At 45.9% G+C, this 115,343-nt stretch carries 98 protein-coding genes (1 of these 98 running past the window's edge); 36 read left to right on the top strand and 62 right to left on the bottom strand.

Translation table 11 applies throughout. The annotated features are described in order from the left end of the window. The 11 genes from H8K52_RS08605 to moaA all read right to left on the bottom strand — a co-directional run. Nucleotides 1-1,141 carry the 5' portion of an ABC transporter permease gene (locus H8K52_RS08605; protein WP_186922489.1) on the bottom strand. Its footprint begins 95 nt before the window's first position, so the window shows 1,141 of its 1,236 coding nt (coding positions 1-1,141); it begins with the start codon at nucleotides 1,139-1,141; its stop codon lies beyond the left edge, outside the window. After that, nucleotides 1,138-2,352, bottom strand: coding sequence for an efflux RND transporter periplasmic adaptor subunit (locus H8K52_RS08600; protein ID WP_186922488.1), 1,215 nt, complete (start codon nucleotides 2,350-2,352; stop codon nucleotides 1,138-1,140). The genes H8K52_RS08605 and H8K52_RS08600 overlap by 4 nt, the downstream gene beginning before the upstream one ends. Next, nucleotides 2,349-4,379, bottom strand: coding sequence for an HlyD family secretion protein (locus tag H8K52_RS08595; protein WP_186922487.1), 2,031 nt, complete (start codon nucleotides 4,377-4,379; stop codon nucleotides 2,349-2,351). Before H8K52_RS08595 ends, H8K52_RS08600 begins: the two co-directional genes overlap by 4 nt. After that, on the bottom strand, nucleotides 4,376-5,047 hold the full coding sequence (locus H8K52_RS08590) for an ABC transporter ATP-binding protein (protein WP_186922486.1): 672 nt from the start codon (nucleotides 5,045-5,047) through the stop codon (nucleotides 4,376-4,378). Before H8K52_RS08590 ends, H8K52_RS08595 begins: the two co-directional genes overlap by 4 nt. A gap of 249 nt (nucleotides 5,048-5,296) precedes the next feature. Further along, nucleotides 5,297-6,715, bottom strand: a complete 1,419-nt coding sequence (locus H8K52_RS21570) for a methyl-accepting chemotaxis protein (RefSeq protein WP_186922485.1) — start codon at nucleotides 6,713-6,715, stop codon at nucleotides 5,297-5,299. A 565-nt stretch (nucleotides 6,716-7,280) separates the two neighbouring features. Beyond that, a complete protein-coding gene (locus tag H8K52_RS08580) occupies nucleotides 7,281-8,663 on the bottom strand; it encodes a NarK family nitrate/nitrite MFS transporter (protein WP_186922484.1) in 1,383 nt (460 codons plus the stop codon). A gap of 176 nt (nucleotides 8,664-8,839) precedes the next feature. Further along, entirely contained in the window at nucleotides 8,840-9,595 is a 756-nt protein-coding gene (locus H8K52_RS08575) for a Crp/Fnr family transcriptional regulator (protein WP_186922483.1), read from the bottom strand. A gap of 122 nt (nucleotides 9,596-9,717) precedes the next feature. Then, nucleotides 9,718-10,362: a response regulator gene (locus H8K52_RS08570; RefSeq protein WP_186922482.1), complete on the bottom strand. Its 645-nt coding sequence runs from the start codon at nucleotides 10,360-10,362 to the stop codon at nucleotides 9,718-9,720. Between the two features lie 49 nt (nucleotides 10,363-10,411). Further along, the gene (locus tag H8K52_RS08565; RefSeq protein WP_186922481.1) at nucleotides 10,412-12,337 is read right to left on the bottom strand and encodes a type IV pili methyl-accepting chemotaxis transducer N-terminal domain-containing protein; all 1,926 of its coding nucleotides are present in this window, start codon (nucleotides 12,335-12,337) and stop codon (nucleotides 10,412-10,414) included. A 27-nt stretch (nucleotides 12,338-12,364) separates the two neighbouring features. After that, nucleotides 12,365-13,096, bottom strand: a complete 732-nt coding sequence (locus H8K52_RS08560; RefSeq protein WP_222613733.1) for a carbonic anhydrase — start codon at nucleotides 13,094-13,096, stop codon at nucleotides 12,365-12,367. 30 nt (nucleotides 13,097-13,126) lie between these two features. Next, nucleotides 13,127-14,155: a GTP 3',8-cyclase MoaA gene (moaA, locus tag H8K52_RS08555; protein ID WP_186922480.1), complete on the bottom strand. Its 1,029-nt coding sequence runs from the start codon at nucleotides 14,153-14,155 to the stop codon at nucleotides 13,127-13,129. 292 nt (nucleotides 14,156-14,447) lie between these two features. On the opposite strand from moaA, the gene H8K52_RS08550 reads away from it, so the two are divergent. After that, on the top strand, nucleotides 14,448-16,526 hold the full coding sequence (locus H8K52_RS08550; RefSeq protein ID WP_186922479.1) for a sensor histidine kinase: 2,079 nt from the start codon (nucleotides 14,448-14,450) through the stop codon (nucleotides 16,524-16,526). A 123-nt stretch (nucleotides 16,527-16,649) separates the two neighbouring features. Here the strand turns inward: H8K52_RS08550 and H8K52_RS08545 are convergent, their stop codons facing one another. From H8K52_RS08545 to pdxR, 19 genes are all read right to left on the bottom strand, one after another. After that, complete coding sequence (locus tag H8K52_RS08545; protein ID WP_186922478.1) at nucleotides 16,650-19,856, bottom strand: ATP-binding protein; 3,207 nt, start codon at nucleotides 19,854-19,856, stop codon at nucleotides 16,650-16,652. Nucleotides 19,857-19,874: 18 nt separating this feature from the next. Then, nucleotides 19,875-20,558 (bottom strand): ligand-binding sensor domain-containing protein, encoded by a 684-nt coding sequence (locus tag H8K52_RS08540; protein ID WP_186922477.1) that lies wholly within the window; start codon nucleotides 20,556-20,558, stop codon nucleotides 19,875-19,877. Between the two features lie 287 nt (nucleotides 20,559-20,845). Then, complete coding sequence (locus H8K52_RS08535; protein WP_186922476.1) at nucleotides 20,846-22,159, bottom strand: hypothetical protein; 1,314 nt, start codon at nucleotides 22,157-22,159, stop codon at nucleotides 20,846-20,848. A 135-nt stretch (nucleotides 22,160-22,294) separates the two neighbouring features. Further along, on the bottom strand, nucleotides 22,295-22,747 hold the full coding sequence (locus H8K52_RS08530) for a hemerythrin domain-containing protein (protein ID WP_186922475.1): 453 nt from the start codon (nucleotides 22,745-22,747) through the stop codon (nucleotides 22,295-22,297). Between the two features lie 95 nt (nucleotides 22,748-22,842). Further along, the gene (locus H8K52_RS08525; RefSeq protein WP_186922474.1) at nucleotides 22,843-23,586 is read right to left on the bottom strand and encodes a peptidylprolyl isomerase; all 744 of its coding nucleotides are present in this window, start codon (nucleotides 23,584-23,586) and stop codon (nucleotides 22,843-22,845) included. Between the two features lie 98 nt (nucleotides 23,587-23,684). After that, nucleotides 23,685-24,368: a respiratory nitrate reductase subunit gamma gene (narI, locus tag H8K52_RS08520; RefSeq protein WP_186922473.1), complete on the bottom strand. Its 684-nt coding sequence runs from the start codon at nucleotides 24,366-24,368 to the stop codon at nucleotides 23,685-23,687. 18 nt (nucleotides 24,369-24,386) lie between these two features. Further along, nucleotides 24,387-25,073 carry a nitrate reductase molybdenum cofactor assembly chaperone gene (gene narJ / locus H8K52_RS08515; protein WP_186922472.1) on the bottom strand — a complete coding sequence of 229 codons (687 nt, stop codon included), beginning with the start codon at nucleotides 25,071-25,073 and terminating at the stop codon, nucleotides 24,387-24,389. Between the two features lie 199 nt (nucleotides 25,074-25,272). Further along, complete coding sequence (gene narH, locus H8K52_RS08510) at nucleotides 25,273-26,826, bottom strand: nitrate reductase subunit beta (RefSeq protein ID WP_186922471.1); 1,554 nt, start codon at nucleotides 26,824-26,826, stop codon at nucleotides 25,273-25,275. Continuing rightward, a complete protein-coding gene (locus tag H8K52_RS08505) occupies nucleotides 26,823-30,569 on the bottom strand; it encodes a nitrate reductase subunit alpha (protein WP_186922470.1) in 3,747 nt (1,248 codons plus the stop codon). Before H8K52_RS08505 ends, narH begins: the two co-directional genes overlap by 4 nt. A 346-nt stretch (nucleotides 30,570-30,915) precedes the next feature. Next, entirely contained in the window at nucleotides 30,916-32,001 is a 1,086-nt protein-coding gene (locus H8K52_RS08500; protein ID WP_222613732.1) for a PDDEXK nuclease domain-containing protein, read from the bottom strand. Nucleotides 32,002-32,126: 125 nt separating this feature from the next. Continuing rightward, nucleotides 32,127-36,680, bottom strand: coding sequence for a PDDEXK family nuclease (locus H8K52_RS08495; protein ID WP_186922468.1), 4,554 nt, complete (start codon nucleotides 36,678-36,680; stop codon nucleotides 32,127-32,129). Between the two features lie 85 nt (nucleotides 36,681-36,765). Next, entirely contained in the window at nucleotides 36,766-38,124 is a 1,359-nt protein-coding gene (gene yjjJ, locus H8K52_RS08490; RefSeq protein ID WP_186922467.1) for a type II toxin-antitoxin system HipA family toxin YjjJ, read from the bottom strand. 246 nt (nucleotides 38,125-38,370) lie between these two features. Beyond that, nucleotides 38,371-39,069, bottom strand: a complete 699-nt coding sequence (locus H8K52_RS08485; protein WP_186922466.1) for a UPF0149 family protein — start codon at nucleotides 39,067-39,069, stop codon at nucleotides 38,371-38,373. Between the two features lie 159 nt (nucleotides 39,070-39,228). Further along, the gene (locus H8K52_RS08480) at nucleotides 39,229-40,911 is read right to left on the bottom strand and encodes a formate--tetrahydrofolate ligase (RefSeq protein WP_186922465.1); all 1,683 of its coding nucleotides are present in this window, start codon (nucleotides 40,909-40,911) and stop codon (nucleotides 39,229-39,231) included. Between the two features lie 63 nt (nucleotides 40,912-40,974). Then, nucleotides 40,975-42,660, bottom strand: coding sequence for a DUF885 domain-containing protein (locus H8K52_RS08475; RefSeq protein WP_186922464.1), 1,686 nt, complete (start codon nucleotides 42,658-42,660; stop codon nucleotides 40,975-40,977). Between the two features lie 298 nt (nucleotides 42,661-42,958). After that, on the bottom strand, nucleotides 42,959-46,117 hold the full coding sequence (locus H8K52_RS08470; RefSeq protein ID WP_186922463.1) for an error-prone DNA polymerase: 3,159 nt from the start codon (nucleotides 46,115-46,117) through the stop codon (nucleotides 42,959-42,961). Nucleotides 46,118-46,272: 155 nt separating this feature from the next. Next, a complete protein-coding gene (locus H8K52_RS08465) occupies nucleotides 46,273-47,898 on the bottom strand; it encodes a Y-family DNA polymerase (RefSeq protein WP_186922462.1) in 1,626 nt (541 codons plus the stop codon). Further along, nucleotides 47,813-48,604: a translesion DNA synthesis-associated protein ImuA gene (gene imuA, locus H8K52_RS08460; RefSeq protein WP_186922461.1), complete on the bottom strand. Its 792-nt coding sequence runs from the start codon at nucleotides 48,602-48,604 to the stop codon at nucleotides 47,813-47,815. The genes H8K52_RS08465 and imuA overlap by 86 nt, the downstream gene beginning before the upstream one ends. A gap of 124 nt (nucleotides 48,605-48,728) precedes the next feature. Further along, entirely contained in the window at nucleotides 48,729-50,192 is a 1,464-nt protein-coding gene (pdxR, locus tag H8K52_RS08455; RefSeq protein ID WP_186922460.1) for a MocR-like pyridoxine biosynthesis transcription factor PdxR, read from the bottom strand. 106 nt (nucleotides 50,193-50,298) lie between these two features. On the opposite strand from pdxR, the gene H8K52_RS08450 reads away from it, so the two are divergent. The 6 genes from H8K52_RS08450 (at nucleotide 50,299) to H8K52_RS08425 (ending at nucleotide 55,015) form a co-directional block, all read left to right on the top strand. After that, nucleotides 50,299-50,958, top strand: a complete 660-nt coding sequence (locus H8K52_RS08450; RefSeq protein WP_186922459.1) for a pyridoxamine 5'-phosphate oxidase family protein — start codon at nucleotides 50,299-50,301, stop codon at nucleotides 50,956-50,958. A 332-nt stretch (nucleotides 50,959-51,290) separates the two neighbouring features. After that, nucleotides 51,291-51,731, top strand: coding sequence for a YeeE/YedE family protein (locus H8K52_RS08445; RefSeq protein WP_186922458.1), 441 nt, complete (start codon nucleotides 51,291-51,293; stop codon nucleotides 51,729-51,731). A 15-nt stretch (nucleotides 51,732-51,746) separates the two neighbouring features. Next, a complete protein-coding gene (locus H8K52_RS08440; protein ID WP_186922457.1) occupies nucleotides 51,747-52,208 on the top strand; it encodes a DUF6691 family protein in 462 nt (153 codons plus the stop codon). A 242-nt stretch (nucleotides 52,209-52,450) separates the two neighbouring features. Next, nucleotides 52,451-53,965 carry an aminotransferase class V-fold PLP-dependent enzyme gene (locus H8K52_RS08435; protein ID WP_186922456.1) on the top strand — a complete coding sequence of 505 codons (1,515 nt, stop codon included), beginning with the start codon at nucleotides 52,451-52,453 and terminating at the stop codon, nucleotides 53,963-53,965. A gap of 232 nt (nucleotides 53,966-54,197) precedes the next feature. Continuing rightward, nucleotides 54,198-54,515: a hypothetical protein gene (locus H8K52_RS08430; protein WP_186922455.1), complete on the top strand. Its 318-nt coding sequence runs from the start codon at nucleotides 54,198-54,200 to the stop codon at nucleotides 54,513-54,515. An 11-nt stretch (nucleotides 54,516-54,526) separates the two neighbouring features. Next, complete coding sequence (locus H8K52_RS08425) at nucleotides 54,527-55,015, top strand: hypothetical protein (RefSeq protein ID WP_186922454.1); 489 nt, start codon at nucleotides 54,527-54,529, stop codon at nucleotides 55,013-55,015. A 135-nt stretch (nucleotides 55,016-55,150) separates the two neighbouring features. Here the strand turns inward: H8K52_RS08425 and H8K52_RS08420 are convergent, their stop codons facing one another. Next, complete coding sequence (locus tag H8K52_RS08420) at nucleotides 55,151-55,729, bottom strand: outer membrane beta-barrel protein (RefSeq protein WP_186922453.1); 579 nt, start codon at nucleotides 55,727-55,729, stop codon at nucleotides 55,151-55,153. 320 nt (nucleotides 55,730-56,049) lie between these two features. On the opposite strand from H8K52_RS08420, the gene H8K52_RS08415 reads away from it, so the two are divergent. Further along, nucleotides 56,050-56,685, top strand: coding sequence for a methyltransferase domain-containing protein (locus H8K52_RS08415; RefSeq protein WP_186922452.1), 636 nt, complete (start codon nucleotides 56,050-56,052; stop codon nucleotides 56,683-56,685). Nucleotides 56,686-56,691: 6 nt separating this feature from the next. Continuing rightward, nucleotides 56,692-57,123, top strand: a complete 432-nt coding sequence (locus H8K52_RS08410; protein WP_186922451.1) for a hypothetical protein — start codon at nucleotides 56,692-56,694, stop codon at nucleotides 57,121-57,123. On the opposite strand, the gene H8K52_RS08405 is transcribed toward H8K52_RS08410, so the two are convergent. Beyond that, nucleotides 57,115-57,600 (bottom strand): WbuC family cupin fold metalloprotein, encoded by a 486-nt coding sequence (locus H8K52_RS08405; protein WP_186922450.1) that lies wholly within the window; start codon nucleotides 57,598-57,600, stop codon nucleotides 57,115-57,117. The genes H8K52_RS08410 and H8K52_RS08405 overlap by 9 nt on opposite strands. Nucleotides 57,601-57,617: 17 nt before the next feature. Continuing rightward, nucleotides 57,618-57,977: a nucleotide pyrophosphohydrolase gene (locus tag H8K52_RS08400; RefSeq protein ID WP_186922449.1), complete on the bottom strand. Its 360-nt coding sequence runs from the start codon at nucleotides 57,975-57,977 to the stop codon at nucleotides 57,618-57,620. Nucleotides 57,978-58,214: 237 nt separating this feature from the next. On the opposite strand from H8K52_RS08400, the gene H8K52_RS08395 reads away from it, so the two are divergent. Next, nucleotides 58,215-59,006: a phasin family protein gene (locus H8K52_RS08395; protein ID WP_186922448.1), complete on the top strand. Its 792-nt coding sequence runs from the start codon at nucleotides 58,215-58,217 to the stop codon at nucleotides 59,004-59,006. A gap of 74 nt (nucleotides 59,007-59,080) precedes the next feature. Here the strand turns inward: H8K52_RS08395 and H8K52_RS08390 are convergent, their stop codons facing one another. The 5 genes from H8K52_RS08390 to H8K52_RS08370 all read right to left on the bottom strand — a co-directional run bounded on the left by H8K52_RS08390 (nucleotide 59,081) and on the right by H8K52_RS08370 (nucleotide 64,519). Beyond that, on the bottom strand, nucleotides 59,081-61,336 hold the full coding sequence (locus H8K52_RS08390) for a molybdopterin cofactor-binding domain-containing protein (protein WP_186922447.1): 2,256 nt from the start codon (nucleotides 61,334-61,336) through the stop codon (nucleotides 59,081-59,083). Beyond that, nucleotides 61,333-61,812, bottom strand: a complete 480-nt coding sequence (locus H8K52_RS08385; RefSeq protein WP_186922446.1) for a (2Fe-2S)-binding protein — start codon at nucleotides 61,810-61,812, stop codon at nucleotides 61,333-61,335. Before H8K52_RS08385 ends, H8K52_RS08390 begins: the two co-directional genes overlap by 4 nt. A 60-nt stretch (nucleotides 61,813-61,872) precedes the next feature. After that, nucleotides 61,873-62,580 (bottom strand): DUF4124 domain-containing protein, encoded by a 708-nt coding sequence (locus H8K52_RS08380; RefSeq protein WP_186922445.1) that lies wholly within the window; start codon nucleotides 62,578-62,580, stop codon nucleotides 61,873-61,875. 123 nt (nucleotides 62,581-62,703) lie between these two features. Beyond that, nucleotides 62,704-63,471: a class I SAM-dependent methyltransferase gene (locus tag H8K52_RS08375; protein ID WP_186922444.1), complete on the bottom strand. Its 768-nt coding sequence runs from the start codon at nucleotides 63,469-63,471 to the stop codon at nucleotides 62,704-62,706. A 193-nt stretch (nucleotides 63,472-63,664) separates the two neighbouring features. Further along, nucleotides 63,665-64,519 carry an HDOD domain-containing protein gene (locus tag H8K52_RS08370; RefSeq protein WP_186922443.1) on the bottom strand — a complete coding sequence of 285 codons (855 nt, stop codon included), beginning with the start codon at nucleotides 64,517-64,519 and terminating at the stop codon, nucleotides 63,665-63,667. A 259-nt stretch (nucleotides 64,520-64,778) separates the two neighbouring features. Here H8K52_RS08370 and H8K52_RS08365 point away from each other — a divergent pair, with 259 nt between their 5' ends. The 11 genes from H8K52_RS08365 (at nucleotide 64,779) to H8K52_RS08315 (ending at nucleotide 73,140) form a co-directional block, all read left to right on the top strand. Then, nucleotides 64,779-65,150 (top strand): hypothetical protein, encoded by a 372-nt coding sequence (locus H8K52_RS08365; protein WP_186922442.1) that lies wholly within the window; start codon nucleotides 64,779-64,781, stop codon nucleotides 65,148-65,150. A 53-nt stretch (nucleotides 65,151-65,203) separates the two neighbouring features. Then, nucleotides 65,204-65,935: a flagellar brake protein gene (locus H8K52_RS08360; RefSeq protein WP_186922441.1), complete on the top strand. Its 732-nt coding sequence runs from the start codon at nucleotides 65,204-65,206 to the stop codon at nucleotides 65,933-65,935. Nucleotides 65,936-65,947: 12 nt separating this feature from the next. Beyond that, nucleotides 65,948-66,586 (top strand): alpha-ketoglutarate-dependent dioxygenase AlkB family protein, encoded by a 639-nt coding sequence (locus tag H8K52_RS08355; protein ID WP_343044152.1) that lies wholly within the window; start codon nucleotides 65,948-65,950, stop codon nucleotides 66,584-66,586. Nucleotides 66,587-66,746: 160 nt separating this feature from the next. After that, entirely contained in the window at nucleotides 66,747-67,103 is a 357-nt protein-coding gene (locus H8K52_RS08350; protein WP_186922439.1) for a LiaI-LiaF-like domain-containing protein, read from the top strand. 56 nt (nucleotides 67,104-67,159) lie between these two features. Beyond that, nucleotides 67,160-67,855 carry a LiaI-LiaF-like domain-containing protein gene (locus H8K52_RS08345; RefSeq protein WP_186922438.1) on the top strand — a complete coding sequence of 232 codons (696 nt, stop codon included), beginning with the start codon at nucleotides 67,160-67,162 and terminating at the stop codon, nucleotides 67,853-67,855. A gap of 44 nt (nucleotides 67,856-67,899) precedes the next feature. Then, on the top strand, nucleotides 67,900-68,958 hold the full coding sequence (locus tag H8K52_RS08340) for a sensor histidine kinase (protein ID WP_186922437.1): 1,059 nt from the start codon (nucleotides 67,900-67,902) through the stop codon (nucleotides 68,956-68,958). A gap of 15 nt (nucleotides 68,959-68,973) precedes the next feature. Further along, entirely contained in the window at nucleotides 68,974-69,705 is a 732-nt protein-coding gene (locus H8K52_RS08335; RefSeq protein WP_186922436.1) for a LytR/AlgR family response regulator transcription factor, read from the top strand. Between the two features lie 45 nt (nucleotides 69,706-69,750). After that, nucleotides 69,751-70,575: a ParB N-terminal domain-containing protein gene (locus tag H8K52_RS08330; RefSeq protein WP_186922435.1), complete on the top strand. Its 825-nt coding sequence runs from the start codon at nucleotides 69,751-69,753 to the stop codon at nucleotides 70,573-70,575. A gap of 154 nt (nucleotides 70,576-70,729) precedes the next feature. Beyond that, nucleotides 70,730-71,476, top strand: coding sequence for a peptidylprolyl isomerase (locus H8K52_RS08325; protein WP_186922434.1), 747 nt, complete (start codon nucleotides 70,730-70,732; stop codon nucleotides 71,474-71,476). Nucleotides 71,477-71,605: 129 nt separating this feature from the next. Further along, entirely contained in the window at nucleotides 71,606-72,115 is a 510-nt protein-coding gene (locus tag H8K52_RS08320; protein ID WP_186922573.1) for a DUF1993 domain-containing protein, read from the top strand. A 206-nt stretch (nucleotides 72,116-72,321) separates the two neighbouring features. Continuing rightward, nucleotides 72,322-73,140 carry a DUF2726 domain-containing protein gene (locus H8K52_RS08315; protein WP_186922433.1) on the top strand — a complete coding sequence of 273 codons (819 nt, stop codon included), beginning with the start codon at nucleotides 72,322-72,324 and terminating at the stop codon, nucleotides 73,138-73,140. Between the two features lie 252 nt (nucleotides 73,141-73,392). On the opposite strand, the gene H8K52_RS08310 is transcribed toward H8K52_RS08315, so the two are convergent. Continuing rightward, the gene (locus H8K52_RS08310) at nucleotides 73,393-76,170 is read right to left on the bottom strand and encodes a TonB-dependent receptor domain-containing protein (protein WP_186922432.1); all 2,778 of its coding nucleotides are present in this window, start codon (nucleotides 76,168-76,170) and stop codon (nucleotides 73,393-73,395) included. 586 nt (nucleotides 76,171-76,756) lie between these two features. After that, nucleotides 76,757-77,389 (bottom strand): GTP cyclohydrolase II, encoded by a 633-nt coding sequence (gene ribA / locus H8K52_RS08305; RefSeq protein WP_186922431.1) that lies wholly within the window; start codon nucleotides 77,387-77,389, stop codon nucleotides 76,757-76,759. Nucleotides 77,390-77,751: 362 nt separating this feature from the next. On the opposite strand from ribA, the gene H8K52_RS08300 reads away from it, so the two are divergent. Continuing rightward, the gene (locus H8K52_RS08300) at nucleotides 77,752-78,177 is read left to right on the top strand and encodes a DUF4124 domain-containing protein (protein ID WP_186922430.1); all 426 of its coding nucleotides are present in this window, start codon (nucleotides 77,752-77,754) and stop codon (nucleotides 78,175-78,177) included. Here the strand turns inward: H8K52_RS08300 and H8K52_RS08295 are convergent. From H8K52_RS08295 to H8K52_RS08285, 3 genes are read right to left on the bottom strand one after another with little or no spacing between them, the layout of a single operon-like run. Beyond that, nucleotides 78,171-78,722, bottom strand: a complete 552-nt coding sequence (locus tag H8K52_RS08295; RefSeq protein ID WP_186922429.1) for a peptide deformylase — start codon at nucleotides 78,720-78,722, stop codon at nucleotides 78,171-78,173. The two genes, H8K52_RS08300 and H8K52_RS08295, sit on opposite strands and share 7 nt — an antisense overlap. Nucleotides 78,723-78,739: 17 nt before the next feature. Then, complete coding sequence (locus tag H8K52_RS08290; protein ID WP_186922428.1) at nucleotides 78,740-80,134, bottom strand: M56 family metallopeptidase; 1,395 nt, start codon at nucleotides 80,132-80,134, stop codon at nucleotides 78,740-78,742. Continuing rightward, a complete protein-coding gene (locus H8K52_RS08285; RefSeq protein WP_186922427.1) occupies nucleotides 80,131-80,502 on the bottom strand; it encodes a BlaI/MecI/CopY family transcriptional regulator in 372 nt (123 codons plus the stop codon). The genes H8K52_RS08290 and H8K52_RS08285 overlap by 4 nt, the downstream gene beginning before the upstream one ends. Before the next feature lie 292 nt (nucleotides 80,503-80,794). Here H8K52_RS08285 and H8K52_RS08280 point away from each other — a divergent pair, with 292 nt between their 5' ends. The 3 genes from H8K52_RS08280 to H8K52_RS08270 all read left to right on the top strand — a co-directional run bounded on the left by H8K52_RS08280 (nucleotide 80,795) and on the right by H8K52_RS08270 (nucleotide 83,420). After that, complete coding sequence (locus H8K52_RS08280; RefSeq protein WP_246464379.1) at nucleotides 80,795-81,724, top strand: methyltransferase domain-containing protein; 930 nt, start codon at nucleotides 80,795-80,797, stop codon at nucleotides 81,722-81,724. A 213-nt stretch (nucleotides 81,725-81,937) separates the two neighbouring features. Next, complete coding sequence (locus H8K52_RS08275; RefSeq protein ID WP_186922426.1) at nucleotides 81,938-82,528, top strand: DUF4124 domain-containing protein; 591 nt, start codon at nucleotides 81,938-81,940, stop codon at nucleotides 82,526-82,528. Nucleotides 82,529-83,021: 493 nt separating this feature from the next. Beyond that, nucleotides 83,022-83,420 carry a hypothetical protein gene (locus H8K52_RS08270; RefSeq protein ID WP_186922425.1) on the top strand — a complete coding sequence of 133 codons (399 nt, stop codon included), beginning with the start codon at nucleotides 83,022-83,024 and terminating at the stop codon, nucleotides 83,418-83,420. Between the two features lie 59 nt (nucleotides 83,421-83,479). On the opposite strand, the gene H8K52_RS08265 is transcribed toward H8K52_RS08270, so the two are convergent. Both H8K52_RS08265 and H8K52_RS08260 read right to left on the bottom strand, forming a co-directional pair. Next, nucleotides 83,480-85,291 (bottom strand): DUF885 domain-containing protein, encoded by a 1,812-nt coding sequence (locus H8K52_RS08265; RefSeq protein WP_222613730.1) that lies wholly within the window; start codon nucleotides 85,289-85,291, stop codon nucleotides 83,480-83,482. A gap of 192 nt (nucleotides 85,292-85,483) precedes the next feature. Beyond that, a complete protein-coding gene (locus H8K52_RS08260) occupies nucleotides 85,484-87,184 on the bottom strand; it encodes an MFS transporter (protein WP_186922424.1) in 1,701 nt (566 codons plus the stop codon). On the opposite strand from H8K52_RS08260, the gene H8K52_RS08255 reads away from it, so the two are divergent. After that, nucleotides 87,155-87,616: a hypothetical protein gene (locus H8K52_RS08255; protein ID WP_186922423.1), complete on the top strand. Its 462-nt coding sequence runs from the start codon at nucleotides 87,155-87,157 to the stop codon at nucleotides 87,614-87,616. The two genes, H8K52_RS08260 and H8K52_RS08255, sit on opposite strands and share 30 nt — an antisense overlap. A gap of 370 nt (nucleotides 87,617-87,986) precedes the next feature. Here the strand turns inward: H8K52_RS08255 and lhpI are convergent, their stop codons facing one another. Genes lhpI through H8K52_RS08240 form a run of 3 tightly spaced genes read right to left on the bottom strand, consistent with a single transcriptional unit; the run spans nucleotide 87,987 to nucleotide 91,170 of the window. Continuing rightward, nucleotides 87,987-88,928, bottom strand: a complete 942-nt coding sequence (gene lhpI, locus H8K52_RS08250; RefSeq protein ID WP_186922422.1) for a bifunctional Delta(1)-pyrroline-2-carboxylate/Delta(1)-piperideine-2-carboxylate reductase — start codon at nucleotides 88,926-88,928, stop codon at nucleotides 87,987-87,989. Between the two features lie 3 nt (nucleotides 88,929-88,931). Further along, nucleotides 88,932-90,047, bottom strand: coding sequence for a M24 family metallopeptidase (locus tag H8K52_RS08245; protein WP_186922421.1), 1,116 nt, complete (start codon nucleotides 90,045-90,047; stop codon nucleotides 88,932-88,934). A 28-nt stretch (nucleotides 90,048-90,075) separates the two neighbouring features. Next, nucleotides 90,076-91,170: a proline racemase family protein gene (locus H8K52_RS08240; protein WP_186922420.1), complete on the bottom strand. Its 1,095-nt coding sequence runs from the start codon at nucleotides 91,168-91,170 to the stop codon at nucleotides 90,076-90,078. Between the two features lie 146 nt (nucleotides 91,171-91,316). On the opposite strand from H8K52_RS08240, the gene H8K52_RS08235 reads away from it, so the two are divergent. Then, a complete protein-coding gene (locus tag H8K52_RS08235) occupies nucleotides 91,317-92,276 on the top strand; it encodes a collagenase (protein WP_222613729.1) in 960 nt (319 codons plus the stop codon). 316 nt (nucleotides 92,277-92,592) lie between these two features. On the opposite strand, the gene H8K52_RS08230 is transcribed toward H8K52_RS08235, so the two are convergent. From H8K52_RS08230 to H8K52_RS08195, 8 genes are all read right to left on the bottom strand, one after another. Further along, nucleotides 92,593-92,979: a hypothetical protein gene (locus tag H8K52_RS08230; protein ID WP_186922419.1), complete on the bottom strand. Its 387-nt coding sequence runs from the start codon at nucleotides 92,977-92,979 to the stop codon at nucleotides 92,593-92,595. A 318-nt stretch (nucleotides 92,980-93,297) separates the two neighbouring features. Beyond that, the gene (locus H8K52_RS08225) at nucleotides 93,298-93,651 is read right to left on the bottom strand and encodes a YggL 50S ribosome-binding family protein (protein WP_186922418.1); all 354 of its coding nucleotides are present in this window, start codon (nucleotides 93,649-93,651) and stop codon (nucleotides 93,298-93,300) included. 88 nt (nucleotides 93,652-93,739) lie between these two features. Next, nucleotides 93,740-94,702: a prolyl aminopeptidase gene (gene pip, locus H8K52_RS08220; protein WP_186922417.1), complete on the bottom strand. Its 963-nt coding sequence runs from the start codon at nucleotides 94,700-94,702 to the stop codon at nucleotides 93,740-93,742. Between the two features lie 34 nt (nucleotides 94,703-94,736). Further along, entirely contained in the window at nucleotides 94,737-95,129 is a 393-nt protein-coding gene (gene crcB, locus H8K52_RS08215) for a fluoride efflux transporter CrcB (RefSeq protein ID WP_186922416.1), read from the bottom strand. A gap of 7 nt (nucleotides 95,130-95,136) precedes the next feature. After that, complete coding sequence (gene moaE / locus H8K52_RS08210) at nucleotides 95,137-95,616, bottom strand: molybdopterin synthase catalytic subunit MoaE (protein WP_186922415.1); 480 nt, start codon at nucleotides 95,614-95,616, stop codon at nucleotides 95,137-95,139. A 7-nt stretch (nucleotides 95,617-95,623) separates the two neighbouring features. After that, nucleotides 95,624-95,881 (bottom strand): MoaD/ThiS family protein, encoded by a 258-nt coding sequence (locus H8K52_RS08205; protein ID WP_186922414.1) that lies wholly within the window; start codon nucleotides 95,879-95,881, stop codon nucleotides 95,624-95,626. Nucleotides 95,882-95,892: 11 nt separating this feature from the next. Continuing rightward, nucleotides 95,893-97,140 (bottom strand): molybdopterin molybdotransferase MoeA, encoded by a 1,248-nt coding sequence (locus H8K52_RS08200; RefSeq protein WP_246464377.1) that lies wholly within the window; start codon nucleotides 97,138-97,140, stop codon nucleotides 95,893-95,895. Nucleotides 97,141-97,156: 16 nt separating this feature from the next. Further along, nucleotides 97,157-98,035 carry a PhzF family phenazine biosynthesis protein gene (locus tag H8K52_RS08195; RefSeq protein WP_186922413.1) on the bottom strand — a complete coding sequence of 293 codons (879 nt, stop codon included), beginning with the start codon at nucleotides 98,033-98,035 and terminating at the stop codon, nucleotides 97,157-97,159. Between the two features lie 108 nt (nucleotides 98,036-98,143). Between H8K52_RS08195 and H8K52_RS08190 the strand changes: the two genes are divergently transcribed. Together H8K52_RS08190 and H8K52_RS08185 are read left to right on the top strand one after the other, a co-directional pair. After that, a complete protein-coding gene (locus H8K52_RS08190; protein ID WP_186922412.1) occupies nucleotides 98,144-98,347 on the top strand; it encodes a hypothetical protein in 204 nt (67 codons plus the stop codon). Nucleotides 98,348-98,428: 81 nt separating this feature from the next. Then, the gene (locus H8K52_RS08185) at nucleotides 98,429-99,781 is read left to right on the top strand and encodes a M24 family metallopeptidase (RefSeq protein ID WP_186922411.1); all 1,353 of its coding nucleotides are present in this window, start codon (nucleotides 98,429-98,431) and stop codon (nucleotides 99,779-99,781) included. A gap of 69 nt (nucleotides 99,782-99,850) precedes the next feature. On the opposite strand, the gene H8K52_RS08180 is transcribed toward H8K52_RS08185, so the two are convergent. Next, nucleotides 99,851-100,213 carry a hypothetical protein gene (locus H8K52_RS08180; RefSeq protein WP_186922410.1) on the bottom strand — a complete coding sequence of 121 codons (363 nt, stop codon included), beginning with the start codon at nucleotides 100,211-100,213 and terminating at the stop codon, nucleotides 99,851-99,853. Between the two features lie 351 nt (nucleotides 100,214-100,564). Here H8K52_RS08180 and H8K52_RS08175 point away from each other — a divergent pair, with 351 nt between their 5' ends. Further along, nucleotides 100,565-100,822: a hypothetical protein gene (locus tag H8K52_RS08175; RefSeq protein ID WP_186922409.1), complete on the top strand. Its 258-nt coding sequence runs from the start codon at nucleotides 100,565-100,567 to the stop codon at nucleotides 100,820-100,822. A gap of 127 nt (nucleotides 100,823-100,949) precedes the next feature. Beyond that, nucleotides 100,950-101,249, top strand: a complete 300-nt coding sequence (locus H8K52_RS08170; RefSeq protein ID WP_186922408.1) for a hypothetical protein — start codon at nucleotides 100,950-100,952, stop codon at nucleotides 101,247-101,249. Nucleotides 101,250-101,362: 113 nt separating this feature from the next. Here H8K52_RS08170 and H8K52_RS08165 read toward each other — a convergent pair whose 3' ends face one another. After that, on the bottom strand, nucleotides 101,363-101,809 hold the full coding sequence (locus H8K52_RS08165; RefSeq protein ID WP_186922407.1) for an Lrp/AsnC family transcriptional regulator: 447 nt from the start codon (nucleotides 101,807-101,809) through the stop codon (nucleotides 101,363-101,365). A gap of 175 nt (nucleotides 101,810-101,984) precedes the next feature. On the opposite strand from H8K52_RS08165, the gene H8K52_RS08160 reads away from it, so the two are divergent. Next, on the top strand, nucleotides 101,985-103,076 hold the full coding sequence (locus tag H8K52_RS08160) for a saccharopine dehydrogenase family protein (protein ID WP_186922406.1): 1,092 nt from the start codon (nucleotides 101,985-101,987) through the stop codon (nucleotides 103,074-103,076). Between the two features lie 188 nt (nucleotides 103,077-103,264). Further along, nucleotides 103,265-104,161, top strand: a complete 897-nt coding sequence (locus H8K52_RS08155) for a hypothetical protein (RefSeq protein ID WP_186922405.1) — start codon at nucleotides 103,265-103,267, stop codon at nucleotides 104,159-104,161. Here the strand turns inward: H8K52_RS08155 and H8K52_RS08150 are convergent. Genes H8K52_RS08150 through H8K52_RS08140 form a run of 3 tightly spaced genes read right to left on the bottom strand, consistent with a single transcriptional unit; the run spans nucleotide 104,158 to nucleotide 108,481 of the window. Then, nucleotides 104,158-105,459 carry a replication-associated recombination protein A gene (locus H8K52_RS08150; protein WP_186922404.1) on the bottom strand — a complete coding sequence of 434 codons (1,302 nt, stop codon included), beginning with the start codon at nucleotides 105,457-105,459 and terminating at the stop codon, nucleotides 104,158-104,160. The genes H8K52_RS08155 and H8K52_RS08150 overlap by 4 nt on opposite strands. Next, the gene (lolA, locus tag H8K52_RS08145; protein WP_281387945.1) at nucleotides 105,456-106,100 is read right to left on the bottom strand and encodes an outer membrane lipoprotein chaperone LolA; all 645 of its coding nucleotides are present in this window, start codon (nucleotides 106,098-106,100) and stop codon (nucleotides 105,456-105,458) included. Before lolA ends, H8K52_RS08150 begins: the two co-directional genes overlap by 4 nt. Nucleotides 106,101-106,159: 59 nt before the next feature. Further along, nucleotides 106,160-108,481, bottom strand: coding sequence for a DNA translocase FtsK (locus tag H8K52_RS08140; protein ID WP_186922403.1), 2,322 nt, complete (start codon nucleotides 108,479-108,481; stop codon nucleotides 106,160-106,162). 387 nt (nucleotides 108,482-108,868) lie between these two features. Between H8K52_RS08140 and H8K52_RS08135 the strand changes: the two genes are divergently transcribed. Then, on the top strand, nucleotides 108,869-110,647 hold the full coding sequence (locus H8K52_RS08135) for a pre-peptidase C-terminal domain-containing protein (protein ID WP_186922402.1): 1,779 nt from the start codon (nucleotides 108,869-108,871) through the stop codon (nucleotides 110,645-110,647). Between the two features lie 53 nt (nucleotides 110,648-110,700). Here the strand turns inward: H8K52_RS08135 and H8K52_RS08130 are convergent, their stop codons facing one another. Next, nucleotides 110,701-111,438: an LOG family protein gene (locus H8K52_RS08130; RefSeq protein WP_186922401.1), complete on the bottom strand. Its 738-nt coding sequence runs from the start codon at nucleotides 111,436-111,438 to the stop codon at nucleotides 110,701-110,703. Between the two features lie 13 nt (nucleotides 111,439-111,451). Here H8K52_RS08130 and polA point away from each other — a divergent pair, with 13 nt between their 5' ends. Both polA and H8K52_RS08120 read left to right on the top strand, forming a co-directional pair. Further along, a complete protein-coding gene (polA, locus tag H8K52_RS08125) occupies nucleotides 111,452-114,232 on the top strand; it encodes a DNA polymerase I (RefSeq protein ID WP_186922400.1) in 2,781 nt (926 codons plus the stop codon). A gap of 190 nt (nucleotides 114,233-114,422) precedes the next feature. After that, nucleotides 114,423-115,190: a hypothetical protein gene (locus tag H8K52_RS08120; protein WP_222613728.1), complete on the top strand. Its 768-nt coding sequence runs from the start codon at nucleotides 114,423-114,425 to the stop codon at nucleotides 115,188-115,190. Nucleotides 115,191-115,343: the final 153 nt, after the last annotated feature.

Genomic DNA, 115,343 nt, shown 5'->3' with positions numbered 1-115,343 from the left:
AGACGGCGGTCAACAAACTCAGTGGTGACCATGCGACAGACCAACCCGCCAACGTCGCAATGCTATACGCAGCGATCGCTCCCAGCACGACTCCCATCAACGCACCTGTTACGGCAATCACTAAAGCTTCTGCTAAAAACTGCTCAACCACATCGCGACGACGCGCACCCAAGGCGCGTTTTAAGCCAATTTCACGACGTCGCTCCAAGACATTGGCCAGCATGATATTCATAATGCCGATACCGCCAACTAACAAAGAGACAGCCGCAATCGAACTCATCACGATGGTAAAGATACGTTGCGTCTGCTGGTTTTGGCGATACAAGCCCATAGGTACAATTAAGTTGGTATCGTCGGCATTGGCATGGCGTTGCGCAATCACCGTTTGCAAAACACGTGCTGCCGCATCGGGGGCGACCTTGCCATCTAAACGCAAGCTGATACCATCGACTTCATCTTCGATCAGAGTGAATAAAAAACGGGCGCGCCCACTTTCCCAAGGTACAAATAAGCGCTCATCATCGAGCCCTAGTTTAATGCCTTCAAATTCAGTTTTGCCAGCAGAACGATCTGCCAATACGCCAACCACTTCCAGCCAAGTATGATTCAGCTTGATGCGCTCACCGATTGGATTTTGCTCGCCGAATAAACTCTTGGCTAAACGCGCGCCTATCACAGCGACCGGTGCCAAAGTATCGCTATCTTCGGTTTGCAACCAACGCCCGTGGGCAATCTGCAAGCCACCATGCTCGGCATAACTTTGCGACACGGCAAAAGCGCGGCCGGCGATGATATTAGTCCCATACACCAATTGATCTACCTTGATTTCTTTTTTCAAGGCGACCGATTGCGCACCAGGCACCACCGACATCGCCGCAGTGGCATCGGCGGCGGACAATCCTAAAGAGCGGGTGCGGATATCTTTCAACTTATCCGCAGCAATACTCTTTGATTCGACCAAGATATTATTTAAACCAAGCTCGGCCACCAAGCGCAATGCCTCGCGCTTACTGCCCTCACCTACCGCTAACATAGCGACAATCGCAGCCACCCCAAACACCATTCCCAACAGCGTTAAACCGGTCCTGAGCTTGCGCCGCTTTAGTTCAACAATAGCTTCAACAATCAGGGCACGATTCATGACTTATCCTCTTTCTTTTCCGGCACCAACACCAACTTTGCACCGGCACTTAAACCGGACTTCACTTCACTGCGTATCTGTCCGCGCAAACCCAACTCGACTTTCTGTTTCAGCTTAGTGGACTTCTCCATCAAATAAACAAAGTAGTCAGCGCCTTCTTGCACCAAGGCGATGTTAGGAACCGTCAGTACTTTTTTAGAATCGAGTAAAGTGACCCGACCGGTAATTGCCTGCCCGGGCTTTAGGACAAATTTTCGTACCAAATCTTGTCCTATATTGGCCTCAAAGTCAGAATACTTGACCGGTGATTCGCGCGATTTGGTGCTGGCAGTTTTGCCGACTTTAGTGACTTTCAAATCCAATTCCGTGCCAGTGCCTGACAAGCGAACTTTGATCGCTTGACCTTCTTTCAAACCAAATGCAGCACCTTCTGCGATGCTAAACTTAGCAACTTGTTGTTCAAGATCAGGTAAAGAACCAAACTCTTCTCCGGCCCACATCTTGCTACCAACCTGCGGCAAAGACCCATTCCAACGCGGTTTCAAGAGAAACACACCTTCATGTGGCGCTCGCAGTTCCAAAGCGGACAAGCTCTTACGTTGTTGCTCGATCGTCAAAGTGACGCTTTCCTTTTGTGACTGCACCACGGCCTGATCTGCATGACTGCGCGCGCCAATCTGATTATTTTTCCATTTCAAATAATCTTGCTTGTGATTGAGGAAACCAATATCGACTAAGGTGTCGAGAATTTTGTTTTGCGCAAAAATTTGTAGATCAGCATTCGCATAACGCTTACTCAAATTCAAATCACCAGTGACCTTAGCACTATCGGAACTCAGTTCAGCGCGACCTAATTCCGCATTCGATTGAATCCCCAGCTCAATCAATTCCTTACGAAGCAAATCAGTCTCAGCTTGCGACAATTTCATTCTCGACTGCGCCGCATCAAAGACAGCAATGGTCTGACCTTTTTCGACCAGACTGCCATTGGCGACCATGGACACCAACGTACGTTGATCCCAGCCTGTGCCTGGAACATTTAATTGCGTGCTAGCGGCCGCCTTAATTTCACCATCCGCATGAATTTCTTCTTGCCAACTGCGCGCCTCGACCACTTCAACAGGAACGCCATCGCCACTCGAATCACTGCTACACGCAGTTAGATTCGCCAGCACAATGAAGCAAGCGAAGATCGTATTCATTTTTTTCATTTCTTAGCTCCTACTGCAGCACTAGGTCGCAAGGCTGGTGCACCAGCAGTCTGATTGGCTAGTTTCACTTGCACTGCGGTGCCGGGTTTCAGATTTTTGGGTAGGCTATCGAATTCGATTTCGATGTCTCGAACAATCATCGGTTGGTTTGCCGATTTACCATGAAACACGGGACCAAAGCCGCTGATCCTCGCCGCGATTTGTGTATTGCTGCCAGGCGTAGTCACCGATACCAACTGGCCAATTTTGACGAGAGACACCTGCGCCTCTGGCACTTTGGCGGCGACAAAAATTTTGTCTGGATCCGCCAGATTAGCAACGGCCGCCCCCATAAATACGCGACTACCGACCGCAAATTTTTCATCATCAAAACCGACGTTATGCACCACCGTACCAGCACGTGGCGCAATCACTGTTAAGCCATTCAGACCTTTTTCTAAAATCGAAATGGTTTGTTGCAGTTGTGCGGTTTCCGATTTTAGACCGCGCAATTCTGCTGTTCTGGCACGTTGTTGGGCTTCACGCTGACGCTCGGATAATCCCGCCAATTGAGTAAATAAGTCGCGCTCGATGACCAGTTTGTCGTAGTCGATACGCTTAACTAATTCTTTTGGCAATGAGGCTTTACGCAGGGCTTTCTCCGCATTACTTTTCGCCTCACTGACCGCCAAATCTGCGGCCTTGGCAGCCTCAGCGTGATCCAAAGTCGTTTTCTCTATACTACGTTGCTTTTCCTTAAGCGAGCTACGATGCGTATCGAGTTTTGTCTTGGCATCATTCGCCTCAAAGATCGCCACTGGCTCACCGACTTTGACATGGCTACCCTCGGCTGCCAACATCACCAAATTGTAGTTCCACACATTGCGTATCGTTGGTGGCGAAATGACTTGCGATTGGCGGGATAGCACTTCGCCTTCTAAGGTGAGTTCTGGGACCGCGATATTTTTTGCCGTTACGCTGGCCGAAGATGTGATTTTACTTGGCGCGTTCTCGGCTTTTTGACTGCTGCTACTGTCTTTGCCAACAGGATTTTTTTGCACTTTGATCGTTTCAATGGCAACACTCATCCCCTGTTGCAATTCATAAGTTAAGTTGTCAGGCAGCCGAATCTCCGTCTTAAAGTAACGTCCCTTGCCCCAAATAGCGCGAGCTTCGGGTGCGCTGGCGATGCGCTCGATCACGCCCTTGGTAAATGAATTTGGGATAGCGTCAAAACGCATGTGCAATTCTTGCCCCGGTTGCAAAAATGGTCGATCTGCCTCTAAGACCCAAGCGATGACATTGAGCTTGCCCGCGCCGATGATTTGTCCGGCAACAGAACCGATTTGTGCGTGACCACCTTCATCGAGACGCTTGCCATTCCAATCATCATAACCATGAATCACAACGCCATCACGGCTAGCACGGACTTCACTTTGCGCGACTTGGACTTTGGCAAACGCAATCTGAATGTGCAGGCGTTTTACCGCTAAGTCACTATCTTCCAATTTTCGCTTGACTGCTTCTTTGGCGTTTTCTAGTGCTTTCTGTTTGACCGCAAAATCGCGAGTGGCTCTATCTAATTCACCCTGATATTTATCGTAATCTAAGGCCGATATTTGCGCCTTTGGCAGTGCCGCGTCGATCTTGGCTTTGGCTAAAGCCGCTTGTGCAGTAATTAAGGCGCGCTCGGCTTCGATGGTTTTCACTTCCAAATCAGCCGCTTCGCGTAAGCCACGTTCGCGGTTTTGTACGATTTCAAGCTCGAGTCTTTCAATATCCGTATCCCCTTGCGTATCGATACGCAAAATAACATCACCAGATTTGACCTTACTTCCCTCAGGCACATAGTAGCGAATTGGTACTGGCGACGTATTGGAAGTCGGCACAATAATCGGCACCGAATCTGCAGCCTGCAGTTCGCCAGTAAATAACACAGGTCGTTGATAAGATGACGCGGCAGGCTTATCGGCAGTCGCGGATGCGCTGACGACAAAGGCTAAGCAAAGTGCAACGTGAACAGCGGTGAACTTCAAAACCGATCTCATACCCGCACCTCATCGACTTTACCGTCTTTCAAATGGATAGTGCGTTGTGCTTTGGCAGCGATGTTTGGATCATGCGTGACCAAGACCATGGTTTGTCCATTGGCATGTAATTCGGCCAGTAGTTCCAACACATCGGTCGCACTTTTCGAGTCGAGATTGCCCGTCGGTTCATCTGCCAGTAATAAAGCGGGTTGATTGAGTAAGGCACGCGCAATGGCAGCGCGTTGTAATTGTCCACCTGAGAGTTCACCAGGCAAATGGCTGATGCGCTGCCCTAATCCGATTCGCTCCAGCAAAGCACGCGCACGATTTTCGGCCTCTGGATCTTGTCGTTCGGCGTAACGCTGTGGCAGTAAGACGTTTTCTAACACCGTTAAACGCGGCAATAAGTGAAAAGACTGGAACACAAATCCAATCCGACGATTGCGCAAATCCGAAGACGCGTCATCGTCCATGCTACCTATTTCATCTTGCTCCAAATGATAAGTGCCACTATCTGGTTTATCCAACGCCCCCAAGACATTCAGTAAAGTCGACTTACCGGAACCTGATGGCCCCATAATCGCGACAAACTCACCGCGCCCAATCGATAAATCCACGCCATCCAAGGCACGAATTTCGTTCCCTCCCTGCTTATAGGTTTTACGAATGTCTTTTAGGGCGATCATCTACACTTCCTCTGGGCATTGTTCAAGTATGGTACAAGAATTGAAACATCTGAATTGGCAGGAAGTATCCTTACTCAATTGATAATTGTCAATTATCAATTGAGCCAAAGAATCATTTTATTTCTTATTTCTTATTTCTTATGCCTTCGTTCGCAAACAAAAAAAACCTGCAATCTCTCGCAGGTTTTTCATTGGACCTCAGATTACCCATTAGGCAAGTTGAGATGATGTCAGTATTGGCAAGTTAGTTCATCGGGTGACAAACTGCCCCACGATATTACGTAAGTACGCTGCTTGCTCGATTAAACTTTCTGATGCTGCTGTTGCTTGTTCAACTAGGGCTGCATTTTGTTGCGTCATACTATCGATATCATTGATCGCGGTATTAATTTGTTGAATGCCATTACTTTGCTCTTCGCTGGCGGCAGCAATTTCCGCCATGATGTCGGCAACATGGCGTACGCTACTAACGATTTCTTCCATGGTTTGACCCGCTTCGTCAACCAACTTGCTGCCTTGGTCTACTTTTAGGGAGGAGTTTCCGATCAACTCCTTAATCTCTTTCGCAGCACTGGCACTGCGTTGAGCTAAGCTGCGCACTTCCGATGCGACGACAGCGAAGCCGCGTCCTTGTTCTCCAGCGCGAGCCGCCTCAACAGCGGCATTCAATGCCAAAATATTGGTCTGGAAAGCAATGCCGTCGATCACAGCGATGATATCCACGATTTGCTTTGAGCTTTCCTTAATAGAACCCATGGTTTGTACCACTTCGTTAACAACGGTACCGCCTTTGCGGGCGATGCCTGAGGCGGCAACCACTAATCGATTCGCTTCAATTGCATTCGCCGTATTTTGCTTTACGGTTTCGGTCAATTTCTCCATCGTTGATGTTGTTTTATCGAGCGAGTTTGCCTGTGCTTCGGTACGATGCGAGAGATCAGCATTGCCATCGGCCATTTCGCGAGACGCGCCAATAATGGCATCGACGCCTTGTTTCACCTGACTCACTGAATCATGTAAGGTGTCAATTACGTAGACCAATGATTTACCAGACTCGCTTACTGGATTCTTTTCATGATCACGTAAATTAACCATAGAATTCTGGCCACCCAGCTCTGAGGTGTAATTCATTAATTCAATTTCTTGTACGCGGTCGCGGTGGATCTGTATTGAAATGTAAGACAACACTGCCGCTTCCACCACAACATATGACGCATGTATGACCAAAATAACTAAACTAGGTTTTGTGAAGCAAATCACGCCAAAACCAAGTTCCTGCATATAGCCGAAACTGGCATGATGAATCGCGACGGTGACCGCAGCAGCCAGGATGACACGCCAGTCAGCATAGATCAACAGAAAAGCAAGAAAAGCAAATATGCCAAAGTGAAGTTCTGTCATTCCCAGAGCTTGCTGAATATGCAGCGCGCAATACGACATCAAAGCAATGCTGTTGACGATACGGGTCACAATTTGACCCGGAAAAACATAAATCAAATAGCAAGGAATAAGCAGCAAAGGCATGCCGACAAATAACGCAAGCTTCCAAGTATCGTGCCAACCAGCCAGCGCAAAACTGAAAATTTGCATGGCGATTAATATATAAAAAATTAGTTTGTCTGAGCGTGCATAGGACGCATCCAAGCTTGATAGTGCTTGATTTGGCATAGGTAATCCTGAGTTTAATGTGACTTTTGCTAGGCTATATTGATATTTGATAGCGCAAAAAAATAATAGATACTAATTTGGTCTTTGAATCAGACTTAAGTATCGGACGAAACCAGTGATTATTTATACCACGACAATCCGCCGATTAAAAATTTTTGAGATCTTACATTCTGATATTGCTCCACTCGAGTTAGCCGCACCGTTGCATGACAAATGCAAAGATCGCCGTAAGTGCTTGATAAAAAGCGAGCTATCGAAAAACACAAGCAGCAAGTCGAACAGTATCTTGTCTACCCGAATTTTACCTCAGAACAACACCATTTATTTCATCCATGTGCAGGCAATACACATTGTTTTACCAATGGCGGTTCATCTTCCAATCTTAGTCCAACATTGCACAGTGATATCGATAGGGAGACACACGACGAGCAGTCGATCACTAGCTTTGCCACAACAGTATAGGTTCTACCTGATTAGTTCATTTCTTCATTGACTCATCCACAATGAACGATATAAAAAAACCCGCAATCGCTTGCGGGTTTCTTCAATCAGAACGACGCCTAAACTAACAAGGCATTTCAGCATTCTTCCGTGAGTAAAACCACCAAGTAATCACCATGCAACTAATATAGAAAGCGATAAAGGTATACAAAGCCATATCCGGTGCGCCAGTGATTTTGATTGAGGTGCCGAAACCTTGTGGGATGAAGAAGCCACCATAAGCGCCAATCGCACCAGAGAAACCTAATACAGCCGCCGATTCTTTTGCTGCATCTAAACGTGCTTGTCTAATCGCCCCGTCGCCCTTACCTGAACTGGCACGTTCTCTTTCGGTTTGAAAAATAATTGGGATCATGCAGAAAGTGGAACCATTGCCCAAACCAGTCAAAATAAACATGCCAATAAACGAGAACAAAAACACGCTAAATTGATGCGCATGTAAAGCAGGCAAAATACCAACAGCAATTACCGCTGCCATCGCGCCAAACACCCAGAAAGTCAAACGTGCGCCGCCTAATTTATCCGACAAGATACCGCCAACAGGACGCGCCAATGCACCAGCCAAAGGACCAAGGAAAGCAAATTTAGCCACATCGACCTCGGGAAACTGGGCTTTGATCAACATTGCAAAGGCCGCAGAAAAACCGATGAAGGAACCAAACGTGCCGATATACAACCAGCACATCAACCAATTGTGTTTGCGTTTGAAAATAATCGCTTGATCAGAAAATGAAGCTTTCGCAGAAGCGATATCGTTCATGCCAAACCACGCAGCGATCGTCGCCACGACGATAAATGGCACCCAAATAAAACCCGCATTCGCCAGCCAAAACATTTTGTCGGTATTAGTTTTAACGTTGTGATACAAGAAGCCGTCACCAGAAATCGCTGCACCAAACACCGCAGAAGAAATCACCAAGGGCGCGGCAAACTGCACCACTGACACACCGAGATTACCGATACCCGCATTCATTCCAGTCGCATAGCCTTTGCGTGATTTTGGAAAAAAGAAACTGATATTCGCCATACTGGAGCTAAAGTTACCGCCACCTAAACCGCACAATAAAGCGAGGATCAATAAAGTGGAATAACTGGTAGTCGGATCTTGCAAGGCAAAGCCCATGCCGATTGCCGGGATCAGCAAACTCGCGGTAGAGATCGCGGTGAAGCGACGACCGCCGAATACTGGCACTAAGAAAGAATAAAATATCCTAAGGGTAGCGCCGGACAAAGCCGGTAAAGCGGTTAAGAAAAATAACTGATCTTTGGTGAATTTGAATCCGGCTTTGTCCAGATTAGCCGCGACCACACTCCACAACATCCAGACTGAAAAAGCCAGCATCAGGCAAGGAATGGAAATCCATAAATTACGGTTGGCAATACCATTGCCTTCCTTCTGCCAAAACCCACTATCTTCGGGTTCCCAGCGACTTAATACATGACTCATTTTGTACTCCTTCCAATAAATAATGTCGAATTATTCTCATCCCATGTTTTCATTTTCGACAAATAAAAACGCGCAATCCTTATCGTCAGGATAAGGATTGCGCGACAATTTGAAAATTCTTCGTATGGGGACTAGTCGGTCTGCAAAGGGAGGAGTGCGTCAGCCAAAAGAACTACTTAGGCGGCAAGAGTTTGCCCTGTTTTACACACCTGCATGGCCTTCGTATTTTTGCTGACGGGTGTGTCTTGTGCGGCACTGGAGCTTGCATACGCCTGTAAGGCGATCAGACAGTTTATATGAATACGCGATGCACTCACACGGATCAAATCGAGTTCGGATAAGTGATGCAGCATGCGCGAAAACGTTTCCGGCGTCAGATTCAACAACGATGCTACGACATTTTTCTTTAGCTCTAAACGAATATCTTGACTGTCTTGTGTCGCGGCCACCTGAATTAAATAGTCCACGACTCTTTGCATCGCATTATGAGAGGACTGCCGCTCTACACTACGAATGAAACCTAATAGACGATGCGACAATCCTGTCATCATCTGACGAGCAATCGACGGTGACTGCTCCACTAACTTAAACAAAGCATTCTTTGGCAAACGCAACAGTAGCGATGGTTCTAAAGCTTCTGCGTAAAACGGATAAGGCTCTTCCAAAAACAGCATCGCTTCACCGAAACATTGTCCCGGCCTGATCAACTCAAGGATCTTGTCACTGCCATTGGTTGAAGGAATCGCTAACTTGATTAAGCCGTAGACGAGAATAAAACAGGCCTCAGCAGCATCACCTTTTTGAAATAGACTAAGGCCTTTGTCTAGTTCAAACTTGCTCACTTCTTTTTTTAAGCCCTCTAATTCAAATGGTGAAATATGACGAAATAATGCCTGATTCGTCAATAAGCCATCGAGATTAATCTTACCCATTACTAGCCCCCAATTGTATCAATGTATAGGAGGAGTGTAATAACGCTGCTTGCCTTCGCCTATCCACCAATAGGACTAGACAATGACTGCAAACGACTAGGGCATTTTGAAATAGTTAGCCACTACTTATCCATACCATGTTCAACCGCATACACGGCGATTTGCACACGACTGGTGAGATTGAGTTTCTTTAAGATATTTTGCACATGAATTTTGACTGTACTCTCTGCGACATCGAGATTACGAGCGATTTCTTTATTACTTTCGCCACGCGCTAAGCACACCATGGTTTCACGTTCACGTGGCGTGAGTTTTTCACGCTCTGGCGTACTCGACACATTGTTCCCGGAGCGAAATTGCATCACCAGTTTGGCCGTCATCGATTCGGCAATGACGGGTTCACCAGCGGCTGCGCGTTTGATTGCCTGCGTTAAATAGTCAGCTTCGATATTTTTGAGCAGATAACCGCGCGCGCCACTTTTTAATGCCGTAGTAAGATCCTCTGCTTCTTCTGAAACCGTTAGCATCAAGACTGCCGTATCAGGCAAATCTTCGACGATCAATTGCATCGCTTCTAATCCCGACAGACCGGGCATATTTAAGTCCATCAAGACCACGTCAGGTTTTAATTGTTTTGCGCGTTTAATGCCTTCCAAACCATCGGCCGCCTCGCCCACAATGTCGAATTCTGGATTGCGCTGCAACAGCAGACGAATACCACTACGAAATAAACTGTGGTCATCCACTAATAAAATTCTAATACTCATGTCTCGATCTTTTCTTTGTGATACTTCTTATACGTCATTCACTACGCGACTAAGCAACGAGGCGCTCTTCGCGTTTCAAGTGTAAAGCAATCGTGGTGCCCTGTTCGGTCGAACTGGTGATGGAAAATTGCGCGGCCAAGCGTTCTGCACGTTCATGCATGATGCGCAATCCAACATGACCATCACCTTTTTGCGCTGCCGTCGCCATATCAAAGCCTAAGCCGTCATCATGCACCGTCATGGCAAAGTCACGGTTATTGTCCACCTTCACATTGACCTCGCTGGCCTGTGCATGCTTGCGCACATTGGATAAGGCTTCCTGCAAAATAAATAGCACTTGCAATTGCTGTTCTGGTGCCAGTTGTGCACCATCGCCAACAATGTCTATCGTGGCATGTACACCAGTCTGGCGCTGAAACTTCGAGACCACATTGCGCATTTCGGATTCTAAATTACTGTCTTGCAAACGAGTGCGGAAATTTAACAAAAGCTCACGTACATCTTCATAACTTTCTTGTATTCCCGCCCGCAACAATGGCGTGATATCGTGAATTTCACCAATATTATTACGCTTCAAAGAGTCTTCTAACATCTGCACTTGCAGGTTCAGGAAATTTAATCCTTGCGCGATACTATCGTGCAATCCCTGCGCCAATAAATTACGTTCTTGCGATACCGCGAATTCCTTTTCTTTAGCGATAAGACGTTGATTTTCTATCGATGATCCGAGATTCTTCCCTAGAATTTCTAACAGACGACGCTCTTCACCTGTGACCATGCGCTCTTGTGAGAAGTGCAAAGAAAAACTGCCGATGACCTGATCACGTGTTTGAATTTGAAACACAGCCAAAGAAACATAACCTTCTTCTTGGCAGCGATAGCGTTTTTGTTGATCCAATAAACGAAAATCACGCACGAGAATAATGCCCTTAGAAGTCGCGGCTCCGCACAAGCAGTCATCTTTCTTAATGCAATGTTCTTCCTCGATCATCTTTTCAGAAATGCCTTCATGCACCGTGATGTGCACGTTACCTTTTTCATTATCGAGTATGCGAACCGTACCGCCGTCAGCGCTCATTCTTTGCATGATACGGTGTAAAAATCCACGGCATAACTCTTCAATCGCATGCGGGCCAGCAAGAAATGCGGCGATCTCGTACATGGTGCTGATTTCATGATTTTGCGCTTGCAGCTTTGCTGTCTTTTCCAAAACACGATCTTCCAAGGTGCGGTGCACACTTTGCACGTGATCCGCCATTTGATTAAATGCCTGTGCCAAGACGCCGAATTCATCTTCAGTCTCTATCGGCAGGCGTACACTTAAATCGTCTTTACTCATGCGGGCGATGCCAGCTTGCATACGCGTGACGGGACCGACGATCCACAAATACAAGAGATAGAGCAAAGCGATACTGGCGGCGAGCGACATAAAAATCAGCGAGGTCTGGCATAGGCGCAGCCAAGTCGTTTTTTCTTCCAACTCCACTTCGACTAAGGACACTAATTGATTAATGTTTTTGACGAAACCGGGAAGCTCAGTAGCGTAATCTTGTAGCGCGACTTGTTTTAATTGTGGATCTGTCTGCGCCTGCACCTTTTGCGCATTCACTTGGATATGCTGATGCCAATCTTGCTGCACCTTTTTCATTTGTTCGCGGATAGGCGTGGTTTGCGGTAGGAACAATGGTCGCTTGGCATCACCGTGCTCTAAATCAGACAGTGTGCGATTAAATTCTTGCAATTCTTGTGCAACACTACTTCCCTTAGTGGGATGTTCCAACGCTATTGCCAAGCGATATGAGCGCATACGCAAACTACCCGCCTCATTGATCGCCGCGCCACCGCCCTCTAGTTGCCACGACAAGAGCAAAGTGTATCCAATCGCTGCCAACGTCAAGGCCAGACCGACCACCGTCGTCATCAAAATACGAAAGGTCAGGCGCTTGCCGATTGGTAGTTGATTGCTCGATTCCATGTATTCTTTGCTTAGGCGCTCTATAAATTAATCAATCAATTCCGCACTTACAACCACTTCTTCGAATGTTTCTGTGGCATCTGAAAAATTCGCCTGATTTGTGTGCGGCACGCCAAGCGGGCAAACCATAGGCAGAAAACTATCGGTACGGTCAGAGTATGCCAGTAAAGCCCCATTCGTCATATCGAAATACCAGCCATGCAAGGCGATCTCGCCACGTTGTTCGCGCTCTGCCACCCAAGGGAAGCTGCGCAAATTATTGAGGGACATGATAATCGCCCCCAGTTCGCAGGCATGATTTTGTACTTCGCTGCTGCAATGACTTAATTGACTCAACACTTGCTGTTTGACCGGCTCGACGATACGCATCCAACGACCGATGAAATCAATCTTGCGGCTAGGTTGGTAACCCTGCATTAAGGCGCGTATGCCGCCACATTTTTCGTGCCCCATGACGATAATGCGCTTGACGTTTAAGGCTTCGACGGCAAACTGGATCGCTGCGCTGACACCTTGTTGATTACCCGATTCATTGCAAGGCGGCACCAGATTCGCCACATTTCTGATCACAAAAATATCGCCTGGATCGCAGTCCAACAACAATGCAGGATCGACCCGCGAATCACAACAACCAATTAATAAAGTGGAAGGATTCTGACCATTATTCAACTTGTTATACAGCGGCTTTTCACCAGCAAAATACTTAGACTGAAAGCGTTGAAAACCTTCGATAAATTGGTGAATATTACGCACTTCCATCTTCAGCTCCACTCTGTTTCATTACTGCTACTACCCACCGGTTTGTGACATAAACCGGATGATTTTATGCGGCTGCGTCGTGAACTCGTGACGCTCAGGTTTGAGTTCTATCGCCAGTCGTATCACTTGCTCCAGCTCGGCATCACTGATCCCTGCACGCAATAAGGGACGCAGTTCGAACTTTTCTTCCTGTCCCAGACACATATACAAAGTGCCATCGACCGCCAAACGTACACGATTGCATGTCGCGCAAAAATGTTGGCTAATCGGTGAGATAAATCCTATCGTTGCTTGTCCATCACGGCTAGTCCAATAACGCGCTGGCCCTCCACCTAACTCTTCTGCCGCCGGAATCAAATCAAACTGCTGCACCAATTGCTCACGAATCGGACCGATGTCGCGATACTGACTATTTTGCCCAGTGCTGCCCATGGGCATCGCTTCAATCAAGCGCAAGATAAAACCTTCTTGAAAACAAAATTCGGCCATACGCGGTACTTCATGTTCATTCACACCGCCCATGACCACCATATTCAATTTAATCGGCTTAAAGCCTGCCTGCTTACCCGCCTGCAAGCCAGCCATAATGCTGGCAAAGCTATCGCGACCGGTAATGTTTTCCATACAGGCTTTATCCAAACTATCTAAACTGACATTAATCCGGCTTACCCCCGCCTGATACAAGGCTTGCGCATGCTTGTGCAATTGGGTGGCATTAGTCGACAAAGAAATATCCCGAATCTCGGCATGACTAGCAAGACGCTCAACCAACTGCGGCAAATTTCGCCGCAATAACGGCTCACCGCCCGTTAGGCGCACCCGCGCCACGCCCAAGCGGCCAAACGCCGCCACCACTCTCTCGATTTCTGCAAATGTCAGCCAATTTTCAGGCTCCTCAAAGCCATGAAAGCCTTTCGGCATGCAATAGCTGCAACGTAAATCGCATTTATCTGTGACTGATACGCGTAGATAAGTCAATTCTCGCCCAAAGCGGTCTACCAATTTTGGCGCTGGTATCGTCGCTTGAACGGTTGCAGGAGATGAGAGATGATTTTTCATGCTGCCATTTTGTGCCATTTAGCGGTGTAACACCATTCGCCGCCAAGCTAGATCATCTAGTTCTTTTGGGGGATAAATCTTGTTCTAGATCAAATTTTGTCGTGCATGGAAGTCGGAAGGATTTTCGGAATTTACTCCGGCTAGTAATTTAATTAACTGATTCTGATACGACAACAACGAAAGTGCTGCTAGCCGAGCAAATTTATGTCACAAACACCAAATATAATTGCTCTCCATTCAGAAAATTGCTAGCCTGAAACTTAGCTCTCCGCATCTTTTCAACCGGATCGTCATGTACAACCTGAATAAACTGTTCTTAGTAACACTGTATCTTTGTCTGATTAGCGTATTGTTTAGTCATGCCAATGCGGCGGTTCTGCCCCTACGAAGCACTCCCGACACCATCAATCTCAAATCACATTGGCAAGTCCTAGAAGATAAATCGGGCAAATTGACCATTGCTGATATTCTGCATGTGGAGCAAGCCCAGGCTAATAGCGCCGACGCGAAGCAACAACCGGCCATATCATTCAAGAACCTAGCCGGCGACCTCAGCGCCTCATATACACAATCAGTCTATTGGCTCAAACTAGAAGTACAACGACAAGATCCCTCCGCATCGACCCAATGGTGGATGGAGGTCACGCCAAATATGTTGGACGATGTGCGTGCCTACCAAGTCAGGAATCAGCAAGTGATCGGTACCCATCAAGCGGGTGATCGCAGCCGTTTTTCTGATACAGAAACCCGCCACCGCTTAGCAGTCTTCCGTTTTCCCATCGACGACACCGACAAACACAGCATTTATCTGCGCATACAAACCACCAGCTCATTGTATTTCAGTGCTCGTCTTTACACGCCACTGGGCTTCGCCGAAGCGAGTAATTTTCAGTCTAGTTTAATAGGCATGTTTTACGGCATCATGTTGGCGATGATTGCCTACAACTTGATTTTGACGTTTGGCTATCGGGATAGAGCCAATGTATTTTATTTGTTACTGTCGGCGCTCACTTTAGTAGTAGGCTTTAATAACAACGGTCACCTTGCTTTGTACTTTGAGCCAGACAATATCTGGTTGATAGAATTAATTCAAAGTTTAGCGGTACCAAGTTTATTGCTGTTTTACTCCCTTTTCATCAATAACTTCTTACAGTTGTCCAAGATCATGCCAAACATTGCCATGATCTTTCGGGTACTACAATTTTTTGCTGTCATCATCATGATCGCCGTTGTGGCGGGGTTCAATAACCGCGTTGCGGCAGCTTCTCAAATTCTCGCCTTTTTGCAAATGATCATCGTGATTCCTGTTGGCATGCTGATAGGCTGGCGGGGTTACCGTCCCGGCTACTTCGTGGTTGCAGCGACAGCGGCTTGGCTTGCAGGAGGTCTCTTAGTCATCTTGCGCAATCTTGGCATCATCGAGAGCACCTGGCTAACCGAATTCGGTTTTCAAATCGGTGCAGCGATTGAGATTATTTTGCTGGCGCTGGCGCAGGCGGATCGCATCAATATCATCAAAAACGAGAACGCCCAAACCCAAGCTCAACTACTCTCCATTTCACAACGCGCAGAACAAGAATTAGAAAGTAAAATTCAACAGCGCACCAAAGAAATGGCAGAGCTCATCACAAGTCTAGAAAAACTCGATAAGCAAAAAAATGAATTCTTGGGGATTGCCGCTCATGATCTGAAAAATCCCTTAACAGGCATCATCGGCCTAAGCGATTTAATGCGCAAACTGGAACCAAGCATCACCCCAGAGCAACGCTATAGTTACTTAGAGAGAATCAGTCGTAGTGGTCAAAGAATGATGCATATCATTACCAATCTATTGGATGTAAATGCGATGGAATCTGGCAATACTAAGCTGGAAAAAGTCAGCCTCAATTTGCCAGAGTTATGCAATCAAGTCTTGATACAGTACGAACACAATCTGCGCGCCAAAGAGTTGAGCTGCCAAGTTGAGCATGTTCCAACTGGCACCGCTAGTCAACAAGAGCTGATCATTACTGCCGATCCCAACGCTTGTTTTCAAATTTTGGATAACCTAATTTCCAATGCGATTAAGTATTCTCCGATTGGTAAAGGCATTCGTATTCAACTACAAAGTTCAGCAGACTATGCCCAGGTGAGCATTCAAGATCAAGGGCCTGGTTTGTCGCAAGACGACCAAGAACGACTATTCGAACGATTCAGCAAATTGTCTAGCATCCCAACGGCTGGAGAACACTCCACAGGTTTAGGTCTTTCCATCGTCAAGAAGCTCAGTGAAGCGATGGGCGGCTCGGTACGTTGTGAAAGTGAGTTTGGTGCTGGTTGCTGTTTTATCGTCCAATTGCCTCTAGCAAAGGCCGCGCTCAACAAGGCATGAGATGCTCAGTTTTTTGGCTGAGATCCATTGCCCCGCATCAGCACTTGAGATTGCTACCTTATTGCTAGCCGACTATTGCGACACTTCCATCAGACGATTGAGAATCTTAAACCCAGCTTGTCGTCATCCCGTGTTTGCGGTCTTAATCGGAGCAACGCGCGGTAAAACCATGATAAACCTTGTGCCGTGCTCAAGTTCGCTTTGTACTTGAATACTTCCACCTAACACCGAGTGAATAATGTTGTAGCAAATATGTAGTCCTAAGCCACTGCCACCGGTTCCAAGACGGGTCGTGAAAAAAGGCTCAAAAATTCGCTCGATATTTTCTTTCGCGATACCGGCACCATTATCTTGAACGATTAATTGTAGTTGCCCTTCATCCAAAGAACGACCTTGCAACACGATGAGCCCATCACTACGTTCATGCAAGCCGTGTACCATGGCGTTGATAATCAGATTATTTAAGACCTGTCCCAATGATCCAGGATAACTATCAAGGATCAAGCCTTCGCTAATGTCAACCCGGATTTCGATGCCTTCCCGCTTGCTGCGATTCGACAAGGTCAACGCGACTTCCTGGCAGAAATTACCAAGTTCAAAGCTACGTCGTTTATCCGAGGTTTGATCCACAGCAATTTGTTTAAAACTACTTACGAGGTTTGCAGCGCTAGTCAGGCTACGCACCATCAAATCTGCTGAGTCGATTGCACTTTGACTGTAAGCTTCCAAATCCGAGCGTCGTAATTGATTGGCTTTGACCTTCTGTGAAAACTCCTGACTCAGATCCTGCATGGTGCTAGCCATTAGTAAGCTATTGCCAATGGGCGTATTGAGTTCGTGAGCGACACCTGCGACCAGAGCACCGAGCGCTGCTAACTTTTCTTGTTCAACCAACTTTGATTGGGTGATTTTTAAACGGCGATACGCCTCCGCATTATCATAAGCAACGCCAGTGTATGCAGCTAAGGTACGCAAAATATTCAAGTCATTCACGCTAAACGCGTTGACTTCATTACTCAATGCGCCAACCACACCCATCACACGTCCACCTAAGATAATCGGGACATACACACCGGAACGTGAATCCTCGGTCGGCGTACCATCTTCGAGACACACAAAATTCTCTCCTGTGCGTATCGACATAACACTATCCATCTCTCGACTGCCATGCACAATCTCGTTGATGATTAATTCTTGCCCACTCACTACGCAACGTGATGCTGGTTGCTCTTCTGCGTCCAAACTACGTTCATAAGGCTGAATCATTTGATCGCCTTGCACCGAATACTCAAAACGAATGACCCGTCTCTCCCAATCAACGATACCAACTCCAAATGTACTGGCGCTCACCATATTTCGAATGTTTTGATAAAGTCGATTTAAAATTTCACGTTTATCGAGTGAGGACGTAATTTGCAAACCGATCTCGCTCAAACGTCCAATATCATGACGTGCGCGCTCAGCGATTTCTCTTTGCGTATCTGCGAGTTTTTTCTGTTCTAACACTTCCTGAGTTTGCGCTTTCACCTGTTGTTCTAGATACACTTGATTCGCGCGGATTGCTCGCAAACGCACATGATAGGCAAATCGCAAAGTGCTCAGAACGATGATTGTCCATAAGGCATACCACCACCAAGTTCGCCAGAACGGAGGTGTTACCACCAAACTCAAAATTTCAGTACTCTCCCCCCATATACCATCAGGATTTGCCGCCTTTGCCAGTAATCGATAGGTACCGGCATCGAGGTTGGTGTATGTCGCCACACCGCGGTCGGACTGACCATAAATCCAATCCTGATCATAGCCCTCAAGCTTCCAGGCATAGCGGTTCTGTGTACGGTTATAAAAATGTAATGCCGCCAATTCGAAACTAATCATGGTCTGGGTGTGATCAAGTTGTACCTGCTTGGCGTCACTTAAAGGACCGTTGATACCCAAGCTTTTCAAATCAACAGTGGCGCTGCGATCCGTCGTCGTAGCATCACGATTATTGCCGACAAGGTCTTGCTTGCTGTTCCAGGTCATTAAGGATTTATTAAACAACAAAATATCGCTTAGCACCACCCGAGGAGGCACCGCATTGTCCCAAATATTTTCCGGATGAAAATAAGCAAGACCGACGCCGCCAAAAAGTAATCCACCGCTATCATTTCTAGCGGCGGCTGCAAAATTAAAGGCACCGTCAAAACGCCCAAATGAGGGGAAATTACGTCCCTCTTTGTTCTGTGGGCGCACACGCATCAAACCCCGCTCACTACTCATCCAGATCTCACCATTCGCTGCGTCTTGCATGGCTTCGATCACATCGTTTGGAATCTGTGGCGTATCTGCCCAGGAAATCAATTCCCATGCCTTAGATTTTACCGCGCCAGGAACAGGTCTGATTTCCAGTAGACCGCCCAATATGGTAGCAGCCCAAATACGATCACTACGATCTTGGCGTAAGGCGGTCACACCTAATTTGTCAGGTGTTGGTAGGCTTGGGGTCGGCGCGCCGATTGCTAAAAATGTGTCATTCGTTTCATCATACTGATACAAACCACCTTTGCTTCCCACCCACAATCGTTGTTGATTATCAATTAACAGGCTATCAATCGCATCATCATTGATCCAGTCAAGTCGATTCGCTTCGGCACGATACACACGCCAACTGCCATCCGCTTTGATCCTGTATAAACCGACACTACTGCCTGCCCAGACATCACCATGACGATCTTTAACCAATGAGGTAAATCGTGCACCACTGGGGAAATTCTTATTCAGTGCCATATCGCGACTACGCTGCATCTGCGGATCAAAAATTTGCAGACGTTCGCCGCCCACCCATATTTGCTCTTTATTATCCTGCATCAACACACGAATGTATTCCACCCCGACCTGCTTTTTACTAAGGCGTTGCGTGTCACCCGTTGGCAAGTGCAGACGATTCAATCCACCACCGAGTGTGCCTAACCAAACATAATCTACACCATCTGGTAAAACTGCCGTAACCAAGCGTTGCGATAAACTACGATCATCGCCGGGAATATTGAGATACGTGATAAAACTACGTCCCTTCAAATCCACCAGATTGGCACCGTAATCACTAGTTCCCACCCATAGTCCGCCACTGGCATCCTGCATCAAGGAGGTAATCGAATCACCACTCAGGCTGCTAGCAACTGAAGGAAGATTACGAAATTTTTCTAGATTTTTTTGATTAGCATGCCAGCGCAACAGACCATGATCATTCCCCATCCCTAACCACATGGATTGTTCGTGATCCTGCACAATGGCGGCCACGGTGGCGTTTGGAACAACGAGCGATGGCGGCAAAGCAAGCGCGATCATTTGCTCATTCTGTATGCGCTAAATACGTAATCCACCAGTCATACCAACCCAAAGCTGTCCCTGACTATCAAAAGCCAAACTACGTACCTGTGTCTGACTTTGTTGCAAAGCCATGCCGAGTTGCGCTTGCGTGGTTTTCACATGATGCTGTAACTGAGCACGATGATTGATATGCGCCACGGTGGATCCCTGCCCTATCCAGACACCGCCGGCCTTATCACTAATCAGAGCACGTACTTCGCCTTGAAAATCGGTCTCTAAAGCGGCATCGGCTTGCCATCGGATAAATTTTTTACTATTGGGATCGAATAACATCAAACCAGTCGATGTGGCCAGCCATAAGCGCCCCTCTTCAGCTTGACTAATACCATAGATCATTTGCTGTTTTGAATGCATGTCAACTGGCATAGGTATTCGTTGAATCACGTCACTGCGCAAATCAAACACATTCAAACCTCGCCGCGTTCCTATCCATAGGCGCTGCTGATCGTCTTCAAACAAACTAAAAATACGATCATGACTAATGGTGCTTTCGAGCGCAGGCATGTGTGAGAACAAACGAATATGCCTGCCGTCGTAGCGCACCAATCCATTCGCAGTTCCCATCCACACAAACCCATTGCGAGTTTGATAAACCGTCATGATGCCGGTACTAGGCAAACCTTGATCAATACTGAAATGGTCAAAACGAAGACGATGCAATGCTCCTGCGTTAGCAACATCTAGAGAAAAAAAATCCCGCCAACAGCAAGACAAACGCAAGCAAGCCGTTTGCAAGAGTGGAGAATTTTGAAAGTTTGGCAAAAAGAAGTTGCAAGTATTAACCCCTTTATGACTGACCTGATTAGCTAGAAACCCGACGGCTTGAATCCAACTATAACAGACAAAAAGTGCTGGTTTAAAATACTTCTGATATGTCTAGGGTTTTTGTTGGAAATTCTGCTTGACTATACAAGTGAGGCCAAACAATGCGACAACGCACTACGACACTAATCTGCAGAGGTGCGGACAAATAAGACTTTACTGAGTTCAAGACGGTAACGTAATAAACTCATCAATAACAATATCGCTAACACGGCTTGAGACAAGGCAAAAGCCAAACCGCCCACGTATTTGAACGTCAATGGGGCTGCTGGCAACAACAAAAGACTCATCCAACTGAAGATCAAGCTACGCGCTTGCCAACGTAAACGTACCGGCGGCAAAATCACCTGCATACTCGGCACTCGCTGTCCCATAGGAGTTTGGCGACGCAAATGTAAGAAAATTAAGAAGGGAATAATTTTCCCCAGCATGGCGTTAACCGGCATCACCGCACCACCGACCAAGCAGAGTACGCCCATCCACCATGGTAGAAAACCTAACAAATGTGGAGGCAAATACGGCGCAAAATGCGTGTATATCAAAAACAAAATCGAAGCGCTAGCCCAACTCAAGGCACCCACTAGCCACAAACTCCAAGCTGGATCAAAACGACGTTTTGCCATCAACAAAGAATGAAATGACGATGTCGCCAAGACACAGACAAAAAATGCCAGAGCGGTTATCAATAATCTGATTAAGCTATCGGCTAAGGGAAAGGACAGCATCAGTAAACCCAGCCAAATGCCCCACGGTAAACATCGATGCCAATTCAGGCTTGGGCGTTTGATTTGCCAAAACATCGGTACCACGGTTGATGCCACACCGAGCACAAGGCAGGCAATCCAGCCAACTAAACCCCACGCCACATGCAATCGCAAGACATACGCAATATCGATTTGCCACCAAGCTGAAAACGCTCCTGCTAATACCACGCCCAAGCCTATCACCATGAATAAAGCCAAGGCAATCCAGCGTAAGGTTTTCAGCGTTGTATCAGGATTTGAGGGCAAGACCATATGCCATGCCGCGTGTGCTAACGCGAGGACAATAGCACCATATAAGATCACGGCAAGCCATGCTGCGACCGCGAATCCAACTTGATTCCCAGCTAAAAATCCCACACTCAAACCAGTTGCAATCAGCGCTGAACCTAGCGCGACAAAAGGCGCAATCCATTTAGCAGGCCGCACCACTTGCCCAGCAACCACGGGGAATAATTGAAACAGCGCGCCAACCATAATCGGCGCTAACATGCCTAAGACCAGCACGTGGGTGACGGCTAAGACTAAAGGCGAATAGCGATCAGGCAGTCCGGAGGCAGAACCAAACGCGAGTAAAAGTCCGGCAGCGACACCCAGCCATGGTGCAGGCAACAGGCAACCGAAAATGGTAGCTGGCGATGGGGCGAGTTCGTAGTTGAGGATTTGGGGGGCGGACATAGCTCACGGTCTACAATGGAGACGCGTAGGTTGGTGCTGAGCAAAGCGAAGCCCAACATGATTAAATCAGACCTAACACATCGTTGGGCTTCGCTTCGCTCAGCGCCAACCTACATCCCTCACCAGGACAAAATCTTATGCGGCGCAAGAACACGCGCCACCGCAGCCACCCATACTCAACACGGACATCAAGTTAGGAATACTACCGCCACACATAGGATAAAGAATATTCTCTTCCTTCACGTTGTGCTGTTGAATCAAGACATTCAAGGTATCAATCGTCGCCAAAGCAGATTCGACTTGTCCTTGCTCAATTTCCTCCATCGCCTGATCACGTAATTGGCGAATTTCTGCGTGCTCACCACGCATCACCACGGTAGGACCATTCGTCATGCCTGTGGCTTTTTCAAAAGCGGGAAACAGACGCTCTTCTTCCAGGCAGAAATGGTGTTCTAATTGTTCATCGAACAAACGGAAATTTCTGCCAGCTGATGTCAGATCCCGTTTATGCAAAGCGGCTTCTACACGGTTTAGTTGATCGTCACATTCTTGGTGTTGCTTCACCAAACTCATCATTGCTTGCGACATGATTGACTCCAAATTATATGCGGTAGGGTGCGCCATGCGCACCACTTTTTGATATCTTCCAACGGTGCGCACGGCGCACCCTACTTTATTGACATTTACTGTACCAAAGGCGTATCAGCACCTTCGAGTTCTATGCCACTGATCTTGGCTTGACCGACCAATAATTGCAGATACTGACGCATCGCATGATCGTGACTAGCTCTTTGCATGGCATCGGCGATCTTGCTTTCTACTTGTTCAAACGGCAGTAATTTCCCCGCCAGTTTGCGGCCAAGCTGCACGATATGCAGACCAAAGCGTGTTTCGACTATACGTGGCACGATCTTGTGTTCTTCCGCTGAGAAAATCACTTTCTCAAATTCAGGAACCGTGTCGCCGCGTGTCAGTTGACCGAGGCTCCCGCCAACTTCACTCGATGGACAATTCGAATTGGCTTTTGCCATCCCAGCGAAATTCGCTGGATTGTCCAACAAATCTTGCAATACGATCTCTGCATGCTTGCGCAAGTTATCTAAATCTAAGGCAGCGGTAACTTGAAACAAAATATGACTTGCTTCGACTAACTCACCTACCGTAAAGCGCTGCGGATGGGCTTGATAGTGACGCAGGCATTCTTCAGAACTAGGTTTAGGAACCACTACTTCGCGTACCAATAGAGCTTCTAACTTATCTTCATCATCGCCTGCCAAGCCCAATTCATTCGCCTTATCCAGTAAGACACGACGCAAGACCAATGCTGTCATCGCACTTTTCATGGCATCAGCAGCACCCTGATGCTCAGGTAATTCTTTTTCCATCTCAGCGTCGCTGAGTTCGTAACCATTGACTATGACGGGCATGATTGCCTCCTGTTTAGATTCATTCGCCGCAGAGGCGCAGAGGTCGCAGAGGGATAGAAAATTCAATGAATTTCACAGCACCTCTGCAGTTCAAAGTTTTATCTAGGGCGAACGAGCTGCCATGCACGGCTTAAATAGCCAACCGACGCAAAGCCACTCCACACATGCACCAAACGTGTGAATGGGAAAATCACAAACAAACTCAAGCCCATAAACAAGTGCGCCTTGAACAAGAACGGTGCGGTGACGATGTAACTAGCGGCATCGCCTTTAAAGGTGACGATATGCTGCGCCCACGTCATCAACAAGACCATCATATGGCCGTCTCTGTGGTTCAAAGATTCAAAGATCGTCGACAAACCCAAACCCAAGGTGACGAAAATCCATAACAACAAGACTTTATCACCCGCTTTTGTCACTGCTGAGATACGGGCATCAGTAAAGCGCCTATGCATCAAGATCAGCAAACCGACCATACACAAAGTACCAAACACGCCACCCATGACGATCGCGATCATTTGTTTAAAGCCATGTGAAATACCCAAGCTATCCCACACAATCACGGGCGTCAGCAAACCGACCATGTGACCGAAGAACAAACCGAGCACACCGATGTGGAACAAAATATTGCCGACACGCAGATTACCCGCGTGCAGCATTTGCGAAGAATCGCTCTTCCACGTGTATTGTTCGCGCTCAAAACGCGCCAAGCTACCGAACAAGAAAATCGCTAAAGCGATGTAGGGATAGATCCCGTAGATAAATTGATGTAAGTAGTCCATCACTGACTCCCAAAAAGTTTAATTTGCAGCTGCTTGATTTGCAGCCTTGGGTTGACGTGGATAAAAATTAACCGCCTGTGCACCGCCAGATGCTCCGCTTGATGAACACGACAGACCTGGCTTCAATAATGGTTCAACACCATCAGCACCAGGACCGAAGGTCTCCATCGCATCATCCATATCCCGCACAGGTGGCTCGCCCTGCTCTTGCGGGACTACATCGGTGAACGATGTCAGCAATAAGAACGCATTGGCATACGGACTATCTTTTCGTTGCAAGCGAATGCCGATTGCTGCTAACACATGAATTGCTTCGCCGAGTAACTTCTCTGCGGTTTCAGCATCGACCAAGCTCAAGAACTCTAAGAACAGCGGCACATAATCTGGCAATTCGCTGGCTTCTGGTTCAAAACCATAGCGACGATATTCCGAAATCAAATCCACCATCGCTTGACCACGATCACGACTTTCACCGTGGATGTGTTCGAACAAATGCAAAGCAACTGAAGGTGTGCGATCGAAAGTGCCGACATAGTTTTCTTGCACACTGATCAGACTGGTTTCTTGTAAATAGTTGAGTAAGGGTTGTACTGCTTCCAAAACTTCTGGATCGGCAGACAACTCCGTACGAATCTCTGGCAAAGCAGCGATCAGATCTGGCTGCGGGTAACTCAGTAGTGCGGATAAAATCCGATAAATTTGCATACGATTTCCTTTATTCTCTGTGGTGTTTATGGCGTCGTTTTATGCTTTAATATTCCCTCTCCCGCAAGCGGGAGAGGGTTAGGGTGAGGGGCGTTGAGTCATTCGAAATGCTTGGTGTATCCCGACAAATCATTTCACTCGCGACCAACCGCCCTCATCCCCCGCCCTTCTCCCGCCTGCGGGAGAAGGGAGTTAAAAGCTACTCCGTCGTTGAGAGCTTTTTTCGCGACTTCGGCATATCCACAAAAATCACACTACCCTGCGGCTTCTTGCCAAACAGCGCGCCATCCGAAGTACCGCCCGAGCAACCATTGCCAAACGTAAACCCGCAGCTACCTTTTTCATTGAAGCTATCTTCCACCATTTCTTTATGTGAAGAAGGAATCACAAAACGATCTTCATAGTTTGCGATCGCCATGGTTTGATACATGTCTTCGACTTGCGCAGCGGTCAAATCAACTTGCTTCAACACTTCGTGATCGAGCTCGCCATGCACTACTTCAGAACGCTTGTAAGCGCGCATTGCCAACATACGCTCTAATGCTTTCAAGACTGGCTCTTCTTTACCTGCAGTTAAAAGATTCGCCAAGTAACGCACAGGAATCCGCAAAGACTTCACATCAGGAATAATGCCGTTCATGCCCATGTGGCCTGCTTCGGCTGCCTTTTGAATTGGTGACAAAGGTGGTACATACCAAACCATAGGCAGCGTGCGATATTCTGGATGCAATGGGAAAGCAATCTTCCACTCCATCGCCATTTTGTAGACTGGCGATTTTTGCGCGGAGTCTATCCAGCTCTCTGGAATACCATGCTTACGCGCTTCCGCAATCACCTCTGGATCATGCGGATCTAAGAAGCAATCTAACTGTGCTTGATACAGATCTTGTTCATTCGGAGTCGATGCCGCTGCCTCGATTTTATCTGCGTCATATAACAAGACACCGAGGTAGCGGATACGACCTACGCAAGTTTCCGAACACACAGTTGGCTGACCCGCTTCGATACGTGGATAGCAGAATGTGCATTTCTCTGCTTTGCCGGAACTCCAGTTGTAGTAAATCTTTTTGTAAGGGCAACCAGAGATACACATACGCCAGCCGCGGCACTTATCTTGATCGACGAGCACGATGCCATCATCTTCGCGTTTGTAAATCGAACCAGATGGGCACGATGCTACGCACGCCGGATTCAGGCAGTGTTCGCACAAACGTGGCAAGTACATCATGAAAGTCGATTCGAAAGTGCTGTACATTTCTTTTTGCACGCCTTCGAATAAAGCATCACGACTACGTGAGCTAAACTCACCACCTAAGTCATCTTCCCAGTTCGGACCCCAGACGATCTTGTCCATCTTTTTGCCAGTGATAACAGAGATAGGACGAGCCGTCGGTGGCGTCTGTGACAAGGGCGCGTTTTGCAGGCGCTCATAATCAAACGTAAATGGCTCGTAATAATCGTCAATCGATGGCAAATTCGGATTGGCAAAAATATTCGCCAAGATGCGCAATTTGCCGCCTTGCTTTGGCTCTAATTTACCTGCCTCATTACGATTCCAGCCGCCCTTCCACTTGGCTTGATTTTCCCATTCCTTAGGATAACCAATGCCAGGCTTGGTTTCGACGTTGTTGAACCACGCATACTCCACGCCATCACGACTGGTCCAGACGTTTTTACAGGTCACGGAACAGGTGTGGCAACCGATACATTTATCCAGGTTCAACACCATGCCTACTTGTGCGCGAATTCTCATGACGCTGCTCCTTCTGATTCTTCCAACCGATCGTCCAACTTCGCTTCTAACCAATCCACTTTTTTCATCTTACGCAAGACGATAAATTCATCGCGGTTACTACCAACCGTGCCGTAATAATTGAAGCCATACGCTAACTGTGCATAACCACCAATCATGTGCGTAGGTTTTAATACCGCACGCGTTACCGAGTTATGAATACCGCCGCGTTTACCAGACAATTCTGCACCCGGTGTATTGATAATCTTTTCCTGTGCGTGATACATCAAACACATGCCTTTTGGCACACGCTGACTAACTACCACACGCGCAGTCAAAGTACCGTTGCTATTGAATACTTCTACCCAATCGTTATCGACCAAGCCTGCTTCTTTCGCCTCAATCTCAGAGACCCACACGTGTGGACCACCACGACTCAAGGTCAACATACGCAAGTTGTCAGAATAGGTTGAGTGAATCCCCCACTTCTGATGCGGCGTGATGAAATTGAGGACAATCTCCTTCTCACCGTTCGGATGCTTGTTGAGCATTGGTGCTACCGTCTTGGTATCAATCGCTGGTTTGTACACGCACAAACCTTCACCGAAATCGAGCATCCAGCGGTGATCCTGGTAGAACTGTTGACGACCAGTGAGTGTGCGCCATGGGATCAGTTCATGCACATTGGTGTAACCGGCGTTATAGCTAACTTCTTCTGATTCCAAACCAGACCAGGTTGGTGCAGAAATAATCTTACGTGGCTGTGCCTGTACATCACGGAAACGGATCTTGTCATGCTCACGACCAACCGCCAGATGCGTGTGATCGCGACCTGTAATTTTGCCCAGTGCTTCCCAAGCTTTGACCGAGACATGACCATTGGTTTCAGGGGCAAACGTCAAAATCATTTCGCAAGCATCAATCGCGGTTTCAAGACGTGGACGACCTTTCGATACGCCTTCTTCCGTCACTACTTTGGTGACGCCACCGATTTCATGCACTTCGTGTTCGGTGTTCCAGTTAATCCCTTTACCACCGTTACCGAGCTTGTCTAACAAAGGCCCAATCGAAGTGAATTTCTTGTAGATCTCTGTGTAGTTACGTTCCACCACCACAAAGTTTGGTGCAGTCTTACCAGGAATCAAATCGCACTCGCCTTTTTTCCAATCTTTAGGCTCAAACGCCTGACCGAGTTCGCCCGGTGTATCGTGCATCAGCGGTTGCAAGACGATATCTTTGCGGGTACCCAGATACTCGCCACCGATTTCGGTAAATTTCTTGGCGATACCCTTATAAATTTCCCAGTCCGTTTTGCTTTCCCACAAAGGCTGCACCGCTTCACTCAATGGATGAATGAAGGGATGCATGTCCGAAGTATTGAGATCGTCTTTTTCATACCAAGTCGCTGTTGGCAACACGATGTCGCCATACAAACAAGTGGTACTCATACGGAAATCAAGCACCGTCAATAAATCCAATTTACCTTCTGCCGCTTCTTCACGGAACTTCACTTCCGATGGTTTCACTGCTTCATCAGGATCATCAAACAAGGCATTCTGTGTACCGAGCAAATACTTCAAGAAATACTCATGGCCTTTACCTGAACTACCGAGAATATTCGAACGCCAAACAAACATATTGCGTGGGAAATTCTTGGGATTATCTGGATCATCGCAGCTCATATTGACTGCACCAGATTTCAAACTTTGCTTCAGATATTCTGCGGGTTCTAAACCTGCTGCTGCCGCTGCATCGCAGACGTCGAGCGGATTGGTTTCTAATTGCGGCGCTGATGGCAACCAACCCATGCGTTCCGATTTCGCATTCATATCGATCATGCTCATATGACTGACTTTGGATTTATCCGCAGTCGGCGCGAGAATTTCATCGATATGCAATTTCTCATGACGCCACTGACTCGTGTGCGCATAGAAAAAACTGGTGCCGTTCATTTGACGTGGTGGACGTGTCCAATCAGACGCAAACGCCAGCGGAGCCCAACCGAATTGTGGACGCAGCTTTTCTTGACCCACATAGTGTGCCCAACCACCGCCTGATTGACCGACGCAACCACACATCATCAACATATTGATAATGCCGCGATAAATCATATCGTTGTGGTACCAGTGGTTCAAAGCTGCACCGACGATGACCATGCTCTTACCATGGGTGTCGTGTGCATTTTGTGCAAACTCACGAGCGACTTGAATCACCAAGTCACGCTTCACACTCGTATGCTTTTCTTGCCATGCTGGTGTGTAAGGAATATCGTCATCATAGGAATGCGCTACCGCACCGCCCAAGCCTTGATCCACTCCATAATTCGCCATCGAGAGGTCATAAACGGTCGCGACCAAAATTTCAGAACCATCTGCCAATTGCACTTTTCGTGCTGGCACATTACGCATCACCATATCGTTAGCATCTGCACCACCAAAATAGTTAAAGCCCACGCTCACTACTTGATCATGCTTCGCTACCAAACTTAATTGCGGATCGATCTCGCGACCTGAGCCACCATCTTTTGGTTCCAGATTCCAACGACCGACTTTTTCGCCGTCATTGACTTTGCCTTCGCCCCAGCGATAACCGATAGAACCATTTGGTGCGACGATTTCGTCTGTTGTCGCATCAATCGCGAGTGTCTTCCAATCACCGTTATTCGCTTCATCCAAACCGCCTGGCAATTGTGATGCGCGCAGCATTTGATCAGCGACGAAACAACCGTTGCGTTCGACCAAACGTACCAACATCGGCATGTCGGTATATTGCTTCACATAGCTGCGGAAATAATCAGATTTACCTTCGAGATGGAATTCTTTCAGAATCACGTGACCCATCGCCATCGCCAAAGCCGCATCGGTACCTTGCTTAGGTGCCATCCAGATATCACCAAACTTCACCATCTCACCGAAGTCAGAAGACACAGCCACCGTCTTGGTACCTTTGTAGCGCACCTCGGTGTAGAAGTGGGCATCTGGTGTACGTGTTTGTGGTACGTTAGAACCCCACACCATTAAGTAGGTGGAGTTATACCAATCCGCCGATTCTGGCACGTCCGTTTGCTCACCCCAAATTTGCGGACTGGCTGGTGGCAAATCGCAGTACCAATCGTAGAATGACAAACAAGCGCCACCGATCAAAGACAGGTAACGCGCACCAGCCGCGTAAGACACCATCGACATCGCAGGAATCGGCGAAAAACCAATCACGCGGTCTGGGCCGAATTTTTTCACGGTGAAGGCATTCGCCGCAGCAATGATCTCTTGCGCTGTATCCCAATCCGCACGTACAAAGCCACCAAGGCCACGCACTGATTTATAACGCTTAGCTTTCACCGGATCTTGGCTAATCGATTCCCACGCCTGAATCGGCCCCATGGTTTTGCGCGCCTCTTGCCACATCTCCATCAAACGACCACGAATCATCGGGTATTTCACACGCTGCGCAGAATACACATACCAGCTATACGAAGCACCACGTGGACAACCGCGTGGCTCATGGTTCGGCAAATCTGGGCGGGTACGTGGATAATCCGTTTGCTGGGTTTCCCAGGTAATCAAACCGTTCTTGACATACACTTTCCAAGAGCAAGAACCAGTGCAGTTCACACCATGGGTAGAACGCACGATCTTGTCATGCTGCCAACGGCTGCGATACGCATTCTCCCACTGTCTATCCTCATCCACCACCGCACCATGTCCGTCAGAATAGGTGGATTTCACCTTAGACATGAACTTCAATCTATCCAGAAAATGACTCATCTCAAGCTCCTTAATATGTGAGCGGTGAACCTGATGTTCACGCCACTTTGACATGATCAAAGTTTAGAGAGTTGAGGAAGAGTCGCCCATTCTTCAGAGCGGTGCCTAGGGGGAAGCATTGGCACTAGGGTGGGATAGTTCTTTGGAACTAGGTGGGGGTTTTTTGGTGCTGGGTTTTGATTTGACTCAAGTTTGAGGGGGTACTAGCTTAGTGTGAGCTATCTGTAGCGCCTGTCATTCACGCATGGTCTTGGCGGGAATTCGATATTTTAAACATCCAAATCAATGAGCTTTGGTTTTCAAATTTCCCTATCATTTTGCACGATCATTTTCCTTCTCCTACTGCTTACTCCTGCAATTGCTGCAAATCGAATTCGATTTCTTGGACTGTCGGCAAAGCGCCTTTCAAATTATCTGGCAAAGCTTCCACTAATATGTATTCACTAACGCCCATAGGTTTATTCATGTCGCGCAAAGCAAACTCGACCTCAATATTATTTTTATCGCGACAGAGCAAAAGACCTATCGTGGGTTGATCATCGTCACGTTTAAGCAGACTATCCACAGCCGAGAGATAGAAGTTCAATTTTCCTGCATACTCAGGGATAAATTTGCGATTCTTAAGTTCGACAACTACATAGCATTTCAGAGTAACGTGATAAAACAACAGGTCAATAAAATAGTCATTACCAGCTACTTCAAGTTGATACTGCCTACCGATAAACGCAAAGCCTTTACCCAACTCCAGCAAAAACTGGGTAATGTGCTGCGTCAGTTGCTGCTCCACATCTCGTTCGTTGTACGGTGCCGTCATGGCCATGAAATCAAAAGTGTAAGGATCTTTCAGCGTTTGTTGCGCCAAGTCAGACTGTGGCGCGGGCAAGGTACGGGAAAAGTTACTCACCGCCTTGCCTGCTCGCACATACAAATTTGATTTCAATTGCATCGCCAGCACGTCACGACTCCAGCCCTGTGCTAACGTTTGTTCAATATAGAACACCGCTTCTTCTACACTCAGACACTTCGTAAAAATCTGTATATTATGCCCCCAAGGTATTTGGTCAACAGGCTGTTGACCAAATGCTGTAGCTAACTTCTCACCTTCGTTACCAATAGCTTTATCGTTTGGATTGCCTGTATAAAAATGATAAAAACGCAGACAATATTTCAAATTCGTGGTCGACAATCCCTTAATGTCGGGAAAGGCTTTCTGTAAGTCTTCCGACAGTTGCGCGATGAGCTTATCTCCCCATTGGCTTTGTGCCTGCTTCTGAGAGATTAACGCACCAAGTTCCCAATAGAACAGAATCAATTCACGATTTGCTGCCAAGGCCACACGCAATCGCGCTGAAGCAATGCGTTGCTTGATGGTATTTAACCAATCTTGATACTCCGCCAATGCAGCAGGTTGAAGAGTCAGGAGATTTGTCATAATGGGTTGGTTCATAAAAATTTATACGGACTATGAATAAGGAGCCGTAAACTTTGCTCTACTAATTTTTCATCTGCTCTTATCTACTTTAGCCGCCTGCTTCCGCGGCCTTTGAATATTCTCTTTTAATGCAGCAATGCATGAGCCATAAGTGAATCAGGCGCTCTCAATCCAAATAGAGTATCTTTGCGTTTTTTTGTTCGAGCTTCTGATGCTTTTCTTAATCGACTAAAAAATTCCGCACCAAATTTCTGAATCATTTCACTTTGAGGAACTTCATCAAGCCAAATGCAATATCGCATATCGACAATACCATCAGTCAATACACTGTAACGCCAAAAATCGGTAGGATTGGCAGCGTCAATCGCAAGCTGAAACCAATGGTAAGCCCATTCATTTTTTTTATAAATTTTACGAGCATTGGCCGCCACATTACCAAGAAAACCCGTCCCCCACTGTTGTATTAACACGGATTCAGATGCTTCACTCTTGTGACGCATACCTGCAATCGTTAATCCCCTTGCTTGCTCCCCTGGGTACTCAGATCTTACTAGCGAGGTAACAAAATTATCCAACCACCTTCCAGCACCGGCCACCTCAACTGCAATTACAGCGAGCTCAATTTCTGCATCTGAAAAGACATCACTAAAAACACGTATTCTCAATGTATCCAGAGCACTAATCTCCGGGATTTTAAACAAAATGTTCACATATAATGGAACACGTGCCTCTCCAATTTGCCATACAAAGTTAGAACCAATTGTATTTAACTTCTCCAACACTGCAACAGCTTTCACTCCATCAATTGAAGCATACGCACCTGCCAACACTACGCCTAAATTATAGACGTTACGCATTTTCTGGAAGTCATCAGCAGCCAATATCATATCAAGCCACTGTGAAACTGAAGCAGGGTAACTTTGAACAAGCGAATATGCATCATCCCATCGCCAATGCGATGTCAATGCGATAGCATCTTTCTTTGAAATATCAGCATAGAACGAATCAACTTCAGCCATCATTACTTTCTGACGCGCCGCAAAATCTTCGTTATCAAATCCTTCTACAAACACCCCAAAATCATCATCTCTATCTTTTCCTGTAGAGACTGCGTCTAAATCGATCAAACTACGTGACTCAGAAAAATCATTGACATCAATATCAAAATTCAACATCGTTGTTAATGGATGTACTACGCTTAACTCACCCATCAAACAATTCATTGCACCATCAAACATTTGTAATAGTAACTCGTGGCTCCCGAAGTCAATCGATGTCAATACAAATCCCATATATTCCGGCGAAATCAGCGCAAAACAGTCTGTTCGGTTTTGAGAGGTAACGGCATGAGCAACGGCACGCCTACGCCATGATCTTCGTCCTTCTTTTTCTTCACCTTTTTGAAATGGTGTGGCATTTTCCAAAAGCATTCTGTCTAATTGATCATCCCTAGCGACAAATATAACGTCTGCAGCACATTGTGCGACGTCATCATCGTCATGATTAAAACAAGCAACAATCATTTCGCGAGATTTCGAGCTTAATTTTGGTGTACGAGCTGAAGCAAACAATAAGGTACGCAATAAGCCTTTATGATCCGAAGTTGCTATCAATTTTTCGAGAAAATATTGAAGGCGATCAGCTTCTAACACGTTCAATGTATCTCGAAGATAAAGAGGTTCAGATACCACAATAGGCAAGCTCAATATAAGTTCTAATTGCTCTTCAGCTTCAAAGTGTGGCAAAAGACTATTCAATACGGCACAAATAACAAATGTCGATTCACGATCCTGCAAATAGCTCGTGTCTGAAATTAATCGTTGATAGGTGCTCATTACCGAATTTATCAATTCAGAATTAAATAACGGACTACATTCTTGTAAATGCCATGCCAATTGCCTTAATGGCATGCCAGTTCGATCAACAGCAGATTTAACCGTTGTATGCACGACGTCCAAAATAATATCTGGCTCAAAACGGATCAAAGACGGACTGACATCGTCAAAATCTCCGTCTTCAGATGTATGTCCAAATTGTGTCCACAGTTTCTCTCCACAAATTTTTCTCCCCAAAGAACGGGCATTTTGAAAATTTGATCCTACGAGTGCTGTGGGATCATAAGGATTAGTATCACAAAGATTTTCAACTCTTCGAACTCTCCATCCAGGATTTGAAGCTAATAAATTCTCAGAACGTGCCGATGATTTTTGACTCCCCAACAAATTTAATGCGTACGAACAAGCTCGTGAAAACGTCTCTGACGAGTTCTTCAAGTTATCATCCACGATTTGGTTCAGGTTATTTTCCAAATCTGGAAAATCGCAAGTATTTAGTCTGATAGCCCATGCCAACGCTTCTGAATTCTTATGAAAATCTGGTGCAACAGCTATCGATAATTTGGACGCTAGTAATGCTTTTGCCAAATACCCTTGCGGTCTGCCCGCAATAAGTACAGCTATTACTCGAAGTAAATTCCATGCAGTATCTTCACTTTTTTCTTCGCAAAATTTCATCATAAAAGATTGCTCTGCTGGTTTGAGGTCAATTAGAGCAAAAGTAATTTTCGACTCGAACTCAGCTTGACGTCTTAATCCTTGCTCGTCATTAGTTTGCCATGACAAGTTACGCGACCAACGCCCTAACCATTGTGGAATTCGCTTACATAAAGATCGCTCTACACGTGCATCTGTTCTTGCTGCAATTAATAACTCCAAAAATTCATGTTCACGTACGGTTGAATGTTCCAACTCAATAACATCTAAAAATGCCTCTGGACAGGAATACACGTGAGGTACCAAAAAAAGATAGTCATCTCCACTAAAATTTTGTACAGCGAATCCTAACTCTATCAAAGCGACCTGAACTTCTCGCTGGCATTTGGAATCAAGGCAAGCTAAACCAATTGCTGTAATCAGGATGTCTCCGATAATATCGAAACCAAGTATTGGTTCCAACATCGCATGCAAAAACTCGCTTGCATCATTCGATTTCGCCTTGCTTTTCAATTCCTCAATGATTAACAATCCAAGTGCGAACGGCAGGCCATGCTCTGTAAAACTATAGTTATCGCCGTCATCATTTAAGCGTAGAAAACGACCCTCCATAATTTCGGTTAAGTCGTTATCAAAATTTATCGAGCTACTATTTCTCGCAGCAGGAGAATAATTTTTCCATTCATCAGGATCAAAAACAGACCGATTTTTCAGCCATTCTCCAGCATGATTACGCAATAGCTTATGAAATTGCACAACGTTATGACTTAAGATATTTCCGCGCTCTTCTAATCTCACTTGCCAATACACTAAAAGCAATCGTTCTTTCGTCAGATCTTCTAGTCGTTCAAGCCGATCAATCAATTTGATCGCAACAGCGCAGACTCTAGGATTGCGCATAAATACGCGAACCCGCTCTGGCACACTGTTGATATTTATGTCATATCCAATCAAAACCAGCTCTAATTCAGGCTCTGAATATTCCATAACATTTATACTGCGAACTTCTATTTGTCCCAATCTAGGCAAAATATCCCTCTGCCAAAATGCCGGTCTACAACTTACGATTAAACACCCGCCCAATTCCAATAAAGCTATTCGCATCGATTTAATGATGTCTGCCCAAGCTGCGCTTGGATGCTCGTTTAAACCATCAAGAACAACAATGAAACGTAGATCATTTCCCACATCAAATGTCTTCCAACGATTCAGACGATGCTCCCAAGATTCAATCGACAGTCCAGAACTATCTTGTTCTGCAAAAAGAGTCGCTAAGCTTTTAACAGGATCTCTTGGGTTTAGGTATTCAGATCGACGACCAGCGACAAACAATACGATTGGTTTTTGTTGCGCTTCAGAAAGCCATTCGGCGATTATCCAAGTTTTTCCGCATCCCTCCTCGCCAAAAACAGCGACTATTCCTTCCGAGATACCAGGCTTAAAATCGGCGATAACTTTATCTAAAGACCTTACACTTTCAAGGCGAGATATGACTTTTAATGTTGGGTCTGTAAATGCAATATATTGTCCAAAAGCGATCTGAGACTTAGCCTCATTACTAAATCGGTCTTGTAACCATGAAGTACTTTTTCGACGCAACGAGTCCAATCCGACTTTCGATGCGCACAGCGAATCGACTAATTTTTTCTTTTCAGTTAGAAAATTATCGCCCTGAGTTATGCCCTCTAGAATGCCTTCCAAATCCTCGGAGTCACAATCCTCCGAATTGCGTTTGAACCAAGCGATCGTATGATCTTTTACGCTCGCAAGTAAGACTGCTAAATGCGATAAAGAATGCTCTGTCCAATCTAAGGTCAGCAAAGTGATACCAGATTTCTCAAGTATTTCACTCAATTTTGACTGAATATCATCTCCAACTTCGCTGGTAGCTGCCAGTACCCACAAATCAATCCTATTTTCTTGTGCAAGAGCAGCAATGCCGGCCTTTCCAACCAAATCGTCTAAAGTCATCTTATCTCTATATCGCTTTGCCTCCATTGAAATCGCAAACGGCCCAGCTGGAGTGCTTGCGTCGCGTCCGAATTGAGGTCCCGATTTGGCAAGCCGAAAGACAAGTCCTGTCATCTCTGCGAGAGCCTCTGCAACCAGCCCCTCAAAGCCATCTGATCCTGCGGGCTTAACATGCGTGAGCAAATTTCTCAAAGAATCTAGAGCACTTCTAGTCATACAATGCAATCCTTAAATTCAAATTTCGAACATTAAACATTTACAATCTATCCATGCACGGCCGAATTGAGATTGCACCTTCAATTCAACCACCCTGCCCAAGCACCAAACGACCAAGCAATTCAGCATTCACTCCAGCAATCCGCCGAAACTCCAAACTAATACGCCCATCAGCTTCAACACGACGCCAAAATACGATAGCCGCCTTGGCAGCATGCATCCAACTCTCACGCTCTTTTGGCAAAGGCAACGCAAGATTCAATTGGCGCTCGACTAGTTCCACCCCACGTTGCGGTGCATACATCATCGGCAGCATGTCATAAGCTGGCGCCAAACGCATATTGGGTAAGAAGGCGAGATTGCCGTCATGCATATCTGTGTTGCCTATCATGCGACCAAAATGCATCAACAGTTTTATTTGCTGGGCAGTTTCTTCTGAAATGTAATTCGCATGAAAGAGCGCATCTGCACCGTCTGTCCAATTGCCTGTTCCGCCAAATAATGCTGCGTTCAATTCGTGCCAACTACAAACACCAGAGCGTCCAAATTCACCATGCCGATCAAAGCGATCCACTTCATAGAATGTACGTCCAGCAAATTGGTAGATGCGGCTATTCGCTGCGTCTAGTTGCAGCGTATCGGCGATCGTTGTTAAGGCTAAGTGTTCGCAGATCAATAGGTCTGCCCAACGGCGTTCTTGTGGAGTGTCGTCCGATCCTGAAAATTTGACGATCACATGCGTTGGTAAATCGCGCGCGCGATGTGCAGTGAATTTAGGGAACTCGCCAGCCGCAGAAGAATCGGCGATACCAAAATTGAGTGCTTGCAGTGCGTAAGTTGGATACGCAGTCGCGATTTCATCATCGTTTAAGAAATGGGCTGCTTGTTGCTGCCCATTCAAAAATCGACGTAATGCTTGCTCTCCAATGATGTAGTTACCTGCTTGATCTGAGCCAAGCACACTTAGCACATGCAGCACATCATCTTCACTCCATCTTGTGAGCGTCTCATCGACCTGCATTAGGGCGGCAAACTGATGGGCAAAATTACGCCCCAGATAACCTTGAGGACGCATATCGCCGAAGGGGTAAGGTAAGCCACGAAACCAACCATCGCGCATTTCATCATCCAAAGGCCAAGGAAATTCTTCGGCGAACGTCATAGCACAACCCGTCGGATAAATAGGCTCAAGTAATCCACACTCATGCACTTGGCCTTGCTCATCAACGCGATAAAACGGTAATGGTTTAGGGCTGCCACGAATCGCGCGGCGTGCTGCATACGCAGTCCTACGCGCACGCCCGCGCGACACCACTTGGCCATCGAGTTCAGTCATCGCACGCATCAAAGACGGACGACTTACACCAAGACGCCCAAGCAATTCACCCGCCTGCTGTCTTTGCCAGGTACGCAATAATTCGAGGACTCTTGTGGAGATGGTCATGTAACGATTATTTATCCGTTAATAAATTGCATTATCATACATGAGAATATCCGATTAAAAACCATATATGTAACGATTTATGTAACGATTTAAATATAAAATAGACGGGATTATGTGGATAACTTGACTGGTATCACCGTCACAAAAATGGAACACTGTGGAAACAGTAAAATTGCGCGATCTATTCTTGACTCATTGACCGTCTCGATCGCGCAATACCGGCTTCCGCAATTTCTCTTTTTATGCTCAATGCAAACAACACTGTTTGAATTTCTTCCCACTACCACAAGGACATGGATCATTCCGCCCCACCTTTTCCATTTCCCTTACGACCTGTGCTGGTCGTACTTGACTGGATAAAGTGGCCGGTGGCAAATGGTCAAAAGGAGTTCGTTGCTGCAGCCACCATCCGTGCAATTTACGAACTGCGGGTTCGATCTCAGCAACGGTTTGCTGATGCTCTTCTATCGTCAAGGTGTCGAGTATCGCAAAGTGATCTTCTAGGCCATGTAGGCGAATCGGATCTAGGTAAGTGTTAATCTCATCCGGCAAATCTGGCCAAGGCTTGAGCGCCAAAGCACGCATAAAACCAAAGCACCAATCCTCGACAATCAAAATATCCTCATTCCCTTCCCTTATTTGAAAAGCGGCCTGATACATTTCAGGATTGTTCATCAAAACGTCTGCGATAGAATTCATGTGACGAAAAACCAAGCCCATAAATACCTGTACTTGCTGCTCAGTTCTCCACTCGGGCGTATTGACTTCACCGCCCCACAAAGCAGGATACCAAACGCTAGGTAGTATTAATTCTGGACCAGAGACAATCGCAGTCAGAAAACCATCGAGCTCCGCCAGACTCAATATCGATTCATCGTTACCATGGTCTAGCAGCATCTCATCAAGGAGCAGCATTTCGTGTTCATTCAAAGGCTTATTTTGCATACAGTTGCCCAACAAATTCTGATTTTTTTCTCGACGACGGCGCCCTACTTTTGCGCATGCCTATCTGTTATCCCTAGCTTCAAACACCGACATCTACGCTCGAGCCTTATAAGCAAAAACAAAGCTGCGACGCCACCGACTAGTTAAGTTTGAAGCGACTTAAGACAAACCGCTAATCACGCCATTATCATCAATATCAATGTGCAACGCAGCAGGCACCGCAGGCAAACCTGGTAAACGCATAATCGCACCCGTAATCGGCACTAAGAATCCCGCCCCTGCTGCAATTTCAAATTCTCTCACCGTCAGTTCGAAGCCAGATGGTCGTCCGATCAAAGCCTCATTATCCGAGAAAGATTTTTGCGTCTTCGCGATACAAATTGGCAGATGGCCTAAGCCAAGACCTTCGATATGTTTGATGTCAGCCAAGGCTTTGGCTTGAAATACGACCGAGCCTGCGCCATAGATTTTCTTGGCGACGGTTTCCACCTTGGTTTTGATATCGCTATTCCAATCGTAGATGGGCGTATAGCGACCATGGAAGTTTTCTACCGTGTCGACCACTGCGCGCGCCAAGTCGGTTGTACCTTCTCCGCCTTTTGCCCAGCCTTCGGATAGTGCGACTTTCGCGCCACGTGCTTCGCAGGCTTGTTTTAAGAAGGCGAGTTCTTCGTCGCTATCGCTACTGAAACGATTGATTGACACCACTGCTGGCAAGCCGAATTGGGCGATGTTTTCTAGGTGTTTCTCAAGATTTGCAAAACCGGATTTCAAAGAATCGACATTGGGAGTCGTCAAGGTTTTGAGATCTTGTCCGCCGTGGTATTTAAGTGCACGTACCGTCGCAACTATCACCACTGCAGATGGACTCAAACCTGAATAGCCGCATTTAATGTCCAAGAATTTTTCCGCGCCTAAATCTGCACCGAAGCCTGCCTCGGTAACCACGTAATCGGACAAGGACAAACCAAGTTTGGTCGCCAACACCGAGTTAGTACCTTGGGCGATATTCGCAAACGGGCCGCCGTGGATAATGGCTGGATTGCCTTCCAAGGTCTGCACCAGATTCGGCTTAATCGCATCTTTCAGCAAAGCCGCCATCGCACCTTGCGCTTTGAGATCACGGCAATAGATCGGTTTATTGTCGTAAGTATCGCCAACATAAATATTGCCTAGCTTGGTTTTCAAATCTTGGAAGGATTCGGCTAAACAGAGAATCGCCATGATCTCGGATGCCGCGGTGATATTAAAGCCAGCTTCACGTGGATTACCACCAGGACGACCGCCGAGGCCTGTGATGATGCTGCGCAGCGAGCGATCATTCATATCCATCACGCGCTTCCATTTCACGGTGCGTGGATCGATGCCTAGGCTTTCTTTTTGGAAGTAGATATTATTGTCGATCAAAGCTGCCAATAAATTATTCGCTTTTTCAATAGCGGAAAAGTCGCCAGTGAAATGCAAATTAATATCTTCCATAGGCACCACTTGCGAATAGCCGCCGCCTGCTGCACCGCCTTTAATGCCAAAGACTGGACCTAGCGATGGTTCACGCAATACGACCGTCGTTTTTTTACCGATGCGATTTAATCCCTCGGTCAATCCTATCGACGTGGTGGTTTTACCTTCGCCCGGTGGCGTTGGTGTAATGGCTGTGACCAGAATCAGTTTGTTGTTTTTGATTTTTTCCGGGTCGATCAGATGCAACGGCAACTTGGCTTTGTATTTGCCATAGTGTTCGAGATCATCAACGTCGACGCCTAATACTTTAGCAATCTCATTGATGTGTTTGAGTTTTGCGCTTTGTGCTATTTCTAAATCGCTTTTGACGATGTTTGACATACTGTAGATTCCTTGTGGGTTAGTTCTCTTTTACCTTGGGGCTAGTTCACTTCTAGCTCGCTTCTATTTTGCTAGCATTTGCTGACTCGTCAACATCACTGGAATGTTACCGTAATCATTAAACGCCTTGAAAAAATCCTGCATGACAAAGGGTTTATTCTCTAGTTCTAACTGTTTGGCACGTTGCGTCATCAAGCGTTCGATCAAATATTTTCCGACGATATAGCTTGTGCCATAGCCAGGCTGACGCAAGTATAAATGCTGTTCAAATTTAATCAAATGGGGTTCGCGCCGCATCCAATTACGTGGTGTCCAATCAAGATGTATACGACTGGCCTCTTCCATGGTTTTGAGATTGGCATGCGCGTATAGAGATCCCAGACCACGAGCGGCACGTTGCGCCAATAATATCCATACCAGTTCACGTGAACGCGGACTATCGTCGTGTAAGCCCATGTGCATAAACATCTCTTCTACGCCGGTCGCCACACCTTCGTTACGGTTATCCCAGATGTTGTATAACAAGGGGCCGCGTCGAATTGAGCTAGCGTGAGGCTCATCTCGCATTTGCGCCAAATCGAACCAATGGTACCAATGGCAATACAAAGCAACCGGATCGTAATGCAGTGTGATACTGAAGAAATTGCGTTTATCCTCTGGCACAAAGGATTGCAGATGTTCGCGCACCGCTGGCTCCATGTTCGGCTTTATCGGCATCACTTGCTTGTCGCTCAAAAAGCGCATGAGCTTGCTGGCGGCACGATCTGCCATCGCTTTGTATTCAGCATCTGTGCTTGCAGCGCGCATCGGCGGTAAATCTTTATTGCGCTGTTCTTCCAGTTTCAGATTCGCCCAAGCGCGGTCCAATTCACGCTGTAGCAAATCCACTTCTTGTTGCCAGGTCAGTGGCACCAGATGCACGTTTTGTTGATACCAAGTGTAGTTTTCTTTGCCTATACCGGAGGGACCAGTTTTCTTGGGTGCTTGATTGGTTAGCCATTTAATAAAATCGGCGTTAGCTGTTTGCGCCGCTGTCAGCGCTTGCTTGAGTGCTGGGCTGGCGTAGCTGGATAAATCTTTTTCGATGCTTTTTAATTCCTCAGCCTGCAGCTCAAATGTATTGATGCCCGCAATCCATAGATCGCGAGCATTACCTGTGAGATTGCCTTTAGCCTGCTTTAATAAAGGAGGAATGACTGCCAACTCTTTGGCGAATTTGAGCTGATCTTCTACAGACAAAGGAAAGCGATATTTCCAGACTTCGACGGTAGCATGATTGGTTGGGCCTTCGCGTGCTGGCGTATCACTCGCTTCGGTATAGATGCTTTGATAAAAAGCTGGATCACGTACCCACGGTTGCAAAATACGTTGATTAAAATCGTAGCCCTTCATTTCGGCTTGAACGATTTGAAAATCCACTTGTTGTTCAACACGCCACGCCCTCGTATCAAAAGTCTTGAGTTGCGCCTGCAATTGTCGAAAGGTTTCTAAATCTTTGATTCGACGCTGTGCTGTGTAATCGGGGGCGCCGTCTTTCCATGTTGGTCGTTCGAAGCGACGCCATTGCTCAAATAATTTACCCAAATCGGCATATTGACTTTGCACATTGTTGGTTTGAGATTTTACGTTCTTTGTTTGTATGCTCTTAGAATTTGTGGATTCAGCGAATACTGCTGTGCTTGACATACCCAGTGACGCTAACAAAACACTGAATATGACCTTGGATGCCATTGTGGTTTTAAAAATCATCTGCGAGCCTCTTATTGTGATCAGCACACTTGCTTTGGGATCGGTTAAAAACCGCCAATTCAACCCTAGTATTGTCTTTACCTATTCGTCCTTCAATCTCACTACGTCGAGTTTGTATCGCGACTAGCATTGAATGACTTAGCGTCGATTTTATCTGAATCGAGGACTTACCGAGGTATTCACACGCTGTATTTAACTGAATGTTCCAAATTATCAACAACGATGTCTTTAAGCACGAACATGTCAGCTCTATCGCGAAAAAAACTGAGGCAAAACAAAATTAATCAAATATAGTCGCTTAACAAAAATCCCGACTAACTGCCACAAAATCACCCAGCAAGTGACCCATGTCCACCAAACGTTTGGCGACCAGATGATGTACTTTGCCATCGGTTTGCCAAATGCCATAGACACCTAGTAATTTAGCATTCAACACTTCATGGCGAAATTGATCGACCAAAGTTGGCCAGACGATGACATTTACCGGGCCGGTTTCATCTTCTATCGTGATAAACAACACACCTTTGGCCGTGCCTGGTCTTTGTCTGACGGTGACTAAGCCACAACCGCGTGCAAATTGTTTGTTCTGAAACGTATGCAATACATCCGATGGGAGAAAGCGTTGCTTTAAGAGTCGCGGTCTGAGTAGAGCAATCGGGTGTCGCTGCAAAGTGAGACCTGTGCTGTGATAGTCTCGCAAAATTTCTTGTGCTTCGCTCGGTGTACTCAGTTGTGCTGGCGACTCCGCTAGCGTTGTTGGGCGCAGTAAATCTTTGTCAGGAACGGCTGCTACGGCTTGCCATAGTGCTTGATGACGATTGCCAGTGAGTGCGGCTAAGGCATTGCCATCGGCTAAGGCTTCGAGGTCGGTGCGAGTCAATAGTGCACGACGTGCCAAATCTTGAATGTCGCTAAAGATTGCTTGCTGCCTAGCCTGGCTAATACGCTCTGCCGCTGCTTGCGACATGCCGCGTAATAAAGACATGCCTAAACGCACTGCGGGCTGTTGCCCTGTGTTGCTGTGCAAAGGCAGATCTTCTAATTTGGCATCCCAATCGCTATGCATGACATCGACTGGTCGCACGACAATTTGGTGTCGTTTAGCATCCTGTACCAATTGTGATGGCGAATAAAATCCCATAGGCTGAGAATTAAGCAGCGCACATAAAAACACCGCGGGTTGGTGGCACTTAATCCAACAACTCGCATACGTTAATAAAGCAAAGCTGGCAGCATGACTTTCGGGGAAACCGTATTCGCCAAACCCTAGCATTTGATTAAATACTGCTTGCGCAAATTCTTCTTCGTATCCATTCTTGATCATGGCATTAACGATGCGGCTTTGATAATGACCGAGCCCGCCCTTGCGTTTCCACGCTGCCATGGCGCGCCGTAACTCATCGGCTTCGCCCGGGGTAAAGTCGGCGGCGACCATCGCGATTTGCATCACTTGTTCTTGAAAAATCGGTACGCCTAAAGTGCGCGATAAGACTTTTTCAATCGCAGGTTTAGGATAAACCACAGGTTCCAATCCCTGCCGGCGTTTGAGATAAGGATGCACCATGCCGCCTTGTATCGGCCCCGGGCGTACGATCGCGACCTGCACCACCAAATCGTAAAAACAACGCGGGCGTAAGCGCGGTAACATACCCATCTGGGCACGCGATTCGATCTGAAAAACACCAACAGTATCGGCCTTGCAAATCATGTCGTAGGTGACAGCATCCTCAACGGGAATATCTTGCATACGCTGTGGACAACCGGGAATTTTCTGCATCAATTTAAAAGCTCTTTGCAAGGCTGAGAGCATGCCTAATGCCAGTACGTCGACTTTGAGTAAACCCAATGCTTCCAGATCATCTTTATCCCATTGAATAATACTGCGGCCTTCCATGCTGGCTTTTTCGATAGGTACCAAGCGCGTTAATTTGTCGCGTGCAATCACGAAGCCACCGCTGTGCTGGGATAAGTGTCGTGGAAATCTCAAGAGTTGATTGACTAAACCCGCCCACTGTTGCGCGACCATCGATTGCGGATCTAAACCGCTTTCACTGAATCGTTCGAGTAAAGCTTCTTTACTATCAAACCAATGCTGTGACTTCGCCAATTTATCGATTAGATGGGCATCGATACCGAGCGCCTTACCGACTTCGCGCAAAGCGCCACGTGGTCGATACGTGTGCACGGCAGCCGCCAGTGCGGTGCGATGTCGGCCATATTTTGTATACAAATATTGGATGACTTCTTCTCGTCTTTGATGTTCAAAATCGACATCAATATCGGGCGGCTCACCGCGCTCTTTCGATAAAAAACGTTCAAATAATAAGATGCCTTTTTCTGGACTGACTTCGGTGATATGCAGGCAATAACAAACCACGGAATTGGCAGCAGAGCCGCGCCCTTGGCACAAAATATCTTGTGAACGGGCGAAACGGACGATGTCATACACAGTTAAAAAATAAGGCTCATAAGCGAGATCGTTAATGAGATGAAGTTCATATTCAATTTTATTTTTAACATCTGAACTAATACCTTGAGGGTAGCGTAGCTGCGCACCTGCATAAACTTCTTGTCTGAGAAATGAAGCGGGTGTTTGCCCCTGTGGCACCAGTTCATCTGGATATTCATAGCGTAATTCGCTCAATGAAAAACGGCATAAATTAGCGATGCGCAAAGTTTCTTGTATCGCTGGTGCTGGGTAAATATTACCTAGGCGCAGACGTGAGCGCAGATGCTGTTCCGCATTCGGCGCGAGATCGTAACCGCAATCAGCAATCGCTTTGCCAAGGCGTATTGCGGTCAAAGTATCTTGCAACGGCTTACGTGAACGCACATGCATGCAGACATTGCCGATAGCCACCACGGGCAAGTTAAATTCGTTAGCGATGTCTTGCAGATGTTGTTGCTGCCAGTCGTCCATAGGCTGGGTTAAAAGATGCAAACCCAGCCAGGCACGCTGGGGAAAAAGACTTGCCATCCAAGCTGCTTGTGCTCTGACTATGTCTGGTGCGAGCGGGTAGTCAGGAACCAAAATAAGTAAGCAGTCAGGCAGACCGGTGATGTGTTGCAGATCGCTGGGAGGATGACTGAAATCTTCGGGCGTGATGAGGTAACTGCCTTTCACTGTATTCGTCCGCATTCTGGCTAGGCTGATTAATTCACAGAGGTTGCCGTAGCCATGCCGGTTTTGCGCGATGGCGATGATGCGCATCTTGTCTAATTGTGGATAGCGCAAGCTGGTTTCTAGTTGAAATACGCTGCCGATAATCAAAGCAAATTGATGCTTTTGCGCTTCTTCATGTGCGCGCACTACGCCAGCGAGCGAACACTCATCGGTGATAGCGAGTGCTTGATAATTGAGTTTCACTGCACGTGCAATCAGCTCTTCTGCATGGGAGGCACCATGTAAGAAGCTGAAGTTGGTTTGACAGTAAAGTTCGGCGTAGTGAGGGAGCATTTTGGCTTAATGCTAGGCTTGTTAGCCCAGCCCACGATTTGTGACCATCCCAGTCGACGATGATGGCAATTGTTGTAGGTTGGTGCTGAACAAAGTGAAGCCCAACAACAATAATGATGCATGGTGACCACTTACAAATTCATAAAAAATTTTTCTCATCCAAACACCCCATGTAAAAACCAAGCCTCGTCTTCTTGCATTAGCCTTTCTTGTCCTATGCGTTCGCGATAAATCCAATAGCGATAGTATTTGCTGCATTCGGCAATGAAGTAGTCGCGAGTGACGAGCTGGCCATTCCACCATCCTGCTTCTATGCGTTCTGCTGGCGATAAGAGTTTCAGGCGCGAGCCGTAATACGGGCTGTGCTGCCTGACGCTGAGTGCTAAGGGTGCTTTCAATAACCAGCTCGGGCGCGGATTATTGAACGCCAATGCGTGCAGTTTTTTTGGTGATTTTTCCAGCACGGAAATCCAGCGATTGGCAACTTCAGGCCGATGATCGGCATGCGGTGCGGCTTGCAGCACTTGCTCTGCACCTAAGCGGGCGATGAGGAGTTCTAGCAAACGACTTTCACTTTCGCTTTGGCTACCTTGATCGGGAAATAAAGAAGTGCTGAAGGCTTGCCGTGCTTCCATTTCGTTCACTTCCAAACGTACCGCAATTGCCGCGCTGCTCAATTGCCATTGGGCGAGTTTTTCTTTGAGTAAACGCGTGATGTGTTCTTCTTGCCAGCAGGCTTTCGCAAATGGAATCTGTAATAGACTCGGTGCAACCGCCTGGCGACCGCGCTCATGTTCGAGTATGAGCGTGATTTGTTTAATCGCTTTTTGTTGTTGATTGAGCCAGCCACATAATTGCAATACCAACCCGCGTGTGAAATGAAAAATGGTGTCGGTTTTGTCGATACGATCTGGCAATTCACAACGCGCATGAAAACTGTCGGGCACGGTAATCCATTGATGTAAGGCGACTTGCTCTCCATACGCGATATCTAATGCATTAAGTAGTGCTTTACCACAACGCCGTTGTAAACCAGCGCGTGGCAAATGGCGTAATGCGCTTAAGTCGGTACAAGCGATTCCTTGCAGCCAATCAAGATAGCGATGTGTGGCTGGAAGCAAATAACAAGGTAGAACATCTAAATGTTGCGCTAAGCGTTTATTGCTTAAACATAGTTGTAACTGACGCGGTCGTCGCTGTTTGCTTACTATTTTTGTGGCTGGTTTTTGTACGATCTTTTGCGCTAATAAGCTGGCAGCACTGGCGTTGCGAGCGATTCCAATTGTCGCGCTGACACCCAAATGGTGTAAGTCTTGCCGGATGCGGCGATACAGTTGTCGTATGCCACCAAATAGTCGCAAGCTGGCAGCGACCTCGATCAGAATAATGTCTGCATGATCTTCACAAAAACGCACTTGCGGCGAATACTGTAAGAGACTGACAGCTACTTGCTGACGTAATGTTCGCTCTAATTCCGGATCACGTTGTTTGACCTCGGCTTGTTCGCACAATAAGGCAATGCTGTTTTGCCGCATGCCGGGCAAAAGACCACAGACTCTGAGACTGTCGCTTAAAGCATAGATACGTTGCTGTTCACAAACCACCAGATGATGATCTGCCTGCTGATGCAGATAATCACTTTGGCCTTCACTTAAACCATCGCTTAAACCATTATTGAAGCAATTATGTAAGCCATCACTCCACCAATGCGGATGAAATACCTCCAGCGCGAGCTGCGGCAGGTAAATGGCTATCCACAAAGGAGGAATCAAGATTGGCATGATGTTGGCTATGAAGCTGGTTATGAAGCTGATAATGACTAGCGGGTAATGAAAATTGCGGCACTAAATCTTTCAATGGCAAAACGATGGGTTTTGCCTGCTGCGCCCCTCGTCGTTTAAATACCTCGATTTGCAAACCGGTGTTGTCGAGCGCCAGTTTTAGCCGTAGCGGCGCTGGCGAAGGACTAAGCTGGCTTTCCCACGGGCGTATCAAGCAAAACAAACTACGCCCCGTTTGTGCCGCTAAATGCAGGCGGCGTAAAGCATCACTTTTAAAATTTTGGCGCGCAGGCTGCCACAGTAATAAGGCGCTACAAGCTTGATTCTTAACGATTTGCTCCGCCGCCCATAACGCATCTTGCGGTTTGCTACACGGTAGCCATAGCACACGCGATAAATCCAGCCGTAAAGCAGAAAGCGCCAGAATCTGCGGTTGATATGGCGTGTTCAAAAGAATAATCTGGCCTTCCCGCAGTTGCGCCAGTGCTGGGCTAAGCAATTGCAATTCGGCACTGCCAGCTTGTTGCACTAGTAATTCTGTCAAATTGGCTAAGGGCCAGCCTGCTCCTGGTAACTCATCTGCCAGAGACGGATGACCACAATCCAGATATTCGCCAAAGCTACGCCCCAACTGCGATGCGCGCCATAAAGACGGATGCAGATTCTCTAAATTCGTAGCGGCGTGTGGCGATATAAGGGAAAGCATAACAAGAAAAAATACTGAATGTATATACAGTATATTCCTTGTTTAAGGATTTTTCAAAGCTTTGTTTAGACTATTTTTTATTGACTTTTGAGCTACCTAATCAATAAGTTAAGCTGCGGATAATTCAACACTGGCAACGCAAAACTTTTTGCAACTTAGCCACTAAGTCAGGCATCTCTTCCACAGGTACTTGGGCATAACCTAGCATCAAGCCCGACCAAGCTTGCCGTCGCTGCCCTACCGCATGTGAACTCAAGGCTGGCACCACAATGCCCTGCGCTAATGCAGCTTGACTAATCGCTTGGTCGTTTAAGCTGGCATCATGAAAACATAAAGACAGATGCATCCCCGCAGTATCACCACGCACACTGGCAATGTCGCCCAACTGCGTCTGCAACAAATCCACCAAGACATCGCGTCTGTGTTTGTACAAACGACGCATACGTCGTAAATGCTGTAAAAAATGACCATCACGCATAAACTTTGCCAGACAAATCTGATCCGCAGAGCGCCCGCGCAAAGATGCTTTTGCGACTAAGGCACGCATCGTTATTACCAAGTTTTTCGGCAGAATAAGATAAGCGATACGTAACGCTGGAAACAGTGTTTTACTAAACGTCCCCAAGTAAATGACTGGCGCATCCGGAACGAGTCCCTGCATGGCTGGAAGCGGCGGTCCATCGTGGCGAAATTCACTATCGTAATCATCTTCTATCAATAAACTGCCATGCAAGCGCGCTTGTTGAATCAACTCCAAACGCCGGCTTAAACTCAGTACCTGTCCTGTAGGATATTGATGTGAAGGTGTGACATACACAAATTTAGGTGGATGCAATAGCCAATCGTTGGCTTTGGGTGCAATACCATCCTGATCGACCGTAATACCGATCAACTTGAGCTGGGCGGACCGAAAAGCAATTTGCGCACCGACGTAGCCGGGATTTTCTATCCACACTTTATCGCCGACATCCGCCAAAGCATGTGCACATAAACTCAAACTACTTTGCGTACCATCCGTAATAATCACCTGCTCCTCGTCACAGTCCACGCCGCGCGAAGCGCGCAGGTGATCGGCAATGGCGGTGCGCAACACGAGTTCACCTGATGCATCGGCATAGCCGAGCTGCGCTACCGATAGCTGTCGCCAAGTTGCATCTAAATTTTTTCGCCATAATGCGATAGGAAAATCTGCCAACGCAGGCACACCGGGCGCAAATCCCGAGGTCAAATCCGAAGCGACAGGTAAGGACATGAGATTTTGTGCACGGCGCGCCAGACTCATGCTGGGTTCAGTGTCTGACGTCAAGGTCTGCAGCTGCCTAGCGATCACCGCCATACTATTGACCACGCTACCGCGCCTGTCAGTGCTCAAATAACCTTCACTTACTAATTGTTCGTAGGCGTACACCACCGTGTTACGCGCAATTCCTAACTCTTGCGCTAGCACACGGCTAGAGAGTAAACGAGTTCCAGCGGCTAGTGCACCATCTTGAATTGCATTTTTTAAGGCCGCATGCAAAGTCTTTTGTGCTGACCAAGCCTTCTTTTGATTTTTAGAATAACGCGCTAGCAATAAAGAGTAATCCATTTTTGTAGTCCTAAAAAATATAACATCATTGGATCTTGAGCTAGAACCAGTAGATGATTATAGTTCACTTAGTTTTCACCAAACATACTTTTAAGGACACGCTACGATGACAAGCAATACAAACGCCGCAGCCCCAAGCGAACGCACTCAAGTACGTCGAATTGCCGAGAATGCCAACTACGATCAGGCTACGCTTTACGCGATTATTGATGACGCCTATCTTTGCCACGTTGCGTTTGCCGATGACAAAGGCAGTCATTGCATTCCCACTGCGTGCTGGCGCGAAGCTGATTTTCTATATATTCATGCAGCGAATCCGAGTCGCTTAGCAAAGATTCTGATGCGTGAAACACAAGCCTGCGTCACCATTACCCACTTGGATGGCTTGGTACTGGCACGCGCTGCATTTAATCATTCTATGAATTATCGTTCGGCCATGATTTATGGCATCTTCGAACGCGTCGATGGCGAACACAAAGCTGCTGCGATGACTGCCTTCATGGACAAAATCGCTCCCGGACGTGAACAAGAAGCTCGCCCCGGCAATCACGCCGAATTGGCAGGAACGACCGTGATGCGCATTGCTTTGACGGAGGCTGCTTGCAAACAACGCAGCGGTGGCCCAAACGACGATGAAGAGGATATGGCACAAGCGGTTTGGGCCGGTGTCTTACCATTTTGCCGCCAAACATTGCCGCCCATTCCTCACGAGCTCAACACGCAGGCAGCACCCGCCTATGTCAAAAACTGGCATACAGCGAACTAAAACACAAACACCTACGGGGAACATCACGCCGACTTGTTTCCCTTTTCCCTGCCTTTGCGCCTTTTCTGACGCCTGTACCCGACCACTTGCTTCTTTTTTTCCCTCTATAATCATTTTCGGTTTTTTAAAGCAAGCTTCACGAGATCATTTTTTACGCCTCTAGCACTCAATAGCTAGTACTAAAAAATTAAAAAATAAGATTCAACATTGTGATTTTTTAGCTCAGATGATCGCCACTGACACCAGCAATTGATCTGCAAGTTGATGCTCAACATACTCTGCTTTGATATTTTTTAAAAATCACACTGACGACTATTTTTTGAGGAAAATCTATGCACATCGCATGGGAACAATTTACCCCGTTGACTGCCATTGGTGGCGGCTTATTGATCGGTTTGGCATCAGTATTATTGATGGCAGGAATCGGGCGCATTGCTGGCGTGACTGGCATTCTTGCTGGCGTATTTACTGGCCTATTTCAAGCTAACAAATCAGAATGGCCATGGCGTTTAGCTTTCATTCTTGGGCTCGCGATTAGTCCCATTTTATACACGGTTTTTGGTGAATTACCGACGATTGAAATTCAAACAGAGTGGCCTGCACTTTTATTTGCTGGCTTGATCGTTGGTTTCGGTACTCGCCTTGGCTCTGGCTGCACCAGCGGGCACGGTGTTTGTGGCATTTCACGTCTATCACCACGTTCTATCATTGCCACCTTAGCCTTTATGGGCGCGGGTTTCGCGACGGTCGCCCTAGTTCGTCATGTACTTTAATTGAGATTTATTTTTATGTTGATTAGCATTTTTATCGCTGCCATTAGCGGAATTATTTTTGGTTTAGGTTTAATTATTGCAGGCATGACTGACCCTAGCAAAGTGTTGGCTTTTCTCGATCTATTTGGCGCTTGGGATCCTTCGTTAGCTTTAGTGATGGCGGGAGCAATTGGCATCGCTATTGTGCCATTTACCGTCCTCAGAAAAAAAACAAAAGCGTGGACTGGTGAGCTACTCCGGTTTCCCAAAAAAACCGAGATTGATGGGCGCTTAATTGGCGGTAGTTTGTTGTTCGGTATTGGTTGGGGAATCGCTGGTATTTGTCCTGGCCCAAGTATTGTTTTGCTCGGCGCTGGTATCGCCAAAGGTGCGGCATTTGTGCTAATGATGTGTCTAGGAATGTGGCTGGCGGATCGCTTTAAACTGGCAACTGCAGGTCGCAATCAACACCAAATCACTGACGACAACGATGACTAATTTTTTTCTAACAGCTTAGCTGCATCGAATAAACAAACACATCAAAATAATGTATCGCAAATAAAAATGCCTCGTTTGATTTTCACCCAAGAAAACAAAAACGAGGCTTTTTTGTATGCAAAGATGTAACTTTTGCGTAAATATCCATAGACTTTCTCGTAATTTGTAAATTCCCTGTCGGCATAAGCCTATGTTAACATCGTGCTTTTCGACATCGCTTCTTCATCAAGAGAAACATCGCAATGGATAATGCAGCAACTTCATCTTCTTCAATCTCAATTAGCACTCTGAGCGCACTTGAGAAACACTTCGCGCCATTCAGAGAGCAAATCATCGGCATCGATCAGCAATTTGAATCGCCCTACGGTACTAAAAATATTATTTATACCGATTGGACAGCCAGCGGGCGCCTATATCGCCCTATCGAAGAAAAGTTGATGAACGTGTTTGGTCCATTTGTCGCCAACACCCACACTGAAACGACCATTTCTGGCACTGCCATGACCTTGGCCTATCACGAAGCCAAACACATTATCAAAAAACATGTGAATGCGGATGACAACGATGTGTTGATTAATGATGGCACCGGCATGACAGGTGTCGTGAATAAGTTTCAACGTATCTTGGGACTCAAAGTACCAGAGTCACTGAAAGAGTATTTTTCACTGCCTAAAGACAAACGCCCTGTCGTTTTTATCTCGCATATGGAACACCATTCCAACCAAACATCATGGTTGGAAACCATCGCTGATGTGGAAGTCATTCCAGCTGATGAGAATGGCTTGTTTTGCGTCGACAACTTGAAAACCTTACTGCTCAAATATCAAGACCGTCCGATGAAAATCGCTTCGATTACGTCGTGCTCTAACGTGACGGGTATTAAAACACCCTACTACGAAGTCGCTAAATTGATGCATCAAAACAATGGCTTATGCTTTGTTGATTTTGCTTGCTCTGGACCTTATGTCGAAATCAATATGCATCCAGCTGATCCTGAATGCTATCTGGATGCAATCTTTTTCTCACCCCATAAATTCTTAGGTGGCCCTGGTACTTCGGGCGTTTTGGTATTTAATAAAAAACTCTATCGAAACATGGTGCCAGATTGCCCAGGTGGCGGCACGGTGACATGGACGAATCCTTGGGGTGAACACCAATACATCGACAATATTGAAAGCCGTGAAGATGGTGGTACGCCCGGTTTCTTACAGGTCATCAAAACAGCGTTGGCGATCCAGCTCAAAGAGCAAATGGGTATCGCTAATATCTTGGCACGTGAAAAGGAAATCACTGATTATGTATTTGCCGAACTTGGTCAAATTCCTAATTTAGCCATACTCGCACCACAGCATCAAAATCGTCTGGGTGTCATCTCTTTCTTCATTCAAGATTTGCATTTCAATCTTGGCGTGAAGTTACTCAATGATCGTTTCGGCATCCAAACCCGTGGTGGCTGCAGCTGTGCTGGTACTTACGGACATTACTTGCTCAATGTAGATCAAGAAACTTCACATAAGCTGACCGACCAAATCAGCTCTGGTGATCTAACCAGCAAACCGGGTTGGATACGTATGTCGATTCATCCGACGACGACGAATGCTGAAATTACTTATGTTTGTACTAGCATCAAAGAGTTAGCTGCGCATCATCAAGAATGGGCAACAGCCTATCGCTATGATTGCGCGACCAACGAATTTCTGCACAAGGAAGCCAAATCAGTCGAAGCAAGCATGGTGGCTAGCTGGTTCGCCGCGTAATTCGCAAACAAATCAATCGCTTACCCAAGGCTCAGAAGGGTAAGCGATTAGCAAACCTGCAAGGCTCATTCAGCAAACTCATAAAGAAATTGCTGATTTCACGTATACTATTACCTCTTCTGTCGCGCAGACTTCTAAGCACTTCGTTGTTCTTATCACTTCCCAGCATTCAGAATTCGCCCGCATTCCAGCACTAAGCTGTGCGGCTTCTATCTCATTTTCAAGGAATCCCATGTCACAAGTTCAATCCTGGTCTACCATCGCAGACAGCACTATTTCGGAAATCGGCGTGCGCCAGCAACATCGTCCATCAGAAAATTTCAAGTTCTACAGCAATACTTATGAAGCGAACCAAAGCATTACGATCAAGGCATCCCATAGTTTTCGCTTGTATGTATTAACTGGTAGTTGCGCACTGACGGTGAACGGCCAGGCAGTGGATTTGGATGCCGAACAATTCATACAATTAAAAGACGGCGCTTATACATGCAACACAGGTAGCGAAGGCGTGAGTATCGTCAAAGTGTTTAGTACAACATCGAACAAATAAAAAGAAATCGCATGTCTGAACTAACTCCATCTGATGAAGATACCTTGATTCAAGAAGCCCGCGTTTGGCAAGCCAAAGGCTGGACCGCGCGCGTAATCAAAAATGACGACGATGATGGCTGGGCGGTCGCGATGTACAAAGATGGCGAAGCAGAAGCAGCCCTGATCGGTCCATGGACTATGGGGCGTGACAAAAAAAATCCTAAGCCACTAGATCACAACGCATTCAATACCCTAGTCAAAACAGCGAGTGAATTCGTACGTCGCCATGAGCAACAATTGCATGCCAGTTTGAATAAAAGTTTGATGCTAAATGGTGATGATGCTGACTATAAAATTAGTTTGCAAATCATTCCGGATGAAGACGACCCACACGCTTATCTCAGTGCATTTGACGCCAACGGCGAACAACTTGCCCGAATCAAAGTGAGACCTGATTTCAAATTGAATCAAACCTCAGCTTTGAAGTGGTTACAACAAGACTTTGCCCGAATCGACTAAATCACCGAAAAAAAAACGCGCAATCAACATACATTGATTGCGCGTTTTTTATGTGCCTAGTTGTACGCTTATTGATGAGCTTAACTACGCGATTGACCGGTAAGATCTATTTACGACAATTGAAAGAATCTCAGTTTAAAACGCGTATTGCAAACCAACTGAGATCGTATTCACCGTGTTCTTATCATCGCCAATTTTTATACGACGAGATTCGATTTCACCACGCAGAGCGATTTCTTTACTCACGGCATACGTTACACCCAAGCCCAAAACAGGTTGTGTCGACGTGGTGTCATTTGACAACTTAAACACAGTTGGCACATTCGCTGTTGTATCCGCTTTAACGCGAGCGATACCTGCTTTTGCAAAACCGCCGAAGCCATTTTCGAAGTCATGCTTCAAAACACCAGCCAATTCAAAGCCTGTTCCTTTGGCTTCTGCACTAGCATTCACAGTGCCGATCTTGGCGTTCGCTTGCATCTTACCCAAAGAGAAGTAACTCGCTTCTAAGGCAAAGTTTTTATCGATGTTATAGCCACCGATTAATTTATAAGCATTAGTGGACTTATCACAGGTAACGCCCGCTTCTTTGCAATCGACGTTCCATTTTGACTGACCAACAGTTCCGCCAACATAGACTTGCGCCGACGCTGATGCGCCAACTGCTAAACCCGCAACCATAATCAGGGATACCAACAAATTTTTCTTCAACATATAGACCTCTAAATTAAGAAAAGAAATGAACCTCAGTTCAATGTATGCACCGCTATTAATCGTGGTGCACAACATGGAAGCGAGTCTAATCAGAGTCTTTGAAAATCCTCAGTAGGTTTTACGAGGTTGTTCTCGACACACCAACTGGTACTGAGACACTATACTTTTTTATTAATCAAGACATGCAGAACTTACCCTCTTGAAAAATGATCATGGCGAACACAGGTGTGATGTTTTTCAATGCGTGATTCCGATTTTTTCACTTGGCATCGTGTAATATTTCTCTTATTTGCAGCGATGCTATTAATGTGAGGTTTACCATGCATGAAGCCAGTAAGGCACTCTCCCGACGCCTACACGACAGTCGATTCGCCACGCGCTATTTCGTCGGTAACGGTATCGACATCGGCTGTGGACCAGATCCAGTTAGCCAATATGCAGAACAATTTCCCTTGATGAAACAGGTGAAAAACTGGGACATGCCAGACGGTGATGCACAGTATCTGGCAAGCATTGCGGACCAAAGTCTTAATTTCGTCCATTCCAGCCATTGTCTGGAACACATGGTCGATCCTAAGATAGCATTCCACCACTGGTTGCGCGTACTTCAAGCTGGTGGTCATATGATTATCACCATTCCAGATGAAGATTTGTATGAACAAGGTCAATTTCCATCCAGTTTCAATAGTGACCATAAATGGACATTCACCATCCATAAGCAAAAAAGCTGGTCAGCGAAATCCATCAACCTATTAGAATTTCTAGCGGCATTTTCAGATGTGGCGCAAGTCGTCAAGCTAGAGTTATTGGATGCGACTTATCGATATCAGCTGGGGCGCTTTGATCAAACCCTGACACCAGTAGCGGAAGCTGGAATCGAAATTATCCTTCGTAAATTACCTGAACAAGAAATTCAGCAGTCTGGGCGATATCAGAAAACTCCTCAAGGTATTTAATCCACTATGAAAATACATGGTGAGTGGGAAATCAGCGTCATCCGGCAAATACTGATACGAAGTACAGCGGGCGTCTTCAACGAAGATGGAACGCTCGCTGTATTTAAAGAAACACAAGAAAAAGCCCCAATCCAAGCACCATGGGTAGGTCTGACGAATGCAGAGAATTGGGAAATGTCTAGTGCGAGCAGTTTGCAACTTCTCCCGAATATGCGTGAGTGGGCCTTTGCCCATAATTGTCAGGCATTGGCGATTGTGGTGTCGAGCGAGCTAAAGAAAAAAATTCATCAAGCACAAACAGGTCAATACAGCGAAGAACGAGTCGGCTATTTCTCCAGTCTGGATCAAGCTTGCGTTTGGCTCAGTCACAAAGGCTTTGCGATCAGCGCAGATGAGTATCCGCATACCGAGTTTATCGCCAGAACTAAGCTACTCTGATGCGGAAAAATACCCCAGCATAAGCTGCAAATAAGCAGGCGCGGCGGGATCATTTTCTGCTGGAGCCCATGATGCGCGCTCGAGCTCAGTAATCGCGACATAAGGACCTGCTTTCGCTTCGAAAAATACCGACCCCGGTGCTAATGCAACCATGCTATGAAAGCATCCTAGGGGAATATGTATCCCCATTTTGTCGCTAGATGCGGCCAATATGCAAGTATGCAGCACTACCCCAGTCGCATCAAAAATTAAAACACCAATCTTTCCACTAATGACGAATAAGGTTTCATCCTTTTCTACAGACAGATGGCAATGTGGCTGGACATACGTACCAGGTTCTAACGCATTCAACAGGCGATGACAGTGCGCTTCGTTGCTTGTATGAAAATTCAAATTTTTACGCAAGCGTGGATTCACTCTCGCCTGCGCTGACAGGTCTTGCAGCATTTGCTGATCGATCACTTGTGGTTGGCTCATGATACTGATTTCGTCCTCTATAACTGGGTGTATTTTTGTGCATTACCACGAGCGGCATCGACTGGATATTTTTGCGCATTAAGTTGAATTTTTTCTTGTGCCGCGGCGATCAGGTCAACATCCAAACTATCTGCCAACATGATCAGATAATTCAAAACATCAGCCATTTCATATCGAATCGCCGCCAGCGCCGTGGGATTGAGCTCACTCATTTCCCCGGTTTTCAACCATTGAAATGGTTCCAACAGCTCCGCAGCCTCGACTGATAATGCCGTCGCCAAATTCTTAGGTGTATGAAATTGTTGCCAATCCCGCTCCATAGCAAAGCGCCGTAATTGTTCTCGGATATCTTGTAAGTTTTGTTGGTTTTCTCGCATGCCACGGTCACCCTGAATGTTAATTCAAACTGCCATTTTACTGGCAAAACCCTTTTTATCCGGCGCGAAATAGGATTCTTAAATTCGAATATCGCAGAGCAGCAATAATATCTAAGAAAACTCGCCATTTACGCATTCTCAGCTTACAATTCAAAAATTGCTGCAATGCCGTATAAATTCTATCGTTGAGGCAATTCGAAATCAGCACAGCCAACAATCAACCCCGAAGGAGGTAACATGATTTTCGTCTCACATCAGCTCACTAACAAACCATTACCAGACCTGGAAAAGCAGTTAATCGCTTACCAACATCTGACCCAATCGCTCAGTGAAGAATTCGATCGCGCTTCTGAGCTTCAAGCGCAGACTTTGCAAACCAGCTGGGAAAATTGGAATCAGTATTGTGCAGATTTAACGCAACTCAAAGATCCACAAGAATTCTTTACACGCACCTCAAGCCAAGCGCGCGCCTATGCCGCACAAGCACAGCAATATGTACACGCCGTATTTGCCTTGCAACAGCAAATCCAAGAAAAAATTGTTGCCTTAGGTCAGACAATTTCACCTATGATAGTAGAAAGCATTATCGAAGTTGGCACAACGGAGACCAGCGATCAAATTACCCCGTCGCCAGTCGAGCCGCAAATCCTCATCAAAGATATCAACACTGTCGACATACCAGCAGCACCGAAGCCAATTAGGGCAAAACGAAAAACTAGCACGGCAAAAGCAGACATCAGTACGGTAGAGACAGTGGAGATCACTGAAGTCAGCAGCCAAGCGCCAACACCAAAGGTCCGCAAAGTGAAACCTACCGAAAAAATCGCCAGCGCAGAAGCTGCAAAAGTTGCCGAAGTCAAAGACACTGCTCCGCCAGCAGTAACGGCATCTCCTGTAAAAAAATCAGCCGTCGTCGGCTTACCTGCGAAACCTGCACCTAAATCTGGTTTTGCTGGCGCGGCCGGTCAGCCTGAATTTAAAGCGAAAAGCAGTAAAGCAACAGGCGCTAAGAAACGCGTTCGTCAATAAATAGATCCGTCTCAGTAAACAAAACCCGACATATCTTTCGATATGCCGGGTTTTTTATTGATCAAGTCGAGAATTTACGACCAACGTAAATCATTGCGCGACAATGGCAGCTGCCTAACCCGCTTGCCTGTTGCTGCAAAAATTGCATTGCACACCGCTGGTGCCAATGGCGGGAACGCTGGTTCACCGAGACCCGTCACAGGGAAATTACTCTTCAAGAAATGTACATCAATCTTGGTTGGGGAATCTGGCATACGTAACAAACCATACTCGCCAAAATTACCCTGCACGATACGACCTCGCTGAATATCCAGCTCTGGAAACATCAAGGTACTGATCCCATCGATCACTGAACCTTGCACCTGATTTTCCGCACCGCTCATGTTCACAATTTGCGATCCGATATCAGTAACCACGACGACACGATCGACTTTCAATTGCCCATCTTTGGAAACCGTGACTTCTGCAACTTCTGCAATATAGCCACGATGACTAAAGTGAAAAGCGATGCCCTGCCCCTGACCACGAGGCAATTTACGCTTACCCCAGCCTGATTTTTCAGCCACCATCTTCAGTACATTGCGCATCCGTGTGACGTTATAGGGCTGCCCGCGTTCGCCAGTGCCTTGCATGATGTCTTTGTCGCCAAGAATCTCCAAACGGAATTCAAGCGGATCGCGACCTGCTGCATGCGCTAACTCATCAATAAAGCTATGGAAAACCCAGGCAAAAACATTGCTACCCGGCGCACGCCATGGTCCCATTGGTACACCTGTTTCCATCGGTGTTTGTTCTAATAAACAATTTTCTACCCAACGTCCTGGGAACTCATCACCAGATAAACTAGCACCACTACCTGGTTGCAACACACTCTTGCCATCGCGCGTCACACGATTCGCAAAAGTCACAAAGTGATTATGCCAAGCACTAAGCTTACCTTTTGCATCAACACCACCACGCAAGAAATGGAAACCACCCGCGCGATAATGGTCATGACGCATATCATCTTCACGCGACCAAGTCAGCTTCACTGGCGCTTTGACTTTCATCGCGATTGCAGCGGCTTCAATCACATAATCAGCGCTCAAACGACGACCAAAACCACCACCGCTACGGGTCATATGCAAAGTGATTTTTTCTTTTGGGATTTTTAAAATATTGGTGACAATCGTCTGACCCGCTGCCGGATTCTGAGTCGGCACCCACATTTCCAAACTACCGTCCTCCGGCTTATACCAAGCGGTACAGTTTTGTGGTTCGATACTGGCATGAGAAATAAACGGATAGCTATAGCTTGCCTCAACTGTTTTCGTAGCACTGGCCAAAGCCGCGTTCACATCGCCATCTTTGCGCAAATTAATCGCGCCAGCTTGTTTAGATGCGGCCACCGCTTTTGCAGCAAAGTCATCCCAACTTTCATTGACGACCTTGCCTTCGTCCCACACGACTTTCAATTGCTTACGCGCGCTAAAGCTCGCCCAAGTCGACTCCGCAATAATCGCCACGCCTGGCATTAATCCGTTCAAGTTATCTGTACCCTCAATAATGAACGCGTCACGCACGCCAGGCAATGCCTTGATGGCTTCCAAATTGGCGCTAACCACTTTGCCACCAAAAGCCGGACACTTTTCATACACCGCGTACAACATGCCGGGTAATTTCACATCGATGCCGAACAAAGGTTTGCCTGTCACGATAGCGGCATTATCAACGCCACCAATACGGCTACCAATTAAGGTGTACTTAGCAGGGTCTTTCAATTTGACGGTCTTTACATCTGGCACTGGCAAGCTCGCTGCTTTACTGACCAAACTGGCGTAGCTTGCCTGACGCTTACTCGCTTTGTGAAAGACTTTGCTCTTCTCTGCATGACATTCTTCAGCAGCGACTTTCCAAATTTGCGCTGCCGCCTCTATCAGCATGGTGCGGGCTAATGCGCCAAGTTTTAAGAATTCATCGTAATTGAGTGGTGTCGATAAAGAACCACCCGCAAACTGCCCACCATAAGCAGGATTCAAATCGCCCTGTACAATCTTGACGTCTTTCCAGTTCACTTCTAGTTCTTCGGCGATGACCATCGGCAAGGATGTTTTAATGCCTTGTCCGATTTCGGGTTGCTTAGAAATTAAGGTAACGCTGCCATCCGCATCAATTTTGATCAATGCACTTGGCGTGAAAGAAGCGCCATCAGTTGGTTTCGTCACCGATTGTTCGGCATTCGCACCTGCACTCCAAAAACTGCCTAGCACCAAGGCACCGGTCCCCGTACCAGTCTGCTGTAAAAAATCACGACGGGAAGAATTTGCTAATTCCAAATCTGATGTTTTCATTTTTTACCTTTCTGAGTACGGGCGATTTCAGCGGCACGATGAATGCCTGCACGGATACGCATGTAGGTCGCACAGCGACATAAGTTACCCCCCATCGCGGCATCAATATCGGCATCACTAGGATTCGGATTATCTTTCAACAGCGCAGCGGCACTCATAATCTGCCCAGATTGACAGTAGCCACATTGCGGCACATCGAGTTCTTGCCAAGCTTGTTGCAGTGGATGTACCGCTTTTGGATCAAGACCTTCTATGGTCGTCACTTTCTGACGTCCTACACTAGACACTGGTGTCATACATGAACGCGTCGGGACGCCATTGATCTGCACCATACAAGCGCCACATTGCCCCACACCACATCCATATTTCGTACCACTTAATTCCAGAGAATCACGCAATGCCCATAGTAAGGGCGTGTCTGGAACCACATCGACAGACTTTGTAGCACCATTGATGCTTAAGGTATATTTACTCATACATACTCCTCGTTTTCGATATCGAAAATATCAGGTGATTTTAATTCAATCGTTGGCTTTTTATTGGCCACATGCTTGTGCAACTTCCTTTTCGAAATCGAGTTTTTGTTGTTGAAGAGTTTGCCTACTTTGCACATCTCCACCTGCACGCAAATTGGCATTCACAATTTCCAATTGATTTTTCAAGCTAGGACAAGACAAACGCTTTTTAACTGCCGGTGGTCCAACATCTTCTATCGATTGATCTCGGCCTGATTTTTTTGCGTCAATTTGACCCACATTGGATTTCTCAGTATTTTGTGCCGCCTGTTGCGCTGTGACTAATGCTTGCAAAGTTGCAGCATCTGGCAATGCACCTATTCGCTTACTTACCTCTTTTTGTTCCATGCAATTTTTTTCGATATTGGCACGAATCTCATTCGAGTTGCCCCGCACGGCATAGATTTCGGTAATTAATTGACTCTGTTCTATGCTGTTCGATTTCGCTAGGAGATCATTTTTTTGCGCCCCGCCCTCGCGCATCCAAATGATTTTCTTTGCCTCTTCACCCTTGGCTTTGCATGCTGGATCTATCTGGCTGACACGTTCTGATTGATCACGAGCTGCACTTTTCTGCGTGCCCACTACCACTGAAGTTTGTCCATTGGCACAGGGTTTATCCTGATAACTACTCCCGCAGCGATACATGGTTTGCGCCGCAGCTTCCGTCGTCGACAATGTCAGACACAGACTGTTGAAAATCATTAACAATTTGAGATACTTAGGCATAACGAGGATTTCTATCTGGGTCAGTAGTCAATAAGCTAGGGCGTATTGACTGCATCTAAACTCTCACAAAAAAAGCCCAAATAACACACTGGTCATTGGGCTTTTGACTGTAAAAAAGCGTAATTAAGGCTTTACAAACTTCAAAGTCATGCGATCACTTTCGCCAATCGCTAGGTATTTCTCTTTATCTTTTTCTTTGTTGCCCAAGACTGGTGGCAAAGCCCAAACGCCGCCCTCGTGATTTGCTGTGTCTTTCGGATTGGCATTGACTTCAGACTTCGCAGCCAATTTAAAACCGACACTTTCGGCCAACTTAATCACAAAAGCCTCATGTACATAGCCACTGCTGGCTTTCGCATCTTGCGTTGTACTTACTGGCAAACGGTGCTCGACCACGCCAAATACACCGCCAGGTTTCAACGCATCATAAGCACTTTGAAACACTTCTTTTGCCGCCGTATCGCTCGCGCCTATCCAATTGTGGACATTACGAAAAGTCAGTACGACATCAACGCTGTTTTTGGGTGCATAGTCTGTCTTCTTACCTGGCATTAAATCGCCGAATGCAACCTTATCATAGACAGCTGGCGTACCTTCCAGCTTGGTCTTTAACTTGGCACCAGCGCCAGCCAAAATCAATTTGCCATCTTTACGCAAATACGGTGCCAAAATTTCTGTGTACCAACCGCCGCCTGGTGCTAATTCCACCACGGTCGATTTCGCGCCCACATTGAAAAAGTTTAAAGTTTCATAAGGATGACGCGCTGCATCACGAACCACATTCGCTGGCGTACGCTGTTCACCAGCAATTGCCGCTTTGAGTGCATCATTTGCATAAACCAACTGCGTGCTGGCGGCAGTGACTACCAATGCCATCAAGATTTTTTTCATGGAATCTCCAATTATTTTTGCTTAAGAATTAAGCCAAACACTAATAAATGTCATTGCAAACTAAAGCTTGTTGCCGTTTAACTTTAATAGCGGCCTTTAGAGTGAATAAATTCTAATTAGTTCAGTAATCAGTTTGGTAATAACTGAACTAATTAACGCGACAATAACACGATCATTAAAAAGCTATCTAAATTCAGGCAATAACCTTCAGAATCTGTGCGATTTCTTGCCGTGTCTCGCACATCAAACGCTCACTGGCCTCCTCGTCTAAGTTTAAGTTTTTTAAAGCGATTGGCTTGGCCGCCCAATCGACATCCTGCAACGACTGCTTTACAAATCCTGCATCCAAGAAATCCGCTGCCGCGACGACATCCGTTAAAGTTGGTCGGCTATGCTCAGGTAAATCAACGCGACTTCTATCCATCACCGCTTCTCGTATATCGTCGGAAACCTCCCAACTTTCGAGAATAGCGACGCCAATATCGGCATGCCATTGATCGACCAAGTCCCACAATGCCTCTTCACAGCTAAACAAGCCTTTATATTGATGCGCCCGACTCAGGATGTAAAACTTGCCGATGTCATGTAAGAGTCCCGCCACCATGGCTTTATCTGGACTTAATTTGGTACGATTTTTGGCTATAACAAAGGATAATGCAGCCACCCGCATACTGCGGGTCCACAATCCCTCCATCTGTTCTGACATCGACGTGTTTTGCTGTTGGTCTTTCAGTTGTTTCATGCCGACAGAAATAGCGATGTTTCGCACAACACCAAAGCCCAATAAGGTAACAGCCACCCGTAACTCTTCAATTTTCTTTGAAGTCCGATTAAACATGGGGGTATTTGATAGCATCAAAACTTGTGCCGACAGGACGGGTTCGGTACTGATAATACGCGCCACCTGATCACCAGGCATATCAGCATCATCCAAAGCTTGACGAATTTTCATCGTGGTTTTTAGCGATGTTGGGAAGACCAAATTGCGTGACGACAACTCAGCACTGAGTCCCTTAATAAATTCAAATTCTGATTCTCGTTGATTCATTGTGAATGTGTTAATGCGTGTGAAGTGGGAATGAAGTAAAAATAAGGCGATGCGCTTAAACAGATTTTCATAACTTGCTATGGTAAAACAAATGCATGTTCTGGTGTCCATTTATCGCAAGATCTGATTTTTCCTTAAGAAATCAAAATTCGCGACACTACCAAACAATAATGCTAACAAATCTTCAGTTTATATTGGGACAAAAGAAACTTTCTGGTAATCTGGCTGACAACATCCATTTGTACTCCGGAGCGCCTGTATGTTTACTGAAGACGATTTTTTTGCAGTGAGTAAGTTTTTAAAACTGGGTGTACGCATTCAACTTAAAAATCCCATGGGACAACATCCCAGTTTTTCCACGACTTTCCCCAATCCTAAAGGTGGCATTGTTAAAATTGAAGCGACCAGCTTATATGATGTCGAGAAGAAATTACGCGCATTATTAGCGAGTGACATTCCGGTGAAAACAAAATTAACGCCTTTTACCTATTTGGGAACCAATTTTGAAGGTGTGCTGTATTGCACCAAAGGCACCAATGATTTTGTGGTTCAAGAGACACGTGATTTATTTGGTATGGAATCAAAGGCGATTGTTCGTAGTGCTGAATTTTTTATTCAGTTGCTACAATAATGTCACATTCGCAAATTGCTACAAGCTTACTTTATACATAGCAAAGGATTTTCATGTCGGTGTCGCTAAGCAATGAACAAATCGAGGAAAAATATTTTCTACTGGGACAGGTAGAAATCATTAGCACCTTAAATGAACTGGCACACAGACGCGAGCCGATATCGGTGTATTTTAATGGTGGCCAAAACTTCATTTTGAGCCTGATCTTATCAGCGCGTCCAGATGGCTTGGTGTTTGACTTGGGTGGTGATCCCAAATCAAATGCCCTGCTTGAAAAAGCGTCGCAATGTGTATTCATGGCATTTCCCGATGGGATACGGGTACAGTTCACTGGTCTTGAACCACAACGTTTTACGTGGGGTGATGAAGATGCTTTTTGGGTACCCATACCGACCAAAATCATTCGTCTGCAACGACGCGAAAGCTTTCGCAACATACTGCCGATGGCCAACCCTTACAGAGCTAAGCTGAGCGACATTGATGGCGACTTAATAGGTAACTGGGCAATGCATGATTTAAGTGTCGGTGGTTTTGGTGTCGTCACCGATACCGAGCCAAAATTCAAAGTCGGTGACACCATTACTCAAGTGTGGATTACTCTGTCACCCAAAAACAATCTACACTGCCCTATCATCATCAGACATATCACGCAAATCGATAAGAGCAAAGCGAATCGATATCAAATCGGTTTTAGCTTCGTGAATCTGCCGCGTGCCATGGACATTGCGATACAACGTACGATTATCCATATCGAATATGAGCGCCATCGCCTCTTAGGTAAATAGCAGAATACGATGGTGCAAGCTTCACTTTTCGACAGCGCGCAAGATGGAGAACACTTAGCATTAACAGATGCCAGCGTGTCCTATTACCCCGATTTTTATGACAAGACAACTGCGGATACTTTATTTCGCATACTTGAAAACGAAACGCCCTGGCGCCAGGAGCAAATTATCATCGCTGGACTCAAGCGCTCACAGCCGCGCTTGAGCGCATGGCACGGTGATGCAAATGCACACTATACCTATTCAGGTTTGCATCTGAACCCATTGCCATGGAGTCCGGCATTACTTCGCATTAAGCGCGACATCGAACTACGCATCCCGTCACTATTGTCATCCAATTTCAATAGTGTTCTACTCAATTACTACCGAGACCAACAAGATAGTATGGGTTGGCACAGCGATGATGAGGCTGAATTGGGACCAAAGCCTGTGATTGCTTCTCTGACTCTCGGCTGCAGTCGCGTCTTTGCAATGAAGCATAAAAGCCACAAAGGACTACATTATAAAATTTCTTTAGTACATGGCAGTTTATTGATTATGTCTGGCGATACACAGCAGCATTGGTTACACGCCATCGCGAAAGAAAAAGAGGCATGCCAACCACGTATTAACTTGACCTTCCGCACCATATTCCCTTTACTCGCGGGCTAAACATTAGCCTCGTCGTCATTCACCGACTGCTTTCCGCCATTCGCCGAATACGGCATGACTTCTCAAATGCTATGTTTTATCTTATCGATGTGGCGCACGATCAAGCGCACTACAACGAATAAACACAACAAACATAGCAATTATAGAGAAAGGAAATATCATGTCAGATCAATCCATCGTCAATCGCGGTAAAAACAAAGACAACTTCAGCTTTGGCATCATCCTGATCGTACTCGGCGGCTTCTTTCTGTTCGACCGTCTCGATATGATCGATGCTCGTGACTACTTTAAATATTGGCCAGGTTTGATCGCACTGTCCGGTGTGATTTGCGTGATTCGCGCTAAAAGCATTGCCGGTGTTCTGGATGGTTTTATGCAGATAGGTATCGCCGCTTGGTTGTATGCCGTGACCCAGCACTTATATGGTCTGACTTTTAGCAATAGCTGGCCATTATTTGTGATTGCCGTCGGTCTGAATATGGTGATCAAACACTTCACCGACAAACCACAAGCCTAATCATCGCAACTCACATAGAAATTGACATCAGCTCGATTTAAGCAAAGGATTCCATCATGAAAAATGTTAACTCACAACAGCGTCTGATATTAGGTGCTTTCATCATCATCATCGGCGCACTGGCGCTGCTCGACAATCTGCGTATTTTTAATACCCGTGACTTACTGCAATTTTGGCCTACTGTATTTGTGGTTGCCGGCGCCATCAAGTTATCACAAGCGAATACACGTTCTGGTTACATCATCGGAGGAGGTTTAATCGCCGCAGGAACGATCATCACCTTAAATCGCTTAGGTTTAATTAATTTTCGTATGCGCGACTGGTGGCCGTTATTAATGATAGGAGCAGGCGTATTGGTCATATTCAAAGATAAAGCGTCTCACTTGTTTCAAGATTTACAGCGCAACACAACGCCAAGCACCAATGATTCTTATCTCGATATTGTTGCCGTCATGAGCGGACATCAAGGTAATATTGCTTCTGGTGATTTTCGTGGTGGTGCAATTACCGCGATCATGGGCGGTGCTGAACTTGACCTGCGTAATGCGGTCATTCAAACCGAAGCGGTACTCAATGTGACGGCTTTTTGGGGTGGCATTACGCTCAAAATTCCAAGTGACTGGACGGTCGTCAATAACGGTTTTGCCTTCTTGGGTGGTATCGATGATTCCAGTGTGCCATCAATGAATGCAAATAAGCGATTAATTATTACTGGTACCGCCGTCATGGGTGGCGTTGAAATCAAAAACTAAGACGCCTCATTTTTAGACGCATTTTTAGAGAAAACCGAAGCAAGATGAATCCTATCTTATCCAATTTGCGTAACATCACCCTGACCTACGCAATTTGGTTAACGATAGGTTGTTTGCTGGCTGCCTTATTAGTCTTGACCAATATCAGTGCTTGGGCAAACGCACTCTTATTTTCAATTCCAGCCATCATGGTCTTTGGCAGTTTATCTGCCTCAGCGTATTACGTCGCGCGTTCACTACCAATGAGGAAACGTAGTTTCTTTGTGGTCTCTGGTGTTTTTGGCGGTACTGCTTTGATTTACGGAATTGTATGGGCAGTCCTGTGTTTTGCGTGGAATAAACTCTGCTTATTATTTGATGAAGACTGGGTCGGTATCGCACTCAGTCAACATCTGGCGAGCCTATTACTAATTTGCGGCACCTTGTTATATCTATTATCGATTTTGGTCTACGACGTCTTGCTGGCACTCGACAATATCCGGCAAGCCGAACGCCGCGAAGCTGCCTCTGAAGTGTTAGCACGTGATGCTGAGTTACAAGTTTTGCGCACCCAGATCAACCCTCACTTTTTATTCAACAGTCTCAATTCCATTAGCGCGCTAACAGCAATCGATGCAGCCGCAGCGCGGAATATGACGATAGAATTAGCGCAGTTTTTCCGGCAAACCTTGGCTTTATCTGAGAAACAAAAAATCACACTGAGCGAAGAGATCACCCTTTGTAATCATTTCCTAGTGATCGAAAAAATCCGTTTCGGCAAAAAGTTACAAGTCCACATGGAGATCGACCCGACATCCGACAATTGCTTGTTGCCGCCGATGCTATTGCAACCACTATTGGAAAATGCAATCAAACATGGCATCCGTGATTTAATCGATGGCGGTACGATCATCGTCAGCAGCAAAGTCCGTGATCCTTGGCTGTTTATCGCCATCGACAATCCCGTCGATACGCAACCAAGTCAGACTCAAGGCACAGGGACTGGACTTAAGAATTTACAAGCTCGCCTACGCACTCTCTATGGTGACAAATCACGTGTGGAATGGCGTATTACAGAGCAAACATTTCACATAGAAATAGCTCTCCCCTTAGAGCGTCTTTGATATGACATACAAAAAATGAATACAACACTACGCGCCTTAATCATTGATGACGAAGACTTAGCTCGCCGTCTGACTAAAGAATACTTACGCTCCCACAGCGATATACAGGTGGTCGCTGAATGCGAGAATGGGATCGAAGCGGTTGATGCGATTACCGAACATCAACCAGATCTGATTTTTCTCGATATCCAAATGCCCAAGCTCAATGGCTTTGAAGTTCTGGAAGCGACTGGACGCAAAGATGGCGTGATTTTTACCACTGCCTACGATCAATATGCATTGAAAGCCTTCGATCAACATGCAATTGACTATCTGCTCAAACCTTATTCACAGCAACGTTTTGACGAAGCCCTAAGTAAAGCGCGTAAATTACTTGGACAAACGAATCCGGCAGTACAAGCTCTCCTAGCACAAACCAATGCCTTGCCAGAACGTCTAACCGTTAGGGATCGCGGCCAAACGCATGTAATACCGGTGGCGCAAATCGATTACATTGAAGCGCAGGACGACTATGTGCAAATTTACTTTGCAGGAAAGTCTTTACTGAAAACCCAAAGTCTCTCAGATTTAGAAAAACAACTCGATCCTGCAGTTTTTGTGCGCATCCATCGCTCTACGATCATCCGCCTACAAGCACTCAAATGTCTAGAACGTGCAAGCAAAGATAGCTATCAAGCGGTGATGCATAATGGAATTAATCTTCCGATTAGCCGTTCTGGCTATGACCGCATCAAGGGAATGCTGTAAAGTGCTGGACTTTCGGATTTCGTCCAGCTTCAGTGACCCAGCAATATGAATATCATTATCAATCAAGCACTACGTGATTACATCGACCCACTCACCAACCAGGAATATCTGGCATTAGAACGCAGCTTACTCAAAGAAGGCTGCCGCGACGCCCTAGTTCTATGGGGAGAAACGCTGATCGATGGACATAATCGCTATGCGATCTGTCAAAAACATAACATCCCTTTTCAAACTAAACAAAATGACAGCTTTCAAAGCGTAGAAGATGTGATGTTGTGGATGATCGATAATCATCTAGCGCGTCGCAGCGTGTCGAGCTTTCAGCGCGGTGTATTGGCTTTACGCAAAAAAGAGATCATCACCACGCGACGCAAAGATAAAACCAGCAAAGAGAAAGCCGCAGAAGCAGAACTTGCTGTCAAAGAGCCTGATCCAGTCTCTGTCGAAACTCGCGACGACATCGCCAAAGTCGCGGGACTGAGCAAACCAGCGGTGGCTCAAATTGAAAAGATTCGTAAAAGCGCTACACCAGAATTAGTCGAAGCCGTACGTGCGGGTACTATTTCCATCAACACTGCAGCGACTATTTCCTCACTGCCAAGCGAACAACAGCAAGCCGCTGTCGCAGGTGGAAAGAAAGAATTGCAACAAGCAGCACGCCAACTGCGTCAAGTTCGCACGCCACGAGCTTCCAGCGAAACAACGGACTCGAGAATTGAGCCGACGCCAGGTAACACCGAGGCAGAAACAGGCAACAACTTAGCCGCGACAAGCGCACCTGCACTATCAGAGCTTGAGCGTCTGCGTGCGGAAAACCAAGCCTTGAAGGCAGAAATTGCCGCACTTAAAATGCAGCTAACTGCCAACTAGGTTTACTGTAAAAAAGTAATAAATTGAGGAAATTGGGCTTGAAATCAAGCATTTTGCCCATAATTAGGCTTAGTTTCCAAAAATCTGTATCAAACTTTTGCAGTATCAAGCCGTACTCTTATTTTAATTACCCCATACCATTGTTAGGAACATCATGACTATTAGCGTCAACGGCACCGAAATCAACGAAGCAACCATCAATGCTGAAATGGACCGTGCCCGCGCTGCTGGCCATCCAGAAGGCGAACAATTACGCGATAGCGCAATCCAAGAACTGATTTTGCGCAACTTGATGATGGCAGAAGCCGCTAAATTAGACATCAACGTCGGTAGCGAAGAAGAAATCATCGGCACCTTGTTACAGCAAGAAGTTGCTTTCGACGAAGTTGATGAAGCTGCTTGCCGTACATTCTATGAAGAAAACAGTGCTAGCTTCAAACAAGGTGAAATGGCTGCCGCTAGCCACATTTTATTTACACCCGGTGAAGGCTTGGCAGCTAGCTTAGTCAAAGCCAAGGCCGAAGGTATTTTGGCGGATCTGCAAAAGAATCCATCCGCATTCTCTACCATGGCGCGCGAGCACTCAGCATGTCCATCTGGAAAAGAAGGCGGTGCTCTTGGTCAATTTGGTCGTGGTCAAATGGTGCCAGAATTTGAACAAGCGGTATTCAACACAGAACCAGGTAATATCACACCAGAATTGATCGAAACCCAATTTGGTTATCACATCATTCAAGTCACCGAACGTAACGGTGGCGATCTGGTCAGTTTTGACGAAGTCAAAGAACGCCTGCAAGCTTATCTAACAGATATGGAAGGTCGCAAAGCAACCCATGCCTACCTCGCTAACTTAGTCAGCGCGGCAAAGATTGAAGGTTATGAATTGCCAGCTTTCGCTTAAGCAATTCGTATCCGCATCAACTTTACTGACTAAAGCGCTCCGCACCGAGGCTTTATGATCCCTAGAAAACGCACTTGGCCCACTTAAGGTATGCTTAGTGCGTTTTTTTCATCCCGATTCTAAAGGCAAATTATGACCACCATGTATTCCACGTCCGTTCCCGTCTTCCAACAAATGCTAGGTAGCCTCCAAGTGATTTTGCAAAAAGCCCAAGCTCATGCGGCAGAAAAGAAAATTGACGACCAAGTTTTTTTACAAGCTCGTTTAGCACCGGATATGTTCAATCTGATTCGCCAAGTCCAAATCGCCGCCGATTTCGCTAAAGGCGTCTCTGCACGCTTAGCCAATGTCGATCTACCAGATTTTCAAGATACAGAAAATAGTTTTGACGAATTACAGGCACGCCTGAGCAAGACTTTAGATTTCATCAGTAGCCTAACAGCAGCGCAGTTTGAAGGAAGCGAAGTGCGTGAAGTTATCTTACGCCCAGGCACACCAAAAGAGAAAAAACTAGTTGGTACAAGTTACTTATTAGGCTATGGCTTGCCACAATTTTTCTTCCATGTGACAACAGCCTACGATATCTTGCGCCATCATGGTGTCGAGTTAGGCAAGCGCGATTACATGGGCAAATATTGATTTGCCCCTTTAAAGTCTCGTAGCACAAAAAACGACAATGCCCGCCAACAATTTGGCGGGCATTATCTTTTCTATCGGAACAACTTAAACACCGTTTATCAGAAAATAAGAGCCATTCACCTTACTTTACCCTCTATTAGCTTGCATTATCTCAATTTGAAAGTATATTTCCGTGCATCGTCTATTGCTGGTAAAGAGGTGAACACATGTTTTCTCATTTTCTTGAAAAAGATGCCAACGCATTCCCCACATGCGCACCACGCAAATTCTTTGATGCCGACAATGAGGTATTTTTCAAGCGACTGCAAAAAGTGTTGCCCAATTGTTTGATTTTTCCTCACGTACAGTTGGCCGCCATCTTGGAAGCCCATGTCAGCAATGAGAAGAAGCGTCAGCTTATGCGACAAAAACTACAAGAACGTCATGTTGATTTTGGAATTTTTAATAAAGAACTAGAATTACTCTGCGTCGTCGAACTTGAGAGCAACAGCGACACGAGCAAAGATGAAGAGTACCCAACTCGCAAACTCCTCAAAAGTGCCGGTATTAAATGCATACGCTGGAGTCGTGACGCACTTCCTACTGCTGAGCAAATCTTACGCACACTAGCGCCATATTCCGCACTAGATGCACCAAAAATTGAAACCAGCATGCAAACCATTGGGAAATTATTTGCAGATGCCGACGTGCAAGATCTCGCTACATTGCAAGATAAGGCTTTTTCTTATATCGAACACGGCAATCCCAATGCACTGTCACTCGCCGCTATTCATCGAATTACGCCCGAGTGTTTTATAAAAAAAGAATACCCACACATCTGGCAAAAAATTTGCCTGTTTGCCGGTGACCCAGGTTATTTAAAAAATTATCTGGATTCCTTATTCATACAAAACCGTCCGATAAAACGCCGTGGTCTGCCGAAACATGTATCAAATGAGGTGATCGCAATACAAAGCGAGAACGCTCGCTTTGTCATTCCTAAAGAACCAAATCCTGTGTGGGATCCGACTTTTTTGCATCGCTAATTTTATTAAGTATTGTTCATATCCCTTTTTATTCAGTGCCTGAAGCAGGCTCAAAAATAGGCACCTTTATAAATAATTGAACAATCATTGTGCTCCCATGAACAAAAATGGCCTGGTCAATAAATTGACCAGGCCATTTTCACACCTATCTGCAACTGTGCGTCTTAATCTCGTCGACTCAAAAATCGGCGAATATATACATCACCGTCAATCAATCTTAAAACACAGTGCGACTACAAGAATGTTACCAAATTAGAAGTCGTAACTTCCAACTAAGTAAACACGACGCAACAATGGATCTGCGTAACGAGGATCGTAGCCAACTTGATGTCCGGATGAGTCACGCAAGCTTAGAGGAGGTTCCTTGTTAAGCAAGTTCTTCACACCCAATGTGATACGCATCGTTTTGCTGTAATTATAAACACCTTGCCAATCAAGAGTTCCATAATTACCGATTGGCAACGTCACAGTTTCAAAAGCATTAGTCGCAACGTTACGCGCCGCGGTCGGTTTATCTAAATAATGAGAAACAGCATTAACAATAATCGTATTGCTGAAGTTTCCAGTATCTAAGGTTGAACTGAAGCGTAGTTTGTTACGGAAAGTCACTGAAGCACTGACATCATTGTAAAAACCTAAGCTAGTTGTAAAGTCGTTTTTAGTACCAGGCTTGGTATAAGAAGACTCAATAACGTAGGTACCAGCCAAATTTACCGTCAAACGACCAAATGGCAATACTGTGCGACCGACGAAGTCCCAATCAATACCACTATTTTTCGATTGACCAATATTTGTACTTACGCTCTTAAACGCGTAGTAGGCTTGCGTTTCTGCAGGCGTTTTGTATGTCGTAAACAGATCCTTGAACGTCACAGGGTCAGCAAATGCTTGTGAAGCTGATACACCGCTGATCGCATCAGTGATGTGCACATTCCAATAATCAGCACCGAAGCCGAATGAACTTGTTGGCTCAAAACGGAAGCCAATTGCAAATTGGTCAGACTTCTCTGCTTTAATCGCTGCATTGCCACCAGATAATTGACTATATTGCAATTTACCTGGTTTGCAGAACTCAGTACCAGGATAAGGACAATCAAATGCGGCAGCTGTCACGCCATTCGGTACCAATGGTTGAGCCAAGGAAAGCATATCTGGTGCTTTAAAGCCTGTGCCGTATGAACCGCGGAAAAGCAAATTCGGCAAGGCTTGGTAGCGAGCAGAGACTTTATATGTACTTGAACTGAGATCTTCGCCAACAGTTTTCTTATTGAACAAGTCTGACACTGGCTTAATAAAATCATAACGAAGCGCAGCTGTCATCTCTAAATTCTTGATGACAGGAATTAACAATTCACCAAAGACACCACCCGATTTACGCTTCAATTCATATTGATTTGGAGCCGCAAAGTTGTAAATTTCTCCAGCAACAGATGCCGCTGACGGTGTGTTTTTATATTCATACTGACGCAAATCTGCACCCAAGCCTAAGCTCAATGCACCAGCAGGTAAGCGATATATTTCTCGCGAAGCGCGGAGATCAAATCCTGTTAAAGTCGTGGATGCTGTACGAACGGAACCATGAAAAATTGAATCCGCCATCAATTTACGAGTTGCCTCAGTCTGATTACCTGCTGGCTGAAATGGATCGAACAGATTCTTCGAAATCATGTCACGGAATTCTTTATCCTTAAAGTAACCGCCCACATATTTTTCATCGATGGCATTTTGGCTCCACGTCATACCACCATTTAAACTCCAGCCCGCATACTCACCTTCGGCACCGACAACAAGGTGCTTAGAGTCAGTGATCGTTTGCGAGCTACGCAGACCGAAGTCCTGCGCGCGGTAGCTTGCTGACACTGCACTCACATTTGCAGCTTGTGTCGCGCTCAGATACGGCAATACATGAGTAGCATACAAGCTTGAAGATAGCGGGATTGCCACTGGAACCGGGTTAGCTGCGATACGTGCCGTGAGGTCGTAACGAGAATACGCAACATCAGAATAGAAGGTCAAATCATCTGATGCTTTATAGCGGCCAGTTAAATACAATGAATCACGCTTACTCTCAGGGTAGATCTCGATCGTATTAGCGAAATCATACGCACAATTTTGTGTAACCGAAGTAGCTGTTGACGCATTATTTAAGCTATAAAAATTTCGCTCTGCACATTTGCCATTTTTCTTTTCATACGGATTAAATGAATACGCAGGAATAGTTGTACCGTTGGCGAGCTTCTTAAACGTCACGGAGGCATTGGCTGGCACAGCAAATGCGCTTGTACGATCGTAAATAAAGTTTTTACCTTCATGTGAGAATGGAAGATAAGCCGTGCTTCCGAAATCACGCTCAGTAGCAGAAAGCTGACGCTGAACATCATGACGAACCGACATCAACACATTAAAACGATCTGTATCGATATCACCAAAACCATAAGTGGCGCTAACATAGCCAGACTTCCCTCCACCTTCGAGCGGAACCATAGCACTACCAGTAACATTACCACCTTGTTGGTTCTGTTTCAAAACAAAATTGACCACACCAGCGATCGCGTCTGAACCGTACAAAGCTGAGGCACCATCGGTCAAGACTTCAATTCGATCAATCGCGCTCATAGGAATTGAGTTCAAGTTCACAGTCGAACCTGACCCGGTCGGGGCGATACGACGACCATTCAACAAGACCAATGTATAGCTGGAACCGATATCATGAATATTTGCGGTAACGATACCACCAGAATTGGAACCAACAGCGATATCAGCGATCTGGAAACCTTGCATTGCTGGAAGATTTTGAATAACTTCGGCAACATTTGTCGCACCAGTTTTGGCCAATTCTTTTGCTGTGATTACCTGAACTGGCAATGAGCCTTCGGCTTGAATTCGTTTAATACTTGAACCAGTAACTTCGACGCGCTGTACCTTCGCCACCGGCTCTTGCGCTTGCACTACTGACACGAAACACATACTAACCGCGACTGCCATTGTGGAGCGTCCAAGGTGCTTTAGGGTAAATTGATTATTTTTCATAAAATGCCTTATCAAGATATTTGCAAAGAGAACGGATAATTATCAATGCATTTGTTACGTATGTTTAGAGCCACGTATAGTGCTCTTAATTTTTTGGTTTCTGCATTTAAATGAATTTAATGCGATAACTCTAATTTAGTTTAGTTACTACAGTTTTCCCTCGACAATCAATTAAGACTTGATCAGTAGTGTCCTATACCATAAAAAACTGGGGTCTGACGCGATCAGAACCATCATCTAAGTCCGTAAAAAAGCTCGAAATTATACAGGTGGCGATGAGATCATTTCGACACACTGGATGTCAACTTAAAATAAGAAATTTAGCATGAAAAAGAATTTTTTCGCGAAAAAACAACAATTTTTCACAATATCGAAAAGCGGAGGGGGCTAGGTTTACCAAAGCAGAATAATTGTCGACCAAGGCTGAGCATCATCACTTATCTGTTTATATTGATGTCCGCCAAATACGCTTCCAAAATGAAATAAATTATCTTTGCGATAAAATAAACAATTGAAATTTGTCTGAGTTCACATCAAAACAATATTTAAGAATACTTGATTTAAACAAAATAAAGTAATAAAAATACTACAAATCAGGCACCAACATATGGCCCAATTTGCTCGCCTTGGTGGCTAGATAACGTTCATTATAAGGATTACGCGCGATGATCAGTGGGATTTGCTCTTCCACTTTGACTTGCATATTTTGAAGTGCAGAAATTTTACGTGGATTGTTCGTCATCAACTTAACGCTAGTAATCCCTAAATGTTTTAGCATAGGGTCGCATAAGGTGTAACTGCGCAAATCGGCGGCAAAACCTAATTGTTGATTCGCCTCAACCGTATCAGCACCATCATCTTGCAAATGGTAGGCTTGAACTTTGGCCAGTAAACCAATGCCTCGCCCCTCCTGACGCAAATACAAAATCACACCACGGCCTTCTGCGGCAATTTTTTGCATCGCCAATTCTAATTGCGGACCACAATCACAACGCTTACTAAACAAGGCATCGCCAGTCAGGCATTCGGAATGAATACGTGCCAACACCGGCGCTCCATTTGCAACATCACCCAAAGTTAAAGCGACATGCTCCTTACCAGTTGCAGGCTCAATAAAGGCGTGCATAGTAAAGTTTGCCCACGTGGTCGGCAAAGCACACGAATCCACATATTCCAATGCCTGTTGTTCCGAATTTACAGGCAAATCCATACTCGACATAGTTTTCTCACTTAGGACTGCGGGCACTTACAAGTCTTTGATCAATAAGCCATTAAACCCTGAACTGAATCAGCTTTTAACATTGGCCAATTGACGAAAAATCCTCATTAAATACCAAAAGCAAGAGTATAAACGACTCAGGGCAACTCAGTGGATACTTGGTTTGAATCAACACGCAAACTGCTCACAAAAAACTGAAAGAACGTCGATCGAAAAATAATTCATATCAATTAAAATTGTCTTTCATGAATTATTTTTTCCATGATAAGCTGCCGTACTATCAAAAGTAAGAATCAATTTTGAGCAAAATTACATACCAATTTCTTATGTACCGATTTATATTCTTAGTACTCATTAGCCTAATGCACAATATCCATGCGCAAGAAATTTATAAATGGAAGGATGCCGAAGGGAAAATCCATTTTGGGGACCGTTCAAAAGCTCCTGTCGTGAGTAAAAAAGTCGACATCAAAGTCAAAGAAGTGAGTAAAACAGAAATCACAAATCAGGCAACTCTCACGACAACTACAGCGCCCAAACTGGCACCCGAAAAGAAAGTCGGCGGTATTGAGCTAAGCAAAATCAATCCAAAGTGCAAAACCATTATCGAAGAAATCGAGAAAATACCAATGGGTATACCGTGGCATGCACAATACAATGAGTTCAATCAGTTGTGTCCCGGAATTGCTTGGCAATGCAATGTATATGAACGAACTCCTGAAAAAAATCTATGTGGCTGGATTGAACGTACCAGTAACAATATTCTCAGTAAAAGAACCTATCAATAATCACTCGACGCAATGACATAATCTACCTGAGACATATAGTGCTCAGGAGCAGCTTCAAAATCGCTACGCTTAATAACACTAGCTGCGTCCAACATCAAATCTGTGGCAAGTACGCCATCTAAGTGATCAATTTCATGCTGCAATAATTCAGCGATTCGGCGTTCGAGCTTCTCCCATGTTTGTGTCACACCTTGTTCATTCAGGAACTGGACTGAGATGGAGGAATGACGACGTAACTTTACCAACAATTCTGGAAAGCACATACAGTCGTCCCACATGGTAAATGTCTCAACACTGCGCCAAGTAATGATGGGATTAATCATCGTAAATGTAGCAACCCCCAGATTCAAGGCGATGAATCGTTTCGCTATACCCAGTTGCGGTGCTGCGATACCGCGCCCGAAGCCATGCTTTTGTCGAAACTCTTCGAGCGTCGTCTTGAGTATCTGATTCTCTTGTATGAACTGCGGATCTTCAAGATCTGCCACAGGAGTACAAATTTGCCGAAGCCTTGTGTCACCTAGTCTTAGAATTTGAGGGCTCATAGCTCTAATTTCCCATATCACTTCGCTTGCGCATCAAACTCAGCAACCGCATTCAATATCTCAACACAGCTAACATCTTGCATATTCACGCTGTATAAGGCATTCGGATTTTTCAAACGAATATCGCGAAAAATCGTCGGACATTGTTGCTTAATAATGTCTAAAGCAGCATGGAACTTAACATCAGTAAAGCGCATTCCGAACCGCTCTTGCATATCGATAAATAATCCGGGGACATCGGCGCAATTGATATTCGAGAAATTGACATTTACCATCACATCCGCTTGCCGCAATTTAATCTTAGACGTACTTCCTGGACAAGCTATTTCGGCTTGTTGCAAAACCTGTTTCAGTGGAAGATTTTTCGCTTGCAGACTAATTTGATTATTGCTTGTTGTATTGATCCAAGCATAGGCGGCTGTCGTCATCATCAAGCTCATTAGTAGCATGGCGCTAATTGATTTTTTTACAGAATCTGCACTATTCTTTTTAGTAATAAACAGTCTTTGAATGCGGTGCTTTAACATATTCTTTCCTCCGGTCATGGCGATTTTTGTTGAGAAATGCGCGTGCATTTCAGCGAAGTGCTGCAAAGTTTTTGCATACAAGATGCGATTGCTACAAGCGCTCACGGCGATATCGTCGCAAGCATTTTCACGTTCTTGATCAAGCCGAGCACTGATCCAAAACACAAAAGGATTAAAGAAGTAAAACACTTTAATGAGATTTTGCACATTCGCGATCAGCACATCATGCCTTCGAATATGCGCTAACTCGTGCAAAACAATGACTTCAATCTGCTGTGGACTCATACCCAGTAGTAGGCTGGCAGGCAACAACAGCATGGGTTTGAAGTAACCAATCACACAAGGCACTGCCACTTTATGGGTGATACAAAATTGTATGGAATGGTGTATTCCTAGCTTCACCGCTAGTTCAGAAAACGTTCTTCGCCATGGTTCTGGAAGCGCTTCTATATGCACTTTTTTCAAAACATGGTTGCAACGCCAACCCCACATGTGGAAGAGCAGTGCAATGAATAAACCGAAGCTCCAAATAACGATAATTTGCAACAGATGATGATTAATATAGCTACTCAATTGTGCCAACCAATTCGCTTCATTGCTAATTGGTATATACATACTCAACTTTACAGAGTCACCCGAACCTAAACTTAATCTCAAAGGGCCATGACGAAAATAATGAAAGAACGTGAGCACGCTGAGAACAAGACAAGCAACCATGCCAAACCCATACCAGCGACCACGCCAATTAGCGTCTTGAACAGAAGCAGCGTTAGCAATCAAGGCTACGAAACCGGCGACCAATCCTGCCTGCCAAATCGAATGCACCAAACTCCAAACCAGTGCGTGCAAAACATCGATACCAATCACATTTATCAGGCGATTCATTTGTCCGACTCGATGTTTTGCAAAAACGCTTTGATCTCAGCTAATTCAACTTGAGAGATTTTCTTATCCGCGAATAGCCGCATCACCATATTCGATTTAGAACCACCAAACGCCGTTTGCAAAAGGCGATCGACTAAGGAAGTTTGTGTTTCGTGCTGCTGTTCCAATGGAAAATAAATATGACTCTTGCCGTCTTTTTTACGTCCCAGCAAACCCTTCTGTTCCATGATCTGCATGGTCTTTAAGGTCGTCGTGTAACCAACTGGACGAAGCTTGCAAAGCTCGTCATTCACCGCTTGGATTTTGCTCTCGCCTAGACGCCATAGGATGGCAAGGATTTCTAGTTCGGATTGCGTCGGATTAGCCACTGGTTTGCTCTCTTTAATTTGCTTTAAACAATCTACGAAGGTTTTCGTAAATATATACGAAGATCTTCGTATTTTCAATATTAATATGTTTGCTGATAGATACAAAAACAACACGAACGACAAGCAAAGCTAGAATTGAAGCCTAAACACCGCGCAACTCAAGCCTTCATTTCAAATGAGAAATCAGATAATTCGTACATCGGCGCACATCTTGTCTGCGCTTATGTCTATCGACTTGCTGCATTTGTATTTTTCGGCTAATCGATTTCAACTCATTGATGGAAGGAAGACCATGCTAGTCGAACGCGAAGCTGAGAGCTGCTATTTAGGACAATTTATTCCACTCCAATACCATCACAATATGTTGATGGATGCGAACCGTATGGACAACTTCAAAGCGGCGATACAACGCCAAGTCTTTGATGGTGCCAAAGTATTGGAACTAGGTGGTGGCACTGGCGTGTTATCTTGGTTTGCTGCGCAATCAGCAGCAAAAGTCTATTGTGTCGAATTTAATCCGGATATGGTGGCGGAAGCACGTCGATTGTTGTCGATGAATCGTCATGGTGATCGGGTCGAAGTGATTCATGCCGACGCCTTTGAATATGTACCGCCAGAACCAGTCGATTTCGTGATTTGTGAAATGATCCATGTCGCTATGCTGCGTGAAAAACAAGTCGAAGTGATTGAAAATTTCAAACAGCGTTATGCTGCAGCATTCCCAGGTGAGCCCATGCCGGTGTTTATACCAGAAGCCATTCTAATGGCTGTGCAGCCTTTACAACAACGCTATGATTTCTCGGGCTATCAAGCCCCCATCATTCAATTTCAACTAGGTGGTGTATTTACGGCTGATACAGTAGAGCTAGCGCCACCAGCGTTATATTCGATCATCGACTTTACCCAAGCGAATGATGTGTGGATCCATTGGGACGGTCAAATTGCCATCGAACAAAGTGGGCAACTGAGCGCCTTACGGTTTATTACTAAAAATATTCTTGCCATCGTTAGCGAAACCAATTCCACCATCGATTGGCTTAATCACTATATGGCTCTGCCGCTCAAAACGCCAATGAACGTAGTCGCGGGCGATGTACTCAATATTAGTTTTCAATACCGTACTGGTGGCTCTATCGACTCCTTACAAAACAACATGAAAGTGAGCATTGAAGCCAAGATACCGCAACGCCAATCACAGCTAAGTATGGCGATGGCACCATAAAAAATACAAGCTAAAACATATTACATCTCAAAAACAGCGTCTTAACCACGCTGTTTTTTTACTTCCTAAACAACATTAAGGAATAATTATCCAGTGTGATTCAGGATCATCACATTTAAGACATGCACAAAATACTTTTCAGTATAATCCTTGCTTCCCTATTTGCCTTTCAGGCTTTTAAATCCGGCGTTGCAAATATTCCCTACCGTGCCCATGAAAACCACTTATTGTATTTGTCTGATCACTGTATTAGCGTTATTGAGTTTTTCTGCGCATGCGCAGATGCGTAAATGCGTTACTAGTTCAGGAAAATCTGTTTATACCGATCAGCCATGTGCCGCTAAAGTGGGAGAAAAATCAACAGAGGTGAAAGATAGTGAGTTACTCAAAAAAGTGAGCTCAATTAACAGCCAGCGCGAACTGGCGAAAAGTTGTTGGGTCTTATCGCATCGTGATTCGCAATGCGACACCACGGTCAATCACGAACTCCGAACCGTATTTAAGGAAAACTGTACACTTCCCATCAAGCAGTTCGAAAAAGATCAGGATACGGAAAGACAACGACCACGCCGTAACTATGAGCGCGAACGTGAACCAGAGCGTGATGGTGATGATCTTGAATATGAACACCGCTACACACACAAAAGCCGCGCCGTCTTGCAGTGTGAGTCGCTAGAAAAAAATATGTGGGACTTTTTAAAACTCAATTTTGGCAAAAAAATCTCGGAGCAAGATGCTAAAATCATCAACTACAAATTGAAAATTTTGCCTACACACGATCAAAAGAATTGGCGTGAATACTGACATCATTTAAGAACAGTGTCTCTGCTGGGTATCAGTTACGATCATTCTCAGCCTTCATACGATTGCCATACACGGCCCCCTTAAACACCAGTAAGTCCCCACTCCCGGCGCGGTTTGTACATCAATCTCGCCGCCTAAAATTTAACTGGCGATATTGTAAGCAACATGCATACCGAGGCCGAGGCCGAGACCGAGACCGTTGCCGCCTTGGCCCAGCCAATGTCCTTTAAGTAAACCATCAAAATCGGATAAACTCTTTTTTATTTCTTTCTCGTTAAAAAGAAGTGGTTAATTCCTAATGCTGTGCAGTTGAGCCTAATTCCACGTATCGTCATTTCCGCGAAGGCGCGACGTAAAAGCCTAAAGACACTTGATCCGTGCCTTCGCAGGGGTGACGCCTCGATATTTTGAGCTTAACTGAACAGCATTAGTGCTTCATCCCGGTATCATTTTTAATTTTTTTTAGCTTGTTTTACGTATACATCCTCCCACAATGACACGCAAACTCATCATCATTTTATGTGCCCTTGGCATCGCCTATTACAGCGTACAGATTTACGGATTGCGAGATCGCATTTCTTTAACCAGATCTGCACCGACTAAGCAAGAAAAAGCACCGCAAAAAATGCAGTTCACTTTTACGATGGAGTCGACTGATGTAGATTTAGTGGAAACTTGTCGGCAGTTGTTTAGAGACAGTGATAAAACACAATTAAGTGTGCATCCTGACGACAGCAAAAAAGCAATACTAACCGTCGTACGCAATTTTTCTTCAACGGCATTACAAGACGCGATCGATTTAAACAAACAATTAAAGAACAAAGCTTGTCTGCAAAACGACAGTGATACGTTCGCGATTAAGGTACTTAATTCGCCAAGCTCAGTTCAATAAAAAAGCGCAAGGTTTTGGCATTCTCTGCCAAAACCTTGCGCTTTATTTATTGTTTGAATTTACTTCAAGCGTGCTGCAACAAATTCCTCCATCACGGCCTGACGTAAAATTTTTGCGGGCACCAAACCTTGTGCCAGGACGAAATCATTAAATGCCTGACGGTCGAATTTCTTACGTAGTGCAACTTCCGCCGCTTGACGCGTTTCCATCAATTGCTGATAGCCATAGAAGTACGAAGTCGCCTGACCTGGTGCGCGGAAGGTGTAACGCTGCATCTCTTGCTTTGCCATACCTTCGGACAAACCAACCTCATCCATCAAGAAAGATTGCACCGCTTCTGGCGTGATCTGACCTAAGTTCACCATAGGATCTAAAAAGGCACGAGCGGCTCTTTGGGCGCGGGCTTGCAAGGCAAACAGTTGTCCATCTGTCGGTTCAAATGGCTGCATTTCTGCTTCTGCATACAAAGCCCAGCCTTCTACGTTCACGCTATTAAAAGCAAACACGCCACGTGCAGTGGATACACCGGCTTCGATCATTTTTGCAAATTGCAGTTCATGACCAGGACGTGCTTCATGTGCGGTTAAAGTCCAAGTTCCTGCTTCATGGGTGAAATCATCAAAGCGCAAAACCTTACCACTAGGGTCTGCTGGCATACCGGTCGTCAAGACGAATTCACCATATTCGCCAGTGTTGCCAATCAGGCGTGGCGGGCTCATATGTGGTGCTGGTTGTTGCGCGTTCTCTGCGTCAGTTGCCAAACGAATTTTAGCTTTGCGATCTGGTAGTGAGACGATTTTTTCCTTACGAATGCTTGCCTCAATCTCCGCCAAGCGTGCCTCATACAAAGGCATCACCTTGTCTTTTTCGATCTGATCTTTCTTAAGTTCACGAATCACTGCGCGATAATCCGCGTCGGGCAAATTGCGTTCTTTTGCTAGGATGCGCGCGGTAATCACCATCTGATTGCGAATTTCCGCGAAGGAAGTTAAGGCCTTTGCGATTAACTCTTCTGGCTTGATATCAACACCGTATTGACGCAAATTGTCGGCGTACACTTCGGCTGGTAATCGATGATCGGTACGCGCACGAGGTATCACTTCACTCTTTACCATCGCGTTATAGGCAGTCAATTGCTGTTCTAGGGCGGCAAAGCTTTTTTCCCAATCTTTCAAACCACTTTTCTCCAACATGGTTTTCATACCAGCGATCATGGTTGGTGATTTGCTCAAGACTTGTTCGACTTCAACTTTATACGGGCCGATTAATTTGGGATTGGCTTTCAAACGCTCTTGCATGCGCTCTTTGGTCAACTCAGTAATCGGGCGGTAGCCCTTAGTCAAGCCGACATACTTATTCAAACGTACCAACATAGTCTTTTGACGCTCTGCTGGAATACGTGGATCTAAAGTCTGGCGCATCACACCAAAGATCATCGAAGTGACATCGACGAATGGCATAAAGTGCTTGCGAGTAAGCGCTTCGGAGCGCATGAAGTCCTCTGCGCTACCAATCAAAATTTGTAAATCTTGCTTTATCTTTGGATGCGTTTCGGTTTTTAAACGCTTTTGATATTCGGCGATGATTGCTAATGCTTCTTTATTTTTGGCATCGAATAAATCGCGTGACATGTCGGTGATTTGTTCATCTAAGCCATCCACGCCCAAAGCACCTGCACCTTCTGGTGCATATTTACCCATGAAATTTAAGAGCAATTTGGCATTTTCATTGCTCTTTTTGACCCAAGCTTGTTCCACTACAGTTTTCGCGGCAACCGCTGGCGCAGTATCGTGTGGCGCTGCCGACACGGTGCTGACCGCACCCAAAGCCAATGCACTGATCAGTGCACGTACCATTATTTTTTTCATCATCGTCTTCTCACATTCGTTCAATAGGAATTGGCTAAACTTATGCATTAACTGAATCTCACGATCCAGACGCAGACTTAGGAGTATCCATTTCGATGCGGTTTTACGCAAATGTAAAAAGACGAAAGGTAAAATGAGTCGCCTGAATTACCCAGATCAAGACATGAAACACACAAATCAGGCGACAACATTCAATCAGCGGCGCTTAAGCCAAGTGTTAAAGATCAACAAGGCGATTGCGGTCATGACACCAATTGCAGCAAACAACAGCCACATTAAAAGTGGACGATTCATGTCTTTAGCAATTGCGGTATAAGCCCAGCCCGACAGCAGACCCGCAAACAAATTACCCAACGCCATCGAGACAAAGTAATAACCCATATACATCGCGGTTTTACTCTTAGGCGCAATCGCTGCGACATATTCCTGACTCTTAGGCGAGGCAATCATCTCACCAATCGAGAAGACAACAACCGCCATCACCACGGTCGTACCACCGATGGCCAAACCTGCACTTACACTGGCACCTAAGCCACACAAAGCAATTCCAGCGCTAAGAACGACTGTTCCAAATACTAAAATCGGCAAAGCACGCCAGCGTTGAATATAGGCGCTGATCGCGATCTGGCATAAGACGATCAAACCGAAACCAACATTGATGATGTATTCAGGATTCACTTGTCGATATTGCGTCGCCCATTGTTCAGCAAGCGCTGCTGGTAAAACACTGCCTTGTTGGATCGCAAGTAGGCCAGTCCGCAAAACCTCATCTGGCACCATCACTTTATAGTTGACCAAGTCAAACGCCAATTGTTTTAATGCGACCGCATCCATGCCCGCATGATATTTTTGTGCCAGCGCCGGCAGCGCACCGCTCAATTGTTCGAGATTCACCCCGGCTAGAAATTCGACCGAAGACGGAGCAAATTGCTGCAAAGCGAGCACCAAATCTTTGGTATCGACAAAATCTCGAATAAACACCGGAAGCGTAGTGAATAATTGGAAGTACACGACCCAAAAGCCAGTCAATATCAACAAATACAAAACGAAAGGAATATTCCCAACTTCGACCTTTTGCATATACCAGGCTGATGATTGAGAATTCTTAATCAATGCTGTCCAAGCAAAATTAAGTGCGACCCACGCCGCGACCCCCATCAGATAATAGTGAAATCCAATACCCATGCGTGTTGTCACCATCAAAGCGATAATGGCCGGCACCACCATTAAGGCTAAACGCCCATTACCGAGCACTTCCTGCGCTTCCAACAAAACCAATTTCAAACTGCGCTGATCTTTGCTGGCATCGTGTTCAGGTTCCTTATAGAAAAACAGGGCAGGAATAAAGTTAATGCCTATCCAAATCGCCGACATCACAAACACCAAATCCCAACTCACCGCACGCACATAACCGGCGATAAACGGGCCGATAAAACCGCCAATATTCACCATCGTATAAAACACACCGAAACCAAGCCCACGATTAGTGTCGTCGGTTGAGCGTCCTATGGTGCCGACTACCACTGGCTTAAAACAGGCAGCACCGACCGCGACTGCTAAGAACACCATGAAAAACGCCCAGAAACTATGCACTTGCCCGAGCATGTAGTAAGACGGGCACATGATCGCAAAGGAGATCAGGAACATGCGGCGATAGCCAAATCGGTCTGCTAATGCGCCGGTAATCACGGGTAGTAAATAGAGTAAAAACGGGATCATGCCTTGCAAGAAACCGCGCTCTTGATCGCTAAATCCCAAGCCACCTTGGGCTGTTGGGCTGGTGATGTAGAGTGAGGATAGTGTGAAGAAACCGTACCATGCGAGACGTTCGAAGATCTCCATGGTGTTGGCTACGTAGAAGGCTCGGTGGAATGGGTTGCGTTTGATGGTGGTCATATTGTTGTCTCTTGGTTTTTTGGTTTTTTGGTTTTTTGGTTTTTTGGTTTTTTGGTTTTTTGGTTTTTTGGTTTTTTGGTTTTTTGGTTTTTTGGTTTTTTGGTTTTTTGGGTTTCTAAATATTTTTTCGGATTTTTTTACGTTCACAGGTCGGGGGTGGCCCGACAGCCACTCCCTTTCTTTGCTTCGCCAAAGAAAGGGAGCAAAGAAAGGCGACCACGCTGCCACTGCCCTTCGGGTTCCCAATTGTGCATGACAAAAAATGGGAAATTGTCGAAACTCGCTGCGCTCAAACAACGACACTTTCTTTATCCATTTTCTGTCATGCACAATTGGCAGTGTCAGAAGTGGATGAAGGTCAAAATCAACAACAAGATCAAAAGCAACGGCAACATCAAAACAATCAGTATCGACGGATATTCACTTTTCTAATAGCAGCTGTAGGTCGTTGTTTTTGACTTTGTTTTTGACTTTGTTTTTGACTTTGTTTTTGACTTTGTTTTTGACTTTGTTTTTGACTTTGTTTTTGACCCACCTCCGTTTGAGACGATGTAATTTGTGCTTCACAAAAAATGGATAAGAAAGTGTTGTTGTTTGAGCGAAGCGAGTTTCAACACTTTCCCATTTTTTGTGACGCACAAATTATGCTGAAGCGTAGCGTAAGCACCCGAAGGGCGAGTCTACGGTCGCCTTTTTTGGGTTACCTTTTTTGGCGAAGCAAAAAAGGTAACTGGCTGTCGGGCCACACCCGACCAACAGACCGCAAAAAAACAGCAACAGAAAAACCAAAAACAAAAACAAACTACCCCAAACTATCCAACACCAACTTAGCACAAATCAAATCACTCAAAGCCGTCCCAACAGACTTAAACAATGTAATCTCAGAAGCATCACGCCGAGAAGATTGACCACGTCGACACAACTCCGCCAAATCCCCCTTCACATCGCCAGCAGAAAACACACCCTCACTAATTGGAATCAGCAACTCCCCCGCTTCCTTCAATACATTCGCACGATAATCAACATACACCGAAGAACGCGTCACCAAAGCTGTATCGCATTCTCGTCTATCGCTGCTGTGATTACCAAGCAAATCCACATGACATCCTTCGGCAACATCTTGACCGAACACCAAGGGCTGCGATGCTCCTGTAGCACTGACGATGATATCAACTTGCCGCATTGTCGCAGCTAATTGATCTGTACCGCTAAAACCTACATGAGGAAAAAGACGACGTAGAGTTTGCAGTAAATTCTGTACCTTTTCAGAATTGCGTCCCCATACCACCACATGCGAAATTGCATGTTCAGCCAGATGCGCCTGCACAAGAGGGATTGCCAAATTGCCCGTGCCTAGCAAAAGCATCCGCATCGATTCCGGCCTAGCTAAATAACGACTGGCCAAAGCCGACACAGCAGCAGTACGCCAATAGGTAACCGTGGTACCGTCTATCATCGCCAATGGCTGTCCATCGGCACGGCTAAACAACAAAATTTTTGAGAACAATGTCGGTAACGATTGGCTGCCATTATCGGGAAAATACGTAAACGCTTTAACCCCGACCACGTCCTCATTCCAAGCGGGTAATACCGCAAACCCATCATGATTACTGGCGTCTTCGGATAGTGAAAACACCTGCCTTTGCGGCATGCCAAAATCTTGTTTAAAGCCAGCATCTAAGGCATTGATCAAGCGCGGGAAATCAAGTGCTTGATTCACTTGCTGGGAATCGATAATCTTCATAATTTATAGCGGTAGTTCAAAATGTTTAGGGGCATGCGTGAGAAATTCAAAACCGTTCTCAGTGATCAACACATCATCCTCAATACGCACCCCACCATACTGCGGAATATATATACCAGGCTCTATCGTCACGACATAATTGCTCATCAAATGTTCACGACACACTGGACTGATAAAAGGTTGCTCATGCAATTTAATGCCTAGGCCATGTCCCAAGCCGGGGCCGGCAAACTCGGCAAAACTGGAAGCTTGCAGCACCGCAGCAGAAGCCGCATTGACCTCCACCGCCGCGACGCCATTACGCAATAAAGCGAAGGCTGCCTGCTGCGCTGCACTGACCGTATCAAACATGGCTTGTTGTTGAGAGTTCGCCCGACCAGCGACAAAGCTGCGTGTCATATCCGAACGATAGCCATTCACCACAGCACCAAAATCGAGCACGATCAAATCGCCTTCTTGTAAGCGTCTCTGAGACGGAATGCAATGTGGCAAAGCAGAGCGTGCGCCAAAACCCAAAATCGTCACAAATGACAATCCTTGTGAGCCACGCTTTTGCATTTGATAATCCAGCTCTAATGCCAGTTCAGCTTCGCTGGCACCAATTCGTATTTGCGGCAACAGGTCAGCTAAAGCTTGATCTGCAATGCGCGCAGCCGCTTTGATCTGGGCAATTTCCCACGCATCCTTTTTCTTTCTTTGCTGCTCTAAAGCGCCCCGACTTGGCGTGAAAGTAGCATGCGGATTATCCTGCGAGATCGCACTCCACATGCCAACACTAATGTGTTCGGCTTCGAACCAGACATGGTGTGCTTTTTCACTCTGCAAAATCGCGGCAATCGCTAGTCCTAAGCTTTGCTTATCTCGATCACGACAAATGACTTTTGTCGGAAGGCAGTCACTCACACATTCGTCCTCGGCTTGCTCAAGGAAACGGTAGTCGGTAATCAAATACAAATTCGTCTGCGTCACCAAGCCATACGCGGCTTCACCGCTATAGTTGTAGAGATAACGTAGATTATCCAGCGAGAAAATCAAAGCAGCGTCTTGTCTTGCATTGGCCATCTGCTGACGCAGGTCTTGTAGGCGTTGGGCAAATTGGGCTTGTAGGGGCGTATTCATGCTTATCTATGCAATCGTCGTGTAAAATTCATCGAAACAAAAAACCATGTTGAAGCGGATCTTCGGGATCAATATAAAAGGTGTTTTTTCCTGTCACATGCGCATTTCCCTGCACTCGTGGAATCACGGCTTTGTGATCACCATACTCAAGCGTGCTTTGTACCGAGACTTGAAACTGCGAGCCCAAAATACTTTCTATCGTCAATGCTTGTCCAATCTCAAGCTGACCACGCGCATGCAATATGGCAGCTTGTCCCGAAACACCGCTCCCAGTCGGGCTTCGATCCAATTCACCCTCTGCAAATATACAGACATTGCGACTATGAACGCCAGGCGTATCTGACGGTGCCGAGAATATCGTGCCGTATAAAAAGCTAAGATCGCTCTCAAATGGATGAACGACTTCAATACTAGCCATCACCGCTTGTTTGATGCGACGACCAAGATCAATGATCTGTCGATGATTCTCTGCCTGCAAGGACAAGCCTATCGTGGTGGCATCCACATAAGCGTAAAACGCCCCGCCATAAGCCAAACTATAGTTCACAACACCGATCCCTTTGACCTCGACTTGCTGATCTAATGCTGCAACAAAGGACGGCACATTATCAAAATAGATGCCTTGTATCCCGTCTTCATTGAGCTCCGCATAGGCATGGATTTGCCCGCATGGCACATCAATCTTAATGGAAGTTCGTGGCATCGTAGTCGCAACCACGCCCGCTTCAATCGCTGTTTTGGTTAAAGCAATAATGGCATGACCGCACATCGTGCTATAGCCCTCATTGTGCATAAACAGCGCACCGAAATGACTATCGCTACGCTCCGCTGGTGTAATCAACGCGCCATACATATCTGCATGCCCACGGGGTTCAATCATTAATGCTGTGCGCAAATGATCGTGATTTTCTAGACAGTCGCGCCGCATCGCTAAGATGCTGGTACCAGATAGTTTAGGAAAGCCACCAGTCACAATTCGCAATGGTTCACCGCCGGTATGACAATCCAAAGTCGAGATTGTCAGCCAATGGGAAGGCGCTCGCCAGTCGCCAAATCCTCTGGCTTGTGCAGCGCTGCCATCTTGCCCATCGCTGGCACTATTTTGAAATTGATCGCTCGTCATTTTTTGTCCGTATAAGGTTTTCTGTCTCAGCAATGTCAGCAATATACAATAAAACCGCCAAAATATTCACACGATATATGTTGAATATATTTATAATTAATGTGCATTTTACAGCTTTTTTTAAAAAACCTAAGGATGAATTCACCGTGCCTAACACACGCAAACCCAAATCTCCACCGCCTACCCTGTCAGTTGGCTTTAATCTAGTCCTTAGCCTACTATGCGCAAGCGTCAGCATGAACAGCCATGCCCAAATCAAACAGCAACAGGAACTAAAAGCCCCACCATCACTAAGAGCGGTCGAACAAATTTTGTCACGAATTCACGTCTGCAGCGACACCTTGAGCTTACGTTCCGAGGCCTTGAGCGATGACCAAGAACAAGCTGCCTGCCAACAATTAGGTCAATTAGAGAAAAAATTCCATCAGCTATTTGCGGGCAATGGCAAAACCCTAGCACCCGTCAAGCATGACAACAACCAATCTTTACGAGCAAACATTTATCGCAACAAAAACAGCTTTGCTGAACAAGCGGGCATGCATTTCAATATGCCCGTTAACAATGGCGGTATGTATTTGGAGGGCACACCTGAACGAACTGGCAATCATGCTGAGTTTATCGCCTACCAAAGAGAACAAGGAGCAGTCCATAATTTAGGGCATGAATACATCCACTATTTAGATGGTCGATTCAATCTGTACGGCGACTTCTGCGCCAATTTACATGACTCGCATGCCGCCCCAGAAAATTGCCCAAAACCCGCGCCACAAACGCCGTATTTAGTATGGTGGGGAGAAGGTCTGGCGGAATACATTGCCCATGGCAACGAGCATGCGACCGCCATCGCCATCGCAGCAAAAAAGACCTACCGTTTGAGCGAATTATTCGACACTGGCTATGAAAAAAATAATGACAGCGCCCGCATTTATAGCTGGGGTTATTTGGCGGTACGTTTTATGTTGGAACGCCATCGCGATGAAATTGATCGGATGTTGAGTTTTACACGTGTTGGCGACTATCCGCGTTATCAAGCTTTGGTGAGGAGTTGGGGGGCTTCTTTTGATGCTGAGTTTGCGGCTTGGTTGGAGAGTGTTACTGGGAAATGACGATCCATATTTACGATAGGTTAAGAGCTATAACGTGCGAACACATTTTTCCCACCCTACGCACTGACGAAAAAAATCTACAGCCCCCGACACTGATAGTTACCCCCTTGTCATTTGAATTGTCATTCCCGCGAAGGCGGGAATCCAGTGGCGTAAAAGCCTAAAGACACTGGATCCCTGCCTTCGCAGGGATGACGCCACAATGTTTTTACCTTAACTGAACAGCATCACTCTTGCCCCCAGGCTTCTGTCACCCTCAAGGCAACTTACACTCAGGCTTAATGATGTCATGCCTACACTTCAACGAATTCGGTTTTCAGTCTTCGATGGAAACGTGAATACCACCGCGAGGTAAATAACCCCAGCCATTTCCTACGCGAAAAATCGCTCCATCATAGTCAAGCTCAATTTGCATCTCTGCCGCTGGGCATTCAGGACCCGCTTTGATTTTCGCAATAGTCTGAGGGGATTTGAATAGCGTCACAACGCCAAAGCCTGCTTTTTTGCCACTAAAACATTGGATGAAAAATTGTTGTCCTTTGCTATTCACCGTGACGACTAAATTTATTTTGTTCTTCATCGTCGTTTCGTTCCCGTGCGTGTCTGTATTCGTCACATTGCTATAGGTACCGGACAAAGGTGTGTCCGATGCGCCAGCAGGAATAGCTAACAGCAGCAAAGTCGGTAGAAGATAACGTTTCATATTGATTGACCAACTAGTAGCAATTATCCGCCACAGCGGAAACGCAAAAATAAAAAACCATGGAGTATTGTGGAGGAATCACTTTAGGGAACTGCGCCAACAACAAACCCGCTACGGATGGAATTGTATGTGAACAACTAGCTTGATAGCTAGTAGATTGGCAAGTCAATCCATTAATTTGTGCGTGCTAAATTTCTAAACTTAATCGTTTCCCTCATCGCACTCAAAAAAAAGAGCTGGTCGATTAAGAACCAGCTCTTTTCATTCTTCTTTTCCAAGCAAGTTTTTGACGACTAGTTGGCAAGGCTCAGCATCAACTTACTCAGCAAATTCCGTATCCATCGGTGAATACCAAGCGTCTTTCAAAGCACCAACTTGTACGTCTTTGAATTCTGGACGTGCTGTCATCCAAGCTTTCAAGGCTTCACGATCTGCGTCTGTCGTAGAACCAGCGCCAAACTTGCAGACGAAACCTGTCGTCAACCAACCGCTCAGCGCTAAGTCACGTGGTTCGATCAATTCTTCTAAGAAGGTGTGAATGAGTTGCGCTTCTTCGTCAGAGTTCAATTCTTTGGTTAAATCAGCTTTGTATTCAAAACCGAACTCTTGAAACTCACCTACGTGCAATTTTTTACGTTGGCGGGCGTTACGGGATTTTTTTGATGGTGTCATGATGTTCTTTATCTATTTAGCATCCTTCTCAACATGAAAAGGACAATCAGCTGCGCATTGTAATGACTATGCGGGATATGTACAAATACTATAAAAACTTTCCATGCAACTTAAATTGTTCGGTAGCACGCACTAATTCCTTGACAATCCCCGGTTCCATGGCGGCATGACCCGCATCGCCGATCATGTGCAACTTGGTGCTTGGCCAGGCTTGATGCAAGCGATACGCAGAGAGCGGCGGACAGATCACGTCATAGCGCCCCTGTACGATCACTGCTGGCAGATGACGGATTTTATGGATATTTTTGATTAACTGATCTTCATCCATAAAGGCACCATTGAGCATATAGTGCGCTTCCAGACGGCCAATCCCTAAACTCACTTCATCCGACTCAAAATCTTCTATCGCTTGCGCTTGTGGCTCTAAGAATAAACAAGAACCTTCATAGCGACTCCAGTTGCGGGCGGCTTCTTTATATATGGCGGGTTCATCACCGAAAAGACGTTTTACATAAGCCTGCAATAAATTGCCGCGCTCTGAATGCGGAATCGCTTCGGCAAAGCGTTGATGCACTTCTGGATAAAAGTGATTAATGCCATTGACGAACCAATCGACCTCTGCCTTGGTACACAAAAAGATGCCGCGCAATACAAATCCTAGACAACGTGCCGGATGTTCTTCACCATAAGCCAAGGCTAATGTTGATCCCCAAGAACCGCCGAACACCAACCAATGTTCAATCCCCAACATCTCGCGAATTCTCTCAATGTCTTCAATCAATAAGGAAGTCGTGTTGTGGCGATACTCACCCAAAGGAGTCGACCGACCCGCGCCGCGCTGATCAAATAGCACGATACGATAATGTGCAGGATCAAAGAAACGTCGATGGGCAGGAGAACAGCCACCGCCAGGGCCGCCATGTAAAAATAAGACAGGTTGACCATTGGGATTGCCGCATTCTTCCCAATACAAAGTATGCAGATCGTCGACTTGTAAACTACCTTGACGATAGGGTTCGATAGCTGGAAACAGTAAAGTATTTTCTGACATATTGTTTTGATTGTTGATGGTGTTTAAGGTGTATTTAGAGAGAATGAAAAACGCGCCAAGTTGCGTATCCTGCAAAACAACATAGTATAGAACCGAACAAGTGCAAAGCAGTATGGCCAAAGGCCCAAATCCATTCACCTTTTTGTAAGAGTTCCATAGCTTCTGCTGAAAAAGTCGAAAACGTGGTTAAGCCACCGAGAAAGCCAGTGACCACAAACAGTCGCCATTCTGGTGACAGTTGAGGATTTGCCGAAAAAAAACCGGCACAAATACCGATCGCATACGCGCCACCGAGATTCGCGATTAAAGTTCCTAAGGGTAAATTAACGTGAACTGCATTGAGACCTAAACCCAATAACCAACGCAAACAAGCGCCGAAAGCAGCGCCAGCACTAATTGCCAATATCGACAGTCCATTCATACGCATCGTGCTCCTAAGCCTGCGATTCCACTTGTGTCTGCAAGTTGCCCCATTTATCGATTGCAAGACTATCTGATTCTCGCGCATCGACCCAGCGTTCTCCTTCTGGCGTGCTCTCTTTTTTCCAAAATGGCGCTTCGGTTTTTAAATAATCCATCATAAATTCGCAAGCGGCAAAGGCTTCACCACGATGGGCGCTGGCTACTGCCACCAATACAATTTGATCCAGTGGTTGCAAGAGGCCAACGCGATGAATAATCACCGCGTCTATTAGGTGCCAACGCTGCCGAGCTTGTTCCGCAATCGCTAGTAAAGACTTTTCTGTCATACCTGGATAATGCTCTAGCTCCATCGCTCGGATATCTTGTCCATCATTGCGATCACGAACCAAACCAACAAAATTCACCACTGCACCTATCGCTGGGTTGGCGGCACGCATCTGCGCCAGCTCTTGACTAACATCGAAATCTTCTGTTTGTACCGAAATTTTCATTAACTCACTAGCCTCCGGTCACAGGTGGGAAAAACGCCAACTCAGCACCATTTTGCATAGGCATATCGCCATTGAGCATCTGTTGATTATAGGCCATGCGCAGCGCGCGATTTGGCGCCAATACTTCAGCCCAGACGCCGCCGCGTGCGATCAATAATTCACGCACTTGTTGTGCGCTGATACTGACGTCATCGAGTTCCAATAGCTCGCTAGAGCAACCCAGTTTTTCGCGTACACTGGCAAAGAATTTCAATTGTATTTTCATCTGCAGTCTGCTTAATAAAGTAATCCACTAAAAGGAATGAAACTCACCATATCGCCGTTGGTAATGGTTTGCCCCGCAGGCAAATCAATCAAGCCATCGCCCCACACCGTCGAGGTCAAGACGCCTGAACTTTGATTCGGAAACAGGGCTAAGCCACCTTGCTGATTAATTTTGGCACGTAAAAATTCATTACGTCTATCCGCTTTTTTCCAATCAAAATCAGCACGCATAGCGTAACTAATTGGCGTGACATCTTGTATCCCCTGCATGCGTAAAATAAATGGACGCACAAACAAAAGAAAAGTCACAAAACTCGACACAGGATTACCGGGCAAACCAAGAAAGAAAGCATGATCGCCGACATTACTTTGCTCACTACGACGCACTTCGCCAAAGGCCAGAGGCTTGCCTGGTTTGACCGCGATTTGCCACATATTAATATGCCCTTCCGCTTCCACCGCTGGGCGAATATGATCTTCCTCACCGACAGAAACACCGCCCGAAGTGATGATCAGGTCATGATCTCGCGCTGCTTGACGCAAAGTCTCACGAGTCGCAGCAAGATTGTCAGGAACAATGCCGTAATCGGTAATCTGACAGCCGAGATTTTGCAATAATCCCGTCAATAAAAAACGATTGGAGTTATAAATCGAACCTTCTTTTAGCGCTTCGCCTGGCATGGTAAGTTCGTCACCGGTAAAAAACACAGCAACACGCAACGGACGCCATACTGGCAAAGTCGCCAAACCAACTGAGGCCGCCAGGCCTAATTCCTGCGCGCGCAAACGCGTTCCTGCCACCAAGATTTCGGCGCCCGACTTAATGTCTTCGCCTTGTCGACGTATCCACTCACCGCTTTGTGGTACATGATTGATCGTGACAAACGTCTGATCGCCTTCGACTTCACTTACACATTGTTCTTGCATCACAACCGCATCGGCACCATTTGGTATAAACGCTCCTGTGAAGATTCGTGCGGCTGTTCCGGCATCTAGGCATTGCCCAATGACACCAGCGGGAATTCTTTGCGTCACTGGCAAACGTGCTTGCCCACTTTGACATTCAGCCGCGCGTACTGCATAACCGTCCATTTGGGTATTATCCATAGGCGGCACATGCAAGGTCGAATATTGGGTCTGTGCGAGTATTCGACCATTGGCCGCGAGGGTCGCGACTTGTTCAATCTCCTGCAATGGACGCACGGCTTGCAATAAAGTCTGCAAAGCTTGCGCCACACTTAACATCGGTTTTTTTTCCATCGGATTCTTCTTCGTTTTAGTCAATAGGAAAGTCTATCACTCCGGACCCAAAATCCAGAACTCGCCCGCCCACTTGGATTCGTCGATCTTGATACACATCTAAAAACAAGCGACTAGGTCTTTGTACCCGTTCGCCCTGAGAAATGGCAATCGCCACTGGCAAGTCACGTTGCTTTGCTAACCACCAACCTCCCAGATTGGCACAAGCAGAACCGGTGCCAGGATCTTCGGCCACGCTACCCTGTTTACTAAAAAAATAACGCGAGGTGATTTGCAAGCGCTGATGTTGATCATCAGGAATCTGATCCCAAGCGAACACATACGCAGTCCTTCTGCCCAAACGACTTTGTGGCCACTCGGCTGGAAACGACGCATTTGGTTGCGCTCGCTGCACCGCGTCGACACTGCGCAAAGGCACAAGCAATTGATCAGTGCCAGTATTGACCCAAATCGGCTCACCCAACAAATCTTCAGCCTGCAAACCCAACATCTGCGCAACATCTGCGCCGGGCAAAGAACAAGGATGTGTCATTGGCATGCCTTGCATAGGCGCTGTAAAAGTCCAAACATCTTGCTGTGCCTGCACAGCAATGATTCCTGCATTGCATTCCAAAGTCAACTCATCGCCTGCGCGCATTAGGTCGCGAACCACATGCGCAGTACCCAATGTCGGATGGCCAGCAAAAGACATTTCATGACTCGTGGTAAAGATACGCATGCGCGCAGTCGCCGTCGTTGATGGAAAAATAAATACTGTTTCAGATAAATTAAATTGCAGCGCGATGGATTGCATCTGCGCATCACTCAAACCGAGTGCGTTTTCAAACACACAAAGTGGATTACCGCCAAACGTCGATTCTGCAAACACATTGACCAGTCGGTAGGAGAATTTCATAAAGTTGAACCATCTACTCAGTAAATAAGGAATAATTAGAATAATAACCGCAACACTCCAATAGCGAATCAATCCATTCACCCAAGCAAAGACGAATTAGGACACATCATGACAAAGAAAAACGAAGAACTGGACGAAGAAACCCTCGCTGTCATCAATTGGTGCATCGAAGTCGAAGGCTATTTGGTCAAAGGCGGTGCAACGCAGGCACAGGCGCAAGACTTCATTGAAGAAGAAATCGAATTTTTAACTGATCAATTTTATGATGGTTTGACGCCAGAAGAAGCCGCCAAAGTCGCACTCAGTGATTAAATCTCCAGTCTCGATTTCCCAATGTTGAACTTGTGAGCAATGAGTTTGTCACATGGATTCAACGATCGTTTGGGAGACAGTATGAAAAAAACACTAATAGCGTGCACATTGGCAGGCCTATTTGGTTTGCTGCAAAGCTTACCGGCGCAAGCGCAAATACTCACGGTACGTGAACAAGCACGTGTCATCGATGAAAACTTGGCAGATCGCTTCGACAATCTATTACCGGGCATGATGGAAGAGACCGGGATCGACATGTGGATTGTCATTTCACGTGAATATAATGAAGATCCTGTCTTAAAAACCATGCTGCCTGCCGAATGGTTAAACGCGAGACGACGCACGATTTTGGTATTCCATCGCAATCCACAGACCAAAAACGTCGAGCGATTAGCTGTCGCGCGTTATGATTTTGGGCGCAATATTAAAGCTGCTTGGGATACGCAAAAATTTCCTGATCAATGGGATGCGCTGATTGATCTAGTAAAACAACGTAATCCACAAAAAATTGGTATCAATACCTCACAACATTTCGCCCATGCGGATGGGCTCGATCACACAGAGTATCAAGAATTAGTCCAAAAATTACCCAAGGATTTTAAATCGCGCCTAGTTTCAGCCGAGGCCTTAGCGATTCGTTGGCTAGAAACCCGCACTGCGCGCGAAATGCAGTTTTATCCACAGCTCATTAACGTGACACATAAAATTATCGAAGAAGGATTTTCTGAAAAAGTGATCACACCCGGCATCACCACCAGCGAAGATGTGGTGTGGTGGTTCCGTCAAAAAATAAGCGATCTCGGCTACGAGACTTGGTTTCATCCTACTGTTGATATTCAAAGAGTGGATCCAAAAACCGAAGGTGCAGAGCGTAGCTTTGCGATTAAACCCAAAGCCGATGTGATTCAAGCGGGCGATTTAATCCATGTTGATATCGGCATCAGCTATTTACGCCTCAACACCGACATTCAACAGCATGCGTATATTTTAAAACCAGGTGAAACAAAAGTTCCAGCCTCGATTCAATCAGCGTTTGATAAAGCCAATCGTCTGCAAGATATTTTGACGATGCAATTTAAGACCGGTAAAACGGGCAATCAAATTTTAGCGGGCGCATTAACGCAGGCAAAACAAGAAGGCATCGCGGCAAGTATCTACTCTCACCCGATTGGCTATCATGGGCACGCCGCTGGCCCGGCAATTGGTATGTGGGACAATCAAGGGAATGTGATCGGAACAGGTGATCAAGCCTTGCGAAAAAATACCGCATATTCGATAGAACTTAACGCCAGTAGCATGATTCCAGAATGGAAAAAAAGCATACGCATCATGTTGGAAGAAGATGCTTTTTTTGATGGTGAGACCGTGCGTTATATTGATGGTCGCCAGAAGCAAATTTATCCGATTCCGCGTCCTTCCAGTTACGTTCAATAAAAACGCTCTATCCAACAATCAAAAAGCCGCGTGGTCCACACTCACGCGGCTTTTAAACACGCAGTCGTCTTATTGATCATTACGACGATAATTGATCTGCTCAATTCTCACTAACTGCGCATCCTCGACGTCATCCATATCTTTATATGACCATGATCGTTGACTTTGTTCGGCATGTACGTTGCTCACTTTATTCTTACGTACATTGATCATAACGACCAACAACAACAGTTTTACCAACATAAAAATGACGAATAAGGTCAGAATCAAAGGTATTAAGGTAATGAGCAATGCTAAGCCGATACACAGCATCAAAATCCGTGGCAGAGGCGTACGCATAAGCACCTGTCCAGCTTTCGTACCCATCACACGCAGTTCTTGCCATGCCTGACGCAGTACAGAATACAAATATTGTTTGTTCGAATCTTTCATGATTTATCCTTGAATGAAGAGCACTGAAAACGCTATCAATGTATCGTAAGCCACAAGAGCTTGTTTCCGATTTCCGACCAAATTGCATTTTGATGGAATGAATGGCGTCGTTCTCGGGTTAGGCGGATTATCCAGTCTCAGCACTGGAATTCCTACGGTAATAATTTATCAGTATGGCCATCGCTTTAGCGAGTTCTTGTTTAGATTGGCTTTACGTCAAAAAAACTCCGCTTGAAACCCACTATTCTGCATTTCATCGCATCTCACTATGTTTCCTCCCTCATTCACTTTACAGTCACACCATCAACACAAGTTCAACACACCAGCTAGTTAACTACCAACAGGACCATCATGAAACGCCACCTAAAAACCCAACTATTGATCGGCATTTTTACAATCGGCACCAGCTTTACCTCATGCGTTATGGCCGAAAGTTTAGCTAACAACAGCACACAAAGTGTCACAATCAAAGCCAAGCGCCTAAACACCGAAGAAAAATCCCGCTATGATCAAGAACAAGCGAATCACAATATACAAAAAGTCATTATCACTGCAAAGCGTTTGAGCCCTGAAGAGAAAATTACTTACGACAAATCAGTATCACAATAACTAGCTTTAAAATTATTTAACAACGACTTGTCATACGATACAAATCTATTACAAAAATTTCTGTCGTCAGACCAGTAAATTGATTTACACTTCTCGCTTCACTGCCATTGATTTGGGGTCTACTATCATGAATACAAAACAATTTTCACTCGGTATTGCTTTACTTGCAGTTGCTGGGATCGCGTATAGCCAAGAATTTGTGGTAACTCAGACACAAACCAATAACCAGGCGAGCTGCCAGGAAAACTGCCCGTCAGAAGGTCAAGGCGGCCAAAATGCGATGCAAATAGACCGCAGTGGTATGGACAAAGCCTCTGTTCATTTGCAAGTTTTACAGCAGACCTCACAAAAATTTGCCGAACCGTCTAACAACAAAAAAAATAACGACGATAAAAAAGCGCCAAATAAGCCACAAGACAATTCCTGATTTTGATCTCACCGACAATGGTCGGTGCTGAAAAAAACTATCAAAAAAGCCTGTTACAAAGCAGACTTTTTTACTTTTAAAAAATCTTTCTAAGGTTTGCAAAATAAAAATTGCTAAATCGAGCAACGATCAATTCGCTTACTCAAAATAATCGACGTGGAAGTTTGTCTCACGCCTTCTAGCGTACCAATCTGATCTAGCAGTTTATCCAAAACCTCAGTACTGGCACATCGAAGTGTCAGCATGTAATCAATCATTCCACTGACTGCACATAAGCTTTCGACTTCGGGCAATTGCTGCATGACCTTAATTAAATTGCTCGCCGAACGCGCCTCAATTGACAGCCCCACATAAGCACGCACCGCTGGCTGATACATAGACTGATTCAGTTTTAGGCCATATCCCGCAATCACTTGGCGTTTTTCCAGATTCGCAATTCGTGCAATCACAGTCGTTCTCGCTATCCCCACTATTTTTGCAATCGTTGTCACCGGCATTCTGGCGTTATCCATTAGTAAGGCTAGAATTTTATTATCAATATCATCAAGAACTGGCTTCATAAAATCAAATCAAAGGAAAATATAGTCATAATGTATCATCATTGAACAATATGACGATAAATTAGTATCTATTATCTGACATTTCTTGCATCTACACTGTCTCTGTTGGCACATATCAAGTGAAATATTGACCCACTTGTTTAGTCACTTTTACCATTTTAATTTGGAGACCATCATGAGCACGAAACTCATTTTGCTAGGAGCAGGAAAAATTGGCGATGCGATTTTAAATTTACTATCCCATTCCGGCGATTATGAAATTACTGTCGCGGATCGCGACGCGGAACGACTCAATTATGTTGATAAAGAAAATTTTCCGAACGTCACGAGTGTCTGCTCTGATCTCAACGATCAAACCAAAGTAAGTCAATTAATCCAAGGCCATGATGTGACTTTATCTGCTTGTCCGTATTTTTTGACGCCGATGATAGCCAACGCTGCAAAGACGGCGAATTCGCATTACTTTGATTTAACCGAAGATGTCGAAAGCACCCGCATCGTTAAGCAATTAGCGCAAGATGCTACGAGCGCTTTTGTTCCACAATGTGGCTTAGCGCCGGGTTTTATCTCGATTGTGGCAAATGATGTTGCGAAAAAATTTGATTCCCTACGCGATGTCAGTATGCGGGTCGGCGCGTTACCAACTTTTCCCAACAATGCCTTGAAGTACAACCTGACTTGGAGCACGGATGGCCTAATTAATGAATACTGCAATCCCTGCGAAGCGATTGTCGATGGCAAGCTACGTGAAACCTCTGCCTTAGAAGAGATCGAACACTTTTCTTTGGATGGCATCGATTACGAAGCGTTTAACACCTCTGGCGGTCTTGGGACTTTATGCGAATCCTTAATCGGTCGAGTACAAAACCTCAACTACAAAACGGTACGCTATCCAGGTCACCGCGATATCATCAAAATGTTAATTCGTGATTTGGAATTAGGCAAATTAGAGCGTCGTCCAATCTTGAAAGATGTTTTGGAAACCTCAGTTCCTATGACGAAACAAGATGTGGTTTTGGTATTTGTCAGCGTAATCGGGATGCGCGCCGGGCGTCTAGAGCAAGAATCTTATGCCAAGAAAATCTATGCACAAGAAGTCAATGGGCAATTATTATCAGCGATCCAGCTAACCACGGCATCAGGCATCTGCGCCATGGTGGACATGTTAATTCAAGGTAAATTGCCGCAACACGGCTTAGTACGACAAGAACAAGCGTCTTTAGCCGACTTCACCGCAAATCGTTTTGGACGCTTTTACGCGAATTGATGAGACAGTAGCCACAGAAAGAAAGAGTCTGTTGAAGCTCACATGCTCTTTCTTTGTCGATACAAAATCCCTATTGAAAAGAAATAACATTTTTAAAAAAATCATCAAAGTATTAATGATAAATACCTCTTATACTTAGTCTCGAAAGCAAGTTCTAGTTTGCTAAAGAATGAGGGGAAATAAATACCATGAGTAGCTTGTACCATCTACGCAAATTCGCGTTCAAATGGATCATGTCGATATCCCTCAGTTTTTTTGCTCTGCCATCCGCTTATGCAAAAGAATCTCTGGATATCATTCTCCCAAGATCTGACGCCAAGGTCGATCCTAACGAAGCTTATGTTAGCGAGCTCCTACAATTAATCATTCAACATTCACCTCGTCCCTACCGCTTGATTTACAGCAAAGGTCGCATGGAACAAGGTCGTTCGATCTACGAAATGACTAAACCTGATGGCAAAATCGACCTACTGTGGAGCATGACAACGGATACTCGTGAAAAACAATTAATCCCCATTCGCATACCCATAGACAAAGGTTTAATTGGCTGGCGTATTAGCTTGATTAAGGAGAAAAATCGCAGTGCATTTTCGAAAATAAAAAAGGCCGAAGATTTAAAGCCATACACCGCTGGGCAAGGAAGTAGCTGGCCCGATGTCGCTATCTTGAAAGCCAATCAACTACCCGTATTGACCTCGATTGGCTATGATTCCTTATTTACGATGCTGGCGGGAGAGCGTTTTGATTACTTCCCGCGCTCGGTCTTTGAAATTTGGAATGAACTTAAGAGCCACCATGATCAAACGATCGAAGTCGAGCAAAGTTTCATTCTGCATTACCCATCAGCCTGCTATATTTTCATCACGCCACGGCGACCACAAGTTGCAGAAGATTTACGTCAAGGCTTCGAAAAAATCATTGCGAATGGCTTGTTTGAGAAATTATTTCAGCATCACAATCAAGAGAATATCGAACGCGCTAAAATCAAACAAAGAACCGTCATACAGTTAAATAATCCGCTTCTTAATATTAATTCTATGCCACTCAAGCGCGCTGAATTATGGTTCCAAACACCTGCACATTAATCTGCATCGCTGTCTAATTGCCGTAAATAGGCGAGCTTTTCGGCAATCTTAATTTCCATCCCACGACCGACGGGCTGGTACCAACGCAACTCTTCCAATCCTTCTGGCATATACGTTTCACCGGCAGCATAAGCGTTAGGCTCATCATGCGCATAGCGATACAATTTGCCGTAACCAAGTTCTTTCATCAGCTTAGTCGGCGCATTACGTAAATGCTCGGGTACCACGCGCGATTGATCTTTCGCCACAAACGCCCGCGCTTGTTTATATGCCATATAAATTGCATTCGATTTCGCCGCGCAGGCTAAATACACCACCGCTTCGGCCAATGCTAATTCGCCTTCTGGCGAACCTAGGCGCTCGTACACTTCCGCCGCATCTAAACTGATGCGCAAAGCACGTGGATCAGCTAAACCAATATCTTCGCTCGCCATCCGAATAATTCGGCGCGCTAAATAACGCGGATCGGTGCCACCGTCTAACATCCTCACCAGCCAGTACAAAGCCGCATCAGGATTGGATCCGCGCACCGATTTATGCAACGCTGAAATCTGATCATAAAACGCATCACCGCCTTTATCAAAACGGCGCAAGGCATCGCCCAGACATTCAGCGAGTAATGCACTATCGACTTCCCGCACTTTTTTTGCCTGCGCCGCGCGAGCCGTGATGTCGAGGTTATTCAACAATTTACGACCATCACCATCCGCACTGGCAATCAGACTTTGTTTGGCTTCTGCGGTGAAAACTAAGCCATCTAATTCTTGGGCGCTGGCTTTGTCTAACATCTGTGACAAATCATCTTCGGTGAGCGATTTTAAAACGTAGACAGCCGCACGCGACAATAAAGCGCTATTGACTTCAAAGGAAGGGTTTTCTGTCGTTGCACCGATAAACGTAAATAAGCCACTTTCCACATGCGGCAAAAACGCGTCTTGCTGGCTTTTATTAAAGCGATGCACTTCATCGACGAATAAGATGGTGCGACGTTGCGAAGTCGCGCGTACAAACTCCGCCCGTTCGACCGCATCGCGAATATCCTTCACACCTGAGAGAACTGCAGAGAGGGCAATAAATTCTGCCTGAAATGCTTGCGCCATCAACCGCGCCAAGGTGGTTTTTCCAACGCCAGGCGGTCCCCACAACAACATCGAGTGAGGTTCACCGGACTCAAAAGCGACCCGCAACGGCTTCCCCTCACCCAACAAATGTTGTTGACCGATTACATCTGGCAAACTCTGAGGGCGAAGGCGTTCAGCCAGCGGCTGATATAAAGCCCCTTGCTGCGCCCCCATCATGGACGTAAAACTTCTGCACCAGTGGGCACAATAAACTTAAACTGATCGACAGAAAAATTAGGATTTTTTTCGAAATTTTTCAAAGTAACAATGGACAACTGACCAAAACTGTCACGCAATTCCATGCCAACGGGCACGCCGTCTTTCATACCGATACCGATCGTATCAAACTGACTGTCTTTGGTCTTAGGAATGGCTTCTAACCACTCAACACCCTGCTTTAGTCCAACATCTTTCATGACAAAATTCTTGTCCAAATCCACGCTACCAAACAAGATCGCCGCAGGACTAGAGGCAATCGCATTACCCAAAGCCTTGATCGTCACTTGATTCAAATCCTTATCGTACAGATAAAGTTTATCGCCATCGGCTTGTAACACTTGCTCATAGGGTTTGATGTAAGTCCAGATAAACTTACCAGGGCGGGCAAATTTAAAAGTACCAGAGGAAGACTTACCGACTTTCGAGACACCATTAGCCGTCTTCATTTGCACTTGCAAAAACTCACCTTTGGCGGTCTTGGTATTGACGACGAAGGCTTTGAATTGCTCAATCGCAGACGCCTGCGCTGCGCTAACTGCCGTTAACATTAAGCCGAATGCCAATGCAGTGGAGTAAATATTTTTCTTAAGGGTGTTCAATGTGATTCCAATTCTATTTAGTAAACCTAGGTAGATAACGCGCTGGTGAACAAGATGGTCTACTCGGCATTTCCTGCTGGCACCAAAATCTCACGATTACCATTTGATTGCATCGTCGATACGACGCCACTCGTTTCCATTTGTTCTAACAGACGGGCGGCGCGATTATAGCCAATGCGTAAATGACGTTGTACCAGTGAGATCGAGGCACGACGATTCTTTAACACGATCGCTACTGCCTGATCATATAGCGCATCGGCTTCGCCACCACCTTCGCCAGGCGCCAGAGCGTCACCACCCTCTTCTAGCACGCCACCTTCCAAGATGCCTTCAATGTAATTTGGCTCGCCTTGTTCTTTCAGATATTTGACCACGCGATGCACTTCTTCGTCGGAAACAAAAGCGCCATGTACACGCATCGGCAAACCCGTACCCGGCGGCATATACAGCATATCGCCCATGCCAAGCAGCGATTCAGCTCCCATTTGATCCAAGATCGTACGCGAGTCGATCTTACTACTGACTTGAAAAGCAATACGAGTGGGAATATTCGCTTTGATCAAGCCCGTAATCACATCAACAGAAGGACGTTGTGTCGCCAGAATTAAATGCAAGCCAGCAGCGCGGGCTTTTTGCGCAATACGTGCGATCAACTCTTCGACTTTCTTGCCAACCACCATCATCAAATCGGCTAACTCATCAATGATGATGACAATCGTCGGCAATTTATCCAAAGGCTCGGGTGCATCCGGTGTCAGGCTAAATGGATTGGGAATATGCTCTTCGCGTTTAGCAGCCTCGGCAATTTTTGCATTGTAGCCAGCTAAATTCCGCACCCCAAGTTTGGACATCAGCTTATAGCGACGTTCCATCTCGTTGACGGCCCAATTCAAAGCATGCCCAGCTTGACGCATGTCTGTAACGACTGGTGCCAACAAATGAGGAATGCCTTCATACACTGACATTTCCAGCATCTTAGGATCGATCAGTATCATGCGGACGTCGTTGGGATCGGACTTGTAGAGCAGTGACAAAATCGTCGCATTAATCCCAACCGACTTACCGGAGCCCGTGGTACCAGCAACCAACAAATGCGGCATCTTGGCCAGATCAGCGACCACCGGATGTCCGGCAATATCTTTGCCTAAAGCGACAGTCAGATTAGACGAACTGTCGTTATAAACTTTCGAACTCAAGATCTCAGTCAGGCGAACAATCTGACGCTTAGGATTAGGTAACTCCAATCCCATATAATTTTTACCAGGAATGGTTTCCACCACGCGAATTGAGGTCAGTGAAAAAGAACGCGCCAAGTCGCGCGCCAAACCGACGATCTGGCTACCTTTTACACCGGTAGCCGGTTCGATTTCATAACGCGTAATCACTGGCCCCGGATAAGCTGCAATCACCTTGGCGTCAACCCCAAAGTCGGAGAGCTTCTTCTCAATTAAACGACTGGTAAATTCTAAAGTCTCAATGCTGACCGTTTCTTGTGATACTGGCGGTTCATCCAATAAATTCAAAGGCGGCAAATTGGTATCTGGCATATCGTTGAACAAAGACACTTGCCGTTCTTTTTCGATACGCTCGGATTTTTGTACAGCGACCACTTGCGGCTCGATTCGGATCGGTGGAGCTACGACAATTTTGGCGCGCTCTTGCACCAGGGTTGTTTCGCGCTTGACAGCAGCGGTTTCACCAAGCTTTCTGTCTTCGTGATCAGTGTATTTCTTGCGAATAAAATCAGCACTGTTTTCGATCAAGGCACCGGTGTTTTCAGCGATCTGCCACCACGACAAATGAAAATACAAACTCAATCCCAAAGAAATAATCAAAAGTAGCAACAAAGTCGCGCCAGTGAAACCAAATGCACTGGCACTCAAGTTACCGATCAATTCACCCAACACGCCGCCATGCGCACCCGGCAGCAGCACCTTTAATGAATACAAGCGCAGCGATTCAATCCCCATACTCCCAATCATGATGAAAGTGAAGCCGACAATCTGAATGATCTTGTCCACAAAATGGTGGTCTTCTTGCCCATTTGGCTGATCGTAATTGAGATGCCGATAGCTACGCCAAACCAACCGCAGCAATGCAAAACTAATCCACCATGCAGAAAAACCAAAAATAAATAACATCAAATCAGCGATACGCGCACCGACAAAGCCACCTAAATTATGAAATCGCTCAACCACAATCGAGCGCGACCAACCCGGATCCAAAGGCGAATATGTTGCTAGGACAAGAATGAAATATAAGGTGAACGCAGCAAACACCATCCAGCGAACTTCCCCTAACAGGATCACCAGACGATTTGGCAAAGGAGGAGGCGGCGCGGATTGACGACTACGTTGATAAACTTCGTTGGAATTTGGCATAGATTTCAAAGAAAACAAGCAAACATGATTGTAGGGCAAAAGCTCGCGGTATAGCTACTTCATAGCAAAACACCGCTATAAAATATCCACTTCTAGCGACACCCGATTTCATTTACCTATAGACCGGACAAATCGGCAGGCACGATTTCAACAATTCATCTTACGAACAACACTCACTTAAAAAAACCATTTGAATTCTCCAAAGTTCGGTATATATTTCATGTAAATCGGTTTACATTAAAAATACAAATGTAAATATTAAGACATTCGAAGTGACTACTTGTGGCTACTTAATACAAAAATCCGATACAAGAAAACAGTAGCGTCTACATCAATGATGGGCATGACGCGCATAAAAACTGTCATAAAAAAACTTGGAGAACCAAAGTGCATTCGTCTATTTTTAAAACCGCAGGATTTATCCTTGCCAGCTTGTGTAGTCAATTGGCCATGGCAGCAACTTGTCTGACCACCGAAGTCGAATCCAATAATACGGATGTCACTGCGAACACCGGCATCTGTTCCGGTACAGCGGTCAACGGCATGATCAGTTCCAGTAGCGACTATGACTGGTTCAAAATCAATGTCGCGGCAGCGGGGTCGATCTCTATTAGCTTATCCCATGCGAGCGGCGCCGATTTAGATTGGTTCCTATATCCAGCCAGTGGCAGTTATGTCGCCTATAAATCAAGCAGCAGCAATCCTGAAACGGGCAGCTATAACGCACCAGCTGCTGGAATCTACTATGTTCGTGTTAAAAGCTATTCCGGCACTGGCAGCTACAGCTTGACAGTAACGTTCCCGAGTGATGCGACCAATCCTGATGTACCACCAGTCGTCCCGCCAATCACCTCAGTGGTCACCGGTAAAGTCTGGCTCAACGGCGGCTCTATTGCGCAAGATAACGCGGCTATTTTTGTAACAGGTTTGCGCCAAGCAACAGGTAAAAACACCACCGCACCGAACATCAATAGCACGACCAATTGCAGCACTGACTGGAACACCACGCCATGTCCAAGAGTTGCAGTGATCACCGCATCAGCAGTCAATCAAGCGGATGGTGTGGATAAATTCAACAATGACACAACGACGGGCGCGTGGTCTTATTACAATTTATTCCAGCGCCATGGTTTTTCACCAAAACACATCCTGAATCATCATGACACGTATGTGAACAACTCAAGCAATACGAGCACACAAGGCCAAGCGAATATCGCTATCGTCAATCAAGCGGATCTAGTTTATGTCATCGGTGGAGATCAATCACGTCTGTCCCGCAGCTTCTTAAAAGATGACGGCACTGACTCTCCGTTGTTAGCAGCAATACGTGCTCGCTACAAAGCTGGCAGTTTAATTTATGCAGGCGATTCTGCGGGTACGGCGATTGCACCAAGTACGTCGTATGGCGAAGGCATTAGCATAGGCTATTTAAATCAAAATACTTTACGCAGTATCACGCCAGCCAATTGCCCGTATGTCGCACCAGCTTCAGACGGTACACCCGCGCCAAGTTGCCTCAGCCATCCTAGCAATGTCGATTTTGGTACCAAAATCAAAGGCTTTGGCTTTGTGCCGAACGCCAACGTTGATACGCACTTTGACAATCGCAACAGTCGCTCTGGTCGCCTCGGTCGTTTCATTGCTGCACTCAAAAACATCGGCCCCAATGTTTCCTACGGCATCGATCAAAATACCGCGCTATATATCAATGGTGATATCGCTACCGTGTACGGCAGCTCTGGCGTATTTGTGGCAGAAGCGAGTTCCAGCAATTTTGGGACTGGCACTAAATTCAGTGCAACTGGAGTCAGACTGTCGTACTTGACGGCGGGCGACACCTTCAAATTCAGCAACCGCACCATCACCACCAGCAAGACCAAATTAATCGGATCGACTGGAGTTGGCTATCAATTCACTAGCGCATTAAACTCCAGTAATATTTTTGCTGTCGATGCCAACGGTCTCGGTAGTTCGTCAGCGGTATTCAAACATATGGTTGACCAAACGCCGACCTCTAGCACAGGCACAGCGCCGTCCGACACGTATAACCCGTTATCTTTTACGTTGACATTCAAACGCGATGGTCAAACCCAAGCGTACAAGAATGCCACTGGCACTTACTCTGGGCCTTATACGATCAAAAAAGCTTTATTGGATATTAACTAATTAGGCCTACATGTGGGTAAGCCGGATGACGACTTACCCACAACACGCTATCGTTACAAATACAACATACGCTGCCGTTCTTCCTCTGATGGCTCGATATCATGCGCCTCGTAGAAGGCGAAAATAGCATCCACAACATTGGCGGGCTCATCAATGATCTGTACCAAATTCAGATCTTTGTCTTCAATGAGCGCTTTGTCTGCCATCTGCATTCTTATCCAATCCAAAAAACCCTGCCAAAAGCTAGTACCCACCAAAATCACTGGAATGCGTTTAGTCTTCCCCGTCTGCATCAAGGTCAACACCTCCATTAATTCATCCAAAGTCCCAAACCCACCTGGAAAAATGACGTAGGCATCGGCATATTTCACAAAAGATACTTTGCGCGCAAAAAAATGACGAAAATTCAAAGAAATATTCTGCCAAGGATTGGTTTTCTGTTCGTGTGGCAATTCAATATTGAGTCCAACCGACGCCGATGCGCCATCAAAAGCACCGCGATTTGCTGCTTCCATGATGCCCGGACCACCACCAGAAATCACAGCAAAACCTTCATCCGATAAGCGTTTTGCCACATCAACGCAATCCTGATAATAGGGATTATCGTGGCTGATTCGGGCCGAACCAAAGATCGTGACGGCGGGTCCTAATGCTGACAGACGTTCGGTAGATTCAATAAACTCTGCCATAATCGTGAACATATGCCACGATTCGCGCGCTTTTAAGGTAGTCGCCTTGTCCTTGTCCGCAATCTGGCGCAATTTCAAAATTCTTTTTCTGCTGTCATTCATACTTAAAATCCTTATGCAAAAAACTCTGTTATTAGTCGACGGCTCCAGCTATTTATACCGCGCTTTCCATGCTTTACCTGATTTGCGCAATATGCGCGGCGAACCGACTGGTGCAATTCACGGCATGGTCAACATGATGCGTCGCCTACGCCAAGATTATCCCGCAGCTTACATGGCTTGTGTGTTTGATGCCAAGGGGAAAACTTTCCGCGACGACCTTTATCCAGAATATAAAGCACAGCGCGCACCGATGCCAGATGATTTGCGCTTGCAAATCGAGCCCATTCATCAGGCCGTAGCAGCGATGGGTTGGCCTATCTTAATGGTCGAAGGCGTCGAAGCCGACGACGTCATCGGCACGCTAGCGGTCGAAGCCACCGCACGCGGTATGAACACCATCGTCTCCACCGGCGATAAAGATCTAGCGCAATTGGTCAATGCCAACGTCATGTTGATCAACACCATGAACAATGAGAAGTTAGATGAAGCCGGTGTGCTCACTAAATTTGGCGTACCACCGAATCGCATCATCGACTATCTGACGTTAATCGGCGACACCGTCGATAACGTACCCGGCGTGAGCAAGTGTGGCCCGAAAACTGCCGTTAAATGGTTGACCGAATACGATAGTTTAGATGGTGTGATCGCTAATGCCGACAAGATCAAAGGTGTTGTTGGCGATAACCTTCGCGCGGCTTTAGACTGGTTGCCACAAGGCCGAGTCCTAATCACCGTAAAAACCGATTGCGATCTGGCGGGTCATCATATTTCTATCGATGAGTCTCTCAAAGCCAAAGAAGAAAATCGTGAGGAAATGATCGCCTTTTTGCAGCATCAAGGCTTCAAGAGTTTATTGCGTGAGTTTGGTGTTGATCCGGTCGCAGGTTCTGCACCAGCAAAAGCAGCGCCAGCGCAAGGTGGATTGTTTGGAGAAGAATCAAGCAGTGTCGCTAGCAACGTGCCAGTAGCAATCCCAGCCGCACCCGCCATCACGCATTACGAAACCATTTTGACCGAAGCCCAGCTCGATGCGTGGCTAGAAAAAATCAATCAAGCCGCCCTCACCTCAGTCGATACGGAAACCACGTCGCTTGAGCCGATGAATGCGCAAATGGTCGGCATCTCCTTGTGCTGCGAAGCAGGCATCGCTGCTTACATTCCGCTCGCCCACAATTATCCGGGCGCACCAGAACAATTGAACCGCGAATTCGTGCTCGCCAAAATGAAGTCGTGGTTAGAAGACCCAAGCAAAGCCAAGGTCGGGCAAAATCTCAAATACGACACCCACATTTTTGCCAATCACGGCATAAATCTGCGCGGTATTTTGCACGACACTTTGCTGCAATCCTATGTGTTCGAATCACACAAATCGCACGACATGGATAGCTTAGCGATGCGTCATTTAGAACGTAAGACCATCAGCTTTGAAGAAGTTTGCGGCAAAGGCGCTTCACAAATTTGTTTCGATCAAGTCGATCTAGAACGCGCTACCGCTTATGCGGCTGAAGACGCTGACATCACTTTGCAATTGCATCAGGCGATGTGGCCGCAAGTAGAACCGTACGACAAACTGCGCTTCATTTACGACAAAGTGGAATTACCAACGTCTGTCGTTTTACAAAAAATAGAACGTAACGGCGTACTAATTAATCGCGATCTATTAGCGACGCAATCCAACGAAATTGGAACGCGTCTGTTGGAGTTAGAACAAAAGGCTTACGAGTTGGCTGAGCAGCCATTCAACCTGAATTCACCAAAGCAGTTAGGTGAAATCTTCTTTGGTAAGCTCGGCCTGCCCGTCGTTAAAAAGACACCATCCGGCGCACCATCGACTGACGAAGAAGTTTTACAAAAACTAGCGGAAGATTATCCGCTGCCGAAAGTCTTGTTGGAATATCGCGGCCTAGCCAAACTCAAATCGACCTATACCGACAAATTGCCAAAGATGGTGAACAGCGCTACAGGTCGCGTTCACACCAACTACGCGCAAGCCGTTGCAGTCACAGGTCGTTTGGCATCAAATGATCCTAATCTGCAAAACATCCCAGTACGTACCGCCGAAGGCCGCCGCATCCGCGAAGCCTTCGTCGCCGCACCGGGCAATAGCATCGTGTCAGCCGACTACTCCCAAATCGAATTACGCATCATGGCGCACATCTCCGGCGACGCGAGTTTACTCAAAGCCTTCGCCGACGGCGAAGACGTACACCGCGCCACAGCATCCGAAATTTTTGGTGTCGAATTACCAGAGGTGACGAGCGAACAACGACGTTACGCCAAGGTGATTAACTTCGGCCTGATCTACGGCATGAGCGCATTCGGCTTAGCAGGCAACTTAGGCATAGAACGCAGTGCCGCACAAAGTTACATCGACAAATATTTCCAACGCTACCCAGGCGTCGCCCAATACATGGCCGACACTAGATTGCAAGCCAAAGCCCACGGCTACGTAGAAACGGTCTTCGGCCGCCGCCTCTGGCTACCAGAAATCAACAGCCCCAACGGCCCACGCCGCCAAGGCGCAGAACGCGCAGCGATCAATGCGCCTATGCAGGGCACGGCAGCAGACTTAATTAAACTCGCGATGATCGCGGTGCAAAATTGGTTAGAGACCGATCAGTTGAAATCCAAAATGATTATGCAAGTGCATGATGAATTGGTGTTGGAAGTCGTGGCTGAGGAGTTGGAATTGGTGAAGCGTAAGTTGCCTGAATTGATGGCTGGGGTGGCTGAGTTGAAGGTGCCGCTGTTGGCTGAGGTTGGGGTTGGCTTGAATTGGGAAGAGGCGCATTAGGATCAATATTTCAACTCTAAATTAAAAAAATCGTTCGAGAAACTCAACTTCGATACCTGTGAAAATGCGTGCACAATCAATAATACTAATCAGTATCTGCAACTTGTTACTTTGTGGCTGTCTTCCGTCGTTTGAAAAGGATAGATATTTCGAGAGTCACATTCAAATGGAGATTGATGGCGTCAAGTATATGTTTAAGAGAAACTGGATGTGCGAGACATATAACAGCATCAGCGCTAACGATATGCGTTTTCACCCAGTCACACATCAAGAGCCTCGAAATTTACAGCCGTACTCAGTAAAGACATTAAGCAACGGTATGGTCTTAATCTATCATGACATCGAGTGGTGTGAGAAAAAAGACTATGCACCGGAAACGCTCAATGTTACCTTGTTAGATCGATTTGGCGATCCAACTTATGGACAACAACTTTCTTTGAAACAAGATTCTTCTGAACGATTTATAGATAAACGAAACCCCAGATTTCGCGTGAAATTAATCTCGATCAACGCATATCTGATCAAACAAAAAATTAAGACAGATCCAATAGAGCAGCAAGAAAAAAAATCTCTGCAAGAATTAAAGCTTACTGCAGGTCGATATCAAAAAGTGACAATTGCCGCCTGGCGACATGATCCAACATCGAAAAAAACGATCGATTTCCAAGAACAGCTATTAAAATTCCGCAACGGTATCTGGGATGCAGAGGACATCGAATTCCCATCTATTTTCGATGACTATCGAGTGACGACGAATCAAAGCTTTGCCTTTATTCCGCTGTCACGAGAGCAGAGAGACGAAAAAATAAAAAACAAAGAGCAGGTCATTGTCAAATTCAATGGGGAATTGATACCGCTAGGCCGATCGCAACAAAAGCATGTTAGAAGTAACAAGGAGAACTTTGATTCAATGTCACTGGAATATGGATTCGATATTCATAGCTGGTCTTTTCCATAACTCGGCAAGGTGCAATCTTTTCGTAAGGCAATGGAATGGACTCCTCCCCCTACGGCATCAAATGTGCCAAACTAATTAGAGGTAAAACTGATTAGTTCACAGAGGAGAAGTCCAAATGAATATTACTCGAATTGGTATCGATCTGGCAAAGCA

It is taken from the genome of Affinundibacterium seohonense, assembly GCF_014284305.1.
GTDB lineage: Bacteria > Pseudomonadota > Gammaproteobacteria > Burkholderiales > Burkholderiaceae_D > Undibacterium > Undibacterium seohonense.
This window is presented reverse-complemented; position numbering and strand designations above follow the sequence as displayed.

Coding starts and splice junctions, on each gene's coding strand:
- H8K52_RS08430 (WP_186922455.1), top strand. CDS start 54,198: ATGTCACAAGTTCAATCCTGGTCTACCATCGCAGACAGCACTATTTCG.
- H8K52_RS08260 (WP_186922424.1), bottom strand. CDS start 87,184: ATGACCACCATCAAACGCAACCCATTCCACCGAGCCTTCTACGTAGCC.
- H8K52_RS08190 (WP_186922412.1), top strand. CDS start 98,144: ATGACAAAGAAAAACGAAGAACTGGACGAAGAAACCCTCGCTGTCATC.
- imuA (WP_186922461.1), bottom strand. CDS start 48,604: ATGCTTTCCCTTATATCGCCACACGCCGCTACGAATTTAGAGAATCTG.
- H8K52_RS08365 (WP_186922442.1), top strand. CDS start 64,779: ATGTTTACTGAAGACGATTTTTTTGCAGTGAGTAAGTTTTTAAAACTG.
- H8K52_RS08360 (WP_186922441.1), top strand. CDS start 65,204: ATGTCGGTGTCGCTAAGCAATGAACAAATCGAGGAAAAATATTTTCTA.
- H8K52_RS08300 (WP_186922430.1), top strand. CDS start 77,752: ATGCACAATATCCATGCGCAAGAAATTTATAAATGGAAGGATGCCGAA.
- H8K52_RS08435 (WP_186922456.1), top strand. CDS start 52,451: ATGGATAATGCAGCAACTTCATCTTCTTCAATCTCAATTAGCACTCTG.
- H8K52_RS08180 (WP_186922410.1), bottom strand. CDS start 100,213: ATGAAAGATTCGAACAAACAATATTTGTATTCTGTACTGCGTCAGGCA.
- H8K52_RS08345 (WP_186922438.1), top strand. CDS start 67,160: ATGAAAAATGTTAACTCACAACAGCGTCTGATATTAGGTGCTTTCATC.
- H8K52_RS08590 (WP_186922486.1), bottom strand. CDS start 5,047: ATGATCGCCCTAAAAGACATTCGTAAAACCTATAAGCAGGGAGGGAAC.
- H8K52_RS08440 (WP_186922457.1), top strand. CDS start 51,747: ATGTTGATTAGCATTTTTATCGCTGCCATTAGCGGAATTATTTTTGGT.
- H8K52_RS08535 (WP_186922476.1), bottom strand. CDS start 22,159: ATGTCCGCCCCCCAAATCCTCAACTACGAACTCGCCCCATCGCCAGCT.
- narJ (WP_186922472.1), bottom strand. CDS start 25,073: ATGCAAATTTATCGGATTTTATCCGCACTACTGAGTTACCCGCAGCCA.
- H8K52_RS08545 (WP_186922478.1), bottom strand. CDS start 19,856: ATGATCGCGCTTGCTTTGCCGCCATCGCTCGTTGTTCCAAACGCCACC.
- H8K52_RS08275 (WP_186922426.1), top strand. CDS start 81,938: ATGAAAACCACTTATTGTATTTGTCTGATCACTGTATTAGCGTTATTG.
- H8K52_RS08525 (WP_186922474.1), bottom strand. CDS start 23,586: ATGCCCGTCATAGTCAATGGTTACGAACTCAGCGACGCTGAGATGGAA.
- H8K52_RS08155 (WP_186922405.1), top strand. CDS start 103,265: ATGAGTAGCTTGTACCATCTACGCAAATTCGCGTTCAAATGGATCATG.
- H8K52_RS08245 (WP_186922421.1), bottom strand. CDS start 90,047: ATGAATACGCCCCTACAAGCCCAATTTGCCCAACGCCTACAAGACCTG.
- H8K52_RS08240 (WP_186922420.1), bottom strand. CDS start 91,170: ATGACGAGCGATCAATTTCAAAATAGTGCCAGCGATGGGCAAGATGGC.
- pip (WP_186922417.1), bottom strand. CDS start 94,702: ATGTCAGAAAATACTTTACTGTTTCCAGCTATCGAACCCTATCGTCAA.
- H8K52_RS08185 (WP_186922411.1), top strand. CDS start 98,429: ATGAAAAAAACACTAATAGCGTGCACATTGGCAGGCCTATTTGGTTTG.
- H8K52_RS08580 (WP_186922484.1), bottom strand. CDS start 8,663: ATGAGTCATGTATTAAGTCGCTGGGAACCCGAAGATAGTGGGTTTTGG.
- narH (WP_186922471.1), bottom strand. CDS start 26,826: ATGAGAATTCGCGCACAAGTAGGCATGGTGTTGAACCTGGATAAATGT.
- H8K52_RS08400 (WP_186922449.1), bottom strand. CDS start 57,977: ATGCGAGAAAACCAACAAAACTTACAAGATATCCGAGAACAATTACGG.
- H8K52_RS08485 (WP_186922466.1), bottom strand. CDS start 39,069: ATGCAAAATAAGCCTTTGAATGAACACGAAATGCTGCTCCTTGATGAG.
- H8K52_RS08340 (WP_186922437.1), top strand. CDS start 67,900: ATGAATCCTATCTTATCCAATTTGCGTAACATCACCCTGACCTACGCA.
- H8K52_RS08505 (WP_186922470.1), bottom strand. CDS start 30,569: ATGAGTCATTTTCTGGATAGATTGAAGTTCATGTCTAAGGTGAAATCC.
- H8K52_RS08380 (WP_186922445.1), bottom strand. CDS start 62,580: ATGCCTAAGTATCTCAAATTGTTAATGATTTTCAACAGTCTGTGTCTG.
- H8K52_RS08290 (WP_186922428.1), bottom strand. CDS start 80,134: ATGAATCGCCTGATAAATGTGATTGGTATCGATGTTTTGCACGCACTG.
- H8K52_RS21570 (WP_186922485.1), bottom strand. CDS start 6,715: ATGCCAAATCAAGCACTATCAAGCTTGGATGCGTCCTATGCACGCTCA.
- H8K52_RS08325 (WP_186922434.1), top strand. CDS start 70,730: ATGACTATTAGCGTCAACGGCACCGAAATCAACGAAGCAACCATCAAT.
- H8K52_RS08450 (WP_186922459.1), top strand. CDS start 50,299: ATGACAAGCAATACAAACGCCGCAGCCCCAAGCGAACGCACTCAAGTA.
- H8K52_RS08425 (WP_186922454.1), top strand. CDS start 54,527: ATGTCTGAACTAACTCCATCTGATGAAGATACCTTGATTCAAGAAGCC.
- H8K52_RS08120 (WP_222613728.1), top strand. CDS start 114,423: ATGTTTAAGAGAAACTGGATGTGCGAGACATATAACAGCATCAGCGCT.
- H8K52_RS08470 (WP_186922463.1), bottom strand. CDS start 46,117: ATGCTCCCTCACTACGCCGAACTTTACTGTCAAACCAACTTCAGCTTC.
- H8K52_RS08595 (WP_186922487.1), bottom strand. CDS start 4,379: ATGAGATCGGTTTTGAAGTTCACCGCTGTTCACGTTGCACTTTGCTTA.
- H8K52_RS08140 (WP_186922403.1), bottom strand. CDS start 108,481: ATGCCAAATTCCAACGAAGTTTATCAACGTAGTCGTCAATCCGCGCCG.
- H8K52_RS08315 (WP_186922433.1), top strand. CDS start 72,322: ATGTTTTCTCATTTTCTTGAAAAAGATGCCAACGCATTCCCCACATGC.
- H8K52_RS08390 (WP_186922447.1), bottom strand. CDS start 61,336: ATGAAAACATCAGATTTGGAATTAGCAAATTCTTCCCGTCGTGATTTT.
- H8K52_RS08495 (WP_186922468.1), bottom strand. CDS start 36,680: ATGACTAGAAGTGCTCTAGATTCTTTGAGAAATTTGCTCACGCATGTT.
- H8K52_RS08160 (WP_186922406.1), top strand. CDS start 101,985: ATGAGCACGAAACTCATTTTGCTAGGAGCAGGAAAAATTGGCGATGCG.
- H8K52_RS08480 (WP_186922465.1), bottom strand. CDS start 40,911: ATGTCAAACATCGTCAAAAGCGATTTAGAAATAGCACAAAGCGCAAAA.
- H8K52_RS08310 (WP_186922432.1), bottom strand. CDS start 76,170: ATGAAAAATAATCAATTTACCCTAAAGCACCTTGGACGCTCCACAATG.
- moaE (WP_186922415.1), bottom strand. CDS start 95,616: ATGAAAATTTCGGTACAAACAGAAGATTTCGATGTTAGTCAAGAGCTG.
- H8K52_RS08445 (WP_186922458.1), top strand. CDS start 51,291: ATGCACATCGCATGGGAACAATTTACCCCGTTGACTGCCATTGGTGGC.
- moaA (WP_186922480.1), bottom strand. CDS start 14,155: ATGAAAAATCATCTCTCATCTCCTGCAACCGTTCAAGCGACGATACCA.
- H8K52_RS08570 (WP_186922482.1), bottom strand. CDS start 10,362: ATGAGTATTAGAATTTTATTAGTGGATGACCACAGTTTATTTCGTAGT.
- H8K52_RS08420 (WP_186922453.1), bottom strand. CDS start 55,729: ATGTTGAAGAAAAATTTGTTGGTATCCCTGATTATGGTTGCGGGTTTA.
- H8K52_RS08410 (WP_186922451.1), top strand. CDS start 56,692: ATGAAAATACATGGTGAGTGGGAAATCAGCGTCATCCGGCAAATACTG.
- yjjJ (WP_186922467.1), bottom strand. CDS start 38,124: ATGACCATCTCCACAAGAGTCCTCGAATTATTGCGTACCTGGCAAAGA.
- H8K52_RS08415 (WP_186922452.1), top strand. CDS start 56,050: ATGCATGAAGCCAGTAAGGCACTCTCCCGACGCCTACACGACAGTCGA.
- H8K52_RS08130 (WP_186922401.1), bottom strand. CDS start 111,438: ATGAATGACAGCAGAAAAAGAATTTTGAAATTGCGCCAGATTGCGGAC.
- H8K52_RS08330 (WP_186922435.1), top strand. CDS start 69,751: ATGAATATCATTATCAATCAAGCACTACGTGATTACATCGACCCACTC.
- pdxR (WP_186922460.1), bottom strand. CDS start 50,192: ATGGATTACTCTTTATTGCTAGCGCGTTATTCTAAAAATCAAAAGAAG.
- H8K52_RS08575 (WP_186922483.1), bottom strand. CDS start 9,595: ATGGGTAAGATTAATCTCGATGGCTTATTGACGAATCAGGCATTATTT.
- lhpI (WP_186922422.1), bottom strand. CDS start 88,928: ATGAAGATTATCGATTCCCAGCAAGTGAATCAAGCACTTGATTTCCCG.
- H8K52_RS08560 (WP_222613733.1), bottom strand. CDS start 13,096: ATGGAAGTGCGTAATATTCACCAATTTATCGAAGGTTTTCAACGCTTT.
- H8K52_RS08465 (WP_186922462.1), bottom strand. CDS start 47,898: ATGCCAATCTTGATTCCTCCTTTGTGGATAGCCATTTACCTGCCGCAG.
- H8K52_RS08165 (WP_186922407.1), bottom strand. CDS start 101,809: ATGAAGCCAGTTCTTGATGATATTGATAATAAAATTCTAGCCTTACTA.
- H8K52_RS08350 (WP_186922439.1), top strand. CDS start 66,747: ATGTCAGATCAATCCATCGTCAATCGCGGTAAAAACAAAGACAACTTC.
- H8K52_RS08170 (WP_186922408.1), top strand. CDS start 100,950: ATGAATACAAAACAATTTTCACTCGGTATTGCTTTACTTGCAGTTGCT.
- H8K52_RS08375 (WP_186922444.1), bottom strand. CDS start 63,471: ATGAAAAAAATCTTGATGGCATTGGTAGTCACTGCCGCCAGCACGCAG.
- H8K52_RS08175 (WP_186922409.1), top strand. CDS start 100,565: ATGAAACGCCACCTAAAAACCCAACTATTGATCGGCATTTTTACAATC.
- H8K52_RS08200 (WP_246464377.1), bottom strand. CDS start 97,140: ATGGAAAAAAAACCGATGTTAAGTGTGGCGCAAGCTTTGCAGACTTTA.
- H8K52_RS08280 (WP_246464379.1), top strand. CDS start 80,795: ATGCTAGTCGAACGCGAAGCTGAGAGCTGCTATTTAGGACAATTTATT.
- H8K52_RS08565 (WP_186922481.1), bottom strand. CDS start 12,337: ATGGAATCGAGCAATCAACTACCAATCGGCAAGCGCCTGACCTTTCGT.
- H8K52_RS08405 (WP_186922450.1), bottom strand. CDS start 57,600: ATGAGCCAACCACAAGTGATCGATCAGCAAATGCTGCAAGACCTGTCA.
- H8K52_RS08295 (WP_186922429.1), bottom strand. CDS start 78,722: ATGAGCCCTCAAATTCTAAGACTAGGTGACACAAGGCTTCGGCAAATT.
- H8K52_RS08370 (WP_186922443.1), bottom strand. CDS start 64,519: ATGAATCAACGAGAATCAGAATTTGAATTTATTAAGGGACTCAGTGCT.
- polA (WP_186922400.1), top strand. CDS start 111,452: ATGCAAAAAACTCTGTTATTAGTCGACGGCTCCAGCTATTTATACCGC.
- narI (WP_186922473.1), bottom strand. CDS start 24,368: ATGGACTACTTACATCAATTTATCTACGGGATCTATCCCTACATCGCT.
- H8K52_RS08225 (WP_186922418.1), bottom strand. CDS start 93,651: ATGACACCATCAAAAAAATCCCGTAACGCCCGCCAACGTAAAAAATTG.
- H8K52_RS08475 (WP_186922464.1), bottom strand. CDS start 42,660: ATGATTTTTAAAACCACAATGGCATCCAAGGTCATATTCAGTGTTTTG.
- H8K52_RS08205 (WP_186922414.1), bottom strand. CDS start 95,881: ATGAAAATACAATTGAAATTCTTTGCCAGTGTACGCGAAAAACTGGGT.
- H8K52_RS08335 (WP_186922436.1), top strand. CDS start 68,974: ATGAATACAACACTACGCGCCTTAATCATTGATGACGAAGACTTAGCT.
- ribA (WP_186922431.1), bottom strand. CDS start 77,389: ATGTCGAGTATGGATTTGCCTGTAAATTCGGAACAACAGGCATTGGAA.
- H8K52_RS08530 (WP_186922475.1), bottom strand. CDS start 22,747: ATGTCGCAAGCAATGATGAGTTTGGTGAAGCAACACCAAGAATGTGAC.
- H8K52_RS08150 (WP_186922404.1), bottom strand. CDS start 105,459: ATGATGGGGGCGCAGCAAGGGGCTTTATATCAGCCGCTGGCTGAACGC.
- H8K52_RS08395 (WP_186922448.1), top strand. CDS start 58,215: ATGATTTTCGTCTCACATCAGCTCACTAACAAACCATTACCAGACCTG.
- H8K52_RS08270 (WP_186922425.1), top strand. CDS start 83,022: ATGACACGCAAACTCATCATCATTTTATGTGCCCTTGGCATCGCCTAT.
- H8K52_RS08265 (WP_222613730.1), bottom strand. CDS start 85,291: ATGATGAAAAAAATAATGGTACGTGCACTGATCAGTGCATTGGCTTTG.
- crcB (WP_186922416.1), bottom strand. CDS start 95,129: ATGCGTATGAATGGACTGTCGATATTGGCAATTAGTGCTGGCGCTGCT.
- H8K52_RS08230 (WP_186922419.1), bottom strand. CDS start 92,979: ATGAAACGTTATCTTCTACCGACTTTGCTGCTGTTAGCTATTCCTGCT.
- H8K52_RS08385 (WP_186922446.1), bottom strand. CDS start 61,812: ATGAGTAAATATACCTTAAGCATCAATGGTGCTACAAAGTCTGTCGAT.
- H8K52_RS08600 (WP_186922488.1), bottom strand. CDS start 2,352: ATGAAAAAAATGAATACGATCTTCGCTTGCTTCATTGTGCTGGCGAAT.
- H8K52_RS08195 (WP_186922413.1), bottom strand. CDS start 98,035: ATGAAATTCTCCTACCGACTGGTCAATGTGTTTGCAGAATCGACGTTT.
- H8K52_RS08550 (WP_186922479.1), top strand. CDS start 14,448: ATGTACAACCTGAATAAACTGTTCTTAGTAACACTGTATCTTTGTCTG.
- H8K52_RS08500 (WP_222613732.1), bottom strand. CDS start 32,001: ATGACAAATCTCCTGACTCTTCAACCTGCTGCATTGGCGGAGTATCAA.